The sequence below is a fragment of the Streptomyces sp. NPDC048349 genome (assembly GCF_040651925.1).
GTDB lineage: Bacteria > Actinomycetota > Actinomycetes > Streptomycetales > Streptomycetaceae > Streptomyces.
Genome location: NZ_JBEZLA010000005.1, coordinates 1 through 110,701, shown reverse-complemented (window position 1 = coordinate 110,701; position 110,701 = coordinate 1). Strand labels below are relative to the sequence as shown.

Annotated in this window: 98 protein-coding genes and 2 pseudogenes (1 of these 100 cut by a window edge); 42 read left to right on the top strand and 58 right to left on the bottom strand. The window is 74.0% G+C overall.

Annotated elements, in window-relative coordinates; all coding sequences use genetic code 11:
- On the top strand, window positions 1-448 hold the end of the coding sequence (locus AB0D44_RS05475; RefSeq protein WP_362584740.1) for an ROK family transcriptional regulator. The gene continues 863 nt to the left of window position 1, outside the view; the window shows 448 of its 1,311 coding nt (coding positions 864-1,311); the start codon falls outside the window, past its left edge; its stop codon occupies window positions 446-448.
- A 217-nt stretch (window positions 449-665) separates the two neighbouring features.
- On the opposite strand, the gene AB0D44_RS05470 is transcribed toward AB0D44_RS05475, so the two are convergent.
- The 3 genes from AB0D44_RS05470 to AB0D44_RS05460 form a co-directional block, all read right to left on the bottom strand.
- Entirely contained in the window at window positions 666-1,742 is a 1,077-nt protein-coding gene (locus tag AB0D44_RS05470) for an RNA ligase (ATP) (RefSeq protein WP_362584738.1), read from the bottom strand.
- Between the two features lie 244 nt (window positions 1,743-1,986).
- Window positions 1,987-2,736 carry a peptidoglycan-binding domain-containing protein gene (locus AB0D44_RS05465; protein ID WP_362584735.1) on the bottom strand — a complete coding sequence of 250 codons (750 nt, stop codon included), beginning with the start codon at window positions 2,734-2,736 and terminating at the stop codon, window positions 1,987-1,989.
- A 74-nt stretch (window positions 2,737-2,810) separates the two neighbouring features.
- Entirely contained in the window at window positions 2,811-4,088 is a 1,278-nt protein-coding gene (locus AB0D44_RS05460; RefSeq protein ID WP_362584732.1) for an MFS transporter, read from the bottom strand.
- 194 nt (window positions 4,089-4,282) lie between these two features.
- Between AB0D44_RS05460 and AB0D44_RS05455 the strand changes: the two genes are divergently transcribed.
- Entirely contained in the window at window positions 4,283-4,720 is a 438-nt protein-coding gene (locus tag AB0D44_RS05455) for a hypothetical protein (RefSeq protein ID WP_362584729.1), read from the top strand.
- 58 nt (window positions 4,721-4,778) lie between these two features.
- Here the strand turns inward: AB0D44_RS05455 and AB0D44_RS05450 are convergent, their stop codons facing one another.
- On the bottom strand, window positions 4,779-5,075 hold the full coding sequence (locus AB0D44_RS05450) for a hypothetical protein (RefSeq protein WP_362584726.1): 297 nt from the start codon (window positions 5,073-5,075) through the stop codon (window positions 4,779-4,781).
- Window positions 5,076-5,220: 145 nt separating this feature from the next.
- Here AB0D44_RS05450 and AB0D44_RS05445 point away from each other — a divergent pair, with 145 nt between their 5' ends.
- Together AB0D44_RS05445 and AB0D44_RS05440 are read left to right on the top strand one after the other, a co-directional pair.
- Window positions 5,221-5,673, top strand: a complete 453-nt coding sequence (locus AB0D44_RS05445; protein WP_362584723.1) for a hypothetical protein — start codon at window positions 5,221-5,223, stop codon at window positions 5,671-5,673.
- A 453-nt stretch (window positions 5,674-6,126) separates the two neighbouring features.
- Window positions 6,127-6,672: a GNAT family N-acetyltransferase gene (locus AB0D44_RS05440; RefSeq protein ID WP_362584884.1), complete on the top strand. Its 546-nt coding sequence runs from the start codon at window positions 6,127-6,129 to the stop codon at window positions 6,670-6,672.
- A 114-nt stretch (window positions 6,673-6,786) separates the two neighbouring features.
- On the opposite strand, the gene AB0D44_RS05435 is transcribed toward AB0D44_RS05440, so the two are convergent.
- Entirely contained in the window at window positions 6,787-9,519 is a 2,733-nt protein-coding gene (locus AB0D44_RS05435) for a DNRLRE domain-containing protein (RefSeq protein WP_362584720.1), read from the bottom strand.
- Between the two features lie 279 nt (window positions 9,520-9,798).
- Between AB0D44_RS05435 and AB0D44_RS05430 the strand changes: the two genes are divergently transcribed.
- The 3 genes from AB0D44_RS05430 (at window position 9,799) to AB0D44_RS05420 (ending at window position 11,427) form a co-directional block, all read left to right on the top strand.
- A complete protein-coding gene (locus AB0D44_RS05430; protein ID WP_362584718.1) occupies window positions 9,799-10,101 on the top strand; it encodes a hypothetical protein in 303 nt (100 codons plus the stop codon).
- 168 nt (window positions 10,102-10,269) lie between these two features.
- Window positions 10,270-10,731, top strand: a complete 462-nt coding sequence (locus AB0D44_RS05425; protein WP_362584715.1) for a cyclic nucleotide-binding domain-containing protein — start codon at window positions 10,270-10,272, stop codon at window positions 10,729-10,731.
- 252 nt (window positions 10,732-10,983) lie between these two features.
- A complete protein-coding gene (locus AB0D44_RS05420; RefSeq protein WP_362584712.1) occupies window positions 10,984-11,427 on the top strand; it encodes an SSI family serine proteinase inhibitor in 444 nt (147 codons plus the stop codon).
- Between the two features lie 69 nt (window positions 11,428-11,496).
- Here the strand turns inward: AB0D44_RS05420 and AB0D44_RS05415 are convergent, their stop codons facing one another.
- Window positions 11,497-12,345 (bottom strand): GNAT family N-acetyltransferase, encoded by an 849-nt coding sequence (locus tag AB0D44_RS05415; protein WP_362584709.1) that lies wholly within the window; start codon window positions 12,343-12,345, stop codon window positions 11,497-11,499.
- Window positions 12,346-12,371: 26 nt separating this feature from the next.
- Complete coding sequence (locus tag AB0D44_RS05410; protein WP_362584706.1) at window positions 12,372-12,806, bottom strand: hypothetical protein; 435 nt, start codon at window positions 12,804-12,806, stop codon at window positions 12,372-12,374.
- Between the two features lie 218 nt (window positions 12,807-13,024).
- On the opposite strand from AB0D44_RS05410, the gene AB0D44_RS05405 reads away from it, so the two are divergent.
- Window positions 13,025-13,753 (top strand): Sir2 family NAD-dependent protein deacetylase, encoded by a 729-nt coding sequence (locus AB0D44_RS05405; RefSeq protein WP_362584704.1) that lies wholly within the window; start codon window positions 13,025-13,027, stop codon window positions 13,751-13,753.
- Between the two features lie 159 nt (window positions 13,754-13,912).
- On the opposite strand, the gene AB0D44_RS05400 is transcribed toward AB0D44_RS05405, so the two are convergent.
- From AB0D44_RS05400 to AB0D44_RS05375, 6 genes are all read right to left on the bottom strand, one after another.
- On the bottom strand, window positions 13,913-17,491 hold the full coding sequence (locus AB0D44_RS05400; RefSeq protein ID WP_362584701.1) for a bifunctional glycosyltransferase family 2 protein/CDP-glycerol:glycerophosphate glycerophosphotransferase: 3,579 nt from the start codon (window positions 17,489-17,491) through the stop codon (window positions 13,913-13,915).
- Between the two features lie 204 nt (window positions 17,492-17,695).
- Window positions 17,696-18,070 (bottom strand): hypothetical protein, encoded by a 375-nt coding sequence (locus AB0D44_RS05395; RefSeq protein WP_362584699.1) that lies wholly within the window; start codon window positions 18,068-18,070, stop codon window positions 17,696-17,698.
- A 74-nt stretch (window positions 18,071-18,144) separates the two neighbouring features.
- Window positions 18,145-18,609 carry a roadblock/LC7 domain-containing protein gene (locus AB0D44_RS05390; RefSeq protein WP_362584696.1) on the bottom strand — a complete coding sequence of 155 codons (465 nt, stop codon included), beginning with the start codon at window positions 18,607-18,609 and terminating at the stop codon, window positions 18,145-18,147.
- Window positions 18,610-18,680: 71 nt separating this feature from the next.
- Window positions 18,681-19,466 (bottom strand): transcriptional regulator, encoded by a 786-nt coding sequence (locus AB0D44_RS05385; protein ID WP_362584694.1) that lies wholly within the window; start codon window positions 19,464-19,466, stop codon window positions 18,681-18,683.
- On the bottom strand, window positions 19,463-19,879 hold the full coding sequence (locus AB0D44_RS05380; RefSeq protein WP_362584692.1) for a hypothetical protein: 417 nt from the start codon (window positions 19,877-19,879) through the stop codon (window positions 19,463-19,465). The genes AB0D44_RS05385 and AB0D44_RS05380 overlap by 4 nt, the downstream gene beginning before the upstream one ends.
- 160 nt (window positions 19,880-20,039) lie before the next feature.
- Complete coding sequence (locus tag AB0D44_RS05375; RefSeq protein WP_362584689.1) at window positions 20,040-20,306, bottom strand: helix-turn-helix domain-containing protein; 267 nt, start codon at window positions 20,304-20,306, stop codon at window positions 20,040-20,042.
- 189 nt (window positions 20,307-20,495) lie between these two features.
- Between AB0D44_RS05375 and AB0D44_RS05370 the strand changes: the two genes are divergently transcribed.
- The gene (locus AB0D44_RS05370; RefSeq protein WP_362584686.1) at window positions 20,496-21,800 is read left to right on the top strand and encodes a M48 family metallopeptidase; all 1,305 of its coding nucleotides are present in this window, start codon (window positions 20,496-20,498) and stop codon (window positions 21,798-21,800) included.
- 26 nt (window positions 21,801-21,826) lie between these two features.
- Here AB0D44_RS05370 and AB0D44_RS05365 read toward each other — a convergent pair whose 3' ends face one another.
- Entirely contained in the window at window positions 21,827-22,384 is a 558-nt protein-coding gene (locus AB0D44_RS05365; RefSeq protein WP_362584683.1) for a TetR family transcriptional regulator, read from the bottom strand.
- A 126-nt stretch (window positions 22,385-22,510) separates the two neighbouring features.
- On the opposite strand from AB0D44_RS05365, the gene AB0D44_RS05360 reads away from it, so the two are divergent.
- Window positions 22,511-23,764, top strand: coding sequence for a helix-turn-helix domain-containing protein (locus tag AB0D44_RS05360; RefSeq protein WP_362584680.1), 1,254 nt, complete (start codon window positions 22,511-22,513; stop codon window positions 23,762-23,764).
- On the opposite strand, the gene AB0D44_RS05355 is transcribed toward AB0D44_RS05360, so the two are convergent.
- The 4 genes from AB0D44_RS05355 to AB0D44_RS05340 are packed head-to-tail and all read right to left on the bottom strand — an operon-like array spanning window position 23,694 to window position 28,644.
- Entirely contained in the window at window positions 23,694-25,622 is a 1,929-nt protein-coding gene (locus tag AB0D44_RS05355; RefSeq protein ID WP_362584677.1) for an APC family permease, read from the bottom strand. The genes AB0D44_RS05360 and AB0D44_RS05355 overlap by 71 nt on opposite strands.
- A 51-nt stretch (window positions 25,623-25,673) precedes the next feature.
- The gene (locus tag AB0D44_RS05350; RefSeq protein ID WP_362584675.1) at window positions 25,674-25,889 is read right to left on the bottom strand and encodes a hypothetical protein; all 216 of its coding nucleotides are present in this window, start codon (window positions 25,887-25,889) and stop codon (window positions 25,674-25,676) included.
- A 50-nt stretch (window positions 25,890-25,939) separates the two neighbouring features.
- A complete protein-coding gene (locus AB0D44_RS05345) occupies window positions 25,940-26,395 on the bottom strand; it encodes a (2Fe-2S)-binding protein (RefSeq protein WP_362584672.1) in 456 nt (151 codons plus the stop codon).
- A 20-nt stretch (window positions 26,396-26,415) separates the two neighbouring features.
- On the bottom strand, window positions 26,416-28,644 hold the full coding sequence (locus AB0D44_RS05340; RefSeq protein ID WP_362584670.1) for a molybdopterin cofactor-binding domain-containing protein: 2,229 nt from the start codon (window positions 28,642-28,644) through the stop codon (window positions 26,416-26,418).
- A 553-nt stretch (window positions 28,645-29,197) separates the two neighbouring features.
- Between AB0D44_RS05340 and AB0D44_RS05335 the strand changes: the two genes are divergently transcribed.
- Window positions 29,198-30,619: a SpoIIE family protein phosphatase gene (locus tag AB0D44_RS05335; RefSeq protein ID WP_362584668.1), complete on the top strand. Its 1,422-nt coding sequence runs from the start codon at window positions 29,198-29,200 to the stop codon at window positions 30,617-30,619.
- A gap of 213 nt (window positions 30,620-30,832) precedes the next feature.
- On the opposite strand, the gene AB0D44_RS05330 is transcribed toward AB0D44_RS05335, so the two are convergent.
- Window positions 30,833-32,329, bottom strand: a complete 1,497-nt coding sequence (locus AB0D44_RS05330) for a hypothetical protein (protein WP_362584665.1) — start codon at window positions 32,327-32,329, stop codon at window positions 30,833-30,835.
- A 230-nt stretch (window positions 32,330-32,559) separates the two neighbouring features.
- Between AB0D44_RS05330 and AB0D44_RS05325 the strand changes: the two genes are divergently transcribed.
- On the top strand, window positions 32,560-33,684 hold the full coding sequence (locus AB0D44_RS05325; RefSeq protein ID WP_362584662.1) for an aminoglycoside phosphotransferase family protein: 1,125 nt from the start codon (window positions 32,560-32,562) through the stop codon (window positions 33,682-33,684).
- A 303-nt stretch (window positions 33,685-33,987) separates the two neighbouring features.
- A complete protein-coding gene (kstD, locus tag AB0D44_RS05320) occupies window positions 33,988-35,757 on the top strand; it encodes a 3-oxosteroid 1-dehydrogenase (RefSeq protein WP_362584659.1) in 1,770 nt (589 codons plus the stop codon).
- 7 nt (window positions 35,758-35,764) lie between these two features.
- On the opposite strand, the gene AB0D44_RS05315 is transcribed toward kstD, so the two are convergent.
- The 8 genes from AB0D44_RS05315 to AB0D44_RS05280 form a co-directional block, all read right to left on the bottom strand.
- The gene (locus AB0D44_RS05315) at window positions 35,765-36,265 is read right to left on the bottom strand and encodes a hypothetical protein (RefSeq protein ID WP_362584656.1); all 501 of its coding nucleotides are present in this window, start codon (window positions 36,263-36,265) and stop codon (window positions 35,765-35,767) included.
- Window positions 36,266-36,579: 314 nt separating this feature from the next.
- Window positions 36,580-39,453 (bottom strand): AAA family ATPase, encoded by a 2,874-nt coding sequence (locus tag AB0D44_RS05310; protein WP_362584654.1) that lies wholly within the window; start codon window positions 39,451-39,453, stop codon window positions 36,580-36,582.
- A gap of 78 nt (window positions 39,454-39,531) precedes the next feature.
- Window positions 39,532-39,939, bottom strand: coding sequence for an ACT domain-containing protein (locus tag AB0D44_RS05305; RefSeq protein WP_362584651.1), 408 nt, complete (start codon window positions 39,937-39,939; stop codon window positions 39,532-39,534).
- Between the two features lie 235 nt (window positions 39,940-40,174).
- Complete coding sequence (locus tag AB0D44_RS05300) at window positions 40,175-40,414, bottom strand: DUF397 domain-containing protein (protein WP_362584648.1); 240 nt, start codon at window positions 40,412-40,414, stop codon at window positions 40,175-40,177.
- Between the two features lie 120 nt (window positions 40,415-40,534).
- Complete coding sequence (locus AB0D44_RS05295; RefSeq protein WP_362584646.1) at window positions 40,535-41,710, bottom strand: thiolase domain-containing protein; 1,176 nt, start codon at window positions 41,708-41,710, stop codon at window positions 40,535-40,537.
- A complete protein-coding gene (locus tag AB0D44_RS05290) occupies window positions 41,707-42,774 on the bottom strand; it encodes a thiolase domain-containing protein (protein WP_362584643.1) in 1,068 nt (355 codons plus the stop codon). Before AB0D44_RS05290 ends, AB0D44_RS05295 begins: the two co-directional genes overlap by 4 nt.
- Window positions 42,774-43,748, bottom strand: coding sequence for an OB-fold domain-containing protein (locus tag AB0D44_RS05285; RefSeq protein WP_362584640.1), 975 nt, complete (start codon window positions 43,746-43,748; stop codon window positions 42,774-42,776). Before AB0D44_RS05285 ends, AB0D44_RS05290 begins: the two co-directional genes overlap by 1 nt.
- A gap of 434 nt (window positions 43,749-44,182) precedes the next feature.
- Complete coding sequence (locus AB0D44_RS05280) at window positions 44,183-44,983, bottom strand: crotonase/enoyl-CoA hydratase family protein (RefSeq protein ID WP_362584637.1); 801 nt, start codon at window positions 44,981-44,983, stop codon at window positions 44,183-44,185.
- 175 nt (window positions 44,984-45,158) lie between these two features.
- On the opposite strand from AB0D44_RS05280, the gene AB0D44_RS05275 reads away from it, so the two are divergent.
- Window positions 45,159-46,793, top strand: coding sequence for an acyl-CoA synthetase (locus AB0D44_RS05275; RefSeq protein ID WP_362584634.1), 1,635 nt, complete (start codon window positions 45,159-45,161; stop codon window positions 46,791-46,793).
- A gap of 290 nt (window positions 46,794-47,083) precedes the next feature.
- Here AB0D44_RS05275 and AB0D44_RS05270 read toward each other — a convergent pair whose 3' ends face one another.
- Window positions 47,084-47,380: a hypothetical protein gene (locus AB0D44_RS05270; protein ID WP_362584631.1), complete on the bottom strand. Its 297-nt coding sequence runs from the start codon at window positions 47,378-47,380 to the stop codon at window positions 47,084-47,086.
- A 93-nt stretch (window positions 47,381-47,473) separates the two neighbouring features.
- Window positions 47,474-47,938: an alpha/beta fold hydrolase gene (locus AB0D44_RS05265; RefSeq protein WP_362584629.1), complete on the bottom strand. Its 465-nt coding sequence runs from the start codon at window positions 47,936-47,938 to the stop codon at window positions 47,474-47,476.
- 113 nt (window positions 47,939-48,051) lie between these two features.
- Here AB0D44_RS05265 and paaK point away from each other — a divergent pair, with 113 nt between their 5' ends.
- The 4 genes from paaK (at window position 48,052) to AB0D44_RS05245 (ending at window position 53,894) form a co-directional block, all read left to right on the top strand.
- Complete coding sequence (gene paaK / locus AB0D44_RS05260; protein ID WP_362584626.1) at window positions 48,052-49,374, top strand: phenylacetate--CoA ligase PaaK; 1,323 nt, start codon at window positions 48,052-48,054, stop codon at window positions 49,372-49,374.
- 71 nt (window positions 49,375-49,445) lie between these two features.
- Window positions 49,446-50,309: a YhjD/YihY/BrkB family envelope integrity protein gene (locus tag AB0D44_RS05255; RefSeq protein WP_362584623.1), complete on the top strand. Its 864-nt coding sequence runs from the start codon at window positions 49,446-49,448 to the stop codon at window positions 50,307-50,309.
- Window positions 50,310-50,378: 69 nt separating this feature from the next.
- A complete protein-coding gene (locus AB0D44_RS05250; RefSeq protein WP_362584620.1) occupies window positions 50,379-51,260 on the top strand; it encodes an oxidoreductase in 882 nt (293 codons plus the stop codon).
- Window positions 51,261-51,452: 192 nt separating this feature from the next.
- Complete coding sequence (locus AB0D44_RS05245) at window positions 51,453-53,894, top strand: penicillin acylase family protein (protein WP_362584617.1); 2,442 nt, start codon at window positions 51,453-51,455, stop codon at window positions 53,892-53,894.
- Between the two features lie 80 nt (window positions 53,895-53,974).
- Here the strand turns inward: AB0D44_RS05245 and AB0D44_RS05240 are convergent, their stop codons facing one another.
- The 3 genes from AB0D44_RS05240 to AB0D44_RS05230 all read right to left on the bottom strand — a co-directional run bounded on the left by AB0D44_RS05240 (window position 53,975) and on the right by AB0D44_RS05230 (window position 57,941).
- The gene (locus AB0D44_RS05240; protein WP_362584614.1) at window positions 53,975-55,087 is read right to left on the bottom strand and encodes an ionic transporter y4hA; all 1,113 of its coding nucleotides are present in this window, start codon (window positions 55,085-55,087) and stop codon (window positions 53,975-53,977) included.
- Between the two features lie 179 nt (window positions 55,088-55,266).
- Window positions 55,267-56,820 carry an acyl-CoA synthetase gene (locus AB0D44_RS05235; protein ID WP_362584611.1) on the bottom strand — a complete coding sequence of 518 codons (1,554 nt, stop codon included), beginning with the start codon at window positions 56,818-56,820 and terminating at the stop codon, window positions 55,267-55,269.
- Window positions 56,821-56,825: 5 nt separating this feature from the next.
- Window positions 56,826-57,941: a nitronate monooxygenase family protein gene (locus tag AB0D44_RS05230; RefSeq protein ID WP_362584609.1), complete on the bottom strand. Its 1,116-nt coding sequence runs from the start codon at window positions 57,939-57,941 to the stop codon at window positions 56,826-56,828.
- A gap of 486 nt (window positions 57,942-58,427) precedes the next feature.
- On the opposite strand from AB0D44_RS05230, the gene AB0D44_RS05225 reads away from it, so the two are divergent.
- Window positions 58,428-60,161, top strand: coding sequence for a serine hydrolase (locus AB0D44_RS05225; protein WP_362584606.1), 1,734 nt, complete (start codon window positions 58,428-58,430; stop codon window positions 60,159-60,161).
- A 10-nt stretch (window positions 60,162-60,171) separates the two neighbouring features.
- Here AB0D44_RS05225 and AB0D44_RS05220 read toward each other — a convergent pair whose 3' ends face one another.
- Both AB0D44_RS05220 and AB0D44_RS05215 read right to left on the bottom strand, forming a co-directional pair.
- The gene (locus AB0D44_RS05220) at window positions 60,172-61,278 is read right to left on the bottom strand and encodes a mechanosensitive ion channel family protein (RefSeq protein ID WP_362584603.1); all 1,107 of its coding nucleotides are present in this window, start codon (window positions 61,276-61,278) and stop codon (window positions 60,172-60,174) included.
- A gap of 341 nt (window positions 61,279-61,619) precedes the next feature.
- Window positions 61,620-62,240 carry a TetR family transcriptional regulator gene (locus AB0D44_RS05215; RefSeq protein WP_362584600.1) on the bottom strand — a complete coding sequence of 207 codons (621 nt, stop codon included), beginning with the start codon at window positions 62,238-62,240 and terminating at the stop codon, window positions 61,620-61,622.
- A 75-nt stretch (window positions 62,241-62,315) separates the two neighbouring features.
- Here AB0D44_RS05215 and AB0D44_RS05210 point away from each other — a divergent pair, with 75 nt between their 5' ends.
- Window positions 62,316-63,524 carry an FAD-dependent oxidoreductase gene (locus AB0D44_RS05210; protein ID WP_362584597.1) on the top strand — a complete coding sequence of 403 codons (1,209 nt, stop codon included), beginning with the start codon at window positions 62,316-62,318 and terminating at the stop codon, window positions 63,522-63,524.
- Window positions 63,525-63,576: 52 nt separating this feature from the next.
- Here the strand turns inward: AB0D44_RS05210 and AB0D44_RS05205 are convergent, their stop codons facing one another.
- The 3 genes from AB0D44_RS05205 to AB0D44_RS05195 are packed head-to-tail and all read right to left on the bottom strand — an operon-like array spanning window position 63,577 to window position 68,116.
- Window positions 63,577-65,139: an NAD(P)/FAD-dependent oxidoreductase gene (locus AB0D44_RS05205; RefSeq protein ID WP_362584595.1), complete on the bottom strand. Its 1,563-nt coding sequence runs from the start codon at window positions 65,137-65,139 to the stop codon at window positions 63,577-63,579.
- On the bottom strand, window positions 65,136-67,196 hold the full coding sequence (locus AB0D44_RS05200) for a serine/threonine-protein kinase (protein WP_362584592.1): 2,061 nt from the start codon (window positions 67,194-67,196) through the stop codon (window positions 65,136-65,138). Before AB0D44_RS05200 ends, AB0D44_RS05205 begins: the two co-directional genes overlap by 4 nt.
- A complete protein-coding gene (locus tag AB0D44_RS05195; protein WP_362584590.1) occupies window positions 67,178-68,116 on the bottom strand; it encodes an oxygenase MpaB family protein in 939 nt (312 codons plus the stop codon). Before AB0D44_RS05195 ends, AB0D44_RS05200 begins: the two co-directional genes overlap by 19 nt.
- Before the next feature lie 69 nt (window positions 68,117-68,185).
- Between AB0D44_RS05195 and AB0D44_RS05190 the strand changes: the two genes are divergently transcribed.
- The gene (locus AB0D44_RS05190) at window positions 68,186-68,584 is read left to right on the top strand and encodes a DUF4440 domain-containing protein (RefSeq protein ID WP_362584587.1); all 399 of its coding nucleotides are present in this window, start codon (window positions 68,186-68,188) and stop codon (window positions 68,582-68,584) included.
- Between the two features lie 42 nt (window positions 68,585-68,626).
- Here AB0D44_RS05190 and AB0D44_RS05185 read toward each other — a convergent pair whose 3' ends face one another.
- The 5 genes from AB0D44_RS05185 to AB0D44_RS05165 form a co-directional block, all read right to left on the bottom strand.
- Window positions 68,627-69,232 (bottom strand): alkaline shock response membrane anchor protein AmaP, encoded by a 606-nt coding sequence (locus tag AB0D44_RS05185; protein ID WP_362584584.1) that lies wholly within the window; start codon window positions 69,230-69,232, stop codon window positions 68,627-68,629.
- 46 nt (window positions 69,233-69,278) lie between these two features.
- On the bottom strand, window positions 69,279-69,929 hold the full coding sequence (locus AB0D44_RS05180) for a DUF6286 domain-containing protein (protein WP_362584582.1): 651 nt from the start codon (window positions 69,927-69,929) through the stop codon (window positions 69,279-69,281).
- Between the two features lie 110 nt (window positions 69,930-70,039).
- On the bottom strand, window positions 70,040-70,456 hold the full coding sequence (locus AB0D44_RS05175) for an Asp23/Gls24 family envelope stress response protein (protein ID WP_362584579.1): 417 nt from the start codon (window positions 70,454-70,456) through the stop codon (window positions 70,040-70,042).
- A complete protein-coding gene (locus AB0D44_RS05170) occupies window positions 70,453-70,632 on the bottom strand; it encodes a hypothetical protein (RefSeq protein WP_362584577.1) in 180 nt (59 codons plus the stop codon). Before AB0D44_RS05170 ends, AB0D44_RS05175 begins: the two co-directional genes overlap by 4 nt.
- A gap of 63 nt (window positions 70,633-70,695) precedes the next feature.
- Window positions 70,696-71,175, bottom strand: a complete 480-nt coding sequence (locus AB0D44_RS05165; protein WP_362584574.1) for an Asp23/Gls24 family envelope stress response protein — start codon at window positions 71,173-71,175, stop codon at window positions 70,696-70,698.
- A gap of 163 nt (window positions 71,176-71,338) precedes the next feature.
- On the opposite strand from AB0D44_RS05165, the gene AB0D44_RS05160 reads away from it, so the two are divergent.
- From AB0D44_RS05160 to AB0D44_RS05150, 3 genes are read left to right on the top strand one after another with little or no spacing between them, the layout of a single operon-like run.
- Entirely contained in the window at window positions 71,339-71,983 is a 645-nt protein-coding gene (locus AB0D44_RS05160) for a sigma-70 family RNA polymerase sigma factor (protein WP_362584572.1), read from the top strand.
- A complete protein-coding gene (locus AB0D44_RS05155) occupies window positions 71,974-72,654 on the top strand; it encodes a hypothetical protein (protein ID WP_362584570.1) in 681 nt (226 codons plus the stop codon). Before AB0D44_RS05160 ends, AB0D44_RS05155 begins: the two co-directional genes overlap by 10 nt.
- Entirely contained in the window at window positions 72,651-73,013 is a 363-nt protein-coding gene (locus AB0D44_RS05150; RefSeq protein WP_362584567.1) for a hypothetical protein, read from the top strand. The genes AB0D44_RS05155 and AB0D44_RS05150 overlap by 4 nt, the downstream gene beginning before the upstream one ends.
- 36 nt (window positions 73,014-73,049) lie before the next feature.
- On the opposite strand, the gene AB0D44_RS05145 is transcribed toward AB0D44_RS05150, so the two are convergent.
- From AB0D44_RS05145 to AB0D44_RS05135, 3 genes are all read right to left on the bottom strand, one after another.
- Window positions 73,050-74,240: an acyl-CoA dehydrogenase family protein gene (locus AB0D44_RS05145; protein ID WP_362584564.1), complete on the bottom strand. Its 1,191-nt coding sequence runs from the start codon at window positions 74,238-74,240 to the stop codon at window positions 73,050-73,052.
- A gap of 129 nt (window positions 74,241-74,369) precedes the next feature.
- Window positions 74,370-75,206, bottom strand: coding sequence for a class II fructose-bisphosphate aldolase (locus AB0D44_RS05140; RefSeq protein WP_362584561.1), 837 nt, complete (start codon window positions 75,204-75,206; stop codon window positions 74,370-74,372).
- Window positions 75,203-76,105, bottom strand: coding sequence for a sugar isomerase (locus tag AB0D44_RS05135; RefSeq protein ID WP_362584558.1), 903 nt, complete (start codon window positions 76,103-76,105; stop codon window positions 75,203-75,205). Before AB0D44_RS05135 ends, AB0D44_RS05140 begins: the two co-directional genes overlap by 4 nt.
- A gap of 147 nt (window positions 76,106-76,252) precedes the next feature.
- Between AB0D44_RS05135 and AB0D44_RS05130 the strand changes: the two genes are divergently transcribed.
- Window positions 76,253-77,032, top strand: coding sequence for a DeoR/GlpR family DNA-binding transcription regulator (locus AB0D44_RS05130; RefSeq protein WP_362584556.1), 780 nt, complete (start codon window positions 76,253-76,255; stop codon window positions 77,030-77,032).
- A 107-nt stretch (window positions 77,033-77,139) separates the two neighbouring features.
- Here the strand turns inward: AB0D44_RS05130 and AB0D44_RS05125 are convergent, their stop codons facing one another.
- From AB0D44_RS05125 to tdh, 3 genes are all read right to left on the bottom strand, one after another.
- Window positions 77,140-78,054 carry a LysR substrate-binding domain-containing protein gene (locus AB0D44_RS05125; RefSeq protein WP_362584553.1) on the bottom strand — a complete coding sequence of 305 codons (915 nt, stop codon included), beginning with the start codon at window positions 78,052-78,054 and terminating at the stop codon, window positions 77,140-77,142.
- Between the two features lie 12 nt (window positions 78,055-78,066).
- Window positions 78,067-79,275: a glycine C-acetyltransferase gene (locus AB0D44_RS05120; RefSeq protein WP_362584550.1), complete on the bottom strand. Its 1,209-nt coding sequence runs from the start codon at window positions 79,273-79,275 to the stop codon at window positions 78,067-78,069.
- 192 nt (window positions 79,276-79,467) lie between these two features.
- The gene (tdh, locus tag AB0D44_RS05115; RefSeq protein ID WP_362584547.1) at window positions 79,468-80,496 is read right to left on the bottom strand and encodes an L-threonine 3-dehydrogenase; all 1,029 of its coding nucleotides are present in this window, start codon (window positions 80,494-80,496) and stop codon (window positions 79,468-79,470) included.
- Window positions 80,497-80,711: 215 nt separating this feature from the next.
- Between tdh and AB0D44_RS05110 the strand changes: the two genes are divergently transcribed.
- The gene (locus AB0D44_RS05110) at window positions 80,712-81,620 is read left to right on the top strand and encodes an alpha/beta hydrolase (RefSeq protein ID WP_362584544.1); all 909 of its coding nucleotides are present in this window, start codon (window positions 80,712-80,714) and stop codon (window positions 81,618-81,620) included.
- Between the two features lie 35 nt (window positions 81,621-81,655).
- Here AB0D44_RS05110 and AB0D44_RS05105 read toward each other — a convergent pair whose 3' ends face one another.
- On the bottom strand, window positions 81,656-82,402 hold the full coding sequence (locus AB0D44_RS05105; protein ID WP_362584542.1) for a class I SAM-dependent methyltransferase: 747 nt from the start codon (window positions 82,400-82,402) through the stop codon (window positions 81,656-81,658).
- A 208-nt stretch (window positions 82,403-82,610) separates the two neighbouring features.
- On the opposite strand from AB0D44_RS05105, the gene AB0D44_RS05100 reads away from it, so the two are divergent.
- Window positions 82,611-84,746, top strand: coding sequence for a SpoIIE family protein phosphatase (locus tag AB0D44_RS05100; RefSeq protein WP_362584539.1), 2,136 nt, complete (start codon window positions 82,611-82,613; stop codon window positions 84,744-84,746).
- Window positions 84,747-84,806: 60 nt separating this feature from the next.
- On the opposite strand, the gene AB0D44_RS05095 is transcribed toward AB0D44_RS05100, so the two are convergent.
- Both AB0D44_RS05095 and AB0D44_RS05090 read right to left on the bottom strand, forming a co-directional pair.
- Window positions 84,807-86,612, bottom strand: a complete 1,806-nt coding sequence (locus AB0D44_RS05095) for a glycoside hydrolase family 15 protein (RefSeq protein ID WP_362584537.1) — start codon at window positions 86,610-86,612, stop codon at window positions 84,807-84,809.
- 102 nt (window positions 86,613-86,714) lie between these two features.
- Window positions 86,715-87,278 carry a DoxX family membrane protein gene (locus AB0D44_RS05090; RefSeq protein WP_362584534.1) on the bottom strand — a complete coding sequence of 188 codons (564 nt, stop codon included), beginning with the start codon at window positions 87,276-87,278 and terminating at the stop codon, window positions 86,715-86,717.
- 124 nt (window positions 87,279-87,402) lie between these two features.
- Between AB0D44_RS05090 and AB0D44_RS05085 the strand changes: the two genes are divergently transcribed.
- Window positions 87,403-87,873, top strand: a complete 471-nt coding sequence (locus AB0D44_RS05085; RefSeq protein ID WP_362584531.1) for a MarR family transcriptional regulator — start codon at window positions 87,403-87,405, stop codon at window positions 87,871-87,873.
- 47 nt (window positions 87,874-87,920) lie between these two features.
- Window positions 87,921-88,301, top strand: a complete 381-nt coding sequence (locus tag AB0D44_RS05080; RefSeq protein ID WP_362584528.1) for a YkvA family protein — start codon at window positions 87,921-87,923, stop codon at window positions 88,299-88,301.
- A gap of 31 nt (window positions 88,302-88,332) precedes the next feature.
- Here the strand turns inward: AB0D44_RS05080 and AB0D44_RS05075 are convergent, their stop codons facing one another.
- Entirely contained in the window at window positions 88,333-88,986 is a 654-nt protein-coding gene (locus AB0D44_RS05075) for an alpha-ketoglutarate-dependent dioxygenase AlkB (protein WP_362584525.1), read from the bottom strand.
- Between the two features lie 107 nt (window positions 88,987-89,093).
- Between AB0D44_RS05075 and dhaK the strand changes: the two genes are divergently transcribed.
- From dhaK to AB0D44_RS05060, 3 genes and pseudogenes are all read left to right on the top strand, one after another.
- Window positions 89,094-90,098, top strand: a complete 1,005-nt coding sequence (gene dhaK / locus AB0D44_RS05070; RefSeq protein ID WP_362584523.1) for a dihydroxyacetone kinase subunit DhaK — start codon at window positions 89,094-89,096, stop codon at window positions 90,096-90,098.
- Window positions 90,099-90,149: 51 nt separating this feature from the next.
- A pseudogene (gene dhaL / locus AB0D44_RS05065) lies at window positions 90,150-90,737 on the top strand (dihydroxyacetone kinase subunit DhaL); the annotation flags it as partial.
- On the top strand, window positions 90,738-91,232 hold the full coding sequence (locus tag AB0D44_RS05060; RefSeq protein ID WP_362584881.1) for a PTS fructose transporter subunit IIA: 495 nt from the start codon (window positions 90,738-90,740) through the stop codon (window positions 91,230-91,232).
- 77 nt (window positions 91,233-91,309) lie between these two features.
- Here AB0D44_RS05060 and AB0D44_RS05055 read toward each other — a convergent pair whose 3' ends face one another.
- Entirely contained in the window at window positions 91,310-91,714 is a 405-nt protein-coding gene (locus AB0D44_RS05055; protein WP_362584520.1) for an RNA-binding S4 domain-containing protein, read from the bottom strand.
- Between the two features lie 210 nt (window positions 91,715-91,924).
- Here AB0D44_RS05055 and modA point away from each other — a divergent pair, with 210 nt between their 5' ends.
- The 3 genes from modA (at window position 91,925) to AB0D44_RS05040 (ending at window position 95,851) form a co-directional block, all read left to right on the top strand.
- Complete coding sequence (gene modA, locus AB0D44_RS05050) at window positions 91,925-92,737, top strand: molybdate ABC transporter substrate-binding protein (RefSeq protein ID WP_362584517.1); 813 nt, start codon at window positions 91,925-91,927, stop codon at window positions 92,735-92,737.
- A gap of 211 nt (window positions 92,738-92,948) precedes the next feature.
- Window positions 92,949-94,898: an ABC transporter permease gene (locus AB0D44_RS05045; protein WP_362584515.1), complete on the top strand. Its 1,950-nt coding sequence runs from the start codon at window positions 92,949-92,951 to the stop codon at window positions 94,896-94,898.
- Window positions 94,899-95,005: 107 nt separating this feature from the next.
- A complete protein-coding gene (locus AB0D44_RS05040; protein WP_362584512.1) occupies window positions 95,006-95,851 on the top strand; it encodes a DUF4328 domain-containing protein in 846 nt (281 codons plus the stop codon).
- Window positions 95,852-95,854: 3 nt separating this feature from the next.
- On the opposite strand, the gene AB0D44_RS05035 is transcribed toward AB0D44_RS05040, so the two are convergent.
- Window positions 95,855-97,927, bottom strand: coding sequence for a SpoIIE family protein phosphatase (locus AB0D44_RS05035; RefSeq protein ID WP_362584510.1), 2,073 nt, complete (start codon window positions 97,925-97,927; stop codon window positions 95,855-95,857).
- Window positions 97,928-98,096: 169 nt separating this feature from the next.
- Between AB0D44_RS05035 and AB0D44_RS05030 the strand changes: the two genes are divergently transcribed.
- Window positions 98,097-98,705, top strand: a complete 609-nt coding sequence (locus tag AB0D44_RS05030) for a hypothetical protein (protein ID WP_362584900.1) — start codon at window positions 98,097-98,099, stop codon at window positions 98,703-98,705.
- A 17-nt stretch (window positions 98,706-98,722) separates the two neighbouring features.
- On the opposite strand, the pseudogene AB0D44_RS05025 reads toward AB0D44_RS05030, so the two are convergent.
- Window positions 98,723-99,124, bottom strand: a pseudogene (locus AB0D44_RS05025) (DUF6777 domain-containing protein); the annotation flags it as partial.
- 597 nt (window positions 99,125-99,721) lie between these two features.
- Between AB0D44_RS05025 and AB0D44_RS05020 the strand changes: the two are divergent.
- Window positions 99,722-101,008 carry a streptophobe family protein gene (locus AB0D44_RS05020; RefSeq protein WP_362584507.1) on the top strand — a complete coding sequence of 429 codons (1,287 nt, stop codon included), beginning with the start codon at window positions 99,722-99,724 and terminating at the stop codon, window positions 101,006-101,008.
- A 78-nt stretch (window positions 101,009-101,086) separates the two neighbouring features.
- Here the strand turns inward: AB0D44_RS05020 and AB0D44_RS05015 are convergent, their stop codons facing one another.
- The 3 genes from AB0D44_RS05015 to AB0D44_RS05005 are packed head-to-tail and all read right to left on the bottom strand — an operon-like array spanning window position 101,087 to window position 105,134.
- Window positions 101,087-102,073, bottom strand: coding sequence for a serine/threonine-protein kinase (locus tag AB0D44_RS05015; protein ID WP_362584504.1), 987 nt, complete (start codon window positions 102,071-102,073; stop codon window positions 101,087-101,089).
- A complete protein-coding gene (locus AB0D44_RS05010) occupies window positions 102,073-102,702 on the bottom strand; it encodes a hypothetical protein (RefSeq protein WP_362584502.1) in 630 nt (209 codons plus the stop codon). Before AB0D44_RS05010 ends, AB0D44_RS05015 begins: the two co-directional genes overlap by 1 nt.
- Window positions 102,699-105,134: an FHA domain-containing protein gene (locus tag AB0D44_RS05005; protein ID WP_362584499.1), complete on the bottom strand. Its 2,436-nt coding sequence runs from the start codon at window positions 105,132-105,134 to the stop codon at window positions 102,699-102,701. Before AB0D44_RS05005 ends, AB0D44_RS05010 begins: the two co-directional genes overlap by 4 nt.
- 162 nt (window positions 105,135-105,296) lie before the next feature.
- Between AB0D44_RS05005 and AB0D44_RS05000 the strand changes: the two genes are divergently transcribed.
- From AB0D44_RS05000 to AB0D44_RS04980, 5 genes are all read left to right on the top strand, one after another.
- The gene (locus tag AB0D44_RS05000) at window positions 105,297-106,325 is read left to right on the top strand and encodes a cation diffusion facilitator family transporter (protein ID WP_362584497.1); all 1,029 of its coding nucleotides are present in this window, start codon (window positions 105,297-105,299) and stop codon (window positions 106,323-106,325) included.
- 61 nt (window positions 106,326-106,386) lie between these two features.
- On the top strand, window positions 106,387-106,866 hold the full coding sequence (locus AB0D44_RS04995; protein ID WP_362584496.1) for an NUDIX domain-containing protein: 480 nt from the start codon (window positions 106,387-106,389) through the stop codon (window positions 106,864-106,866).
- 46 nt (window positions 106,867-106,912) lie between these two features.
- Window positions 106,913-108,223 (top strand): Tm-1-like ATP-binding domain-containing protein, encoded by a 1,311-nt coding sequence (locus tag AB0D44_RS04990; protein WP_362584493.1) that lies wholly within the window; start codon window positions 106,913-106,915, stop codon window positions 108,221-108,223.
- Window positions 108,224-108,341: 118 nt separating this feature from the next.
- Window positions 108,342-109,964 (top strand): serine/threonine-protein kinase, encoded by a 1,623-nt coding sequence (locus AB0D44_RS04985; protein WP_362584490.1) that lies wholly within the window; start codon window positions 108,342-108,344, stop codon window positions 109,962-109,964.
- Window positions 109,961-110,539: a hypothetical protein gene (locus tag AB0D44_RS04980; protein ID WP_362584487.1), complete on the top strand. Its 579-nt coding sequence runs from the start codon at window positions 109,961-109,963 to the stop codon at window positions 110,537-110,539. The genes AB0D44_RS04985 and AB0D44_RS04980 overlap by 4 nt, the downstream gene beginning before the upstream one ends.
- Window positions 110,540-110,701: the final 162 nt, after the last annotated feature.

The window sequence follows — 110,701 nt, the reverse complement described above, 5'->3', positions numbered from 1 at the left end:
ACGCGGCGGCGCCCCGGGCGGGCGCCCGGTGGGCTCCGTGGACGAGGAGGAGGCGCTCTCGGCCCTGCTGGCGGCGGCCGGTTCCGGGGACCCGGTGGCGCGGGACGTGCTGGAGGAGACCGCGGAGTACCTGGGAGCGGGGCTGTCGGACCTGATCAACCTGTTCCAGCCGGAGCGCATCCTGATCGGCGGCTGGGCGGGCCTGATGCTCGGCCCCCACATCCTCCCGACGGTACGGGAGCACGCGACCCGCTACGCCCTGCGCCACCCGGCCGGCCGGGTCACCGTCGGCCTGGGCTCCCTGGGCCCCGATGCCGTCACGGTCGGCGCCGCCACCCTGCCCCTCTCCGCCTTCTTCGCGACGGGCGGCCGCCGCGTGCCCCCCGGGCGTCACAGCGAACCCCCGGGCTGGCACACGGCCCTGGAGGTCCGCAAGGCGGGCCTTTAGGGGCTGCTCGGCCGGCCGGTCCCCGCTGCGGATCAGGCCCCTGGCTCAGGGTCAGCCGCTGGACGGGGCAGGGCGCTGGACGGGGTCCGGCCGCCGGCGCGGGGTCACGCCCCGGCCGGGGGTCACGCCCCTGCACGGGGCCACGCCCCGGCCGGGGGTCACGCCCCGGGCACGGGGTCACGCCCCGGCCGGGGGTCACGCCCCCGGCGCGGAGCCGTCACTCGTACTCCGTGCCGCCCTTGCGGGTCAGGTAGGCCGGGCTGACCGCCTTGGCGATCGCGCGGCCGCCCACGACCGGGCTGTAGCGCTCCGCCGCCGGACGGATGACGACCCCCTCGCGCAGGTGCAGGCCCCGCCCGGACACGGTCTCCCGGCCGCTGGCCACCTCCAACACCTTGTCGAGGGCGTACGGGCCCTCGTACAGCCGCGGCACCACCGGCAGTTCACCGTCCGCCAGCACCGCCTCCGGTTCCAGCCACCGCACCTGGCCGTCGATCTCCGCGGACACGTCGAAGACCGCGTACCCCGGCGGCGTGTCGGCGCTGCGCACGTCCGTTCCGTACGCCAGGTCCTGGACGCCCGCGCCGTACACCTCGCCGAAGATCCCGATCCGCGACGCGCCGAGCCGCGCGGCCAGGGCGGCCGCGACCGCCGGTACGCCGTGGCCGCGCACGGCCCGCCAGTACACGTTGCGCTCGTCCTCGCAGAGCGCGAGCCCCTTCGCGCCGAACCCCTTCGAGGAGACCAGGACCCGCTCGTCCCGGGCGACGTACGTGAACAGGCAGGCGGTGCCGTGCAGCTTCTCGGTGAGGACGACGGGCTCACCGGGCTCGAAGACGTGCGGGTAGCGCTGGAGGTTCTCGATGTCCACCCACGGCATCAGATCCGGGGCCGACTCCACCTCGCCGTTCATCGTGGTCGGGACGGGCGGCGCCCATTTGGTGATGCCGAGCAGTTCCGCGAAGTCCGTGCCCTCCTTGGCCGCCTGCACGAGGTCGACGCCGGCGAGCGAGCGCGGCCGGCACACCAGCCCCTGCGAGAGCTCCCCGCGCAGCCGGACCGCCTTGACGCGGTCGGCGGAGCTGCCGGCGAGCCGCCCGGTCAGGCCGAGCTCCTCGATCAACCCGGCCGGCAGGACCGCCTGCTCGGGTATGTAGAGGGCGAAGTCACCGGTGCGGTAGGCGCCCTTGGCGACCACGGCGCGGTAGAGACCCACCTGGGCCAGCTCCAACGCATCGGCGTTCGGATGCTCATGGACGGTCAGCTCTTCTGCGGTGACGCGCAAAGTCGACATGGAAGGTCCCCCTCGGACGTGCGGATGTCGCGGTGACACCTACTCTCGGCGCCGCCATTTCCACTGGTCCAGCGCTTTTCGCGGTGCTAAGGAGCCGGCTCGCGGGGCCCGTCGGGGCTCGCCCCGGACATTTCCCCGGCACCCGGGAGTCCCGCATGTCACCTCGTCCCAGGGCGGGGGCCGGCGGCCCCGGGGCGGGGGCGACGGCCCCGGGGGCGGGGTCGGGCCGTCGCCGGGCGGATCGTCAGTCGAGGGCCGCCTGGGTGGCCGGGCCGTAGACGCCCGCCGGGTCGCCCTTGATGTCCCGGTCGCGCTGGAGCTGGCTGACACCGCGCTTGGTCTGGCCGTCGTACACGCCGGTGACCGAGACGTACGTGAACCCCTGCCCGAAGAGCAGTTCCTGCAGGGCCCGCACCTCGGGCCCGCGGTCCCCCATGCGCAGCGTCGCCGCGGGGACCGACAGCCGTCCGGCCGCCGCACTGGGCGAGGGCGGCTTCGAGCTCTGTCCCGCGGCCGGAGTGGACGCTCCCGGCGAGGCGGAGGCCGAAGCCTTGGCCGAGGGCGCGGCGGACCGTCCGGATGCGTCGGGGCCGGGCTCGCCCGCGCCCGGACTGCGCGCCGGGAGCACCGGCACGGACAGCTCGGGCGGCCGCCCGGAGCGGGGCGGCGGTTCCGGCTCGGAGCCGGTCAGCACGAGGACGATCCCGCCGGCGGCGGCCAGCCCGAGCAGGGTGGCGACGGTCGCCGCCGGCCCGCCGCCGCGCCGGCCCGCGCCGCGGGAAGCGGGGGCCGCAGCCGCCGCGGAGGGAGCAGGGCGGGGGGACGGCTCCGGGTCCGGGAACAGGAGCGGGCCGGAGTGCGGCCAGGCAGGCGTCGCGCTCGACCGGGAGGGCGCGCCCGGGGAGGCGACGTACGGGCGTACGAACAGATGGTCATCGGGGCCGCCCGCGCTCTCGTCGGAGGCGTGGGCGCGGTGTCTGCCCGGCTGGGACATCTGAGGCCTCTCCGAAACGCTGCTCAAGCGGTGGATCTCGATCGGCGCACTCTCGCCCTCCATGACGGCCCAGGTCAAGCCGGGTGTCCGGTCTGCCCTCGTCCATCCGTTCTGCCGGGCCGCCGACGGATCGACGTGGTCCAGACGGTGCCCGCGGCCAGCAGCATCAGGGCGGCGCCGAAGAGCGGGGCGGCGGGGGCCGCGAGGCCGTCGACCGCGAGGCCGCCGAGCAACGCGCCCGCCGCTATGGCCAGGTTGAACATGGCGACCATGAGCGAGGTGGCGGCCTCGGCCGAGGCCGGGGCGCAGATGAGCATCCACCTCTGCAGGCTCACCGAGACGCCGCCGTACGCGAGGCCCCAGGCGAGCAGCAGCGCGGTCCCGGCGACGGCTCCGGGGAGGACGGCGATCAGGGAGAGGATCACGGTCAGGCAGGCGCTGACGGTGAGCAGCGTCCGGTGCGCGCCGTGGGCGCCTGCCAGGAAGTTTCCGGCCACGCCCGCGACGCCGTAGCCGAGGAGGAGGGTGCTCACGTACGCGGCGTCGATGCCGGAGACGTCCTGGAGGATGGGGCGCACGAAGGTGTAGGCGGCGAACTGCCCGGTCACCACGAGGAAGGTGACCACGACCCCGGCGCGGACGCCGGGGTTCGAGCGGAGCAGCGCGGGGAGTCGGGCGAAGGTGATCTGCCCGGTCGGCGGCAGCGGGGGCAGCAGCAGGAGCAGCGCGGTCAGGGCGACGAGGCCGAGGGCGCCGACGGCCGCGAAGGCGGTGCGCCAGCCGCCGAGTTCACCGAGCAGCGTGCCGGCGGGGACGCCGAGCACGGAGGCGGTGGGCACGCCGCCGAAGACCAGTGCGGTGGCCCGGCCGACGTGGGGCGGGGGGACGAGCCGTACGGCGAGGCCGCCCGCGACGGCCCAGAACCCTCCGACGCTCACGCCCACGAGCACCCGGGCCGCGAGGACGACGGCGAAGGTGGGGGCGAGGGCGGCGGCGAGGTTGGCGGCGCCCATGAGGCCGATGAGCACGCACAGCACAAGCCGCCGGTCGAGCCGGCCGGCCCCGACGGTGACCAGGGGCGCGCAGAACCCGGCGACCAGGCCGGGCACGGTGACCATCAGCCCGGCGGTCCCGTCCGAGACCCCGAGGTCGGCCCCGACGGGGGTGAGCAGGCCGACGGGCAGCAGTTCGGAGGTGATCAGGCAGAAGATCCCGAGGGCGACGGCGCAGACGGCCGTCCAGCCCTTCCAGGCGGGCCCGTCACCGGACGGCCGGAGATCCGGGGGCGCGCCGGTTCCGGTCTCGGGACCGGGGTTCGACGCAGGGGGGCCGGGCGCGGCGGCTGAGCTCATGGGTCGGTTCTCCGTACGGGCTGGTCGGCGGGCAGGGCTCGGCGGGGCGGGGCGCCGGGGGTCGCGCCTCCCCCGTCACCCGCACTGCCGTGCCCATTCTCCGGCCTGCCCGCTCCCTGCCTGCCGGGGGCCCCGTCACTCGGACGCGTGAGGCGGGGGACCTGGGCGGCCGGGCGGTACGGCAAGGTGGTCGGATGCAGTTACGCCGGGCCGTGCCCCTCTCCCTCCTCGCGCTCCTGGCGAGCGCCGGCTGCGTATCCGTCGGCCCGCAGGACGGGGCTCCGCTCCCACCGGGTGGTCCGGTACCGCGGGCCGCCGCGCCCGAGGCACCGCCTCGCGTGCCGGTGCCCCTGAGCTCGCCCCTGCCGCTGGGTGAGCTGCCGACGCCTGCGCAGGCCCCGGGTCCGGACCCTTCGCAGGCGCGGCCCGCGGCCAGGGCCGTCCGGCCGCCCGCCTCCCGGCCGGACAAGCCGGCGGCGCCTCCCCGGCGCCTGCGCTCCGCGAAGCCCGCGCTGGTGCACCCCGTGCGGCGTCCTGCGCCGCCTGCGGGCGGGGACGAGCTGTGCGCGGCCGCGGAGGGCGCGATTCCGCCGTCCATCGTCGATCTGTGCCTGCGGCAGTACGGGCGCTGAACGAGGCCGGGCGCGGTACGGGGCCCGGAACCGCTTCCGGAGGGCCGGGACCGGTGGGTCAGGGCCGGCGGCCGCAGGCGGAGGCGCACCGGCGGACCGTCTCGCGGCGGGCGGTGCGCAGCCGGTGCACGGTGCTGCGGCCGCGGCGGCGCCATTCGCCCCGGGGCAGCGCGGCCCGCTGGCCGCCGCCCGCGATGAGGGCGTTGACCGGGGTCATCGGGTCGGCGGCCATGGCCTTGGCGAGCAGCACGCCGACGACGAGCGGGACCAGGGCGACGGCCAGGGCCGAGCCCGCGGTGGTGACGTGCTGCATGCGCGGGCGGGCGGGCGCGCTGCTGGGGGCCTCGGAGATCATGTATCCATTCGACCAGCGGCGGCGCGCCGGGGAATCGGCGCGGATACTCAGGCCGTTGGGCACGAGGTACTCAGACGGACGACGTAGGCAGACTCAACGACGCGCGGTGGCCACCGGGCGCCGCGGGCGGGGACGGTGGTGGGTGATGGCGGTACCCGGACAGGGCTTCGAGCCTGCGACCGGCGACGGCCCGGCCCCGCCGGACGCCGGCCGGGCGGCGGAGCTGCGCACGGCCTACGAGGGGATGCTGCAGATCCGCCGCCTGGTCAACGGCCCGGCGGGCGAGGCGGTTCCCGCGCCCTGGGAGGTGCGGCGGCCGGCGCGTGCCGTGGCCCTCGCACTGGAGGCCTCGGGGATCACGCCGTCGGCGGCGGACGCGGAGGGGCGGCCGACGCGTACGGGCTACCGCGTGGCCGCCGGCCCGGAGCCGGGGCGGGTCGAGGTGACCTGGGCCGGACCCAGGGGAGGCGGCGCGGCCGAGGAAGAGCAGGAGCGGCTGACGGCCTGCGCGTCCGTACTGGAACGGCTGGGCTGGGTCTGCCTCCTCTACCGGGGCCCGCGCCGGCGCCGCTTCCTCGAGGTGGAACCCCCGCGCTGACCACCGGCGCCGTCCACCGCCGCCCCCGCCGTGGACGCCGCCGCCGGCCGGACAAAACCGGTGGCCCGCGCCGCCCCGCACCGGGACACTCGGCGGATGGGCATGCTCGAAGCACTCGCGGACCGTGTCGGCCGGGGCGAGACCGTGGAGTTCCGGCCGGCCGGCGCATCGATGGCGCCCCTGATCCACAACCGGCAGGTCGTCCGGGTCGCGCCGGCCGACCCGGTCCTGCTCGAGACCGGCGACATCGTCCTGGCCCGTGTCGCGGGCTCGGTGTACCTGCACCTGGTGTCGGCCGTGGACGGCGCCCGCCGGCGCGTGCAGATCAGCAACAACCGGGGCCGCGTGAACGGCTGGACGGGACACGACAGGGTGTTCGGGATCTGCGTGGCCGTGGACGGCGTTCCCCGCCCGGGCGCGGCCGGCAAGGTCCGCCGGTCCGTCGTACAGCCGCTGGTGCTCGCCACCCGGCGCCTGGACCTGGTCCCGCTGCACCCCGCGCACGCCGAGGAGATGGCGCTCGTGCTGGCCGATCCCGGCCTCCACGCCTTCACCGGCGGCGCCCCGCCGACGTCTCGCGCGCTGCGCGCCCGCTACGAGCGGCTCGCCGCCGGCTCCCCCGACCCGGCGGTCGTCTGGGCCAACTGGGTGCTGCGGCTGCGCGGGCCGGGAAAGCTGGTCGGCACCGTCCAGGCCACCCTCGCCCCGGCCCTCGACCGGGCCGAGCTGGCCTGGACCGTCGGCACCCCCTGGCAGGGCCAGGGGTTCGCCAAGGAGGCGGCCCGGGCCCTCGCGGACTGGCTGACGCAGCTGCCCGTGGGCGTGCTGTTCGCCCACGTGCACCCGGACCACGCCGCCTCGGCGGCCGTCGCGGCCGCCTGTGGGCTGCGCCCGACGGCGTACCGCCAGGACGGCGAGGTCCGCTGGGAGTCCGGCGGCGGCGCGGGCTCCGGCCACGGCCACAGACCCGGCCACGGCCACGGACACGGCATCGGGTGAGCGCGGCGACGCCCGTCTCCTGGCAGTGGGCCGGGGCGCAGCGTCACGGCGGGGGCGTTGGGGGGGGGGGGGGGGGGGGGGCGGGGCCCCCCCCCCCCCCCCCCCCCGCGCCCCTCACGGCGCGCCGAAGGTCAGCGTCAGCCGCGGGGTGCCCTCGTTGGCCTGCGCCTCCGAGGACCACAGCCACAGCGCGTCCGTACCGGCGCCGGTCAGGGCCAGGCTGTAGCTCCCGCCGAGGGCCGCGGCCACGGCCTGGGTGTCCAGCCCCGCGGTGTGCACCGCCGAGCCGTCCGGGATGCCCGCGAAGCTGCCGACGGCCGGACCGCCCAGGGCGGGGCGGTTGGCGTACGTCGTGCCGCCCTCGGTCCACGACCCGGTGACCGGGACGACGGAGACGGTGTCCGCCGTTCCGGCGCCGCTCGTCGTGCTCGTCTTGATGCCGAGGCTCGCCGACTTCAGCACCGTGCCCGCGGGCGCGGCGGGCAGCTGGAAGCGGAGGTAGCTCGCGTAGAACGAGGTGCCCCGCACGGCGAGCGAGCTCGAGGTCCCGTAGGCGGTGTCGGCCGCACCCGCGTTGGCGTAGGTGTCCTCCGCGGCGCTCACCTCCACCACCGAGTCGGCCGGGGCGGTGGCGAGGGCGTAGTGGTGCTGCACCTGCGCCGCGCTCAGGACGGTCGGGTAGACGGCGGTCTCGTCGAGCCGGCCCGCCCAGTACTCGCTCGTCGGGCGGTCCGGCCAGCCGCCGAGGCTGTCGCCGCCGGCGTGCCAGTAGCCCGAGAAGTTCTCGTGCGCCGTGACGTTCAGCGTGCCCTTCTGCGCGCCGTCCACGTACAGGGTCATCCCGCCGGGCCCCTGGGTGGCGACGGCGTGGTGCCACTGGTCGTCGTTGTAGGCGGCGCTGGTGGTGACGGTGCGGGTGGCTCCGGTGTAGACGCCGAAGACCAGTCGGCCGTCGTTGGTCATGTAGAGGTGCTTGTCGTACTGGCTGCTGCCGCGCGCCTGGTTGTTCCCGAAGCCGAAGAGCTTGCCGCCGCGGGTGGTGTTCGTCTTGAACCAGGTCTCGATGGAGTAGGTGCCGCCCACGGTCTGGCGCCTGTCCCCGTACACCTGGGTGTCCGTACCGTTGAAGCCGATCGCCGTGCTCGCGCCGGAGACCGCGCCGGGCGTCCGGCGCAGGGCGGGGGCGTTCAGGTGTACGCCGCTCTGGTTGCCGCCGGCCGAGGAGTCGGCGACGAAGGGCAGGGCGGACTCGTCGTAGCGCCAGTACTGCTGGGCGCCGTCGGCGCGCACCTGGTTCGGGTAGCCGTCCACCGAGGCCGGGACCGTGACGCTCGCGGTGCCCGACAGGCCGCTGGTGTTCCCGGCCGCGTCGGTCGCGGTCACCCGGTACATGTACGTCTGTCCCGGGGTCACGGTGGTGTCGGTCCAGGAGGCCTGGGGACGGCGGAAGAACAGCGAGTCGGCGGTGACCGTGGCGATCGGCAGGGCCGCCCCGTTGCGGTAGATCCTGTAGGTCAGCGCGCTGTCGTCGAGGTCGAGGCTGGTGCGCCAGCGCACCTGTGCCTCCCCGGGCTTGAAGCTGACGGCACTGGCGACGGGCACAGTGGGCGCACCGGTGTCCCCGGTGGACGCGAAGCGCGTCAGGCTCTGCTGCGCCGCGCCGTTGACGGTGGTGAACTCGCCGCCGACCCACAGGTACTGGACGCCGCCCTTGGAACCGACTGTCATCACACGGGGGCCGATGCCCTCGCCGATGCCGTCGTTGGTGTCGGGGGCCCACCCCAGTTTGCCGGTTCCGCTGGTGGGCTGGGCGAGCAGGTGATGGCGCTGGCCGTCGGGGAACTCGCCGACGCCGGAGCAGTCGTGGGCGTGCGAGGCGCTGTAGAGCACGCCCTGGTACGGGAGTACGGCCTGGGTCGCGCCGAGGCAGGTGTCGCGCCAGCGCTGGCGGAAGTCGGAGAGGTCAAGTGCGATCCGGCCGTCGAAGACGCCGCCGCCCGTGCCCTCGTTGGCGGTGTAGAACCCGGTCGCGTCGGTCGCGATGTCCTTGACGACCGAGTTGGTCTCGATGAAGCCGGGGTAGGACGTGGTCAGTGCCCCGGTCGTCGCGTTCACGACGGCCAGTGCGTGCGTGTTCGTCCCGTTGACGGTGAAGAAGTCGCCGCCGAGCACCACGCCGGTGCCGTCGGGGGTGACCTCGACGGCGCGGCCGGGCTCGTCGGCGTTGGCGGTGAAGGGCCGCAGGGAGCCGTCGGCCGCGTCGACCGCGGCGAAGCGCTCGCGCTTCTGGCCGGCCACGCTGAGGAAGTCGCCCCCCGCGTAGACGGTGTCCCCGGTGACCGCCAGGGCCCGTACGGTGGCCGCGAAGGCGGGCCGGAAGCCGGGCTTCACGGTGCAGGTGGCGACGTCGATGGCGGCGAGGCTGGAGACCGGGGTGCCGTTGACGGCTCCGAAGTACCCGCCCGCGTACAGGGTCTGCTTGTCGGGCGAGAGGGTGAGCGCGCGGACGGTGGCGCTGCCGGAGCCGAGGGTGAAGGACAGCGCACAGGAGGTCGGGGCGCCGGTGGCGGCGTCGAGCGCCGCGAAGTTCACGGCCGGCTGCTCGCTGCCGGAGCCGCCCGCGGGCGGGCGTACGGCGGAGAAGGTGCCGCCGACGAAGACCTTGCCGCCCGCCTCGGCGAGGGCCCAGACCACGCCGTTGGGCTGCCAGGTCGCCAGCGCGTCGGCGGTGAACGCCACGGGCGGGGTGATGGCCGCGGCCTGCGGGACGAGGCCGGGGCCCAGCCCGGCGCCGGCTGCGGCCAGGGACAGGGCGAGAGCGGCCGCCAGTCGTCTGGATCTACGCATGAACCCCCCAGTTCGGTGTGCCGTGCGGCCGTGCGGTGCGGGGCCGCCGGGTCATGGCCGCACTCCGCCGGACGGGGGTGCGGCCATGCGTACGGGCGCACCCTAGGGCGAATCGGCCTTCGGTTCACCCCACTTGGTGCAGCCGGTGCGGTTACCGGCCGGTCGGTGACCGGTCGGCGTCACCCTGGCGAAACGGCCCCGCACCCGGCCGCGTCCCTCTACGGTGCCCTGAGGTGCCGGGTGACGGGCACGGCACGGGCAGGTGGAGGGGTGGGGCGGATGGACGAAGAAGAGGACATGCGGCTGGCGGGGCTGACCCCGGAGATCTCGCGCCGCACCCTCGCGATGCTGCGCGGCCTCGCCGGCCTCGAGCCACCGGAGCAGGTGCCCGAGGAGGCCATGCTCGTCGCCGACGGGATCCTGGCCGAGCACGGCACCGACGGGCTGCGGGTGCTCGCGATGACGCTGGCGGCCTGGGCGACGGCGCAGATCGAAAACGTCGCCGAGCTGAGCGGGCGCAGCCACGAGGCGGTGCTGGACGCCATGGAGCTGGCCTGCCTGGAGGCGAACGCCGAGGAGTAGCGCAGGGGCCGGCGCCGCCTGAAGAGGCCTGCAGGAGGGACGGAGGCAGCACGGAGGCAGCACGATGAAGAAGCACGGAAGAAGCCGCCGTCCGATCCGGTCCGGATCGGGCGGCGTCGGCGACACTGGGTGTAGCAGTGCCGTGGGGGGTCGTGATCGGAGGCCGTCGTGAGCACACCTTCCCCCGTCCGGATGGCTGCCGTGCTGTCCACCGAGCATCGCGGCCGGCTGATGTCCCAGGCCCGCGAGGTCAATTTTCCCGAGGGCGCGCGGATCTTCGAGGAAGGCACCCGCGCGGAGTCCTTCTGGATCGTGCGTTCCGGCACGGTGACCCTGCAGATCCCCGTGACGGGCCGCCGCCGGCCGGCGCCCGTGGAGAACCTCGGTCCCGGGGAGCTGGTGGGCTGGTCGTGGCTGTTCCCCCCGTACGCGTGGCAGCTGAGCGCCGAGGCGATGACGCCGGTGCGCGCCTACGAGTTCGACGGAGCGGGGGTACGGATGCTCATGGACGCCGATCCCGCGTTCGGCTCCGCGATCGGTCACTGGGTCGGGCGGGTCCTGGCGCTGCGGCTGCACCAGACCCGCACGCGTCTGCTCGACCTGTACGCCCCGCACGCCTCGGCGGGCTGACCGGGCAGGCCTCAGCGGGCCGGCACCTGTCCCGATCCAGTTTTTCGCACAGGTTTCGCACGTGTCTCCGGTAGTTGTTCGGCCGATTCGGCGGGCCGCTCCCCCACAGGTCAGCCCGTGCCGCACCGCTGCGGTCTGCACTCATTCGCACACGATCGGTGACGGAAAACGAGGGTGCGAACGGGCGTTCATGGCTCCCGTGGGCAAGACTCTGTCCGCTATCCGAAACAGCCACCCAAGGGAGTGTTCGAAATGCGGTCCATCACCAGGGGTCTCGGGCTCGGTTCCGCCGCCATGGCGCTCACCGCGCTCACCGCGCTGGCCTGGCCCGGGTCGGCCGGAGCCGCCCCCTCCGGCACGGAAAGCCTGTACGCCCCGTCCGCGCTCGTCCTCGGCATCACCGCCGGGGACGACACCGCGACCGGCACCGTCCTGCGCGCGGTGACGCTGGTGTGTGCGCCGACGCCGGGCGGGACGCACCCGAACCCGGCCGCCGCCTGTGCGGAATTACGGTCGAACGCGCCCGCGCTGGACGCCCTCGCGGCGCCCGAGCCCGGCATCCCGTGTACCAGGGAGTGGAACCCGATGACCGTGACGGCCGACGGCGTGTGGCAGGGCCGTCGCCTCACCTACGCCTACACCTTCGCCAACCCGTGCGGCATGCGCAACACCAGCGGTGCGCTGTTCGCCTTCTGACGGGGACTCGCAACCGCCCCGGCCGGGCGCCACGTCGACAGCCGCCCGGCCGGGCAACCCTCGCACGGGTCAGCCCAGTTCGAGGCTGGTGACCCCGTAGAGACCGGCCAGTTCGAGCGCCGGGGCGGGGCCGGTGTACATCCTGGCGGTCTCGAACACCGGTACCAGCCCGAGGTCCGCGCACAGGGGGGCGGCCTGCGGGTTCGCGTCCGGTACGTCCACGGACACGAGCCCGCCGGGCGCGTGCTCCGCGAGTGCGCGCAGCAGGGCGGCCGCGACACCGGGGGTGGCTGCGTACAGGGGGCCGAGCCGGGAGGCTCCGCTGGACGGCCGGACGACGCCGATCCCCTCGATGCGTCCCCCGCGGACCGCAGCCAGGGCCGTCCGGCCGGGCAGCGCGGTCCAGGCGGAGAGGAAGGCGTCGCGCGCCTCGGGGAAGAACCGGCGGTCGTAGGACGCGAGTTGCCCGAAGGGCAGCGAGGCCGCGTCCACCACCTGGACGCCGTCGCCACCCGGCGCATCCCCGTGCGGGACGCCTTCGTGGCGGACGTTGTTCCAGGCGTGGCGGAAGCCGGACCTGCGGTAGTTGTCCTGCTGTTCGACGACCCCGTCCAGGCCGATGAGCCGCCCCTCGAGCCGCTCCATCGCCGCTTCCCAGAGCCGGATGCCGTAGCCCTGGCCCCGGAAGGCGGGGCGGGCGATGTAGAAGCCGATGAACCCGAAGCCGTCGCCGTAGCGGACCGCGGAGATGCAGGCGACCGGTGCGCCGTCGAGCCGGCCGACGAGGAAGCCCTCCGGGTCGGCGACCGCGAAGGCGAACCGGTCCGAGTCCCCCGGGTTCCAGCCCTCTGCGTCGGCCCAGTCCCGCATCGTCTCCATGTCCGCGGCGCTCGCGCCGGTGATCTCGAATTCCGTCATGCCGAATGTTGTAGCAGCCCCCGGGTTCAGCCCGCGCAGATCACGTCGTCCACCCGGATGGGCTGGGAGTCGAGGCGCACGTACACGGTGAAGGTGTCGGTGCGCCCGGCGTCCCAGAGGGTGGTGACGGTGGCCCAGCCGACCCCGGCCGACTGGGCGACGGTGGCCGGCCCGACCACGATGCCCTGCGGCTCGTTCTGGGCGCAGAGCAGGACGTCGGCGTTCGGGCTCTCCTTCTGTTTGTCCTTGAGCAGCTGGGAGACCCGGGTCTCGCGGTCGTGCAGGGTCGGACCGTGTTCGCCGTAGAAATCGGTGAGGAAGCCGACGATCACGTCGGCGGTGTGCGACTGCGGGACCGGGGGGGCCGGCGCCGGCGCGGCGAGGGCGGGAACGGCCGGCAGGGTCGCCGGCGCCAGCAGGGTCAGCAGCAGGACGCCAAGGCTGTACGGCTTGAGCTTCATGCCGGGTTTGTACCCGCCCGTCGGGACCGGAGGGAGGGCCGTGGCCCGGATCTCACCCCTGTGGAGGGCCTGATGCACCGCAGACGGCCGAACGGGTGGCGCGGCCGCCGCCTGAGACGGACCCTCGGTGACCTGGATCCGGTCGTCCGTTCATGCGGTCGTCCGGCGGGGCCGAAAACGGGTCGCGGGCGCCCGGAACCCGTACGTAGGGTCGGATCATGGGAAAGCCGCTCGTCGCAGTGTTCAGTGGGGCCGGGATGTCCACCGACTCCGGTATTCCGGACTACCGGGGGCCGCAGGGACTGTGGCGGCGCGATCCCGACGCCGAGAAGCTCGTGACGTACGAGTACTACATGGCCGATCCGGAGATCCGGCGCCGGTCCTGGCTGATGCGGGCCGAGCTCGGCGCCCTCGAGCCGCGGCCCAATGCCGCGCACCTGGCGGTGGCGGAGCTCGAGCGCGGCGGGACCCCGGTGCGGGTCATCACGCAGAACGTGGACGGTCTGCACCAGCTGGCCGGGATGCCCGCCCGCAAGGTGTTCGAGCTGCACGGCACCGCCCGCTCGGTGGTGTGCACGGCCTGCCGCGCCCGGACGGGCATGGACGAGGCGCTCGCCCGGGTCGCCGCCGGGGAGCCGGACCCCGCCTGCCTGGCGTGCGGCGGGATCCTCAAGGCGGCGACCGTGATGTTCGGCGAGCGGCTCGACCCCGGGGTTCTGGGCCAGGCGATGGCCGTGGCCAAGGGCTGCCAGGTCTTCATCGCCGTCGGGTCGACCCTGCAGGTGCAGCCCGCCGCCTCGCTGGCCGGGATGGCGGCGGAGGCCGGGGCCCGGCTGATCATCGTGAACGCCGAGGAGACCCCGTACGACTCCCTCGCCCACGAGGTCGTGCGCGAGCCCATCGGCACCGCCCTGCCGAAGCTGCTGACCCGGATCGCGGCCGTCTAGCGGGTGGCGGGCCGGTCAGCCCGAGGCCCCGTCGGCCGCCCACCGCATCGGCGCCACGTCCAGCGTCTTCGTGTCACCTACGGACCGGCCCCGGGCCCCCGAAATCCATCGGTGGGTCCGGGGCCGGTCTGCGTTCGGCGGCGGATTCGCCGGTTCTGCCTACTTCGCGGGCTCGGCGCCCATGGCGAGCATGCGGTCGACGACGCGCTCGGTGGCGTGGCCGTCGTCCAGGTCGCAGAACTCCTCGCGGAACGCCGCGCGGGCCTGTGCGTACTGCCCGCCCAGGGCGTCCGCGTTGCGCACGGCCTCGATCAGGCTCGCCGAGTCCGCCAGCAGCGGGCCGGGGGCCTTGGCCTCGAGGTCGAAGTTGAAGCCGCGCAGGGTGCTCTTGTAGTGCGCCAGGTCGTACGTGAAGAGCAGGATCGGCCGGTCGGTGAGCGCGAAGTCGAAGAGCGCGGAGGAGTAGTCCGAGATCAGCACGTCGGCGACCAGCAGCAGGTCGGTGGCGTCGGGCCAGCGGGAGACGTCGACGACGAATCCGTCGCGCACGCCCTCGCGGACCTGCTCGCCCACGTGGTGGTGGCCGCGGACCAGCAGGACGTGGTCCTCGCCCAGCTCGCGGCGTGCCTGCTCCAGGTCGATCCGCAGGTCGAGCTTGTAGCCGCCCGACCATCCCTCGCAGTTCTCCCGCCAGGTGGGCATGTAGAGGACGACCTTCTTGCCCTCGGGCAGGCCGAGCCGGCGCCGGACCTCGGCGATCCGGTCCGCGTCGGGCCGTACCAGTGCGTCCGTCCGCGGAGCACCGGCCTCGATGACCTCGCCGTCGTAGCCGAGGGCGCGCTTGAGGACGGGCGTCGCGTACGAGCTCGGGGAGGCGAGCAGGGTCCACTGGGCGCTGTCGTGCGCCAGCCCCTCCAGGATCTCCGGGCTCGTGTAGTAGTCGTGCACGAAGTCGTGGCCGATCTGCTTGATCGGCGTGCCGTGCCAGGTCTGGACGACGACCTGTCCGGCGCGGCGCTCGAAGTGCAGCGGCACGTTGTCGTTGGTCACGTAGTAGCGGGCGCGGGCCAGCAGCTCCCAGGACTCCACGCTGCCGTACTGGACGGCGCGGGCGGTCGCCGGGACCTCGGCGCGGCCGTCGCGGACCAGCCAGATGTGCTCCAGCTTCTCGCCGCGGCGCACCAGCTCCTCGTGGATGGCGCGGGGGGAGTCGCCGGCGCCGTTGCCCTGGAAGGTGTCGTAGACGACGACGTCCTTGACGGGCAGGGCGCGCTGGGCCGGGTACGTCTCGAAACGGGCGACGCGCTGGGCGTACCGGGAGCGGTCGTGCGGGCTGAGCAGCGGGTCCGCGACCAGCACCATGCGGTCGTGGAAGCGGGTCTCGACCCGCATCCGGCGGCCCTCCACGGTGAGGGGGTACGGTCCGGCGAAGAGCAGGCCGGGGCTCATCTGCACGGGGGCGCCGCGGTCGACGCCGAGCAGGCCCGCGGTCGTACCGCCCTGGGCGGCCGGGCGCAGGGTGGGCCACCAGCGGCCTTCGGGCAGCGTGGTGCGACCCGCGTACGCCTCGGGGAGCACGGGCTCGAAGGTGGTCTCGAAGGTGTCGCCGTCGCGCGTGACCGGGTAGCTGAACTCCATGCCGTGCGCGTTGTGCAGCACCAGTTCGTAGGGCTCGTCGGTGGGTGCGACGAACCGGCCGCGCAGGCTCACCGTGCCGTCCTTGGCCTCGACGGCGTCGATCAGCGGCGGCGAGGGCTGCACGGAGAGGGTCAGGTGTCCGGTGGTGCCGCGCTTGGCGAACAGGGCGCGGTCCGCGTCCCCGCCCGGCAGGGGCAGGACCAGGCCGGCGAAGCCGCCGCGCTCGTCGTGGGCCAGGCGGTGCTCGGTGCCGTCGGCGCCGATCACGGAGAGGCTCCAGGGCTCCGGGGTCCACTCGCCGGGCTCGCACGGGGCGTCCGGTACGGAGCCCAGTTCGGCCAGCGGCACGCGGGCGGTGAAGGGGATGCGGCCGGCGGTGGCCGGGCCGGCCTCCAGCGGGAAGGTGAGGGTGGTCTCGGTGGAGACGTGGACGGCGCGCAGGGTGGCGTCGGCGCCGACCGCGGCGGCGAGCTCACCGATGATCTCGACGGCGTCGTCGCCGGCGGGGCGCACGTCCAGGGCGCGGGCGCGGACGATCTCCACCTGGATGGTCAGGGCGCCGCTGACGGCGGGGACGACCCGGACGTCGGGGGCCACCCAGTGCGCGGGCGGGTTGTGGCCGGTGTCGTGCTCACCGCCCCGGAGGCGGGCGCGGTGCAGGCCGCCGGCGCCGGTGACGGCGACGGAGGTGGTCCATATCCCTTCGTGCCACTTGCCGCCCGACTGGAAGATCGAGGGGTCGACGACCGCGGTGAATCCGGCCCAGTCGGCGTGCCGCAGCGCGAGGTGCGGGGCCTTCACGGTGGCCATCGGGGAGGCGACCGTGCGGGCGGAGACGACGGAGCGGCGGCGCTTGCCCCCCTCGCGGAAGATCAGCATCTTGCGGGAGCCGAGGCGGCTCTCCGCGCCGAGGTGGCCGGGCAGGGCGTAGCCGCGCAGGAGCAGCTTGCCGTCGGCCCAGGCCGCCTGCTCCAGGCGGCTCACGACGCGGCGCTCGCGCGGGCCGAGGGTGAGGATCTTGGCGGGGACCGGCGGACGGCCGTGCAGGAACGGGTAGTCGGCCTGCGGGCGGGCGATGCCCTTGACCGGAACGCTGTAGTGGTAGTCGCGCTGGTGGTTCTGGAGCGCGATGAAGTCCTCGACGCGGCCTTCGCTGGCGAGGAAGGCCTTCAGACGGTCGGCGACGGTCAGGTCGGACCAGGGGGCGGTGCCGATCTCGCGGACGAGCCCGCCGACCTCCTTGACGAACGCGGCGCGGAAGTCGGCGCCGCCCTCACCGACGTACTTGTAGATGAGCGGGAGTTCTTCGCTCAGCACGTTGTAGTCGTAGTCGCGCAGGTAGCGGACGTACTTGGCGCCCTGCTTGGCCTTGAGGGACTCGCGGACCAGGCGTACGGACTTCACACGGTCGATGAGGGAGACCGGGTCGGTGGAGCGCTGGGTGATGGAGCGCTCGCCGGTCTCGCGGACGCGCCAGTGGTAGACGCAGTCGCTGAGGATGTCGACGCTGGACGCGAAGTAGTGCGCGGGGATGCTGACCGGGGCGTCCTCGTAGAGGATGCCCTCCGGGTACTGGAAGCCGTGCTCGTCCCAGAAGGTGCGCCGGTAGACCTTGTTCCACGCGGTGCGGTCGGTGACCAGCGCCGGGAACTTGGAGATGTGGGTCTTCAGCTGCGTCTTGGCGAAGGCCGCCCGGTGGCCCCAGGACTGCTGCATGCCGACGGAGCGGAAGCGCTTCACGTTGCCGCCGGCGAAGTCCGAGCCCGTCTCGTCGAGGGCTTCGATCATCCGCTGGTAGGCGTAGTCCGGCATGGTGTCGTCGCTGTCGACGAAGGCCAGGTACTCGCTGTCCTTGTGGGCATGGCGGGCGCCTGCGTTGCGGGCGGCGCCGAGGCCGGCGTTCTCCTGCATGACCACCCGGAAACGCTTGTCCCGTGCGGCGAACGCCTTGGCGATGACGGCGCTGCTGTCCGTGGACCCGTCATCCACGAGGATGGCCTCAAAGTCCGCGAAGGTCTGAGCGGCGATGGATTCCAGGCACTCGTCGAGGTAGAGCTCGACGTTGTAGACGGGGACGACGATGCTCAGGCGCGGGGGCATGGGTGGCGGGTTCTCCAGCGTTTTGGTGCTTTGTCGATGATCAGCTGCTCACAGCATCTTACTAGGTGGCGGAATCATGGACTCCTCCGATATCGGGCATACCACGGCCGATCGCCGGGGCGGACGGCAAAGAATTCAGCCGCCCGCCACCTCGACGATGCGCTGCCGCGCCCGGAGGGGCGCGGCCGGGAGGAGGCCCCCCGGTCAGATCTCCAGCTCCGCCTCGATCCTCTTCAGCTGGTGGCGGGCCATCGCGAGGTTGGCCCGCCCCCGGTCGAGGGCGAGGTAGAGGAAGAAGCCGGAGGATCCCCTGCCCTTCAAGAGGCGGATCAGGTGGTACTGGTTCCCCAAGGTGATGAGGATGTCCTCGATCTCGTCGTTGAGGCCCAGCATCTCCATCGTGCGGACCTTGGCGCGGACCACGTCCGTGTTGCCCGCGGCGGCGACCGCGAGGTCCAGGTCCTTGCCGCCGCCGACGGTACCGAGGGCCATCCCGCTGCCGTAGTCGACCAGGGCGGCGCCGAGTGCGCCGTCGATGACGGTGGTGGCTTCCTTGAGGGTGGTCTCGACGTTTGCCATGACTGGTTCCTCTTTCTCGTTTCCTGCTGGGTGTTACCGGATCCGATGGGGTCCTGGTGTCGGCTGGTACGGGGTCAGGCGGGCAGGGCGGGCGGCGCGGGTGGCACCGGCGGGAGGGGCGGGGCCGGGCGGGAGCCGGCGCCCCGCCGCCCGAGGGTGTGGTCGAGGAGCTCGGCTATGCGCAGGCTGGAGCGCCGGGCCTCGAGGTGCAGGCGCCCGACGTTGACGCGCGTCTCCGCGGTCAGGGTCAGGACGGCCGCCTCGCCGGCCGCGTAGGTGGCCACGTAGCCGTGCTCGCCGCGCACCAGGAGTTCGCGGAATCCGCCCTGCCCGGTGCTGTCGCTCAGCCGCTGGGCGACGCCGAGGGCGGCCGCGGTCAGGGCGGCGACGGTCTCGCCCTCGGCGGCGGCGCTGTCCTGGGCGAGCACGAGGCCGTCGGCGCTGGCGGCGAGGGCGCCGGTGAGCTGGGGCACGCGGGCCCGCAGCCTGCGGAGCTCGGCGAGTATCTCGGCCTCCGCCTCGGGCGGCACCGTGCTCATGTCGGCCTTTCTCCTTTCGGGCTGCCTCCGCTCGGAGCGGTCGGCGCGCAGGGCCGGTCGCAGCGGGAGCCTCACAGGCTTGCCTCCAGTGCGTCGCGTAACCGGCGGAGCAGCGCCACGTCCGGGGATTGGGCCTGGGTCATCCAGTCGGGCAGGGGTTCCGCTTCCGGGGCCGGGGCCGGGGTGTGCGGGGTCTCGACGAGTCCGGCCGCCGCGAGGCGCCGTACGTCGAGCAGCGTGTGGAAGGCGGGCCGGCCCAGCACCCACGCGAGGTCGGCCGGCGTGCGCACGCCGTCGGCGTGGCCGAGGAGGAGCCGCTGCCGGGGGGTGACGGTCTGTCCGGGCGCGGCGGGCCGCGGTACCACCGGGGCGGTGTCGAGCAGCGGGTAGGGCCAGACCGCGTCGAGGAGTTCCCTGCGGCGCCGGGTCTCGCGTTCGACGGCGGCGGCCGGGACGGAACGGACGGAGCCGATCCAGTGGGTGGCCCCGCGGCGGAACCGGGAGGGGCCGCTGCCCGGGGAAAGGGCGAAGAAGGCGGCGTCGAAGATGGCGGCGAGGTGGCAGATCTCCAGTTCCCCGCCCGCGAGGCCGCCGCTGTCGACGAGGAAGCGGGCCACTTGGCGGCGGGCGCCGGCCCGGTCCACGGCCTCCCGCCAGCGCTCGGGGGCGAGGCCGCCGCCGGTGGTGAGCAGCACGTCCAGGCCGGGGGTGGCGGGGCTCTCGGCGTGGACGACGTTGCCGTTCTCCAGGAAGAGGGTGCCGCGGTCGCGTAACAGGGCGCCGGTGGCGCGTTCGGCGGCGAGCCGGGTCAGGAGGGGGGAGACGGCGACGGACGGGGTCGCGGTCGGGGTCGTCATCTGAGCACCAGCCCTTCCGCCAGGGCGCGGAGTCTGTGGCGTGCGAGGGCGAGGTTGCCGTCGGCGCGGTCGAGCCACAGGTGCAGGAAGACGCTGCTGTCGAAGCTCGTCTCGACGAAGCGCAGCACGTGGTAGCCGGTGCGGGTGGTGACGATCAGGTCCTCGACGGGCTGGCCGGTGGCGTCCCCGGGGGCGGCGGCGCCGGGCGGGGCGTCGGGCGCCGGGGCGAAGGACTCGTACTCGGCGGCCGCGCGGGCCAGCTCGGCGGTCTCGGCGGCGGTGGTCTCGTGGTCCCCCACGGGCGACTCCCCCGCGGTGCCGAGGGCCAGTCCGCTGCTCCAGTCGACCAGCGCGGCCCCCCGCGCACCAGGCAGGGCCATGGCTTCGAGCAGGCATTCGTCGATCCCGGGCACGCGGGCTCCCCTCCCGGCCGGACGTGCGGAGTGCACGGTCGTACGGCGCGACAGGAGGGAACTTACTCAACTTCCACAGAGCGGAAGGGGGTTCTGGCATTTTCCGCTGGAACATGCGCCGAACCGCACGAGAGCTTGGCCGGAACCCGTCGGATTTTGATCACGACGCGAGCGGGAGATCGTCCGAGAGTCTGAACGACCCGCCCTCGCGGAGCACGTAGCCCTCATGACTGAGAGTACGCAGGAGGTGGTAGACGGTGGGCAGCGGGATCCCGGTGACCCGGGCGAGCCGCTTGGCCGTCACCCCGCCTTCCGCGTACATCGCCTCCAAGAGGCGCAGCGCGCGCTGTACGGAACCGATCAGGGTGGGTGTGGTGTCCTTGTGACCGTGCTCCTGGCTGTGGTGGTCCTGGCTTTCGGCGCCCATGAGTAGTCCCCCTGCTCCGGTACGAGGCCTGGCAAAGCCATCAAAGTCGCTCATCAGCCGCAAAACCAAGCGGACTCGCGTAAACCTGAGCATAAGATCACCGGATCCCACCCGAGTCCTCGAAACGGCCGGGGCGTGTCTATGCTGCCCCGACCGCGGAGCCGAGGGGCCCGCGGCGGGGAGGGATGCATGGAGATCGCCGGCGGCGTGGCCGCGCCACCGACACGGGAGTGCCCGCAGTGCGGGGACGGCGTGCCCGTGGACGAGCGGTACGTCGAATGGTGCGCGGCCTGCGACTGGAACGTGGACCCGGGCGCGCCGGACCCGGAGCCCGGGCGGATCGCAGCCGTGCGGCGGCGGCTGGCGCGGGAGTACGGGGAGCAGCTCTCGGCCGAGATGGAGCGCGGGGCGGACGGCAGTGCGCCGCAGGCGCGGGACGTGACGACGGTGGTGGCCTTCGGCGTCTCGCTCCTGGTGCACGGGCTGACGGCGATCCTGGTGCTCGCGGGAGTGCTGCTGGTCGTCCTGGGGTGGGAGACCGGGGTACAGCCGGTGGCCGGTGTGCTGCTGCTGGGGCTCGCCGCGGTCCTGCGGCCGCGCCCGCAGCGGCTGCCGCAGGACGAGCCGGTGCTCTACCGGGCGGACGCGCCGCGGCTGTTCGAGCTGATCGACGAGGTCGGGGCCGCGGTCGGGACGGGCGGGGTGCACGCCGTGGTCGTGCAGCCGGTCGCGAACGCGGCGGTGACCACCTACGGCCTGCGGCAGCGACGGGTGATGTACCTGGGGCTGGGCCTCTGGGAGATCCTCTCGCCGCAGGAGCGGGTGGCCCTGCTGGGCCACGAGTTGGGCCATTTCGCCAACGGCGACCTGCGGCGCGCTCGGGTGACGGCCGGGGCACTGCACTCCCTGGCGGTCTGGTCCTACGTGCTGGCGCCCACGGACCCCCGGCAGTTGCTGGACCGGTTCGTGAACGCGGTGACGTTTCTGCCCCGGTGGGCGGTGTACGGGCTGCTCCTGCTGCTCGACCGCCTGACGCTGCGGGCCTCGCAGCGGGCGGAGTACCTGGCCGATGCGAGCGCGGCCCGGGCCGGGTCCACGCAGGCCGCCGTCGGGCTGATGGACCGGCTCCTCGTCTGCGACTCCGTGGAGGCGGAGCTGCGGCGCGAGGCGGTGGCGGCGCAGATGCGCGGCGGCCGCGGCGGGCGCGAGGCACGCGACCTGGCCGAGCAGGGGCTGTGGGAGCGGGTGGCCGCGTATGGCGGCGCCGTCCCGGAGCGCGAGTACGAGCGGCTGCGGCGGGTGGCCGCGCGCCGCGGCCACAGCGTGGACGCCACGCACCCGCCGACGCACCTGCGCCGCCGCTGCGCGGCCGCGGGCGGCCCGCATCCGGCGGGCGTCGTCCACGACACGGCGCGGGCGGGCGCGATCGGCGCGGAACTCGCCCCGGTGCGGGCGGCGTTGGCGCGCCGGGTGATCCGCGACCACGCGGGCTGAGCGGCGGCCGCCGCCGGCCCCCGTGGCTACGGCTGCTGCGGCAGGAGGCGTTCGGCCATCGTCTCGATGAGGCCCTGCACCGGGTGGTCGTCCAGCAGGGTCGGCACGGTCAGGTCGTCCACCATCAGGCCCAGCATCGCCAGGTAGAGCAGGACCACCCCCCGGCGGTCGCCCGGCAGGCCCGAGTCCAGGTGCCAGGCGACGTTCGCCTCCAGCTCCGTGCGCAGGAACCCGGCCAGCTCCGTCTGGAGTTCGGGGCGCCGGGTGGCCTCCAGGCGCAGCTCCAGCATGGAGATGTGCACGCTGCGCTCGCGGCGCATCCGCTCCAGCAGCCCGCCGAGCAGCACCTCCGCGTCCAGCGGGCCGGTCAGCTCCGCCGGGTCCGGGACGAGCCGCTCCCGCGTGCGGTGCAGGATCTGGACGAGCAACTGGGCCCGGTTGGCGAAGTAGTTCGAGGTCGTCCCCGTGGGCACGCCCGCCTCCGCGTCCACCGCGCGCAGCGTCAGGCCGCGCGAGCCTTCGCGGGCGAGGACTTCGATGGCTGCGTCGAGCAGCGCGGCGCGGCGCTGCGGGTTCTGGCGCATGGGCGGTCCCTGGGTGGATGCGGCACGTCCTGTGAACACTGCACGTGCAGTGCTTCGCACAAGGTAGCGGATGGACCGGGTCCGGACCCTCCCCACCGCCCCCTCCACCGTGCCAGGCTGCCCGTCATGGAGCGGATCATCGAGGAGATACGCGAGGACCTGGCCCGCCGCCTCGCCGTGGCGGCGGACCGGCTCGCCGACCGGACGCTGGCCGAGGATCCCGCGTACGCCGCCCTGCTCGGCCGGGCCGAGCTGCGCGAGCGGATCCACCACAACCTGGGCCAGGCCGTCGAGGCCCTGCTCCGCAGGTCCCGCGGCCTGCCGGTGGAGCTCGACGACGCCCGGGCCACCGGCACGCTGCGAGCGCAGCAGGGGGTGCCGCTCACGTCGTTGCTGCGCGCCTACCGCAGCGGCGGGCGGCTGCTCTGGACGGCCCTGACCGAGGCGGTGGCCGCGCACGACCGGTCGGCGCTGCCCCGCCTGCTGCCGGGTGCGAGCGCCCTGTGGGACGTCCTGGACCAGATGACGGACGCCGTGTCCGAGTCCTACCGCCGCACCGAGGCCGCCCGCGCGGGCCGCGACCGGGAGCGCCGCGCGGCCCTGCTGGACGTGCTGCTGGACGGCGCAGCCGTGCCCGGCGGCCCCGCGGCCTGCGAGGCCGCGGCGCAGCTGGGGCTTGCCGAGCGCGGCCGGTTCGCCGTGGTCGCGGTGGCCGCCGCCGGCGACCCCGGGGCCGCGCAGACGGCCGTGGCGGGCCCCGGCGCCGCGGGAGCGCCCCGGGTGCTGTGGCGGATCCGGGCCGACGGCGAGAGCGGCCTGGTGGAGCTGGGCCACCATCCGCTGGAATCCGTACGGGAACTGCTCGCGCCGCTCGGGGTTCGCGCCGGGGTCAGCCCGGTCGTGGAGACGCCGGCCGAGCTGGCCGGGGCGCACCGGCTCGCCGCCCTCGCGCTGCGCACCGCCCCCGAGCCCGGCGGCCCGCGCACCGCGCTGCTGGACGAGGGTCTGCCGGCGGCGCTGGTCGCGGCCCAGCCCGAACTCGCCGGACGGCTCCGGACGGTGGTGTTGGGCCCGGTGCTGGCGCTGCCCGCGCAGGACCGCCGGCTGCTGCTGACCACGCTGGGCACCTGGCTGGCCTGCCAGGGCTCGACGACGCACGCCGCGCAGCGGCTGTACTGCCACCGCAACACCGTCTCGAACCGGCTGCGCCGCCTGGAGCAGCTCACGGGCCGCGCCCTGTCGGACCCCGTGCACGTGGTGGAACTCGCGCTGGCGCACGCGGCGGTGGCCCAGCGGGCCGCCGCCTCCGCTACGGCGCGTCCGACGACTTCGCCGACTCCAGCAGGTACGGCACGTCGATCACCGCGACTCCCGGGGTGAACAGCAGCCGGGCCTTGAGCCGCAGGGCGTTCTGGTTGTGCAGGGGCTGCTCCCACCAGTGGCCGACCACGTACTCCGGGATCACCACCGAGAGCACGTCCGTCGAACTGTCCGCCGCCAGCTCCTGGACGAGGGCCAGGACCGGGGCCACCACCTCGCGGTACGGCGAGTGCAGGATCTTCAGCGGGAGGCCCGGGTCGTGCTCGGCCCACTCCTCGCGCAGCCGGGCGGCTTCCCCCTCGTCCGCCGCGACGGTGACCGCGGTCAGCGTCTCGGGGCGCAGGCCCTGCGCGTAGCCGAGTGCCTTGAGGGTGGGGGCGTGCACGGAGGAGACGAGGACCAGGACGTGGTGGCGGGCGGGTTTGCGCGGCTTCGCGCCGGGCGGGACGGCGACCTGCCGGGCGACCTGGTCGTAGTGGCGGCGTACGCCCTTCATGCCGAGGAACAGCAGGGGCATGGCGATGACGACCAGCCAGGCGCCGTGCGTGAACTTGGTGATCAGGACGATGACCAGGACCAGGGCGGTCAGGGAGGCGCCGACCGCGTTGATGGCGAGCCGGCGGTGGATGTGCACCCGCTCCTCGCGCGGGGTGGCCGGTGAGGCCAGCTCCTTCCTCCAGTGCCGGACCATGCCCGCCTGGGAGAGGGTGAAGGAGACGAAGACGCCGATGATGTAGAGCTGGATGAGCCTGGTCAGTTCGGCGTCGAACGCGACGATCAGGGCGATGGCGGCGAGTGCGAGGAGCACGACGCCGTTGGAGTAGACGAGCCGGTCGCCCCGGTTGAAGAGCTGGCGGGGCGCGTAGCGGTCCTTGGCCAGGATCGAGGCGAGCATCGGGAAGCCGTTGAAGGCGGTGTTCGCGGCGAGGACCAGCACGCCGGCGGTGACGGCCTGGAGCAGGTAGAAGAGGAAGTGCCAGCTCCCGAAGGTGGCGCGGCCGATCTGGGCGAGGGCGGTGGAGGTTGCGGTGCCGGGCGGCAGGCCCAGTTCGGTGGGGTCGGCCGCGACGTGCACCCGGTACGTCATGGCGAGCGCGGTGATGCCCATGAACATGGTCACCGACAGCACGCCCATGGCGGCGAGGGTGGTCGCCGCGTTCTTGGCCTTGGGCTTGCGGAAGGCGGGGACGCCGTTGCTGATGGCCTCGACGCCGGTGAGGGCGGTACAGCCGGAGGCGAAGGCGCGCATCGCGAGGAGCACCACGGCCAGGCCGGTGTAGGTGCCCGCCTCGGTGATGGGCAGGTCGGCGGACTCGGCGCGGATGGTGTCGCCGGTGGCCAGGCGTACGGCGGCGCAGGCGAACATGAGGTAGATGACGAGGACGAAGCCGTAGGTGGGGAGGGCGAAGACGCGGCCCGACTCGCGTACGCCGCGCAGGTTCATGAGGGTCAGCAGGACGACGAATCCCACGGACATGCCGACCTCGTGGTCGTCCAGTGCGGGGATGGCCGAGGTGATCGCGGCGACGCCGGAGACCACGGAGACGGCGACGGTCATCACGTAGTCGACGAGGAGGGCGCTGGCGGCGGTCAGGGCGGCGGTCTGTCCGAGGTTCTCGGAGCTGACGACGTAGGCACCGCCGCCGCCGGGGTAGGCGTGGCAGGTCTGCCGGTAGGAGGCGACGACGACCACGAGCAGGAAGACGATGGCGGCGGCCGCGTACCAGGTGAGGTGGAGCAGTGCGACGCCGCCGAGGGCGAGGATCAGCAGGATCTCCTCGGTGGCGTAGGCCACGGAGGAGAGCGGGTCGCTGCAGAAGATCGGCAGGGCGAGCCGCTTGGGCAGCAGGGTCTCGCCCATCCGGGCGGTGTCGAGGGGTTCACCGACCAGCATGCGTTTCACATTGATACGCCTCATTGGGGAATGATCGTGCATGTCTTGCGCGATTCGTCCCGTTTGGTGACGGTGTCACTGGGCGAGCTCGTCCGCCCTGTGCGCCGGCCACAGGTCGTGCCGGGCGCCCGGGGACTGGAGCGGGGACTGGGGCAGGGAGCGCTCCAGGAGCGCCTCGATACGGGTCAGCCGCTTGCGGGCGCCGGGGACGCAGATGCCCGGAGCGTCGGCCGTGGGGCCGAGTGGGGCGTCGTGCGCCGGCCGGGCGCGGACCGTCGCGCGGGCCTCCACGAGCGGCCGGATCCCGGTATCACGGGGGAAACACCGGGATCCGCCGCCGCTCACATCCGGGCGGCCGCGCTGCGGATGGCCTCGCGGATGCGGAAGTACGTTCCGCACCGGCAGATGTTGGCGATGGCGTCGATGTCCTCGTCCGTCGGGTCGGCGGTGCGCTTCAGCAGGGCCACGGCCGCCATGATCTGGCCGGGCTGGCAGAAGCCGCACTGGGCGACGTCCTGCTCGAGCCAGGCCTCCTGGACGGGGTGCAGGTCCTCCCCGTCGGCCAGCCCCTCGATGGTGGTCACCTCCTTGCCCGCGCAGGCGGAGACGGGCACCACGCACGGCCGGACGTCGGTCCCGTCGAGATGGCTCGTGCAGGCCTTGCAGACGTCCACGCCGCAGCCGTACTTGGGGCCGGTGACGCCCAGCACGTCGCGCAGGACCCAGAGCAGGGGCAGGTCGTCGGGTGCGTCCACGGTGACGCTCTGCCCGTTGACGGTGAAGGTGTGGGAGGGCACGGCGTACTCCTGGCTGCGGGCTATCGCGGGTAGGGGGTGAAGTCGACGTCGAAGTCGAGGGGGAAGCTGCGGGGTGCGGAACCGGTGGCGCGGGCCCAGGCGTTGGCGATCGCACCGACGGCCGCGGGGACGCCGAGCTCGCCCGCGCCACCCGGCTCGTCACCGGTGGCGGGCAGCACGTGGACCCGTACGTCGCGCGGGGTGTCGCGCTGCCGGGCCCAGTGGAACTGGCTGTAACTGCCCTCCAGCGGGAGGCCCTTGTCCAGGTGCAGCCCGGCGCGCAGGGTGGTGGAGATGGCATCGGTGAGGCCGCCGATCATCTGCGCCTCCAGCCCGCTCGGGTTGACGGGCAGGCCCACGTCCACGGCGATGACGGCCTTGGTCACCCGCACGTGCTCCGGGTCCCGGGTGTCGATCTCGACGAGGCAGGCGGTGCGGGACTTGTACTCCTCGTGGAAGGCGATGCCCTGCGCGCATCCCGCCGGCATCGGCCGCCCCCACTCCCCTTCCGTCGCGGCCTTGTCGAGCACGGCCCGCTGGGCTGCTGTCTTCAGGAAGGTGCGGCGGAAGCGGTACGGGTCCCGGCCGGTCGCCGCGGCCAGTTCGTCGACCACGATCTCCTCGGCGCCGCGGGTGTTGGCGGAGTACACCGACCGCCAGGAGCCGGTGGGGATGCCGGTCGGCACCTCGGTGAGCGCCTGGGTGGTGAGCCCGAAGTGGTACGGGGACTTCACGGTGGTCAGGAACAGGGTCTGGGCCAGGGTCGCGTTGCCGATGCCGAGCGGCAGGTGGGCGGCAGTGGCGGTGATGATCTCGCCGAGCCCGTGCCGGAAGTCGGTCTCGGCGGCGGCGACGCGGTGCTCGAAGCTGAGGACCTCGCCCAGCAGGTGGGTGGCCCGGATCTTGTGGTGGGTGGCGGGGCGCATCCGGCCGTGCCGGGTGTCGTCCACGCGGGTCCACATCAGCTTGACCGGGCGGCGGCAGGCCCGGGAGATCCGGGCGGCCTCCAGGGCCGCGTCGAAGAAGAGCCGCCGCCCGAAGGAGCCGCCGGCCTGGACCACGTGCACGGTGACCTTGTCCAGGGGCAGGCCGAGCTCTGCGGCGATGGTCTGGCGGGCCACGATGGGGGACTTGAGCCCCGACCAGATCTCGGCGCGGTCCTCCCGTACGTCGGCGACGGCGGAGTTGGTCTCCATCGGGGCGTGGCTGACGAACGCGAAGTCGAACTCGGCGTCCACGTGCGGGGTCAGCAGGGGCGGCACCAGCAGCGGCGGGGTGGCGGCGCGCAGCTTCGTGCGGATCTGCGCGTCGGACAGCGCGTCGGCGGGACCCGGGCCCCAGGTGACCTGGAGGGCGGCCTTGGCGTCGAGGGCCTGCCCGAAGGTCTCGGCGACGACCGCGACCCCGGTCGGGACGGTCACCACGTGCAGCACACCGGGCATGGCCTTGACGGCGGCGAGGTTGGCGACGCTGCGGACGCTGCCGCCCAGGGTGGGCGGGCGGCGCACCACGCAGGGTTTCGCACCGGGAACGTCGAGGTCGAGGGTGTACTGCTGGGCTCCGGTGACCATGGCACGGGCGTCGACGCGGGAGGTCGGCCTGCCGACCAGGGTGTGCTGCGCCGTCTTCTTCGGGGCGGCGCCGAGGACGGTCAGGCCCGGATCGGCGGCGGCCGCGGCGAGGGAGCCGTAGTCGGCCGTGCGGCCGTCCGGGGCGCGGACGGCTCCGTTCGCTGTCGTCAGGGTGGCCGGAGAGAGGCTCCAGCGGCGGGCCGCGGCCGCCACGAGGCGGGCCCGGGCGGTGGCGGCGCACTGGCGGACCGGTCCGTAGAGGGAGCGGATGGAGTTGGAGGAGCCGGTGAGCTGGTTGAAGAGCAGTTCGGGCCTGGCGTCGTCCAGTTCGACGTGCACGGCGGTCAGCGGTGCGTCCAACTCCTCGGCGACGAGCATGGCCACGGCGGTGGTGAGGCCCTGGCCGACCTCCTCGCGCGGCAGCCGGAAGCGGATGGCCCCGTCCGCTTCGACGGCGAGCGCCAGCAGGGCGGAGGTGGGCGCGCCGGCCAGGATGAAGAGGTCGCCGAGGTCGATCACGTCCGCGACGGCGGGCAGGCTCGGCACCACGGCGTGGGCCGGCTGCGGGGCCAGCGCGTCGGCTCCGGCGCGGGTGACGAGGGCGAGCGTCGGCGCCGCGACGAGGAAGGTGAGGAAGGAGCGGCGGCTCCGCTCCGCGGGGTGGTTCTGCCCGGTCATGTGTGTCGTCCCCACCCTGCGCGGGCCCGGCACGCGGACCACCCCGGCTCATTACCGACACGTAGGGTAGCGATCAAGGGGAGAGCTGGGAAGCCCGGCGACGAACCGCCCGGGCCGCGCGGGGCCGGCGCAGGGGGTCATTCGTTCGGGGGTACGGCGGTTGGGGTGGCGCTCGCGACCCGAACGGAGGTGCGCGGCTCGCACGTGTCGTCCGTACGATCGATCGGCCGTGCGCAGAGGACCTGTTTCCGGCCGTTGCTTCCGGGCCGGTTCTGGCCCGTTCTGGCCCGGTTCCGGCCCGGTTCTGGCCTGTCGGAAGCCTCCGGGGCAGGACCGGGAAGGCGGACGCGCCGGCGCCGGTCACGGCGGCCGCGGCCTCGGCTGACCGGATTCGTTCGTACGGGAAAGACACGCCGGAAGGCCTACGGCATATGTCAGGAGCAAGACCGTTACGGATGTTGCCAAACGCCTTACACGCCGTCGCCGCCTGTGCAACAGTCGTAACCGGTCCTTCCTTCAGACTTGGCCGTGCCGCGCCTGTATCGGAGTTCTCATGCCGTCCCACCTGTTCGCGGACCGTCCCGCGCAGCCGCCCGAGCCGGGGTCGGTGGACGCACTGATCTCGCAGACCCGGCGCCTCCGGGGTGAGGTGGACGCGGTGCGCCGCGACACCGTCGTGGACGACGACGACGCCCAGGGCCGCTGGCAGCGCGCGCTGTGCGACCTCGCCGTGCACCACCTCGACGACCTCCGCGAGCACCTCGGTCAGCTCAAGGAGGGCCTGCCGCCCGCGCCCGAGACCCTCGTGGTCCCGCAGGCGGCGCCCGAGGCCGGACCCGAGGCGCAGACGCGCGTCGGTAGCGCCGAGTGGAACCTGCTGACCGACGAGGTCACTTGGTCCGACGAGCTCTTCCAGATCTTCGGCCGGTCCCCCGAGGCGGGCGCGCTCCCGCTCGACGAGCTCGGCTCCACCCTGTTCTCCGAAGACCAGCCGCTGCTCACGGCCTGGGTCACGGCCTGCCTGGTGGACGGCAAGGCGATCGACGGCGAGTTCCGCATCGTCCGGGCCGACGGCCGGGTCCGGACCTTGCACATGAGGGGCGAGCCGGTACTCGACTCCGACGGCTGTACGGCCTCCATGTGGGCCGTGCTGCGGGACGTGAGTGAACTGCGCCGGAGCCAGCGGGCGGTGCGCGAGTCCCGTGACTCGCTCCAGCGCCAGCGGGAGATCGCGCAGACCGAGCACCGGCTGGCGGTCGAGCTGCAGGAAGCCGTGCTCCCCCCGTGGCGCGGCTCCCTGCGGTTCCCGCACCACAGCACGGGCACGCTGGACGTGGCCGCGCACTACCTGCCGTCGGCGACCAGCGCGCTGATCGGCGGCGACTGGTACGACGCCCTCGAACTCCCCGACGGACGCTCCCTGCTGACCGTCGGCGACCTGACCGGACACGGGGTGACCGCCACCTCCGGGATGGCGATGATGCTCGGCGCACTGCGCGGCATGGCCATGGCCGGCATCGAGCCCGGCCCCCTGATGGGATGGCTGAACCAGCTGCTGGAGACCTCCGTGCAGCCGGCCCTCGGCTCGGCCGTGTGCTGCCGCTACGATCCCGCGCGCCGCGTGCTGTCCTGGGCGCAGGCCGGACACCCGGCCCCCCTGCTGTTCCGCCGCGGCACCGGCCGCTCGCTGGTACCGCCGGAGGGCGTACTGCTGGGCGCGACCTCCGGAGCCTCGTACGGACAGGCCGAGGAGCGCCTCGAGGAGGGCGACGTGCTCGTCCTGCACACGGACGGACTGACGCCGCGCAGCATCGAGTTCAGCCGGGCCGACGGGACGGAGCGGCTGCTGGCGCTCGCACCGCGGTTCTCGGCGGCGCGGTCGGCCCAGGACTGCGTGCGCATGGTGATCGAGGAGTTCGGCGAGAGCGAGCGCGAGGACGACGCGTGCGTGCTGGTGGCACGGGTCGGTTCCTAGGCGCCGGGAGCCTGCCGGTTCCTACCTGCGTGTAGGCGCAGGCGCAGGCGTCGGGAGCCTGCTGGTGCGCAAGCACCGGACTTCTGGCTCCAGACTTCGTGGCTCCGGACTTCGTGGGTTCGTCTTCGTGGGTTCAGTCAGGGGCTTGTGGGCCGCGCCGGTGGGCGCGGCCCTTCTCGTCTCCGTGCGTTCGCCGCCGTGCGTCTCGTCCCACTACACGACCGAACCGCGCGGGCTGCGCGGCGCCGGGCTGTCGGGGAGGGCCAGTTCGATCTCCTCGCGCAGGTCCTCGATACGCGCGTACCCGGCGTACTGGCCGGTGAGCCGGTACATCTCGCGCAGCCGGTCCCAGGTCCGGTGCGAGGAGGTCTCGTTCATCGAGACCAGGGCGAGCCGGGCGTAGCGGTCGGCCTGTTCGGGGTCGTCGGCGATGAAGCAGGCCGAGGCCATCGAGATGTAGTCGAAAATCTGCGAGCGCTGGTAGCCGTCGCCGCGCAGCCGCAGGGCCTCCTTGGCGTGGCGGGCGGCGATCGGGGCCGCCGTGGCGTCGTGGTCGGCGAGCGTGCGGTACGCGAGGGCCTGCATGCCGTGCAGGTCCGCCTCGTCGAAGTGCTGCATCCAACTCGGCGGCGGGACGTCGCCCTTGTCGGAGACGAACAGCTCCTCCGCCTCGCCCAGGGTACGGCGCATGGCCTGGCCCTTGCCCATGGCGGCCTGCGCCCAGGCCTCGATGGTGTGCAGCATGGCGCGCGTGCGGGGCAGGGTCTGCTCGCCGGAGCCGGACTGCGCCAGCTTCATCAGGTCGAGCGCCTCGTTCGGCTTCCCGAGGTGGACCATCTGGCGGGCGGCCCGGGACAGCGCCTCGCCGGCCCGCGGCCGGTCGCCACCCTCGCGCGCGGCGTGCGCGGCGATCACGAAGTACTTCTGCGCCGTGGGTTCGAGGCCCACGTCGTGGGACATCCAGCCCGCGAGCACGGCAAGGTTGGCCGCCACTCCCCACAGCCTCCGCTGGAGGTGGTCGGGGTGGTGGTAGGCGAGCATTCCGCCCACCTCGTTGAGCTGGCCGACGACCGCCTTGCGCTGGAGCCCGCCTCCCCTGGAGGCGTCCCAGGCGCGGAACACCTCCACGGAGCGTTCCAGCGCCTCGATCTCCTGGGAGCCGATCGGCGCGGCCTCGTAGCGGTCGTAGCCCGCCGGGTCGGCCTGGAAGGCGTCCCCGAAGCGCTGCGCCTCCTTGGCGTGCGCGGGGTCGGTGTGGAGCCAGTCGTACATGGCGTTGCTGAGGGCTGAGCCGGCGGTGAGCGCGGCGCCCGCGCCCATCAGACCGCGACGGTTGAGCATGAGGTCCATTCCCGTGAATTCGGTGAGGACCGCGGCTGTGCGTTCGGGCGCCCAGGGCATCCCGTCGGGGTTTTCCTGTGCCCCGCCCGGCTGCCGTCTGCTGGTGCGCCGCTGCCGTACGAACCCGAGGTCCTCGATGGTCACGACACGACCGAGCCGCTCGGTGAACAGTGCTGCCAGTACCGTGGGCACCGGTTCGCGCGGGGTCTCCCCCATGTCGATCCAGCGCCGCACCCGCGAGGTGTCGGTGGCCAGCTGGGGATGCCCCATGGCCGCCGCCTGCCTGTTGACCATCCTCGCCAGTTCGCCCTTGGACCAGCCGGCCAGGCCGAACAGGTCGTTCAGGCGGGTGTTTGGACCCTTGCTCACGTCAAGCCCCCAGGTTCTCGGCTGAGTTGACAGTAACCCGCCGTCAGATGCCCAGCGACTATTCGCCAGGCTTCGCCAGGGCACGCCTGATGGTCCGCCACCCGCGGCCGGGTGTCAGGTAGGAATGCGCCTCCCCGACCCGGTCACCGGCGGAACTCCCCAGGGTGATGCACGGGATCCGGCGGGGCGGCGTACGCAACTCGTCGGCGCACGAAGGGATCCGTAACGCCATGTACGCAGCAACGTCCTCCGTGTCCGCCCCGGTCCGGCCGCACCGCACGCTCCCCGCGGGCGGCGGCCCCTACCTCGAACCCGGCCGTCCGGCGGCTGCGGCGCAGGGCACCGTACGGGCACGGCGGATGCCGGGGGCCGGATCGCAGCCGCTCAGCGGAAGAATCGACCTCTCCGGGCCGCAGGGGGCGCAGCTGCGCACCGCGCTCGCCTCGGTGCAGCGCATCTGTCCGGAGTTCGCGCCGGTCCAGGTGCTGCGGCGCAGCGGCCGGTCGGTCCTGCTCGTGGGCACCACCGGGCGGATGACCGCCGTCGCCAAGGTTTTACTGGACCACTCGCCCGAATGGCGCGAGCGGTACCGGCACGAAATAGCGTCGTACCGGGCGTTCGTCCGGCACCGCCCGCCGGTCCGGGTGCCGCGGCTGATCGCCGCCGACCCGGAGAACTGCGTCCTGGTCGTCGAGCGGATGGCGGGCCGGGTCGCGGCGCTCCAGCGGCATCCGGTGGAGGCCCCGCCGCGGGTCGACCTGCGGGCGGCGCTCGGCGCCGTGTGCCGGGTCAACCAGTGGCGTCCGCCTGCCGAGTTGTTCGGGACCCCCTTGAACTACGCGCGGCGGATCGCCCGGGACTACGAGCTGGGCCTGCTGACCGACCGGGACCTCGGTGACCTGCAGAAGCTGCTGCACGGCGTGAAGCTGTCGGGTACGGCGCTGCAGTTCAACCACGGTGACGCCCTGCTGTCGAACCTGCTGCTGTCCCCGGCCGGGCCGGTGCTGCTCGACTGGGAGCACGCGGGCTGGTACCTGCCGGGCTACGACCTGGCCACGCTGTGGACGGTACTGGGTGACGCCCCGGCCGCGCGCAGCCAGATCAGCCGGCTCGCCCAGTCGGCCGGCCCGGCGGTGCGGGACGCCTTCCTGGTCAACCTGATGCTGGTGCTGACCCGGGAGATCCGGATGTCGGAGACGGCCGTCCAGCGCTCGATGCTGGCGACCGCACCGGCCCAGCCCCTGCCGGCGGGCGCCCTGTCCTCGGGTGAGGAGCAGAGGCTGCTGCTGCGCCGCCTGCACGACGACGCCGGGATGGCGCGCCGAGCGGTCCGCGCGGCGGTCGGCACCCGCTGACCCCGCCCGCTCCAGCTCCACTCCAGCTCCCCATGGTTGCCGAGCCCCGGGTTCCCACCCGGGGCTCGGCAGCGTGCGCGTACGGGCGCGTACCGGCGGAGGCGTACGGGCGGCCGCGGCGGGTCCGGTTCAGACGAACCCCTCGGCGATCAGCTCGGTAGACCGGGTCTGCTCGCCGGCGGGGCGCCGGGAGAGCCCTGTGCCTTGACATCACATGATCCCCCGAACACCTTCCCTACCTAACGTGGCATCAGGACGCCTCGGCCGCGCCCGCGTTCCCTCCTCACCGCCTGGAGACCGCCCATGAAGTCCTCCTTCCCCTCCCGCCGCAGCGTCGTGGCAGGGACCGGCGCCGGGGTGCTCGCCGCCACCGTGCTGCCGACCGCCGCGGCGCGGGCCGACGGCGCCCAGGCCGGGCCGTCGCTCGGCGAGTACGACGTCGTCGTGGTCGGCTCCGGGGCCGCCGGGATGACCGCCGCGCTCACCGCCGCCAAGCGGGGCCTGAGCGTGCTGGTGGTCGAGAAGGCGCCCACCTTCGGCGGGTCCGCCGCCCGCTCCGGGGCCGGGATCTGGCTGCCCAACAACTCGGTGATCCTGGGCGCCGGCGTGCCGGACACTCCGCAGAAGGCGGCGGCGTACCTGGCGGCCGTCGTCGGGCCCGAGGTGCCGGCCGACCGGCAGGCCGCCTTCCTCGCCAACGGTCCACGGATGCTGGACTTCGTGATGGCCAACAGCCCGCTCCGGTTCCGCTTCATGGAGGGGTACAGCGACTACTACCCCAACCTGCCGGGCGGGCTGCCGAACGGCCGGTCCATCGAGCCGGACCAGATCGACGGGAACGTCCTGGGCGCCGAACTGGCCCGGCTGAACCCGGCGTACATGCCGGTGCCCGCCGGGATGGTGGTCTTCAGCCAGGACTACAAGTGGCTCAACCTGGCGGCGGTCAACGCCAAGGGTCTCGCCGTGTCCACGGAGTGCCTGGCGCGCGGCACCAAGGCGGCGCTGCTCGGGCAGAAGCCGCTGACGATGGGCCAGGCCCTGGCGGCCGGGCTGCGTGCCGGACTCCAGCGGGCGGGTGTGCCGGTGTGGCTGAACAGTCCGCTCGTGGACCTCGTCCTGGAGGGCGGCGCGGTGACCGGGGTCGTGGTGGACAAGGAGGGCGTACGGGGCACCGTAGGGGCCCGGCGCGGTGTGGTCGTCGGCTCGGGCGGATTCGAGCACAACGCGCAGATGCGGGCGCAGTACCAGCAGCAGCCCATCGGCACGCAGTGGTCGGTGGGCGCGAAGGAGAACACGGGCGACGGGATCCGGGCCGGCCAGCGCGCGGGGGCCGCGCTGGCGCTGATGGACGACGCGTGGTGGGGGCCGTCGATCCCGCTGCCCGGCGAGCCGTACTTCTGCCTCGCCGAGCGGACCCTGCCGGGCGGGCTGATCGTCAACGGGAACGGCGCCCGGTTCGTCAACGAGGCGGCGCCGTACAGCGACGTGGTGCACGTGATGTACGACAAGGACCGGGGCGCGGTCGGCTCGCACATCCCGGCGTGGCTGATCGTGGACCAGAACTACCGCAACAAGTACCTGTTCAAGGACATCCTGCCGACGATCGTGTTCCCGGACTCCTGGTACGAGACGGGCGCTGCGAAGAAGGCGTGGACCTGGGACGCGCTGGCCGGGCAGATCGGGGTCCCGGCGGCGGCGCTGCGGGCGACCCTGGGCCGGTTCAACGCGCAGGCGTGGAACGGGACGGACCCCGACTTCCACCGCGGCGACACGGCGTACGACCACTACTACACGGACCCGGGGGTGCAGCCGAACTCGTGCCTGGCCCCGGTCTGGGCACCGCCGTTCTACGCGTTCAAGATCGTGCCGGGTGACTTGGGCACGAAGGGCGGCATCGTCACGGACGCGCGGGCGCGGGCGCTGCGGGCGGACGGTTCGGTGATCCGGGGCCTGTACGCGGCGGGCAACGCGAGTGCGGCGGTGATGGGCCGCAGCTATGCGGGCGCCGGGTCGACGATCGGACCCGCGATGACGTTCGGCTACGTGGCGGCGAACGACATCGCGGACGCGTGATCGGGTACTAGCCCTGCTGGAAGAGCTCGGCGGGAAGCGGCTTCAGGAGGGCGTAGAGGTCATCGGTGATCGGGCGGTCCCAGCTGGCGATGGTGACCAGCACGTTGTCGCTGCGGTCGAACTGGACGCAGGAGATGCGGGACTCCGACAGCTTGATCTTCCGGACGATGAGGAGGTTGTCGCCCTGCATGACGGGGCAGTCCTCGACGCCGGTGACCTCGACGTCCTCGTCGTTCTCCAGGGCGTCGAGGAGCTGGGCGACCTCGAAGGGGACCTGGCCGTCGGAGAGGTCGCGGGCGGGGGATCCCTCGGGCAGGTTGCCGATGATCATCGCAGGGCCGCGTCCGCCGAACAGGTCGTAGCGGAGGAAGACACCCTGGCAGCTGCCGTCGGGCGCGGGCAGCAGCCCGGCCCCGAGATTGCCCGGCCAGTCCCCCGGGTCCATGGCCAGGACGTCGAAGTCCGGGCCGGCGGGTGTGGCGGCGCGGTGGCGGCGGAGGAAGGACATGCCGCCATGGTACGTGGCCGGGCGAACTTTTCCGGCGCGGGGCCCCTCATCCGGCGTCCGTCTGCGCACCCTGCCCGGCGGGCGTCCCGGCCGGGCGCCTCAGACCGGCGCGGCCCCCGGAGGAGCTGTTCGGTGCGCTCGGGCCGGACCTGCCGGTATGGACCCGGGCGCCGGAGCGGACCTCGGGGTTCTGGCTGCGCACGCAGACCATCGAGCCGGCGGTCCACCGCTCATCTGATCACGACCGATATGAACAGGTTCAACAACACTGGGGGCCGGTGTCCCGTCACCGTTTCATGATCTCCGCCGCCGTCTTACCGCCGCGGATCCCGGCGGGCCTCCCCTCCGTACGCCTCCAGGGCCGCCGCGAGGCCCGGGAGGTCGGTGCCCAGCGTGCGGCAGGCCGCCGACAGCACCCAGTCGGGTTCCCGGTCCGCAGCGGCCGGCCGGTCGCCGCGGGCCGCCTGCCGGGCCGCCCGGAGTTGCTCCGGCGTGAGCCCGTCCGTCGCCGGGGACGGGTAGGGCAGCGTGCCGCCGAGGCCCAGCAGGGTCTCGGCCGCCCGTGCCTCCAGGCCGTCGGCGCCGCATTCCCGGGCCGTCAGGACGGCCCGGGCGAGCAGGTCGAGGTCGCCGAGCTCCGCGCCCAGGGCGGCCAGCGCGCAGGCCAGTTCGTACCCCGCCGGGGAGGCGGCCAGCAGCGCCACCGCCTCCCGCAGCAGTTCCGCCCGGTCCTCGGGCTCCGCGACCTCGGCCGCCACGCGCAGGGCCTGGCCGATGCCCGAGGGGGCGCCGAAGGCGCGGGCCCGCCGGACGGCCTCGGCGGCCAGGGCACGGGCCCGCTGCGGATCGTCCCCCGCGACGGCACGGGCCAGGTGCAGCCGCCACGGGCACCACGTCGGGTTCTGGATGCCGCGGGGAGTCAACCGCCGTCCCACCTCCTCCAGTTCGGCGGCGGCCGCCTTCGTCTCGCCCCGGGACAGCAGCAGTTCGGCGTACACGGTCTGGGAGTCGGGGAAGACCACCGCCGCCGGGAAGGGCTCCGCGAAACCGTGCTCCCGGGCCAGGTCCCACGCCTCGTCGGTCCGGCCGCGGGCGAGCAGCGTCGTGATGAGGATGGCGATGTTGTACCAGTGCACGGGCGTACCGCGGCCCACGCGCTCGGCGAGCTGCAGTCCGGCCCGCGCCAGTTCCTCGGCCTCGGCGAGCCGCCCGCGCCGCTGGCGGATGTAGGCGCGCAGGCCGTACGCGAAGGACAGGTGCGCCCCGCGCCAGCCCTGCCGCTCGAACTCGGCGGTGCCCGCCTCGAACAGCTCTTCCGCCCGCCAGGGCCGGTCCGCGTACATGTGGGCCATGGCCACGAGCACGGGTACCTCGAACCCGCGGTCCTCGTGGGCCCAGCTGAAGCCCCGCTCCAGCACCCGTCCGGCGTGGTGCAGGACCACGTCCACGGCCTCCCCGCGCAGGCAGGCGTCCCAGGCGCGCAGCCCGATCACGTACCGCTCGGTGAGGTCGCGCCCGGTCAGCCGGTCGGCGAGTCTCGCCAGCCGCCGGGAGCGGGCCGGGGAGTCGGTCTCGGCGGCGTTGAAGGCGTCCCACATGAACTGCTCCGACTGCAGGCGCAGCCGGGCGCGGACGTCCTGGGTGTACGGAATCTCCCGTGCGAGGGCCCGGGAGGCGTCGGCGAGGCGGTCGCTGTGCGCCAGCACCTGGGCGAGCCGGATCACGATGCCCTGGCGCAGGGCGGGGTCCTCGACGGGCTCGGCGAGGGCGGCGCGCAGGTGGTTGACGGTGTTGGCGGGCTCGGTGAGCAGGGAGGCGCAGCCGAGTTCGTACAGGACGGCCGCGCGCTCGTCGAAGTCCGGGGGTTCGCGCAGGGCGCGGGCCAGCTGGCGGCGGGCCGCCTCGGGTGCGCCGGCCCGGAGGTTCTCGCCTGCGGCCTCGCGCAGGGTCCGTACCACCCACGGGTCGTTCTCGGGGTGGGTCTCCAGCAGGTGCCGGGCGGCGGCGGAGGGGCCGAGACCGGCGTCGACGACGGCGGTGGCGGCCTTGCCGTGCAGGGCGACGCGCAGGGCGTCGGGGATGGAGCGGTAGAGGGCGGTGGCGATGAGGGGGTGGACGAACTCCAGTCCGGCGTCGGGGTCTTGCGTGGTCGCGGCCGCCAGGATGCGGGCGTCGCGCAGCCGTGCGGTGGCGTCCACGGCCTCCTCGGTGCCGAGGGCGGCGACCCGGGCGGCGAGGTCCCGGGGGATGTCGGTGCCGAGGACGGCGCAGGCCCACGCGAAGCGCACGGTGGACGGTCCGAGGCGCTCGAGGCGGGAGACGAGCCCGCTGCCGCGCTGGGCGGCGGCGAGGTCGCGCAACAGCGGGGCACTGGCCTCGACCGGGGGCAGGCCCTTCTCCCGGACCTTGGCGGTGAGTTCGACGGCCTCGAAGGGGTTTCCGGTGGTGACGGCCCATGCCTCGCGGCAGAAGGCGTCGTCGGCGTGATCGCCGACCGCCTCGCGCACCAGGGCGGCGACGGCGGGTGCGGTGAGCGGGGCGAGGTGCAGGGGGCGCTGGCCCGCGCGGCCGGGGAGGGTGCGGAAGGCGTCGGCGTGGGCCGGCAGTTCGTCGGGGCGGTAGGCGACGACGAGGAGCAGCGGGAGGTGCTCGGCGCGCGGGGCGAAGGCGGCGAGCCAGCCGAGGGATTCGGGGTCGGCCCAGTGCGCGTCGTCGAGGACGAGGGTGACGGGGGCGCGCTGGACGACGAGGTGCGTGAGGACCCAGTCGAGCCCGTCGCGCAGGCCCTGGGGGTCGGGCGGGGCGCCCTGTTCGGGTGCGCAGAGGCCGAGGGCCGGGCCGACGATGGAGTACCAGCTGCCGAGGGCGGCGCGCAGTTCCCGTTCGGAGGTGCCGGCCAGGTGGGGCTGGATGAGCTGGCGGGCGACGTGGAAGGGCTGGCTCTGCTCCTGTTCGCCGCCGCGGGCGGCGAGGACGGTGCAGGAGCGGGCGTGGGCGCGGCGGCGCAGTTCGGCGAGGAGGGTTGTCTTGCCGAGGCCGGCGGCGCCGGAGAAGGCGAGCAGGGTACCGCCCGTGTCCGGCGAGGGGCCGGCGAGCTGTTCCAGGGCCTCGTCGACGAGGGCGAGCTCCGCCTCGCGTTCGATCACGGTGCGCCGTCTGTGGTTCGGACGGGACGGACGGTCCGTCATGGCTGGTACCCCCCGGGCCTGTTCTGGAGATCAGCGTACGCCCGCGCACATGGGGCGGGGGGCCGCCCCGGGAAAGATTCAGTCCTGGGCGGAACGCGCCGCGAGCGCCTCGAGGACGGCCACGGCCTCGGCGGCCCGATCGGCGGCCACGAAGAGGTGGTCGTGGTGGTAGCCGGCGATGACGTTGCAGCTCAGACCGTGTGCGCCGAGTTCGGTGGCGAAGGCCGCGGTGAGGCCGACGGCGTCGAGGGCGGAGTGGATGCGCAGGGTGATCCAGCCGGCCGTGTAGTCGTAGGCGAGGCCGGCCGCGTCGGCGTCCTCCTGGCGCAGGACCAGCGTGAGGCCCTCGGGCTCCAGGACGGTGGCGACGGGGGCGGTCCCCGGGGGAACCGCGGAGCCGGGGACGGTACAGAACACGTACCGCCCGTCGTGCAGCTCGGGCCGCATCCCACCCAGCAGCACCCGCAGGTCCCTTTCACCACTCATCCGGCCACCCTATCCGCGGGCCGTCCGGTCCGCGGGTACGCGGGCCGCCGGGCCACCGGGGCGACGGCTCGCGGCCCCGGTGGCCCGGCGCGTGCGGTGTGCAGGGCGCGCGTCCGGCCCCGGGCGCGCGTCCGGCCCCGGGCGGGCGCCCGGGCCGGGGCCACGGGTCGGCGCGTACGGCCCGGGCGGGCGTCCGGCCCGGGTACGCGCGTCGGCGCGTGGCGCGCGCGGCCCGCTACGTGAGGTCGAACTCCCCGCCCCGCGCGTTCAGCACGAACTTGTTCCACTCGTCCGGCGCGAAGATCAGCGAGGGGCTTTCGGGCCGCTCGCTGTTGCGCATGGCGACGAAGCCCTCGACGAAGGCGATCTGGACGTCACCCGCTCCCCGGCTGCTCGACCTCCATTCCGCCTCGGTGAGATCGAGGTCCGGCTTGCCCCAGCCGGCCAGGGGCTGTGAAGTCATGCTCTCGGCCACGTGCGTGCTCCTCCCGGTACGTCGTCCGGGGGCCAGGTTAGCCACCGCAGCGGGTGCCGCACAGGCCACGGTGAGTCACCCGTGACCGGTGCGCCGCCCGCCCGCGCGGTCCGTCCGGCTTCAGGGGGCCGGCGGCTCGGCCCCCACGAGCCACATCGCGAAGAACTGCGCCCCACCGCCGTACGCGTGCCCGAGGGCCCTGCGCGCTCCCGGGACCTGGTGTTCCCCGGCCTGGCCGCGCACCTGGAGGGCGGCCTCCGCGAAGCGGATCATGCCGGAGGCGCCGATCGGGTTGGTGGACAGGACCCCGCCCGAGGGATTGACCGGAAGGTCCCCGTCGAGTTCGGTGACCCCGGCCTCGGTGAGCTTCCAGCCCTCGCCCTCCGCGGCGAAGCCGAGGTTCTCCAGCCACATCGGCTCGTACCAGGAGAACGGCACGTACATTTCCACCGCGTCGATCTGCCGGCGCGGGTCGGTGATCCCCGCCTGCCGGTAGACGTCGGCCGCGCAGTCCTTGCCGGCCTGCGGGGAGACGAAGTCCTTGCCCGCGAAGAGGGTGGGCTCGCTGCGCATGGCCCCGCCGTGCACCCAGGCCGCGGGCCGCGGCGAACGCGCCGCCCCCTCCCGGTCGGTGAGGACCATCGCGCAGGCGCCGTCCGAGGAGGGGCAGGTCTCGGAGTACCTGATCGGGTCCCACAGCATCGGCGAGGCCTGGACCTTCTCCAGGGTGATGTCGTGCTCGTGCAGGTGCGCGTACGGGTTCTTCAGCGCGTTGCGCCGGTCCTTGTACGCGACCAGCGAGCCCACCGTGTCCGGCGCGCCGGTGCGCCGCATGTACGCGCGCACGTGCGGGGCGAAGAAGCCGCCCGCGCCCGCCAGCAGCGGCTGCTGGAAGGGGACCGGGAGCGAGAGGCCCCACATGGCGTTCGACTCGGACTGTTTCTCGAAGGCGAGGGTCAGGACGGTCCGGTGGACGCGGGCGGCGACGAGGTTGGCGGCGACGAGAGCCGTCGACCCGCCGACCGAACCGGCCGTGTGCACGCGCAGCATCGGCTTGCCGACCGCGCCGAGGGCGTCCGCCAGGTACAGCTCCGGCATCATCACACCCTCGAAGAAGTCGGGGGCCTTGCCTATGACGACCGCGTCGACGTCCGCCCACGTCAGCTCGGCGTCCGCGAGGGCGCGCGCCGCGGCCTCCCGGACCAGTCCGGCGATGGAGACGTCGTGCCGGGCGGCGACGTGCTTGGTCTGGCCGATCCCGACGACGGCGACCGGCTCCTTGCCCGAGGTGCTCATACGGGGTCCCCTTCCAGGACGGCGACCAGGTTCTGCTGGAGGCAGGGGCCGGATGTGGCGTGGGCGACGGCCCGGTCGGACTCGCCGCGGTGGATCCGGGCGGCGGCCTCGCCGATCCGGATCAGGCCGGCGGCCATCATCGGGTTGGCGGCGAGTGCTCCGCCGGAGGGATTGACCGTGACCCCGTCGCCGAGCCCGAGGGCCTTGCGGAGCACGACCTCCTGGGAGGAGAACGGCGCGTGCAGCTCCGCCGTGTCCACCGGGGCGTCGAAAACCCCCGCGCGCTCGGCGGCCGTCCGGGTGGACGGGGAGTCGGTGAGGTCGCGCAGGCCCAGGCCGTGGGCCTCGATGCGGTGGTCGATGCCGGTGATCCAGGCGGGGCGCCCGCACAGCCGCCGGGCCGTGTCCCCGGCGGCGAGGACGACGGCCGCCGCACCGTCCCCGATGGGCGGGCAGTCCCCGGTGCGCAGGGGCCGGACCTGGTAGTCGCCCTGCGGCACGGCCCCGCGGAGCTGGGCGTGCGGGTTGGCCTCGGCGGCGGCGCGGCTGCGGGCGCCGATGGCGGCCAGCGCGGGCTCGTCGGTCTCGCCCGCGTCGATCAGGGCCTGGGCCTGGAGGGCGGCCAGGGCCACGGAGTCGGGCCACAGCGGGGCGAGGTAGTACGGGTCGAGCTGGCGGGTCAGCACGTCGCGTACGGAACCGGGCGAGGCCTTCCCGTACGAGTAGACGAGCGCGGTGTCGGCCTCGCCGGTCTGGATCTTGACCCAGGCCTCGTAGAGGGCCCAGGCGCCGTCCATCTCGACGTGCGACTCGGAGATCGGCGGCCAGGCACCGACCCCGTCGAGGGTCATGGTGAAGGAGAAGGCGCGGCCGGCCAGGTAGTCGCTGGAACCGGAGCAGGTGAAGCCGATCTCCCCTGCCTTCAGGCCGGTCTGGGCCAGCACCTGGTGCAGGACCGGCATGACCATTTCGACTTCGCTGAGTTCGTCGGTGCGGCGCAGGTGGTCGCTCTGCGCGAAGGCGACGACGGCCACGTCGCGGGCGTGCCTGCTCGTCCTGGGCATCAGATGAGCTCCTTGTACGCGTCGTAGTCCGCGTCCGGCTCGCCGGTGGGGCGGTAGTGGTCGGGGTAGCGGCCGCCTTCGGTCCACACGGGTTCGACGCGCAGGCCCATGCGGACCTGGTCGTAGGGGATACCGCCGATCCGGCCGTGGAGGGCGAGGCCGGCGCCGTCGAGGGCGATGTGGGCGTAGACGTAGGGGACCTCGATGTCGAGGTTGCGGGCCTTGATGTTGACGATGCAGAAGGTGGTGACGGTGCCGGCCGGGCCGACCTCGACCTGGTCGGTGGTGGCGACCCCGCAGGTGGGGCAGGCGCCGCGCGGCGGGACGTACACCTTGTGGCAGGAGGGGCAGCGCTCGCCGATGGTCTTGCGCTCGGAGAGGCCGTTGATGTAGGCGGTCTGGGCGCGGCCGGGACTGTACGTGTAGTCCAGGCGGGCTTCGGCGACGATGCCGGTGACGGGCTCCGCGAAGACCCCGTCGTGCGGGGCGGCCTGCCCCGTGGCCCGTGCGGGGGCGGGGCCGTCGTCGGGCTCGAAGCAGGCGATGTCGGTGATCGCCCCGGCGCGTTCGGCCGCCCACCGCACGCGCACCCGCATCCCGGTGCGCACGGATTCGGGTCCGGGGGCGTCGAGGGCGTGCAGGAGGGCGGTGTCGGCGCCGTCGAGCCTGACCAGCACCCAGGCGAAGGGGGTGCCCAGGGGCTGGTTGCGCCGGGGCCGGTCGTTCCAGGCCCAGGTGGTGACGGTGCCGGTGGGGGCGACCTCGACGAGCTCGCGTATCTCCTCGGCGGTGCGGGGGTCGTACTCGACGGGCGGCACCATCACGGTCCCGTCGGAGGTCTTGACTCCGAGCACGAGCCCTTCGCGCAGCCCGGTGAGGAACGCGGACTGCACGGGCCCGAGGGACCGCGTGAAGGGGAACTCGACGACGAGCGGCGCACGAAGCACCTCGGGCGGGGAGGCGGGGGCTGTCACGGATGACTCTCCAATGCTCGGGGCGGACCGTTCCGGCCCACCGAGTTGAGGCCCGCCGCCACCAGAGCCACGAACCCGTACCAGGGGCCGAAGCCCCACCGTTCCCTGCCGCGGACACAACGCCCGCGCCCGGGCCAGAACCCAACTCCAGCCCCACCGGCACCTGAGCCCGGGACCCAACCCCAGCCCCGCCGACGCTTGACGCCCGGGACCCGGACAGAGCCCAACCCCAGCCCCGCCGACGCTTGACGCCCGGGACCCGGGCAGAGCCCAACCCCAGCCCCGCCGGCGTTTGAGGCGCGGGACCCGGGCAGAGCCCAACCCCAGCCCCGCCGGCGTTTGAGGCGCGGGGCCCGGGGCGGAGCCCCGGCAACGGCGCCGCACCGGGCCCCGGACGTACACGACGCCGGTCCACCGCGCCAGGGCCCGGGAGGCTACTCCCGCCGATACACCGCGGCCCGCTTCTCCGCAAAGGCCCGCGCCCCCTCCTTCGCATCGGCGGTGTCGAAGATCGGCCACCCCCGCAGGAGCTCGGACGCCAGCCCCTCCGACTCCGTCAGCCCGGCGGTCTCGTACACGGAGGCCTTCACGGCCTCCACCGCCAGCGGCCCGCACGCGTTGACCTGCTCCGCGATCGCCAGCGCAGCGGACAACGCCGTCCCCTCCGGCACCACCCGCCCCACCAGCCCGATCCGCGCGGCCTCCTCCGCGGAGTACGGCCGCCCCGTCAGCAGCATCTCCAGCGCATGCGTCCGCGGAATCTGCCGCGGCAGCCGCACCGTCGAGCCGCCGATCGGGAAGAGCCCCCGCTTGACCTCGAACAGCCCGAAGGTGGCCCCGGCGCCAGCGACCCGGATGTCCGTGCCCTGGAGGATCTCGGTCCCCCCGGCCACGCAGTACCCCTCCACGGCGGCGATGACCGGCTTGCGCGGCCGGTGGTGGCGCAGCATGGCCTTCCAGTGCAGGTCCGGGTCCGCCTTGAGCCGGTCCCGGTACTGGTCGCCCGCCATCCCCTTCCCGGCGAGTGCCTTGAGATCCATGCCGGCGCAGAAGTCACCGCCCGCGCCGGTCAGGACCACGGAGCGGATGGTGTCGTCGGCGTCCGCCTCCAGCCACCCGTCGTACAGTCCCACCAGCAGCGGCAGCGAGAGCGCGTTCTTCGCCTCGGGCCTGTTCATGGTGAGCACCAGCGTGGCGCCGCGGCGTTCCACGGTCAGGTGTTCCGTCCCACCCATTGCCGTCCTCCCGTCTCAAGACCTAGAACAGGTTGCAGTAGGTGCGGGTGCAGTTCAATAGTTTTCTGACACACAGTCAGTTTTCTTGGGCGACTCCCTTCCCACTTGCGGTCGGCGGGGCTCTAATGACCGCCGGAGCAGACCAGCCATGGACATTCCAGGGTCAGGAGGAACGGTGGAGTACAACCTTGCCGACCTGTTCGAGTCGGTCGTGGACGTGGTTCCGGACCGTGAGGCCCTCGTGTACGTGGACCACCCCGGGACCGGCGCCGAGCGCCGCCTCACGTACGCAGAACTGGACGCGGCGGCGAACCGGATCGCGCACCACCTGCTGGACAGCGGGCTGGAGCCCGGCGAGCACCTGGGTCTGCACCTGTACAACGGGGTCGAGTACCTGCAGACCGTGCTGGCGTGCCTCAAGGCCCGGCTGGTCCCGGTGAACGTGAACTACCGGTACGTGGAGGAGGAGCTGGTCTACCTCTACAACGACGCCGACCTCGCCGCGCTCGTCTTCGAGGGCGAGTTCACCGAGCGGGTCGCGGCCGCGCTGCCGCAGACGAGGAGGCTCCGCCACCTGATCCGGGTCGGCACGGCTCCCGCGGGTGCCCCTGAGCCCGCCATCGCGCCGGTGGCGTACGCGGACGCCGAGGCCGCCGGCTCGCCCGAACGCGGTTTCCCGCCCCGCAGCGCGGACGACCTGTTCATCATCTACACCGGCGGCACGACCGGGATGCCCAAGGGCGTCATGTGGCGGGCGGAGGACCTCTTCTTCGCCGGACTGTTCGGCGGCGAGCCGTCGGGCGAACCGGTGAAGCGGCCCGAGGAGCTGGCCGAGCGGGTCGCGGCGCGCGGCGCCGGCCTGACCTTCTTCCCGGCCCCTCCGCTCATGCACGGCACGTCCACCCTCACGTCGTTCATCGCCTTCAACTACGGCCAGCGGGTGGTCATCCACCGCAAGTACGCGCCGGAGGAGGTGCTGCGGACGATCGAGAAGGAGAAGGTCTCCAGCGTGTCACTGGTCGGCGACGCCATGCTGCGGCCCCTGATCGACGCCTTGAACGGCCCCCTGAAGGGCACCGACCTGTCCTCCCTCTTCAGCGTGTCCTCGTCCGGCGCGATCATGTCGGAGACGGTGCGCGCGGAGTTCCAGCGGCTCGTGCCGAACGTGCTGCTCCTGAACAACTTCGGCTCCTCCGAGTCCGGCTCCAACGGGCGGGCGACCGACGACTCCGGCCCGGAGAAGGGCTTCCGCCTGCAGGTCAACGAGCGTACGCAGGTGGTGGACCCGGTGACGCACGAGCCGGTGGCGGTGGGCGAGCCGGGCCGCCTGGCCCAGCGCGGCCACGTCCCGCTCGGCTACTACAACGACCCGGCCAAGACCGCCGAGACCTTCTTCCAGAAGGGGACGGAGCGGTGGGTGCTGCTCGGCGACATGGCCACGGTGGACGAGCAGGGCATCGTCACCGTGCTGGGGCGCGGCTCGCAGTGCATCAACACGGGCGGCGAGAAGGTCTATCCGGAAGAGGTCGAGCAGGCGCTGAAGTCGCACCCGGACGTGTACGACGCGCTGGTCGCGGGCGTCCCGGACCCGACGTGGGGCAACCACGTGGCGGCGGTGGTCCAGATCCGGCCGGGCGCGGCGGAGCCCACCCTGGACGAGATCCAGACCCACTGCCGCACCCGCCTGGCGGGCTACAAGATCCCCCGCCAGCTGGTCATCACCCCTACGATCCAACGCTCACCGAGCGGCAAGGCGGACTACCGCTGGGCCACATCAGTGGCCAGGCAAGCCGACACCCACCCTGCCTGACCCGAACCACCCGACCCCCGGGGCCCCGCACACCCCCGGCCCCACCGGGCATCCAGCCCCGCCGGCGGGTGGGGCGGCGGGGTCCGGGGCGGAGCCCCCGGGTCTCCGGGGCCCGCCCGGGGCGCGGGGCGTGGGGCGGAGTCTCAGCTTTCCGGGGCCCGCCCGGGGGCGCGGGGCGCGGGGCGGAGTCCCAGCGTTCCGGGGCCCGCCCGGGGCGCGGGGGCGCGGAACTGGATCGGCCCGGCGGGATCACCGTGCGGAGCCCCCGCCCCCCGCCCCCGGACCGCCGGTCAGGCGCCCGTCGAGAGGAACCGCTCCACCCGCCCCGCGAACCACCCCGGATCGTCCAGCCAGGGAAAGTGGCGCGCCCGTGGCTGCACCTCGAGCACCCCCTGCGGAAAGAGCGCCGCGAGCCGCGCCGCCAGCGCCGGGCGGGGGTTGCCGTCCAGCTCCCCGGCCAGGACCAGCACCTCCCCCGCGACCCGGCGGAGTCCGTCCCGCGTGGCCGCCGGATCAAAGGCCCCCGCTCCCGCGTACGCATCCGCCGCCTTCCCGTTCTGCTGCCGCGCGTTGGCCGCGCAGTGCACCCGGGCCGTCTCGTCCCAGCGCCCGTAGAACAGCGGCGCGGCCAGGTCCCAGTCCGCGTCGGAGCCGCCACCGGCGGCCGAAAGGATCCGCCCCTAGGCTTCGATCGCGGTGTCGTACGGCTCGCGGCCCGCGCGCAGCCGGGCGGCCTCCAGGCGGTCCTGCGGGGTGACCGGGAGGTCCACCGCCCAGGCGGTGGGGGTGACGAGGGCCATGCGCCGGATCCGCCCGGGATGGGCGGCCGCGTAGAGCTGGGCGAGGTTGCCGCCGGCCGAGTGGGCCAGGAGGTCCATGCGTTCCAGGCCCAGGTGGACGCGGAGCGCCTCGACGTCGGCGACCTGGTGGTCGACGCGGTAGGTCGATTCGTCGGCCGGTATCGCGGAGTGGCCCGTGCCGCGCAGGTCCAGGAGGACGAGGCGGCGCCCGGCGCCCAGCCCTCCGAGGTCTCCCAGGTACTCCGAGGCGCGCATGGCGCCGCCCGGCAGGCAGACCAGCGTGTCGCCCTCCCCCCGGACGTGGTAGGCGAGTTCGGTCCCGTCGTAGGTGGTGAAAGCAGGCATGCGGGCCATCACATCAGACGATCACTCGTTCGAGTCATTGCCTTACCCCGCGCGGCACTGGCAATCTACCGAATGATCGGTCGGTTCGGATGACTCACGATGAGGTGACGGGCATGTCGGCACACAAGGATCTCCTCGACGCGGACGCGGACGCGGGCGAGCGGCTCGGCGCCGACGAGCTCGCCGCCCTCCAGCTGACGCGACTGCGTGCGACCCTGCACCGCGTCTACGACCGGGTGCCCTTCTACCGGCAGGCGTTCGACAAGGCAGGCGTGCATCCCGACGACTGCCGGACCCTCGCCGACCTCGCCCTGTTCCCCTTCACCACCAAGGCGGACCTGCGCGACCAGTACCCCTTCGGGATGTTCGCCGTGCCGCGCTCCGAGGTGCGCCGTATCCACGCCTCCAGCGGCACCACCGGGCGCCCGACGGTCGTCGGGTACACGGAGCGGGATCTGTCCACGTGGGCGGATGTCGTGGCCCGGTCCCTACGCGCCGCGGGCGGCAGACCCGGCCAGATCGTCCACATCGCCTACGGCTACGGGCTGTTCACGGGCGGCCTCGGCGCCCACTACGGCGCCGAGCGCCTGGGCTGTACGGTCGTGCCCGCCTCGGGCGGGATGACCGACCGCCAGGTGCGGCTGATCCAGGACTTCCGGCCGGAGGTCATCATGGTCACCCCCTCGTACATGCTGACCCTGCTGGACGAGATGGAGCGTCAGGGGATCGACCCGCGCTCGACCTCGCTGCGCACGGGGATCTTCGGCGCGGAGCCGTGGACCGAGGAGATGCGCCGGGAGATCGAGGACCGGCTCGGCATAGACGCGGTGGACATCTACGGCCTGTCCGAGGTGATGGGCCCGGGCGTGGCGCAGGAGTTCGCCTCGGGCAAGGACGGGCTCCACATCTGGGAGGACCACTTCTACCCGGAGGTGGTCGATCCGCTGACGGGCGAGGTGCTGGCGCAGGGCGAGCCCGGCGAGCTGGTGTTCACCTCCCTCACCAAGGAGGCCATGCCGGTGATCCGCTACCGCACCCGGGATCTGACGCGGCTGCTGCCCGGCACGGCGCGGCCGGCCTTCCGCCGGATGGAGAAGGTCACGGGCCGCAGCGACGACATGGTCATCCTGCGCGGGGTGAACCTGTATCCCACCCAGATCGAGGAGATCCTGCTGCGCACGCAGGGTCTGGCTCCGCACTTCCAGCTGCGGCTGACGAGGGAGGGCCGGATGGACGCCCTGACCGTACGGGTGGAGGCCCGCCGGGAGGCGGACGCCGCCCGGCGGGAGGCCGCGGCAGCCGCCGTGGTCCGGGCCGTCAAGGAGGGGATCGGGGTCTCGGTCCGGGTCGAGGTGGTGGAGCCGGAGACCTTGGAGCGTTCGGTGGGCAAGATCAAACGGCTGGTCGACCTGCGGGAGCAGCGTCAGGACGGCTGAAACCACCCCTTCGGGTCCAATTCGAGGCGTCGCCCGAGAGCCGTCGGAGCCGTCCGGGTAGTGCATACGCCGTGACCTCGTTCTTGCGGCGGCTCTACGTCCGGCTCCAGGGCTCCCACGCGGGGCTGGCCTGGAGCCGCGGCCGGGAAATGGAGCTGATGCACCGGGCGATGGGCTTCGCGGCCCTGGGGTTCCTCACGCTGGTGCCGCTGCTGGTGGTCGTGGCGGCCGCCGCACCCGGCAGCGGCTCGGGCTTCGGCCGCTGGCTCGGCCAGGCCCTCGGGGTGACGGAGTCCTCGCGGGGCCGGGTCGAGATGGTCTTCGGCGCGGCGGACCTGGCGCTGGAGCGGACCACCGCCTTCGGTCTGGCGGCCCTGGCCGTCTTCGGCCTGACCTTCGGCTCGGCCGTGCAGACCGGCTACGAGAAGGTCTGGGACGTGCCGACCGCCCGGTGGCACACCATGTGGCGGCACGTCGTCTGGCTCGCCATGCTGGTCTGCTACCTCGCGCTGCTCGTCGAGATCCCGGCGCCGTCGAACGACCCCGTCGGCACGCTCCTGGGCACGCTGGGCGACCTGCTCGGCACCTGCCTGTTCTTCGTCGCCTCGCAGCGGCTGCTGCTCGGCGGCCGTGTCCGCTGGCGGGCCCTGGTGCCGGGGGCGGTGGCCACGAGTGTCGGGCTGCTGGGGCTGCGGGTGTTCTCCCAGCTGGCGTTCTCCCCGCTGATCGCGTCCAATGCCGTGACCTACGGACCGTTCGGCACGCTGCTCGTCGTCCAGTCCTGGCTGGTCGGCGTCGGGTTCGTGGTCTACGGCGGAGCGCTCGTCGGCCGCCTCGTCCACGAACACCTCACCCTGCGCCGCCTCGAACGCCGCGGATACCTCCCCGCGGAGGACCCCCCTCCGCCCACCCCTCATGATCTGGGAGGGGGCTGACCCGGCGGGTCCGGCGGTGCCAGGATGAGCGGACACCACTGTCAACCACCTTCACCCGCAGGGGGAATGATGTCCGCTCAGGATCTGGAAACCACGGCCGAGGGCCGGGTCTGGCTGATCACCGGGGCCTCGTCCGGCTTCGGCCGCACGCTCACCGAGGCCGCACTCGCGGCCGGGGACACCGTGGTCGCGGGCGCGCGTCGCCCCGACGCGCTCGCCGCGCTGGCGGCCGCCCACCCCGATCGCCTCTTACCGCTCGCCATGGACGTGACCGACATCGCGCGCGCCGAGGAGGTCGTCGCGGAGGTCGTGGACCGCTGGGGCCGCATCGACGTCCTGGTCAACAACGCCGGCCGGGGTCTGGTCGGCGCCGTGGAGGAGACCTCCGACACCGAGCTCCGCGAACTGATGGAGCTGCACTTCTTCGGCCCGGCGGCGCTCACCCGGGCCGCGCTGCCGCACATGCGGGCGCGGAAGTCCGGCGCCGTGGTGCAGATGAGCAGCATGGGCGGGCGCCTCGCCTTCCCCGGAGTCGGGGCGTACTGCGCGTCGAAGTTCGCCCTGGAGGGCCTGACCGAGGCGCTCGCCGCCGAGGTCGCCGCCTTCGGCATCAAGACGCTGATCGTGGAGCCCGGCGCCTTCCGTACGGGCTTCGCCGGCGGGGACACGCTGCGGCACACCGCGGCCCTGCCCGTCTACGAGGACATGATCGGCCCCGTGCGCCAGGGGCTCCCGGCCAGCGACGGCCATCAGGCCGGCGACCCGGTCAAGGCGGTCGCCGCGATCCTCGCCGCGCTGGACGCCGAGGTCACGCCGTTGCGTCTGGTCCTGGGCAACGACGCGGTCGACTTCATCACCGCCCACGCGGACGCCGCCCGCGCGGAAGCGCGGGCCTGGGAGTCGGTCAGCCGCTCCACGGACTTCGACGCCGCGTCGCCTCCGGCGCCGTAGCCGGACGGCCGCGAGCGGCGGCGAGCGGGACGTCGGGAGGGGTCACTGCCGGCCCCTCCCGCACCGCTGCCGACGTCCGGGATACCAAACGGGATGTTGACAGACCATCAAGCAGCCTGCATGAGTGTGGGGGCACGGACGCACCGCCCGCCACACCGGCAACCTCGCACATCCGCAGGCTACTTGGGAGGCATGTTGCTCCGCACCCGCCCGATACTCCGCCGCGTCGCCCTCACCGGCGCCGCGCTGCTCGCCGCCACGGCCGCGATACCTCAGGCCGCCGCGGCCACCGGGGAGGCAGGCCCGTCCGGCGGGGGTCTGTCCGCCGTCATCCGGTACACGGAGAACGGCATACCGCACATACTCGCGCGGGACTACGCCCACCTCGGCTTCGGCACGGGGTGGGCGCAGGCCGCGGACCAGGTGTGCGTGCTCGCCGACGGTTTCGTGACCGTCGCCGGAGAGCGCTCGCGCTGGTTCGGCGCCGACGCCGCGCCCGACGGATCATTGTCCTCCGCCACCCGGAACCTCACCAGTGACCTGTACTTCAAGGGCGTACGGGAGTCCGGCGCGGTCGAGCGGCTGCTGGCCACCCCCGCCCCGGCCGGCCCCAGCAAGGACCTGCGGGAGCTGATGCGCGGCTGGGCCGCCGGGTACAACGCCTGGCTCGCCCAGAACGAGGTCACCGACCCCGCCTGCAAGGGCGCCGGCTGGGTCCGCCCGGTCACCGCCACCGACGTCGCCGCCCGCGGGTTCGCGGTCTCGGTCCTCGGCGGCCAGGGCCGCGGGATCGACGGCATCACCGCAGCCCAGCCCCCGGCCGCAGCTCCCTCCGGCGCGGGCGCGCGTACGGCGGCGCCCCGGGAGACCGATCCGGCGGCCGCGGCCGAGGCGGCCCGGGACTTCTTCGACACCACCCGCCACGACATGGGCTCCAACGCGGTGGCCTTCGCCGGTTCCACCACGGCGAGCGGCAGCGGTCTGCTGCTCGGCAACCCGCACTACCCCTGGCAGGGCGGACGCCGCTTCTGGCAGTCGCAGCAGACCATTCCGGGCGAGCTGAACGTCTCGGGCGGCTCGTTGCTCGGCACCACCGTGGTCAACATCGGCTTCAACGAGAAGGTGGCGTGGAGCCACACGGTGGCCACCGGCACGCCGGTCAGCCTGCACCAGCTCACCCTCGATCCGGCCGACCCCACCGCCTACCTGGTCGACGGCGTCCCGGAGAAGATGACCGCGCGGACCGTCACCGTCCCGGTGGCGGGCGGCGGACCGGTGACCCGTACGCAGTGGTGGACGCGCTACGGACCGGTCGTCTCCCACCTGGGTCCGGGGCTGCCGCTGCCCTGGACGGCCGCCACGGCCTATGCGCTGAACGACCCGAACGCGGCGAACCTGCGCGGCTCCGACACCGCGCTCGCCCTGGGCAAGGCGCGCTCGGTGGCCGGGATCCAGGACGCCCTGCGGCGCACCCAGGGCCTGCCCTGGGTCAACACGGTGGCCGCCGACTCGGCGGGCGGCACCCTCTTCACCCAGTCCCAGGTGCTCCCCCGCATCACCGACGAGCTCGCGGCCCGCTGCTCCACACCGCTGGGCAGGGCCACCTACCCCGCCTCGGGGCTGGCGGTGCTGGACGGGGCGCGGGCCGACTGCGCACTCGGCTCGGACCCGGACGCCGTACAGCCGGGGGTCTTCGGGCCGGGCAGGGCGCCGACCCTGCGCGACGCCCCGTACGCGGAGAACTCCAACGACAGTGCCTGGCTGGCCAATGCGGAGCGACCGCTGACCGGCTACGAGCGGATCTGGGGCAATGCGGCCGCCCCGCGTTCACTGCGCACCCGGGGCGCGATCGAGGACGTCGCGGGGATGGCGGCGAAGGGCCGGCTGACCGTGGCCGACCTGCAGGAGCAGCAGTTCGCCAATCGGGTGCCCGCCGGGGACCTGGCGGCGGCCGACGCGGCGAAGGCCTGCGCCGCGCTGCCCGGCGGTACGGCGACGGCGGGCAACGGCGCGGTGGTGGACGTCTCGGCCGCCTGCCCGGTGCTGGCCGGCTGGGACCGCACGGCCGACAGCGCCAGCCGCGGCGCCCTGCTCTTCGACCGGTTCTGGCGCAGGCTGACGGCGACGACCCCGCCCAAGGACCTGTGGCTGGTGCCGTTCTCGGCCGCCGATCCGGTCCGCACGCCCCGAACGCTCAACCAGGCGGCGCCCGGCATCGGCCGGGCGCTCGCGGACGCGGTGGCGGAGCTGAACGCGGCGGGCATCGCCCTGGACGCCCCGCTGGGTGAGCACCAGTTCGTGGTCCGCGGCGGTGCGAAGCTGCCGGTGGGCGGCGGCACGGAGGCGCTCGGCGTGTGGAACAAGATCGAGGCGCCCTGGAACGCGGCGGCCGGAGGCTATCCGGAAGTGCTGCACGGCTCCAGCCACGTCCAGGCGGTCGGCTGGGACGGCGGCCGCTGTCCGGTGGCGCGCACCCTGCTGACGTACAGCCAGTCGGCGAACCCGAACTCGCCGTACTACGCCGACCAGACCCGGATGTTCTCGCAGGAGCGCTGGGTGACCTCCAGGTTCTGCGAGCGGGACATCCTCACCTCGCCGAAGCTGAAGGTGGTGTGGCCGCGCGAGCGCAGGTGATCTCCGTCCCTTGACCTGGCCGTGGCCGTGGCCGTCGCCGGCACGAGCGCGTGGGCTCACGGGTTCACGGGCTCACGGGCTCACGGGCTCACGGCCAGGAAGAGGTACCCGGCCAGCAGGACGAGGTGGACGCCGCCCTGGAGCAGGGTGGCGCGGCCCGGGACGATGGTCAGGGCGCTGACCACGACGGTGAGGGCGAGCAGCACCATGTGGATCGGGCCGAGGCCGAGCAACAGCGGGCCGGAGAGCCAGACCGAGGCCAGCGCGATGGCCGGGATGGTCAGGCCGATGCTGGCGATGGCCGAGCCGTAGGCCAGGTTGAGGCTGGTCTGGACGCGGTCGCGGCGGGCGGCGCGTACGGCGGCCAGGGTCTCGGGCAGCAGGACGAGCAGGGCGATGATCACACCGACGACGGCGTTCGGCAGGCCGGCGTTCGCCACGCCCGCCTCGATGGCCGGGGAGACGGCCTTGGCGTTGCCGACGACGGCGACGAGCGCGACCAGCAGCAGGCCGAGACTGGCCAGGGCCGCCCGGGCGCTGGGCGGCGCGGCATGGGAATCGTGGACGTCCGGCCGGCCCGGACGGTGCTCAGTGTCCACGGGCAGGAAGTAGTCCCGGTGCCGGACCGTCTGGACGGCGACGAACAGACCGTAGAGGGCGAGCGACGCGACGGCGGCGAAGGCCAGCTGGGCGGTGGAGAACTCCGGCCCGGGCTTGCTGGTGGTGAAGGTCGGCAGGACGAGGCTGAGGACGGCGAGGGTCGCGACCGTGGCCAGCGCCGCGCCGGAGCCCTCGGCGTTGAAGACGGCGACGCGGTTGCGCAGGGCGCCGACGAGCAGAGACAGGCCCACGATGCCGTTGCACGAGATCATGACGGCGGCGAAGACGGTGTCCCGGGCGAGGGAGGCCGTCTTGTCGCCGCCGTCGGCCATCAGGGTGACGATGAGCGCCACTTCGATGACGGTGACCGCGACCGCGAGGACGAGGGAGCCGAAGGGTTCGCCGACGCGGTGGGCGACGACCTCGGCGTGGTGCACGGCCGCCAGCACCGCACCGGCGAGGCAGAGGGCGACCAGCGCCACCGCGAGTCCGGGCAGATCGCGTCCCCAGCTGAAGACGAGCGCGACCAGCGCCACCACGGGGACCAGGACGGTCCAGTCGGTCAGGGGCGATCTGCGCGTTGCCGTACTCATATCTGCCAACTTGCCAGAACTGTCCCTCATGTGCGTCGCAAGGCGCGCATTCGAGGCTCTGACGTGGCCTTTCTCACGAGACCCGGGCGCGGCGGTCGCACGGGGCCGGGGTGCGGGGTGCGGGGTGCGGGGTGCGGGATACGGGGTCCGGCGCGGTCCCGGCCCCGCACCCCACCCCGTCACATCGCGCGCTCGCGGCCCTCCCAGTACGGGTCGCGCAGCCGGCGCTTGTACAGCTTGCCGTTCGGGTCGCGCGGCATGGTCTCGATGAAGTCGACCGTCTTGGGGCGCTTGTAGCCGGCGAGCTGCCGTTCGCAGTGGTGCAGGATCTCCGCGGCCAGGGCGTCGCCCGCCACGAATCCCTCCGCCGGTTCGATGACCGCCTTGACCTCCTCGCCCCAGTCGGTGTGCGGGATGCCGAAGGCGGCGGCGTCGGCGACCGCCGGATGGGTGAGCAGGGCCGACTCGATCTCGGCCGGGTAGATGTTGACCCCGCCCGAGATGATCATGTCGATCTTGCGGTCGCGGAGGAAGAGGTAGCCCTCCTCGTCCAGCAGCCCGAGGTCGCCGACGGTGAAGAAGTCGCCGATGCGGTTCTTCTTCGTCTTGCTCTCGTCCTTGTGGTAGCTGAAGCCGCCGGTGTTCATCTTGATGTAGACCGTGCCGAGTTCACCGGCGGGCAGCCGGTTGCCGTCGTCGTCGAAGACGGCGAGCTCGCTGATCGGCCACGCCTTCCCGACGGTTCCCGGCTTCTTCAGCCAGTCCTCGGCGGTGGCGAAGGCGCCGCCGCCCTCGCTGGCCGCGTAGTACTCCTCCACGCACCGGCCCCACCACTCGATCATCGCCCGCTTGACGTGGTCGGGGCAGGGGGCGGCGCCGTGGATGGCGTGCCGCATCGAGGAGACGTCGTACGCGTCCTTCGTCTCCTGCGGGAGCGCGAGCAGCCGGTGGAACTGGGTCGGGACCATGTGGGTGTGCGTGCAGGCGTGCCGGTCGATCAGGCGCAGCATCTCCTGCGGGGTCCACTTGTCCATCAGCACCAGCGGGTGCCCGATGTGCAGGGCGGCGCCCGCGAACTGCAGGACGGCGGTGTGGTACAGCGGGGAGCAGACCAGGTGGACGTTGCCGTCGAACGGGCGGATGCCGAAGATGCCGAGGAAGCCGCCGAGGTACGTCTCCTCCGGGAGCTTGCCGGGCAGCGGGCGGCGGATCCCGCGCGGTCGGCCGGTGGTGCCGGAGGTGTAGTTCATGACCCAGCCGAGGGTGCGGTCCTCGGGTGCCGTCACGGGCTGCCCGTCCAGGAGCTGCCCGTACGGGTGGAAGCCCAGGACGGCTCCGACGCCGTAGCGCCGGCTCGCGGGCAGGGCCGCCTCGTCGGCCGCGGCCGTGGCGGCCCCGGCGAAGCGCTCGTGGGCGATGAGGACCTTGGCTCCCGAATCGGAGACGATCCAGGCGATCTCGGGGCCGACGAGGTGGTGGTTGACGGGGACGAGGTAGAAGCCGGCCTGGGAGGCGGCGAGGTAGGCGGTGAGGAACTCGACGCCGTTGGGGAGGACGACGGCGAACGCGTCCCCCTTGTCCAGGCCGGCGGCGCGCAGGCCGTGGACGAGGCGGTTGACGTCGGCGTGCAGGCGGCCGGCGCTCCATTCCTCGCCTTCGGGGGTGACGAGGACGGTGCGCCCGGGGTCGGCGGCGGCCTGGGCCCAAAAGCCGTTGGGGAGCTGGTCGGTCACGTGGATCACGCCTCTCGGACTCGGCCGGCGATGCGGTTCATGCGGTCGATGGCTCGCTCGAAGCCGCTCGTCAGGTCGTCGAAGACGGCCTGGACGCTGCGCTCTTCGTTCATCCGGCCGACGATCTGGCCGACGGGGGTGCCGAGCAGCGGCTGGACCTCGTACTTCTGGATGCGGGAGACGGCCTCGGCGACGAGCAGCCCCTGCAGGGGCATGGGGAGGGCGCCGGGGCCCTCCGGGTCGTCCCAGGCGTCGGTCCACTCCGTGCGCAGCTGGCGGGCGGGCTTGCCGGTGAGGGCGCGGGAGCGGACGGTGTCGCCGGAGCCTGCGGCGAGCAGCTTGCGGGTGAGGGCCCGCGAGTGCAGGTCGGCCTCGGTGGTGGTGAGCCAGAGGGAGCCGAGCCAGGCGCCCTGGGCGCCGAGGGCGAGTCCGGCGGCGATCTGCTCGCCGCTGCCGATGCCGCCCGCGGCGAGGACCGGGAGCGGGGCGACGGCCTCCGCGATCTCGGGGACCAGGACCATGGTGGCGATGTCCCCGGTGTGCCCGCCGGCCTCGTAGCCCTGGGCGACGACGATGTCGATGCCGGCTTCGGCGTGGCGGCGGGCGTGTTTGGCGCTGCCGGCGAGGGCGGCGACGAGGACGCCGTGGTCGTGGGCCCGCGCGATGACGTCGGCAGGCGGGGAACCCAGGGCGTTCGCCAGGAGCTTGATGGGGTAGTCGAAGGCGACGTCGAGCTGGTTGCGGGCGACCTGCTCCATCCAGCCGGTGATCCGCCAGCCGGAGGCCTCGCCCTCGGCGAGCTCGGGCACGTGGTGTTTGGCGAGGGTGTCGCGGACGAAGGCGCGGTGGCCGGCCGGGATCATCGCCTCGATGTCGGCTTCGCTGATGCCGTCGACGGCCTTCTTGGCGGGCATGACGACGTCGAGGCCGTAGGGCTTGCCGTCGGTGTGCGCCTGCATCCAGTCGAGGTCGCGTTTGAGGTCGTCGGGCGCGGTGTAGCGGACCGCTCCGAGGACGCCGAATCCGCCCGCCCTGGTGATGGCGGCGGCGACCGCCGGGAAGGGCGTGAAGCCGAAGATGGCGTGCTCGACTCCCAGTTTCTTGCTCAGCTCCGTCTCCATGGGCGGCAGGATGCCGCAGCCCGCCGGTCGAGGGAAGAGATTTTCTGATGCTGTGTCAGATTCTTTGACGGCCGGTCGGTGCGGAGGGTGCCCGCCGTGCGGGCAGATACCCACTAACGTGCGGCGCGCCGGGAGCGGCTCCCGCCCGCCGGCGTTCGGCGGGGTCCGGGGCGGAGCCCCGCGACGCGGCGCGCCGGGCGGACGCAAACGGCGGGCAGCGGCAGCGGCAGCGGCAGCGGCAGCGAACAACGGCAACGGACAGCGGCAGGAGGGCCGGACATGGCAGCAGCTACGGGGGCTGACGGGGCAGCGGGTACGGGGGCTGACGGGGCAGCGGGCGCCGGAGCGGAAGCCTCGGCCGGGCCCTGGCGAGGGCGGGGGCCGGGGCGGGGGCCGGGGGAAGCGGAAGGGCAGGGACAGGGCCAGGAGCAGGGCCCGGGCCTGAGCCGGCGCCGGCTGGGGGCCCGGCTGCTCGCGCTCGGTGGGGTGCTCGTACTGCACGCCGCGCTCCCCGGCAGCCCCGCGGGGGCGGCGGGCGGGCCGGCCGAGCGGCGCGCACTCCAGGGACTGCGGCTGCGCTACGGATCCGCGCGACAGGCCGGGCTGCTGGACCGGCACCTGGAAGGGGTGGCGGAGGAGGCGCGGCGGTTCCTGGGCCCCTCTCCCGAGCACCCCCACTACGCCGGTGCGGTGGTCCTCGCAGGCCGGGGCCGCACCATCGCACTGCACCGCGCCATGGGCGACGCCGTGCGGTACGCGGACTACGACGGGCGGACCGACCGCGTACGGGAGTTCCCCGCGGCCGAGCGGATCGCGATGGCCGAGGACACCGTCTTCGACCTGGCCTCGCTGACGAAGCTGTTCACCTCCGTCCTGGCCGTGCAGCAGATGGAGCGCGGCCGGCTGGACCTGGAGGCTCCGGTGCGCCGGTACCTGCCGCTCTTCACCGGGGGCGGCAAGGAGGTGATCACGGTCCGTCAGCTGCTCACCCACACCTCAGGGCTGCGCTCGTGGGCGCCCTTCTACAAGGAACCCACGCGCGAGGGCCGCCTGAGGCTGCTGTGGTCGGTGCAGCCGCAGGAGACTCCCGGGACGGTGTACCGGTACTCCGACCTGAACCTGATCACCCTCCAGCTGCTCTTGGAACAGATCACCGGTCGCACGCTGGACGTCCTGCTCCACGACGAGATCACTGCTCCGCTCGGGATGCAGCGCACCCGGTACAACCCGCCGCGCTCCTGGCGCCGGGTCACGGCCGCCACCGAGGTGCAGCGCCCGCCCTGGTCGGGCCTGGACCGCGGACTGGTGTGGGGAGAGGTCCACGACGAGAACGCGTACGCGCTCGGCGGAGTCGCGGGCCACGCCGGGGTCTTCGGCACCGCCTTCGACCTGGCCGTCCTCGCCCGCACCCTGCTCGACGGCGGCGTCTACGCGGGCCGGCGCATTCTTCGGGCCGCCTCCGTCGAGCTGCTCTTCACCGACTACAACACCTCCTTCCCCGGCGACGACCACGGCCTCGGCTTCGAGCTCTACCAGCACTGGTACATGGGCGCCATGGCCACCCCGCACTCCGCCGGCCACACCGGTTTCACCGGCACCTCCCTGGTCCTCGACCCCTCCACCGACTCCTTCCTGATCCTGCTCGGGAACTCCGTCCACCCCGTTCGCACCTGGCGGGCCGGCAGCGCGCCGCGGGTCGCCGTCGGCAACCGCTTCGCCCGTGCCGTCCCGGTCCGCACGCGGCACGGGGGCCCGGCCTGGTTCTCGGGGATCACCCCGGGCGCGTCGGGGACCCTGACCCTGCCGCCACTCACCCCGGCGACGGCGGCCGCCCGGCTGCGCTGCGCCGTCTGGTGGGACACCGTGCCCGGCGAGGGCGCCCTGCACGTGGAGGCCTCGCCCGACGGAGAACAGTGGCAGCCGCTCCCCTTCACCACCCTGCGCTCCACGGGCGGCACTCCCGAAACCTGGCCGCGGGGCTCCGTGAGCGGCTGGTCCGGCCGTATCTGGCACCGTCTGGAGGCCCCCCTCACGGCGGCCTGGGCCGGCCGCGAGGTCCGCCTCCGCCTGCGCCACACCGCGACCGGTCGCTACGTGGGACGCGGCATCTACGTCGACCTCGTCCGCGTCGCGGAACCGGCCCGCCTCCTCTTCGCCGAGGACCGGCCCGCCGACGCCGCCCGCCTCGAACCGGTCGGCTGGACCCGCTCGGCGGACTAGCGGCCGGCTCTCAGAGCTCGACCGGAACCGGGGCGGGGACGGGGGCCGGGGCCGGGGAAGGGGCATCGCGCTGGTGTGGCAGCGGTGCCCCCAACGGCCGGACCGAGACCGTCCGCGTCGGGGCGGGGATGGAGATCCCTTCCGCCCGGTAGCGCTCGTGCAGGCGCTTGATGAACTCGTGCTTGATGCGGTACTGGTCGCTGAACTCGCCCACGCCCAGGATCACGTTGAATTCGATCCGGGAGTCCGCGAACGTGTGGAAGCGTACGGCCGCCTCGTGGTCGGCGACCCCGCCGGAGACGTCGGCCATCACGCTGTCGACGACCTCGAGGGTGACCCGCTCGACGTGCGCCAGGTCGCTGTCGTAGCCGACCCCCACCTGGACGAGGAGCGACAACTTCTGTTCCGGCTGGGTGAAGTTGGTCATGTTCGTGCGCGCGAGGCGCCCGTTGGGGATGATCACCAGGTTGTTGGACAGGTTGCGCACCACGGTGTTGCGCCAGTTGATGTCCACCACGTAGCCCTCCTCCCCGCTGCTGAGCCGGATGTAGTCACCGGGCTGCACCGTCTTCGAGGCGAGGATGTGCACTCCCGCGAAGAGGTTGGCGAGGGTGTCCTGCAGGGCCAGCGCGACCGCGAGACCGCCGACGCCAAGAGCGGTGAGCAACGGCGCGATGGACACGCCCATGGTTTCGAGGGCGACGAGGACGCCCATCGTCAGCACGACGACGCGCGTGATGTTGACGAAGATGCTGGCCGATCCGGCCACTCCCGTACGGGCCTGCGCCAGCGACTGCACGAGCCCCGCGACGACCCTGGCGGCCGTGACCGTGGCGATGAGGACGAGCAGGGCGGTCAGTGCATCGTTCACGAGGCCCGTGACCCGCGCGGTGAGCGGCAGCACCGAAGCCGCCGCGGCCGCGCCCCCGATGACGGCGGCCCAGGGGGCCAGGGTGCGCAGCGCGTCGACGATGACGTCGTCCCCGCGCCACGCCGTCCTGCGGGCGTGCACGCCCAGCCACTTCAGGAGGGCGCGCAACAGCAGTCCGGCCGCGACACCCGCCGCCATTGCGATGGCGGCCACGATCCAGTCGTGCACGACGAGATCCCGGCTCACAGGACCCCCTCCCCACCGCGGCGGTCCTGGAGAACGGCGCGGGACGCGGCCGCCCGCCCTATGTGATGTCTCGTCACTTCTTCACCTGTCAGATCGTGCTGTGCGGAGCCCCGTTCGGGCGTGTGTACGCACGCGAAGCGGGCTGCCATCCTGCCGCATGGCCGGCGGGGCGCCGCGGGTGGGCCGGTCCCACCGGAGAACGGGTGGCGCATTCCTGCACGTTCCGGTGCGGCTCGGCCCATCGGCTGGGGCAGGCCACCGGCGCCGGCCCGGACGCCACCACGGTGCAGCGGGCACGGGCATCGGCACGGGCACGGGCACGGGCATGGGCACGGCGCAAGCTAGGCGGAGAGCGCCGCGTCGATCATCCTGCGGGTGACGGAGGTCAGTTCGGACAGGTCCGGCGCCGGGCGGGAGCGCGCGAAGGCGCCGGCCAGCCGGTCGTAGAGGAGCCCGTCGGCCCAGGCGACCATGAGGTCGGCCGCCTCTTCGGGGCGCTCCGCTCCGAGGGCGGCCAGTATCCCCGCCGCCCGGGCCCGCGCCCCTTGGCCCGCCCGGTGGAAGTCCGTCTCGAGCTCCGGGTTGCGCGCCGCCTCCAGGCTGAGCTCGAACCGGGCCAGCTGGCGCGCGCGGCCCGCGGTCAGCCAGCGGTACAGCAGCCCTGCGAGCGCCGCCGCGGCCACGTCCCGGCCCATGGGCGGCCCCGGCGGCCCGTCCGTGTCGAGGTCGGCGAGGTCCAGCTCCGCCAGCCGCTGGTAGCAGGCGGCGATCAGCGCCGTCCGCGTACGGAAGTAGTAGGAGGTGCTGCCCGCCGGCAGCCCCGCCGCGGCGTCGACCGCGCGGTGCGTCAGCGCCCGCAGGCCGCCCGCGGCGACGAGGTCGATCGCGGTGTCAGCGATGAGGGTCCTGCGGTCGGGTGTGCGGTCGGCGCTGCGGTCGCCTCCGCGGTCTCGGGTGGACATGGGATCACTCTACAGATGTAGAGTGACGACCATCCCTCTACGGATGTAGAGGATCTCTCGACAGGAGGGCACGTCATGTCCCAGCGTCATGCGGTCGTGGCGGGTGCGGGGATCGGCGGGCTCAGCGCCGCCCTGGCCCTGCACCGCCGCGGCTGGCGGGTCACCGTCTGCGAGCGGGACCCGGGGCCTTCCGCCGCCGGCGCCGGCCTCGTCCTCGCCCCCAACGCCCTGCGGGCGTTCGACGCCATCGGCTTCGACCCCGCCCGCGCCGCGGGCCGCGCCGCCCCCGCCGCGATGGGCCTGCGCCGCCCGGCGGGCGGCTGGCTCGGGCGCGCCGACGCCGCCGCACTCGCCGCCCGCTACGGCCGCCTGCCGCTCGCCGTGCACCGCGCGGACCTGGCCGCCGCCCTGACCGCCGCACTCCCCGAGGGGTCCCTCGCGTACGGCGCCGCCGTCACCGCCGTGGACCAGACCGGTGGCCGCACGGTGGTCCGCACGGCCGCAGGAGACCTCGGCGCCGACCTCGCGGTCGCCGCCGACGGCATCCACAGCCCCCTGCGCCACCGGTACTTCCCGGACCATCCCGGCCTGCGCTACAGCGGGGAAACGGCCTGGCGCACCGTCCTGCCCGCAGAAGCGGACACGGGCGCGGGCACGGGCGCGGGCACCGGCACCGGCACCGGCACCGGCAGCGTCCCCGGGTACGGGGCCACCGAGACCTGGGGCCGCGGCGAGCGCTTCGGCGTCGTCCCGCTCGCCGACGGGCGGACCTACGTCTACGCCACCGCCGTCGTCCCCGCGGGCTACCGCCCGGCCGACGTCCGCACCGAACTCCTGCGCCGCTACGGCACCTGGCACGACCCGATCCCCGCCCTGCTCGCGCGGATCGATCCGGCGGCCGTGCTCCAGCACGACCTGTACGACCTGGCCGCGCGGCTCCCCGCCTACCACCGGGGCCGGCTCGCCTGGCTCGGCGACGCCGCGCACGCCATGACCCCCCACCTCGGCCAGGGCGGCTGCCAGGCCGTCGAGGACGCCGCCGTCCTGGCCCACCTGCTGGACGGCGGGGAGGTGCCCGCCGCCCTCGCCGCCTACACACGCGCCCGCCTCTCCCGCACCGACGCCCTCCGCGTGCGGGCCCGCCGGGCGGGCCGCCTCTCGGCCCTGTCCCACCCCCTCGCCGCGGCCGCCCGCGACCTCGCCGTCCGCGCCGCCCCCGCCCGCACAACCCGCCGCGCACTGGACGACCTCTTCTCCTTCGAACTCCCCGCCCTGACGGAGTGACGTCATGGGGAAGGCGGCGGTCTTGAGGGCGGTCCGCGACGGCCGAAACGGCTCAGTGCCCCAGGACGGCCATCGCCGCGTTGTGTCCGGGAACCCCGCTGACGCCGCCGCCGCGGACCGCCCCCGCACCGCACAGCAGGACGTTGCGGTGGGCGGTCTCCACTCCCCAGCGGCCGCCGCCGGCCTCGGCGTACGGCCAGGACAGGTCCCGGTGGAAGATGTGGCCGCCGGGCAGGCGCAGTTCGCGCTCCAGGTCCAGCGGTGTCTTCGCCTCGATGCACGGCCGGCCGTCCGCGTCGAAGGCGAGGCAGTCGGTGAGCGGTTCGGCCAGGTGCGCGTCGAGCTGCGCGAGGGTGGCCGCCAGCAGGACCTCGCGCGCCTGCTGGTTGTCGTGTCCGAACAGCCGGGCCGGGGTGTGCAGGCCGAACAGCGTGAGGGTCTGGTAGCCCTGTTCCACCAGCTCCGGCCCGAGGATCGTCGGGTCGGTCAGCGAGTGGCAGTAGATCTCCGAGGGCGGCACGGAGGGCAGTTCGCCGGACGCCGCCTCCGCGTGGGCCCGGGCCAGCTCGCCGTACCCCTCGGCGATGTGGAAGGTGCCGCCGAAGGCCTCGCGCGGGTCCACGGAGGTGTCCCGCAGCCGGGGCAGCCTGCGCAGCAGCATGTTGACCTTGAGCTGGGCGCCCTCGGGGGCCGGCTGGGCCGGTGTCTCGCCGAGGAGTTCGGCCAGCGCCCGCGGCGAGGCGTTCACCAGCACCGTGCGGCCGACGACCCGCCCCTCCCCCGCGGCCGTGCGGAACACCACCTCCGCCGGTCCGGTCCCGTGCGTGTCGATCCGCAGCACCTCGTGCCCGGTGGCGATCTCCGCCCCGGCGGCCCGCGCGGCGGTCACGAGGGCGTCGGTCAGGGCGCCCATACCGCCCACGGGCACGTCCCAGTCCCCGGTCCCGCCGCCGATGACGTGGTAGAGGAAGCAGCGGTTCTGCACGAGCGAGGGGTCGTGCGCGTCGGCGAAGGTGCCGATCAACCCGTCCGTCAGGACGACTCCGCGCACCAGGTCGTCGGCGAAACGGGCTTCCACCGCCTGGCCCAGCGGTTCCTCGAAGAGCATCCGCCAGGCGGCCTCGTCGTCGATGCGGGCGCGCAGCTCCCCGCGGGTGGGCAGCGGCTCGGTGAGGGTCGGGAACACGGCGCGGGCCACCTGCCCGGTGGTCCCGTAGAAGGCTCGCCAGTTCTCGTACTCCCGGTCCGAGCCGGTCAGGCGCGCGAACGACTCCCGGGTGCGCTGCTCGTCGCTCCCGACGAGGAGTCCGCCGGGCCGGCCGTCGCGTTCCACGGGCGTGTACGAGGAGACGGTGCGGCGGCGGACGGCGAACCGCAGCTCCAGGTCGCGCACGATCTTCGGGGGGAGCAGGGAGACGAGGTAGGAGTAGCGCGAGAGGCGGGCGTCGACACCGGCGAAGGGCCGGGTGGAGACGGCCGCCCCGCCGGTGTTCCCGAGCCGTTCCAGGACGAGGACCGCGCGGCCCGCCCGCGCCAGGTACGCGGCGGCCACCAGGCCGTTGTGCCCGCCGCCCACGATCACGTCGTCGTATACGTCCCGCCCGAAGGTCGTCATGGCTCTTGGTAGCACACCTGGCCGAGCCGCTCCAGACAGTACGCCTCGTCGGCGTGGGCCTGGGCCGTGTCGGGATGCCCGTCGCCCTGGGCCCGCTCGCGGATCCCGGCCAGGTCCCGGTAGATGGGCAGGGCCTCCTCCCAGCGGCCCAGCCGGCCCAGTCCCGCGGCGAGTTCGCGGCGGCTGACGAGGGTGTCGGGGTGCTCCGGGCCGAGCACCCCGGCCCGGGCGGCACCCACCTGCCGCGCTTCGGCCACCGCCTCCTCCCAGCGGCCCAGCCGGCCGAGGTTGACGCCGAGGACGTGCCGGGCGCGCAGGGTCTCCGGGTCGGCGGCCCCGTACGCGCGGGTGCGGTCGCGGACCAGGGCCCGGAACAGGTCGAGGGCCTGGGCGCTGTTGCCGGTGCGGCCGAGCGCGATGCCGACCTCGTAGCGCGCGGCCAGGGTGTCGGGGTGGTCGCGGCCGAGCACCCGTTCCCGTACGGCGGCCACCTCGCGGAACGCGGCCAGGGCCTCCTGCCAGCGCTCCAGGCGGCCGAGCGCGTACGCCACCTCGTAGCGGGTCAGCAGGGTGTCCGCGTGCTCGGCACCGAGCACGGCGGCCCGGTCGGCGGCGACCGCGGCGGCGGTGGCGTGGGCCTCCGTGAAGCGGCCCAGCGCGCCGAGGGCGCAGGCCAGGTTGTGGCGGCAGCGCAGGGTGTCGGGGTGGAGGGGCCCCGCCGTGCGCTCGCGGGCCACGAGGACCGCGCGGTAGATCGCGTACGCCTCCGCGTGGCGGCCCAGCCGGCCCAGTTCGTACGCCGTCTCCTGGCGCGCGGCGAGGGTGTCGGGGTGGTCCGGGCCGAGCACCCGCGCGCGGCCCTCGGCCACGGCTTCGTACACGGCCAGGGCCTCCGCGGGGCGGCCGGCGCGGCTGAGGGCGAAGGCGCGGGTGTGGCCCGCGGCGAGGGCTCCGGGGCCGGTGTCGCGGGGGCCGGGGAGGCGCGGAGCGCCGTACGGGGCGGTGAGCCGGGGGTCCTCGGCGGGCGAAGGGCGGACGATCCGGTGCGCGCCGCTGGGGCGCGGGGCCGTCCAGGAGCCGGTGAGCACCGCCCATGCGCCGCTCGCGGGGCGGGCCTCGATCCCGGCCTTGCGTCCGGCGGTCATCCCGGCGGCCCAGGCCGGGAGGGGGGCCTGGGCGCCGGGCGGGTCGCCGGGGCCCAGGCGCGCCTCGACGAGCCGCCGGTGCAGGTGGCGGGCGTCGCCGGGCCGGTCTTCGGGGCGCTTGGCCAGGAGGTCCAGGACCACCCGTTCGAAGTAGGCGGGCAGTTCGGGGCGGTGCTCGCGCAGGGGTACGGGAGCGGTGTCGCGGTGGCCGACCAGCACGGACCAGGAGTCGCCGAGGTCGAAGGGCGGGGCGCCGGTGGCGATCTCGTAGAGGACGCAGCCGAGGGAGTACAAGTCGCTGCGGTGGTCGACCTCGCCGCCCGCGATCTGCTCGGGCGACATGTAGTGGGGGGTGCCCATGGCCATGCCGCCGCCGGTGAGCTTGGCGGTGAATCCGATGTCGTGGGCCAGGCGGGCGATGCCGAAGTCGCAGATCTTCACGGTTCCGTCGGTGAGCCGCATGATGTTGGCCGGCTTCAGGTCGCGGTGGACGACGCCCTGGTCGTGGGTGTAGCCGAGGGCGGCCGCCATCTGCTCGGCGATGTCGACGACCACGTCGACGGGGAGCGGGCGGGCCTCGTTGTCCTCCAGGAGCTGGCTGAGGTTGCGGCCTTCGAGGAGTTCCATGACGAGGTAGAGGGGGCCGCCGGCGGCGCTGTCGTCGCCGAAGTCGTGGACGACGGTGACCCCCCGGTGCTGGAGGGACGCGGCGACGCGCGCCTCGCGGCGGAACCGCTCGCGCAGCACCTGGGTGAAGTGGGCGTCCTGCTCCGCCCCGATCGGCTTGAGGCACTTCACGGCGACCTGCCGGCCCAGTGACTCGTCCCGGGCCCGCCACACCTCGCCCATGCCGCCGCGACCGATCAGGTCGAGCGACCGGTAACGGCCCTGGATCAGTCTGGACTCCGCCATGTCTTGAAGTCGCCCCCGTTGTCGTGCCTCGCCCTCCCCGGCCGGTCCAGTATGGCCGTTGATGTACGCAGTGTGTACGGGGAGGGGCGACTCCCGGGGCCCATGCGGCGCATCGCCTTCAAGATGTGACCTGGGGGCAGCTGCCAGCGCAGACCTGCGGGAATGCTGCGCAGCGCGTGGCCCGTGAGGCGCAGGCTGCGGGTGACGGTCTCTGGGGCGGGAGCGGGCCGCCCGTACAGCTGGTGCGCCCAGTCGGGGAGGGATCCGTAGGCGAGCGCGGCGAGCGGGCCCCACAGCAGGTTTCGGCCAGGTACGAGGATCGGGGGGACGGGCGGGCCGCGCAGGAAGTCGTCCACGGCGCGGGCGTCGGGGCCGGCGGCGAGCTCCGGGCGGACCGTCTCGAAGTACGCGGCGAGTTGTGCGGTGTCGGCGGGTACGGCGGCCGGGTCGAGGCCGACGAGGCGGGCGTTGACCCGGTTCTCGTCGACGTAGCGGTCGGCCTGGGCGGGAGTGAGGGGGATGCCGGAGCGGCGCAGGACGTGCAGGAAGCTGTCGATCTGGGCGCAGTGGATCCACAGCAGCAGTGGGGGGTCGTCGACGGGGAAGCGCTCGCCGGTGTCCGGGTCGGTCGCGGAGAGCTTGCGGTGGATCGCCCGGACGCGGGCTCCGGCGCGTTCGGCGTCCTCGGTGGTGCCGTAGGTGAGGGTCCCGACGAAGTCGGCGGTGCGCAGCAGCCGCCCCCAGGCATCCGTCCTGAAGTCGCTGTTCTCCATGACCCCGCGGACGGCCCGCGGGTGCAGGGCCTGCAGGTAGAGGGCACGGACGCCGGCGATCCACATCATCGGGTCGCCGTGGCACTGCCAGGTGACGGACGCCGGACCGTACAGCCCCGGGTCGGGGACGGCCTCGCTGTTTTCCATCCTCCCCGTACCTCCTTGCCGTAGGCGTCCGGTGGCTCCAGCGTACGGCCCCGGTGTTACCGTCGCGCCATGTCCAAGAGCGAGATCGACGCGGTGACGGCCGACTTCTTCGGCGCCTTCGACAACCGGGGCGGCAAGGCCGCCGATGTGGGCCGGATACGCCGGCTGGTCGTCCCGGGCGGCGTGATCGTCAAGACGGGCCCCGAGTTCACGGTGTACACGGTGGACGAGTTCGTCGAGCCCCGCCTGCGGCTGCTGGCGGACGGCCGGCTGCTCGAGTTCGCGGAGTGGGAGACCTCCGAACGGACGGAGATCGAAGGCGATATCGCCTCGCGGTTCGGCGCGTACCGCAAGTCCGGGATCCTGGACGGCGAGCCCTTCGAGGGCGGCGGAACCAAGACCATCCAGTTCGTCCGCACCCCGGAGGGCTGGCGCATCTCGGCGTTCGCCTGGTACGACCGGCCCTGACCGCCGGGCGGGGGCGCGGTCCCGTGGCCCTGGCACGGGCGCTCAGTCGGCGCGGTGGGCTTTGTGCGGGCTCACCCGCAGGTGCAAGTCCGCCGGGAGTCCGGGCCGGCCGGTGGAGCGGCGGGCGCGTTCCAGCGGGCCGTCGCGCAGCGCCCGCAGGGCGGGGCCCGGTTCGCTGCCGGGGGTGAGGGTGAGGTCGAGCCGGGCTTGCGGATGGCGGGTCGTGCCGACCATCCGCGCCCGGGCCTTGTGGACGCCGGGCTGCTGCCGGGCGTCGGCGGCCAGAGCGTCGCCGAGGGCGCGCTCGCGCAGCTCCACACCGTCACCGCCGGGGGCTCCGGACAGGGGGATGCGGCCGGGGTGCGTGCGGCGCAGTTGCACCAGCAGCCACCACACGGCGAGCAGGACGCCGAGGGCCAGGACCGCGATGACCAGGGGCCACCACCATCCTTCGCCCGTCCAGCGGGTCCGGTCGGCGGCCCCGAGCAGCACGTCGTGGGGAGCGGTCAGGGGCCAGCCGTCGGGTGGTGCCATCCGCCAGCGCCGGTAGAGGTCGAAGCCGCCCGCCAGCATCAGGAGGCCCGTGCCGAGCAGGACGGTGCCGGTCAGGGCCAGCAGGACGCGGTTGAGTGCGGATTTCCTCTTCATGGGATCCGTTTCCTGTCTCTTGCCGGGCCTGGTCCTGCGCGGCGCGTCACGTGCGGCGCGGGCGGACCCGAACGGCGAGCGAAGGCGGGTGGGCAAGGGCGAGCCGGTCCAGTTCCTCCCGCAGAGCGGCCAGGAGATCGGCCTTCACGTCGGCCGCGGCGCGGAACCGCACGTCCGCCGTGGCCCGGATGTGGTTCCGGAAGATCCGGAACCTGGCGGCGCCGACCCCGGGGACGCGCATGGCGGCGTCCCGCAGGAGGAGCTGCGCGGCGTCGCGGTCCAGCACGGCGCGCATGTGCGCGTCGGGGGTGCGCAGGGGCCACTGGTGGCGCAGGCCGGGGGTGAGGGCGAGGACGAGCAGCCAGAGGCCGAGGAGGGCGAGGACGGCAGCGCCGATCCGCATCCAGGTGTCGTCGAGCGGGCGGGTGGCCAGTTCGTCGGCCAGGCGCGTGCGCCAGGCCGCGGCGGGCCGGCCGGCACGGACCCGGACGACATCGAACAGCAGGGTCCCCGCCGCGGCCGCGATGAGGAGCGCCGTCAGCGCGGCGGGTATCCGGCGTGCGGACCACGGGCGCCTGGCCGTCGCCCGCGGGCCGGCCGCGGACGGCTGGGCCGGCTGCCCCGCCGCGGGGGTGGTGACCGCGCCGGCTGCGGTGGGCTGCTCCGAACCGGCCCGGGGGTCTCGGTCCGGTTGCATACCGTCCCGTCGCGCACCGTCCCGGTTCATGGCGTGCGCATTCATACCGTCCGGTTTCATTCCGTCCCGGTTCATGCCGGCTCTCCTTCCCTGGGGGACTGCGGACCGGTTCACTGCACGCGTCGGTGTTCCAGGCCCCCGGAGAGGACCAGGTGCTCGATGGCGAGGGTGACTTCGGTGACGCGCAGACCGGTCAGTCGGGCCACCCGCTCGCCCACGTACTGCTGCACCTCGCGGGAGGCGCGGGCGAGGTCCGCGGGGTAGGGCAGGTCCAGGGTCAGACCGAGCCGCACCGTGCCGCCGCCGACGGTGACCGAGGCGTGCGCGGCGGCCGCCCTGGCACGGGCGGCCGAGGGGACCGAGGGGTCCCTCTGCCCGGCCAGGGCCTCCCTGGCCGCGAGGGCCGCAATGCGGGCCACCACCTTCTCGGGGATCACCGTGGCGCCGCGTTCGGCCGCCGGCAGGACCGGCCGCGCGGGGGCCGCCGCTGCCCCCGCGGGCGCGAGGGCCCCGGGCTGCGGGCTCACTGCCGGTCCCGGGAATGCGTGAAGTCCGACAGCTCCAGGTCACCCTGCAGCATGCGGCCGATCACGAGGCCGACCAGGCCCAGGAACGCCACGAGCAGGAACGCCCAGAAGCCGCCGAAGAATGCGGCGAAGCCCAGGGCCATGCCGGCCAGCAGGCCCGTGGTTGCTGCGCTCATCTCACTCACCTTGATTTCACGTCGATCGTCGGCCCGGCGGCGCGATGCCGGGGCCGCGCAAGGTCACTGCACCCGGCCGTCGCCGACCTCTTCGTCCTCCTCGTCGGGCAGGTGGACGTCGTCGACGGTGATGTTCACTTCGACGACCTCCAGGCCGGTCATGCGTTCCACGGCCGTGATGACGCTGGTGCGGACGTCGGCGGCGATGTCCACGATGGCCACGCCGTACTCCACGACCACGTCGAGATCGACGGCGGCCTGCCGCTCCCCCACCTCGACCTTCACGCCGCGCGTCACGTTGGCACGGCCGCCGGGAACCTTGTCCGTCACCGCCCCGAGCGTGCGGGCCATGCCCGAGCCGAGGCTGTGGATGCCCGGCACCTCGCGGGTGGCCATCCCCGCGATCTTCTCGACCACGCTGTCGGCGATGGTCGTCCGGCCCCGCGTCTCGGGCGCGGTCCCGGCGCCGGTCTGACCCGTCAGGGCCGTGTCGGCAGGGCGTGACGCGCTCCCGCCCGCGGAGGGGTTGATGGTGTCCGACATGGGGACCTCCCCAGGATGTCCGTCCGGGCGCCGGTGCGGTGCCCTCGTACGTTGGACACCTCGCGCGGGCGTTCCTCACCCGGCTCGGGCCACGTGCACCGCATACCATCGAGGAGTGCGTACGCAGCCGCGACGAGCGTCTGCGGCAGAAAGCGAGCGGCGGATGCGCAACAGGACCAGACCCCCGCCCCCGCCCGGTGCGGACCTCCCGTTGCGGCCGGCGCCGCAGCCGACCGCCGGCGTCGCCGCGGACCGGGACGCTACCGGCGACCTGGCCGACCGTGTCCTGGCAGTACGGGCTTCCGAAGGGGATGAGGACGCGTTCGCCGTCCTGGTCCGCCGGCACAGCAGCCGCCTGCTCGCCCTGGCCCAGCACCTGCTGGGCAACCGGGCGGACGCCGAGGACGCCGTCCAGGACGCCTTCCTCAGCGCCTGGAGGCAGCTGCCGGAGTTCCGCCACGGCGCCTCGTTCGGCACCTGGATGTACCGCATCGTCACGAACCGCTGCCTCAACACCTTGCGCCGCCGGCCCCGCCCGCTGCCCCTGGACGTCGTCCCCGAAACCGCTGCCGCGGACGCGGACAGCTCACCGCCGCGCGTGGCCGAGGCCGACGCGGCGACGGCCGCACTGGCGCGAGCACTGCTGGAGCTGCGCCCGGACCTGCGCGTGTGCTGGGTCCTGCGCGAGCTGCACGGCCTGCACTACGAGGAGATCGCCCATGTGGTGGGCAGCAGCGAACAAACGGTGCGCGGCAGACTCTTTCGCGCACGACGCGCTCTGATGGAGGCGATGCGCCCATGGCGCTAGACGACCCGCACCTCACCTCCCGCGACGCGCCCGGGACCATGGGCGCCCCGAGGGCCGGAGCACCCCTGGCCCCTGACGCCGAGCTGCTGGCCGGCGCGGAGCCGCTGCCCTGTGGGCGCCCCCTCGGCCGTGCCTGGGAGCAGGCCCGCGGCCCGGCCGGTGCGGCGGACCCGCACAGCAGCAGCTGCCCCTACTGCAGGGAGGCCGTCGAGGGCCTGGCGGCCCTGGACCGGGCCACCCGTGCTCTGCGCGCCGAGGAGCAGCCCGACGGCCACGGCCTCGCCAACCGGGTCATCAACGCGGTCCGGGCCGAGGTACGGCTGGGGGCCATGCTGGTGCTGGACGATCCCGGTGACGATCTGCGCATCGCCGAGAGCGCCGCCGCGAAGGTACTGCGCCGGGCCGCGGACACCGTCGCCGGCGCCCGCGCGGCCAGCTGCCGCCTGACACCCGTCCAGGGCGGCCACCGGGTCCACGCCGTCGCCCTCACCGTGGCGGCCGCACTGGACCGGCCGCTGCGCGAACGCGCGGAAGAGGTGCGCAGGGCCGTCCTCGACGCGGCTGAGCACACGCTCGGTCTCGCCGTCACGGCCGTCGACCTGGAGATCGACGACGTGCTCGAACTCCCCCGCGCGCCGGGTGGCGAGCGGTCCGGGCCGGGCCGGCGATGACCGCCATCCACCGCGAGGACGTCCAGCGGGCAGCGGCCGCCGCGGCCCTCGACGCTCCCGGTGTGGCCGCCCTCCAGCCCGCGCTCTCCGAGCAGCTGGCTCTCGCGGCTTCCCGCGCCCACCACGCCGTGACCGCGGGAACCGCGCCGCACCGGGAGGCGGCCGGTATCCGCTGCGGCCCCACCGAGGAAGGCGGATGGCACGTGGAGGTCCGCTGCATCCTGCACGCCGACCGCCGTGCCGTCGACGTGGCCCGGCAGGTGCGCGAGGACGTACGCAGTGCGGTCACCGCCTGCCTCGCCCGGAACGGCGCGACCGGCCCCGTCACCGTCCTGGTCACGGTCACCCGTACCGTGTAGACCGCCCGCGCCCCCGAGGCGCTCCTCCCGGCGCCCTCAGCGGCGCACCCGGGGCATGCCGAGGCCGATCCAGGAGATGATCTCGCGCTGGATCTCGTTGTTGCCGCCGCCGAAGGTGAAGATGACGGCGCTGCGGTAGCCGCGTTCGAGTTCGCCGTGCAGGACCGCCCCGGCGGAGCCGTCCTTCAGGGGGCCTGCCGCGCCGACGACCTCCATGAGCCAGGCGTACGCGTCGCGGCGGGCCTCGGAGCCGTAGACCTTGACCGCCGAGGCGTCCTGCGGCGTGAGGGTGCCGGACTGGACCGCGCCCACCATCTGCCAGTTGAGCAGCTTCATCGCGTCGAGCCGGGCGTGGGTGCGGGCGAGGCGGCCGCGGACCCAGGACAGGTCGATGACCCGGCGGCCGTCGGCGAGCTTCGTCCCGGCGGCCCAGCGCTGGACGTCGTGCAGGGCCCGGATGGCCATCGTGCCGTGGGCGGCGAGGGTGACGCGCTCGTGGTTGAGCTGGTTGGTGATCAGGCGCCAGCCCTTGTTCTCCTGCCCGACGCGGCGGCTCGCGGGGACGCGGATGTTCTCGTAGTAGCTGGCGGTGGTGTCGTGCGAGGCGAGGGTGTTGATGAGGGTGCAGGAGTAGCCCGGGTCGGAGGTCGGCACCAGGAGCATGGTGATGCCCTTGTGGGCGGGGGCGTCCGGGTCGGTGCGCACCGCGAGCCAGACCCAGTCGGCGGTGTCTCCGTTGGTGGTCCAGATCTTCTGCCCGTTCACCACGTAGGTGCCGGTCTCCTCGTCGCCCTCGCGGACGGCCTTGCACGTGAGCGCGGCGAGGTCGGTGCCCGCGTCGGGCTCGCTGTAGCCGATGGCGAAGTCGATCTCGCCCGCGAGGATCCTGGGCAGGAAGTACGCCTTCTGCTCGTCGGTGCCGAACTGCATGATGGTCGGCCCGACGGTGTTGAGCGCCATCAGGGGCAGCGGTACGACGGCCTGCGCGGCCTCGTCGAAGAAGATGAACTGGTCCATCGGGGACATCCCGCGGCCGCCGTACTCCTTGGGCCAGCCGACGCCGAGCCAGCCGTCGGCGCCGAGGCGGCGGATGGTCTCCCGGTAGAACCGCTTCTGCGCGGCCGGGTCCTCGTAGCGGGCGTAGACGTCCTCGGGCACCAGGTCGGCGAAGTAGGCGCGCAGCTCGGTGCGCAACTGCTGCTGCTCAGGCGTGTATTCGAGGTGCACGGCCCCTCCGGGTGTCTCGCGGTCCAGCCGGTCGCTGTGTGGCGGCGGTCAGAGTAGAACCAGTTCCAGAAATTCGGAAGGGGCGGGACGTGCGGGAGGGAGCCGTGCACCGGCGGCCGCGGACGCGGGTCAGTTCAGGGCGTTGAGCATGGCCTCGGCGGTCGCCGCCATCGCCGTGCGGGCGGCCGTCAGGTAGGGCCTGGGGTCCGCGGGGGTGAGGTGGGTGCGGATCGCCCCGGTCATGGCCACGTTCAGGGCGGTGCCGATGTTGACCTTGCGGATGCCGCCCGCGACGGCCGCCGCGAGCTCCGCGTCCGGCAGACCCGAGGAGCCGTGCAGGACGAGCGGCACGTCCAGCGTCTTGGCCAGCCGGGCCAGCAGGGCGTGGTCCAGGGAGGCGGTCCGGCTGGTCATCGCGTGAGTGCTGCCGACGGCGACGGCCAGGGCGTCCACCCCGGAGTCGGCGACGAACCGGCGCGCCTCGTCGGGGTCGGTCCGGGCGCCCGGCGCGTGCGGGTCCAGCGGGGCGGCGCCGTTCTTGCCGCCCACCTCGCCCAGCTCGGCCTCGATCCACAGTCCGTTGGCGTGGGCCCAGTCGGCGGCGGAGCGGGTCGCCTCCAGGTTCTCGGCGTACGGCAGGTGCGCGGCGTCGTACATCACCGAGCTGTATCCCGCCTCGCAGGCCTGGCGCAGGAGTTCGGGGCTCTTGACGTGGTCGAGGTGCAGTCCGACCGGGACCCCGGCGGCCTCGGCGCAGGCGGCGGCCGCGCGGGAGATGGGCAGCAGCTGCCCGCCGCGGAACTTCACGGCGTTCTCGCTGAGTTGGAGGATGACCGGCAGCCCGGCCGCCTCGGCTCCGGCGACGACCGCTTCGGCGTGCTCCAGGGTGATGATGTTGAAGGCGGCGACGGCGCGGCCCGCGCCCGCCGCCTCGCGGACGAGCGCGCCGGCGGGGACCAGGCTCATCGGACCGCCTCCTCTCCGGTGGTGAGGATGACCGAGCGGGTCAGGTGGCGCGGCGCGTCGGGATCCAGCTGCTGGTGGGCGGCGACGGCGAGGGCGAGGCGGTGCACGCGGACCAGCTCGGCGAGCGGGTCGAGCCGGCCCTCCACCCACTGGGAGCCGGTGCTCCGCACCTGCGCGGCCAGCCCTTCGGGGGCGGCGCCGAGCGACCAGGTCACGGTGCCGGGCCCGGAGATGCTGATGGGCCCGTGCCGGTACTCCATGGCCGGGTAGGACTCGGCCCAGGAGAGCGAGGCCTCGCGCATCTTCAGTGCGGCCTCGTTCGCGAGGCCGACGCTCCAGCCGCGGCCGAGGAAGGTGAACTGCCCCCGGCCCTCCAGGTCGGCGGGGAGCGGCTCCTCGAGGGCGGTGCGGGCGTCGGCGACCACGGAGGCGGTGTGCAGTCCGGCGTGGGCGCGCAGCAGGGTGAGGGCGGTGGTGGCGAAACGGGTCTGCACGACGGACTGTTCATCGGCGAAGTCGAGGACGACGAGGTCGTCGGCGAGGGTCATCACCGGGGTCGCCGGATCGCCGATGACGGCGGTCGTGGGCACGCCCGCGTCCCGCAGGCCGGCCAGCAGGTCCAGCACCTCGGTGGTCGTCCCGGAGCGGGTGAGGGCCAGGACCCGGTCGTAGCGGCGGTGGCGCGGGAACTCCGAGGCGGCGAAGGCGTCGGTCTCGCCCTGGCCGGACTCCTCGCGCAACACGGCGGCCGACTGGGCCATGTAGTACGAGGTCCCGCACCCGACGATCGCGGTACGCTCCCCCGGCTGCGGCAGCACCGCCCGCTGCACCGCGGCCAGTTCGGCGGCCCGCTCCCAGCATTCGGGCTGTGTGCCCAACTCGTGCGCGACGTGACTCATGCAGGCTCCCTCATGCGGCGGAACGGGACTGAATGCGTTTTCCTGCAAGGTAGCTGGCAGTTTCGCGCAACTTCAAGCGTCAACGACTGGATCGCCTGAGTTAATGTCGGCGGGTACGCCGATGGAGCACATCGAAGGGGGCGGCCGATGACCCGCAAGGAGCGCTGGCAGGCACTGTTGGACCTGCTGGTGGAACGGGGCGAGGTGGAGGTGGAGCCGGCCGCCGAGGCCCTCGGCGTGTCCGCCGCGACCATCCGCCGCGACCTCGACCAGCTCGCCGAGCAACAGCTGCTGGTCCGCACGCGCGGCGGGGCCGTCCTTCACGGGGTCTCGTACGAACTCCCCCTGCGCTACCGCACCTCGCGCCGCGCCGCCGAGAAGCGCCGCATCAGCGAGGCGGTCGCGGCCCTGATCACCCCGGGCGAGGTCATCGGCCTGACCGGCGGCACCACGACCACCGAGATCGCGCGGGCCCTGGCCGGCCGGCCGGACCTGGCCCAGGGCTCGCCCGCCCTCACCGTGGTGACCAACGCGCTCAACATCGCGGGCGAGCTGGTGATCCGGCCGCAGTTCAAGATCGTGCTGACGGGCGGGGTGGCGCGCCCCCAGTCCTACGAGCTGACGGGCCCCCTGGCCGAGCAGGTGCTCGGCCAGCTCGCGGTCGACACGGCAGTGCTCGGCGTGGACGGGTTCGACCCGGCGGACGGCGCGGCGACCCGCCACGAGGACGAGGCCTCGGTCAACCGGCTCCTGTGCGAGCGGGCCCGCCGCGTGGTGATCGCTGCGGACTCCAGCAAGCTGGGCGTGCGCGCCTTCGCCCGCATCTGTGCGACCTCGTCGGTGGACGTGCTGGTGACGGACACGGGTCTGGCGGCCGGGGTGGCCCGGGAGTTCGAGGCGGCGGGGGTGGAGGTGCTGAGGGTGTGAGCCCTGGCCCGGGCCGTGTCCGCACTCCCGGGATGTCCAGCGATGTTCCCGCCCCCTCCCCCGATCCCGTCGCCGAGGGGTGCGACCTGCTGCTGTGCAGAGACGACCTAGTGCGTCGGCAGCCGTTCCGACTCCCGGACCAGGGCGGCCAGGACCGGGGCGATCAGCGGGTGGGTCTCGCCGCCGCGGCGGGTGGCGGCGAAGACCCGGCGGGTGGCGGCCGGGCCGGCGACCGGCCTGACCTGGACCTCCTTGAGGTCCATGCCCCGCAGCGCGGAACGCGGCACCAGAGCCACCCCGGCCCCCGCGCCCACCAGCGCCGTCACGGCACGGAAGTCGTCGGACGAGTGGACGAACCGGGGCTGGAAGCCCGCCAGTTCGCACGCGAGGAGCGTGACGTCGTGGCACGGGTTGCCGGGGTACTGGCCCACCCAGTCCGCCTCGGACAGATCCGCCAGCGCCACCGCCGGCAGGTCGGCCAGCGGATGGCCCGACGGCAGCACGGCGTCGAAGGGCTCCGCGTACAGCGGCAGCACGGACAGCCGCTTGTCGTCCGCCCCCGGCCCGCCCCGGTACTCGACCGCCAGGGCCACGTCCGCCTCGCCGTCCAGCAGCAGCGGCAGGCTCTGGTCGCCCTCCGCGTCCCGTACCCGCAGCCGTATCCCGGGGTGCTCCAGCGCCAGCCGGGCGATGGCCGGAGCCAGTACCTCCGCGATGCCGGTGGCGAAGGCGGCCACCGTCACCTCGCCCGCCGAACCCCCCGCGTACGCCGCGAGTTCGGCCTCCGCCCGCTCCAGCTGCGCCAGCACTTCGTGGGCGTGGCCGAGCAGGATCTCACCGGCCGCGGTGAGCCGTACGCCCCGGCCGCTGCGGGTCAGCAGGGCGTGGCCCGTCTCCTGTTCCAGAGCCGCGAGCTGCTGGGAGACGGCGGAGGGGGTGAGGTAGAGGGCTGCGGCCGCGGCGGTCACCGTACGGTGGTCCGCCACGGCCCGCAGGATGCGCAGCCGGCGGGGGTCGATCACCCCACCATTGTCTCAGGCCCCGTCGGCCACCAGCGCCGCACGGGCGTCGACGAACGCGGCGACCGCGCGCTCCACGTCGGCCGTCGAGTGGGCCGCCGAGAGCTGCACGCGGATCCGGGCCGCGCCCATCGGCACCACCGGATAGGAGAAGCCGATCACGTAGACGCCGCGCTCGAGCAGCAGCTCGGCCATCCGTGCCGCCTCGGCCGCGTCGCCGATCATCACGGGGGCGATGGCGTGGTCGCCGGGCAGGATCTCGAAGCCGGCCTCGGTCATCTTCGTGCGGAAGAGCGCGGTGTTGGCGGCGAGCTGCTCGCGCAGGTCGCCGGCCGACTCCAGCAGGTCCAGGACCTTGAGGGAGGCCGCCGCGATGACCGGGGCGAGGGAGTTGGAGAAGAGGTACGGGCGCGAGCGCTGGCGCAGCAGCTCGACGATCTCGGCGCGGGCCGCGACGTAGCCGCCGGAGGCGCCGCCCAGGGCCTTGCCGAGGGTGCCGGTGATGATGTCGACGCGGTCCATGACCCCGTGCAGCTCCGGGGTGCCGCGGCCGCCGGGGCCGACGAAGCCGACGGCGTGCGAGTCGTCGACCATGACCATCGCGTCGTAGCGCTCGGCGAGGTCGCAGATCTCCTGGAGGGGAGCCACGTAGCCGTCCATGGAGAAGACGCCGTCGGTGACGATCAGCTTGCGCCGGGCGCCGCCCTCGGCGGCCTCCTTCAGGCGGGTCTCCAGCTCGGCCATGTCGCGGTTGGCGTAGCGGAAGCGGCGGGCCTTGGACAGACGGATGCCGTCGATGATCGAGGCGTGGTTGAGGGCGTCGGAGATGACCGCGTCCTCGGCGCCGAGCAGGGTCTCGAAGACACCGCCGTTGGCGTCGAAGCAGGAGGAGTACAGGATCGTGTCCTCCTGGCCGAGGAACGCCGACAGCCGCGCCTCCAGCTCCTTGTGCACCTCCTGGGTACCGCAGATGAAGCGGACCGAGGCCATGCCGTAGCCCCAGCGGTCGAGGGCCTCCTTCGCGGCGGCGACGACCTCGGGGTGATCGGCCAGCCCCAGGTAGTTGTTGGCGCAGAAGTTGAGGACCTCCCCGGCGGTCCCGCCCGCGGTGACGGCGACGGCCGCGCTCTGCGGGGTGCCGATGACGCGCTCGGGCTTGTGCAGGCCGGCGGCGCGGATCTCGTCGAGGGTGGTGCGCAGGTCCTCGCGGACGGACTCGAACATGGTGCGGTTCTCCTTATGCGGCGGAGGGCGACGAAGGGGGCCGGACCCCGCGGAGGGGGGAGGGTGTGCGGGGTCCGGCCGGGGGAGGTGGTCTTTGATGCGCGGTGCGCGGTGCGCGGAACCCGGTGCGCGGCCCGGCGCCGCCCGCCGCACGCGGTCGGCGGGCGGCGGTCGGCCGGGCCTGCGGCGGGTCTACGCGGTCCAGTCCAGGATGATCTTGCCGCTGCGGGCGGTCGAGGCCTCGTCGAACGCCGCGTCGAAGTCGCGGTGCGAGTAGCGCCCGGTGATGACCGGGCTGAGGTCGAGCCCGCCCTCCAGCAGCACCGTCATCGCGTACCAGGTCTCGAACATCTCGCGGCCGTAGATGCCCTTGATGGTGATCATCGAGGTGACGACCTTGGCCCAGTCGACCGGGAACTCCTGCGCGGGCAGGCCCAGCATGGCGATCCGGCCGCCGTGAGTCATGTTGTCGATCATGTCGCGCATCGCCTCGCCGCGGCCGGACATCTCCAGGCCGATGTCGAAGCCCTCGCGCAGGCCCAGCTGCGCCTGTGCTTCGGCGATGGAGGACTCGGCGACGTTCACCGCGAGCGTGGCGCCCGCCTTGCGGGCGATCTCCAGCCGCTCGGGGCTGACGTCGGTGATCACCACGTTGCGCGCACCGGCGTGCCGGGCCACGGCCGCCGCCATGATCCCGATCGGGCCGGCACCGGTGATCAGCACGTCCTCGCCGACGAGGGGGAAGGACAGCGCGGTGTGCACGGCGTTGCCGAACGGGTCGAAGATCGCCGCGACGTCCAGGTCCACCGCGGTGCGGTGCACCCACACGTTCTGCGCGGGCAGCACCACGTACTCGGCGAAGGCGCCGTCGCGGCCGACCCCGAGGCCGACGGTGCTGCGGCACAGGTGGCGGCGCCCGGCCAGGCAGTTGCGGCACTTGCCGCACACCAGGTGGCCCTCGCCGCTGACCAGCGCGCCGATCTCGATGTCACGGACGTCGGCGCCCAGGGCGGCGACCTCGCCGACGAACTCGTGGCCGAGGACCAGCGGTGTCGTGACGGCGCCCTGCGCCCAGCCGTCCCAGGCGCGGATGTGCAGGTCGGTTCCGCAGATGCCGGTGCGCAGCACCTTGATCAGCACGTCACCGGGACCGTACTCGGGCTCCGGAACGTCCATGAGCCACAGTCCGGGCTCGGCCTTGTGCTTGACGAGTGCCTTCATGGGGTGGCTCCAGGCATGCGGAAGGGAGCGCCGCGGCGCGCCGGGGGGCGCGGACGGCGTCGGTGACGGGCACCAATCTGCCGAGGCGCGTGGTGATCAGTCCATCGAGACTTTCTTAAGCGGGTCGACAGCCCAGCTTCACGCCTATGCTCCTGCGTTGACGGGGTAGGGTCCCCGGGCCGGGGGTGGTCCGGGGAAAAGGGGAGGTGAGGGGCGTGCCGAGTCTGCGGAGCAGGGCGCTGTCGGTCGCGCTGATCGCGACGGGACGGCGAAGACGGTTCGCGAGCGTCGAGGCGGTGCGCACCCGGGTGGCCGAGTCCGCCCGCCGGCCCGCCTCCCATCTGCCGCCGCGCTCGCTGGGGCGGATCGCGGACATCTCGCGCACCTTCGTCGGGGCCTGGCCGGTGTACGAGGTCTCCCCGCGCGGGAGCGAGCCCGCGGCACGGGTGCTGTACCTGCACGGCGGCAGCTACATCAACGAACTGGTCCGCCCGCACTGGGCGATGGTCCGCACCCTCGTCACGCAGGCGCAGGCCCGGGTCGTCGTACCCGCGTACGTCCTCGCCCCGCGCGGCACCGCCGACCGGACGGTTCCGGCCGCCGCCGACCTGCTCAGCGGCCTGATCGCGAGCGGGGGCGCGGGCGGGACCGTGCTCATCGGCGACTCCGCCGGGGCCGGGCTGGCGCTGGCCGCCGCCCAGCGGCTGCGCGACCGCAACGGGGCGCAGCCCTCGCGGATCGTCCTGATCTCGCCGTGGCTGGACGTGACGATGAGCCATCCGGACCAGGCGGGCATAGAGGCGGACGATCCGCTCCTGGCCCGCCCGGGTCTGCGGGAGGCCGGGCGGCTGTACGCCGGGACCCTGAACGCCGACGATCCCCAGGTGAGCCCGCTGCACGGCACCTTCGCGGGGCTGGCTCCGCTGACGGTGTTCGCCGGGACCCGGGACGTGCTGGTCACGGACAGCAGGGAGCTGGTGCGCCGGGCCCGCGCGGCCGGGGCGGACGTGGAGTTCCACGAGGAGGCCGGGCTGCCGCACGGCTACCCGCTGCTGCCGGTGCCGGAGGGGCGGGCGGCGCGCGACCGGATCGTCGAGCTGATCCGGTCGGCGGCGGAACTGTGAGCCCCGGGGCCTGATCCGCACGAAGAGCCCTCGCGCTACGCCACGCAGGTCATCAGGGAGCTGATCGGCCAGGCGCGGTACGCCGTCCAGTACGCGTCGTCGCGTTCACGGTCGGCCGGCGGGGTCCGGTTCGGCTGCCAGCCGATGGTGCTGAACCCCGCCTCGACAGCCGCTTCGGCGAGCTCGGCGTGGGCCCACTCGTGGAACTCGAAGGCCACCGGCGGTTCGGTGAGGAAGTGCGCCTTCAGCAGCGGCGCGTCACCGGTCACGACCCGGTCGAGGATGCGGACCCCGTACGGCGACCAGTCCACGCGGGGGAACGCACCGGCGTTGGGCACGATGGCGAGCAGCCGTCCGCCCGCGCGCAGGCTGGCGCGGACGGAGCGGAACATCGCGTGCAGCGACGCGCGGTCGGGCGTGTGGTTGAAGGGGTAGACGGCGGTGGCGAGGTCGAAGGGCCCGAGGTCGGGCAGGCCGGCGACGTCGGCGACGTGGTACTCGATGTTCCCGGTGCCCGGCCGGCCCTGCTCCGCGTCGTGCTCGCGCGCCAGCTTGATCATCTCTTCCGAGTCGTCCACCCCGACGGTCCGCCGGGCGCCGCCGCGGGCCAGCAGCCGGGTGTTGTAGCCGTACCCGCAGGCCAGGTCGAGGGCGTCGAGCCCGCGCACCCCGCCGAGGGCGTCGATGGCTCCGTGGAGCGTGTAGGTGTCGGCCGCCGAGAAGGCCGCCGTGGTGCTGGACTCGGCGTACCGCTCGCCGAGGGTGTCGTACTGGAACCGCATGCTCTGCCTTCCGGTGGCCTGCCGGGCGGGGGTGGGATGCGTATCGTGCCCCGCGGCGCGCCCGCCGCACGGCCGTACACCCGTGCGTCCCCCGGACGAGGGAAGCGGTCGGCCTATCGCGGGTGCCGCACGCGCGGGGGCGCGGGTGGCGCGGGCGGGCCCGCAGCCCGGGGTGCGGCCCTCACCGGCGAAGGCGCATCCTGGCGGTGTGACGGCGAGACCGGACAATGGCGGCCCTGCCCCGTACGCCTTGGCCCAGGTGCTCGCCCGGGCCACGGGCGAAGTGGTGACGGCCGTCGGCGGGTACGCGGGCGGGGTGTACCTGCGCTCCGGGCGCCAGGGCCTGCTGCGGCTGGCCGTGCTCACGGGGCTCCCGGCGCAGCTGTTCCGGCCCTGGTGGCGGATGACGATGGGCCGGCCCTATCCGGTCGCCGAGTCCTACCGGTCAGGGCAGTCCGTGCACCTGCCCGACGCGGAGGAGACCATGCGCCGCTTCCCGCAGCTGATGGCGGGGCTGCCCTTCCTCACCGCCTCGATGTTCGAGCCGGTGACCTCCGGTGACGAGCGGTTCGGGGTGGTAATGGCGCTGCGCACCGCGACCCCCGGGGTACCGGTGGGGCCGCTGGACCGCGAGCGGCTGCGCGGGGTCGCGGACCGGCTGGCCGCGGACCTGGCGGAGCTGACGGCGGCCGGGGATCCTGTGCTCTGGGACGGCGACCCGCTGTCCGCGGAGCAGCCCCGCGCCGCCGCGGGCGCCCGGGAGGCGGTGGAGCGGCTCACGCAGGCCGTGCTGTCGGTCGACCGGCAGGGCAGGATCGGCTTCGTCAACGCGGCGGCCGGGGAACTGCTCGGCACCGGCGGGCCGGAGCTGCACGGACGCCTGCTGTGGGAGGCGCTGCCCTGGCTCGGGCACCCCTCGTACGAGGATCACTTCCGGGCCGTCTTCATGTCCACCGAGCCGGTGCACTTCCCGGCCCGGCGCGACCGCGGTACGCCCGCCCAGTGGGTGACGGTGCACCTGTACCCCGGCGCCGACGGGGTGACCGTGACCATCGCCGCCACGGGGACGCCCTCCTACGCGCCCGCCTCGATGGCCCGCCCGGGAGGGGGGCTCGGCTCCCCCGCCGACCGGGCCTCCGCCCTGTACCGGCCGGTGGCCCTGGCCATCGCGCTGACCGAGGCCGTGACGGCCCGCCAGGTATCGGCGGTGGTCACCGAGGAACTGCTGCCGGCCTTCGGCGGACGCCAGCTGGCGATCTACCTGCTGGACGAGCGGCATCTGCACCTCGCCTGGGAGACCGGTTTCCCGAAGGGCTTCCTCGACCGGTTCGACGGGGTCGGGCTCGATGTGCGGCTGCCGGGCGTGGAGACCCTGACCTCCGGCCTGCCGCTGTTCTTCGAGTCGATGGAACACCTGGCCGCCGCCTATCCGGGCATCCCCCTGGACGCCCATGTCGGCGCCCGCGCGTTCCTGCCGCTGATCGCGTCCGGCCGCCCGGTCGGCTCCTGCATCCTGGGATTCGACACGCCCCGCGGCTTCAGCCCGGAGGAGCGGACGGTGCTCACCGCCCTGGCCGGACTGATCGCCCAGGCCCTGGCCCGGGCCCGGCGCTACGACAGCGAGGCGGCGCTCGCCCGCGGACTGCAGTCCGCCCTGCTGCCGCACCGGCTGCCGGTGCACGACCAGGTGGAGACGGTGGGCCGCTACCTGCCCGGCACCCAGGGCATGGACGTCGGCGGGGACTGGTACGACGTGGTCGAGACCGGCGGCGGCCGGCTGTCCCTGGTCATCGGGGACGTCCAGGGGCACGGGGTGGCCGCCGCCGCGACCATGGGCCAACTGCGCAGCGCCGTACGGGCCTTCGCGCTGACCGGCAGCCCACCCGACCAGGTGGTGCGCGGGACCAACCGGCTGCTGATCGACCTGGACCCGGGTCAGTTCGCCAGCTGCTGCTACGTGGGGCTGGACCCGGCGTCGGGCTCCGCCGAGGCCGTCCGGGCCGGACACCCGCAGCCTCTGCTGCGCCACCCCGACGGCCGGACCGAGGTGCTGGACCTGGCCGGCGGGGTGGTGCTCGGCGTCGACCCGGAGGCTTCGTACCCGGTGACGGAACTGCGCCTGGAGACGGGCTCGGTGCTCGCCCTGTACACGGACGGGCTGGTGGAGCGGCCGGACACCGACATCGACGCCGGGGTGGAGCGGCTGCGCACGGCGCTGGCGGCGGCCCGGCCGGCCCCGCTGACCGAGACGGCCGACCGGCTGGTCGGCGAGGCGGGCGACACCGAGGACCGGCCGGACGACATCGCCCTGCTGCTGGCGTCCCGGACGGGCACAGCCCCGTAGGCCGTCTCTTTCGGACCTTGCCCGGCCCCCGCCGTTCGACCGGCGCCCGGCCGCCCGCGGTCAACCGGAAGCGCGGCCCGCTGGTTGGTCCTCGGACAGCGTGAGCGCCGTGTTGACCAGGCCGACGTGGCTGAAGGCCTGGGGGAAGTTGCCGAGTTGGCGCCCGGAGACCGGGTCGTACTCCTCGGCGAGCAGTCCCACGTCGTTGCGTACCGTCAGCAGCCTCTCGAAGAGGGTGCGCGCCTCGTCGGGCCGCCCCGTCAGGTACAGGGCGTCGGCCAGCCAGAACGAGCAGGCCAGGAAGGCTCCTTCGTCGCCGGGCAGACCGTCGACGGAGGGGCCTTCCGTGCTGTAGCGGCGGACCAGGCCGCTGCGGCCGAGCTCCTCGCGGACGGCGTCGACCGTACCGATGACGCGCGGGTCGTCGGGCGGCAGGAAGCCGACCCGCGGGATGAGCAGGGTCGCCGCGTCGAGCTCGCGGGAGCCGTAGTACTGGGTGAAGGTGCCCCGCTGCTGGTCGTAGCCCTTCTCGCACACGTCGCGGTGCACCTCCTCCCGCATGACGCGCCAGCGCTCCACGTCACCCGGCATCGAGGGGTCCTTCTCCAGCGTCCGCACGGCCCGGTCGGCGGCCACCCAGGCCATCACCTTGGAGTGCACGAAGTGCCGGCGCGGGCCGCGCACCTCCCACAGGCCCTCGTCCGGCCGGTGCCAGTTGCGCTCGAGGAAGTCGAGGAGCGCCAGCTGGATCCGCCAGGCGTGGTGCTCGGAGGGGAGCCCGGCGGACCGGGCGAGGTGCAGGGAGTCGATGACCTCGCCGTACACGTCGAGCTGGAGCTGGTCGACCGCCGCGTTGCCGACCCGCACGGGAGCGGACGAGGCGTACCCCCGCAGCCAGGGCAGGTCGGTCTCGGGGATCCGCCGCTCGCCGGCGATCCCGTACATGATCTGCAGGTCGGCGGGGTCGCCGGCGACCGCGCGCAGCAGCCAGGCGCGCCAGGCGCGGGCCTCGTCGAGGAAGCCGGTCGCGAGGAGCACGTCCAGGGTGAGGGTGGCGTCCCGGAGCCAGCAGTAGCGGTAGTCCCAGTTGCGGACCCCGCCGGGCTCTTCGGGGAGCGAGGTGGTGGCCGCGGCGGCGATGCCGCCGGTCGGGGCGTAGGTGAGGGCCTTGAGGGTGATCAGGGAGCGGGTCACGGCCTCCCGGTAGGGGCCCTCGTAGCGGCACTGGCGGGACCAGTCCCACCAGTCGGCCAGGCTCTCCTCCAGGGCCGTGTACGGGTCGGTCGGCTCGGGGCGCGGCTCGTGCGAGGGGTGCCAGGTCAGCACGAAGGCCACCCGCTGGCCCGCGGCGACCGGGAACTGTGAGCGGGTGCTGTTCTCCTCGCCCCAGGTGCGCACGGGCGGTTCGCTGCGGAACCAGGCGGAGTCGGGCCCGGCGACGGCGACCCGGTCCCCGTCGGAGCGGCGGACCCAGGGGACGACGTGGCCGTAGTCGAACCGCAGGCGCAGGGTGCTGCGCATCCGGACCCGGCCGGTGACGCCCTCGACGATGCGGATCACGTCGGGGAAGACCTCGCGCTGGGGCATGAAGTCGATGACCTTGACGGTGCCGGTCTCGGTCTCCCAGTAGGACTCCAGGACCAGCGAACCCTCGATGTAGGCACGGCGGGTGCACCGTTCGCCCTCGGCCGCGTCGAGGGGGGCGATGCGCCAGTGGCCGTTCTCCTCGTCGCCGAGGAGCTTGGCGAAGCAGGCCCCGGAGTCGAAGCGCGGCAGGCACAGCCAGTCGATGGACCCGTCGCGGCCGACCAGCCCACTCGTCATCAGGTCGCCGATGAGTGCGTAGTCTTCGATGGGTTGCGTCATTTGTGCGCTCTTCCCCCGAATGCCCGGGACCAATCAGCGCCGGCCCCGGACACCCCCGCGCGCCGGACGGCCCGGGACGGCTTGAGGTGTGGCCGAGACGGCCTAGCTGCGCACGAGGAGCAAGGCGGCGGCGAGGACGACGCCGAGGGTGACGGCGAGGGCCCCGTGCGCCAGGCGGTGGCCGCGCAGGACCGGCAGGAACCGGTCGACGGCGTAGCGGCCGGGGCCGGTCAGGGCGAGGGCGGCGGCGGCCGCGGTCAGCAGCAGCTCGTACTCGATGCCCTCGGGGGCGAAGAAGGATCCGGTGCCGTGCACGGCGATCGCGTTGATGAGGGTGCCGACGACAGCGGCGCCCGCGAGGGGGGTCAGCAGGCCGACGGCGAGGCCGAGGCCGCCCAGGGTCTCGGTCAGGCCGGCGAGGACGGCCATGGCGTCACCGGCGGGGTATCCGCTGGCGGTGAAGAACTTCCCGGTGCCGCCGACGCCGCCGCCGCCGAACCAGCCGAAGAGCTTCTGTGAGCCGTGCGCGGCCATGGTCAGACCGAGGACGAGGCGCAGGAGCAGCAGCCCGGTGTCGTGACCCGGCGTCGAGAGGGCGACGGGGGCGGTCCGGGTGGCCGGTGCCGGGGCCTGCGGCTTCGCCGTGGCGGCGGAGGGGCTGGTCATGGGGGATCCTTCCGGTCGGGCGGCCCGAGGGGACGGAGTGGGCAAGAAGTTGTTCAAATTCGAACCGCCGAGGCCCGACCCTAACCTTTGATTCAAATTCGAACAACCCGTGTACGCTGGGGCCATGGCTGAAACGAGATGGCTCGACGACCGCGAGAAGCGCGCCTGGAGCGGATTCCTGGCCGCGTCCGCCCTGGTGAACCGCCGTCTCGACCAGCAGCTGAAGGACGACTCCGGGCTCTCGCACCCCCAGTACGAGATCCTCGTGCGGCTCGCCGCCGCCCCCGGCGGCGAGCTGCGGATGACCGAACTGGCCAACGGGCTGATCAACTCCAAGAGCGGGCTGACGTACCAGATCACCCAGATGGAGAAGGCCGGCCTGGTCCGCCGCCGCAGCTGCCCCTCCGACGTGCGCGGGGTCTTCGCCGTCCTCACCGAGGCCGGCCGCGCCCGGCTGGACGAGGCGGCGCCGGGGCACGTGACCACGGTCCGGGAGGTCCTCATCGACGTCCTGACCCCCGAACAGCTCGATGCGCTCGCCGACGGACTGGGCGAGGTAGGCCGGCGCCTGCGCGCCCAGGGGGCGGGCGCCTGAACCGGGGCCCCGCGGTACACGGGTCAGCCGGCGGGTATACGGCGGCAATGGACGCAACGATCTGGATCGCGCTCGCCGCGGCCGTCGCGCTCGGGCTCGCGATCACCGCCGCCGTGCTGCTCGTACGGGTCCTGCGGGCCCGGCGGCTGCTCCTCGACGCCGGGATCCCGCTGCGCGACAAGGCCCTCTTCTGGGTGGCCGTGATCTACACCGTTTCACCGGTGGATCTGATTCCGGATCCGGTGTACCTGGACGACATCGGAGTGCTCCTGCTGGCGCTGCGCTCCCTCCACGCGGCCGCCGCGGCGGCGGCGACCCGGCCCGCGGTGGAACCGGACGACAAAGGTCCGATCGGCTGCGCCGACCTCGGGACCTGGCCGCAGGAGCACGAGAAGGCACTGGCGAAGGAGCCTCCCGCCTTCCCCTGACGCCTTCCCCTGAGGGCGCGAGGGCCTCGTCCTACCTCACGCCGCGGGTGCGGAACTGGATGCTGATGCGGGGGCCCACGGCCCGCGTCGACTTGGGCACCGCGTGCTCCATGGTCCGCTGGCAGGAGCCGCCCATGACGACGAGGTCACCGTGCCCCAGCGGCAGTCGCAGCAGCGTGGCCCCGCCGTCGCGGGGGCGGAAGGCGAGGTCCCGGGGGTCCCCGACGGAGACGATGGCGACCATCGTGTCCTCGGTGGAGGAGCGGCCCGTCCGGTCCCCGTGCCAGGCCACGCTGTCGCGGCCGTCGCGGTAGAGGCACAGTCCGGCGGTGACGAAGGGCTCGCCGAGCTCGGCCGCGTAGTGCAGGCTCAGGACCTCGCGGGCCTCGGTGAGGACGGCGTGCGGGAGGGTCTCCCCGGCTCCGTAGAAGGCCAGGAGGCGGGGCACTGCGACCTCGCGCTCGTACATCTGCCGCCGTTCGGCCTGCCAGGGCACCTCGGCGGCCAGCCGCTCGAACAGCGCGTCGGAGCCGGTCAGCCAGCCCGGAAGGTGATCGACCCAGGCCCCCGCACCGAGCTCGATGCGCCGGAGACCGGCGAGCGGCCCGAGCCGGATCTCGTCGCCCTGGTCGAAGAGGGACCCCTGCAGGCCCATCCCGGCACCCGTGCCCTGTACTGCGCGCATGACTCCACCCTAACCCCATAACCGAACACCTGCACGATAACGCCGTGGTCCGGATCGGCCGTGCTTGCGCCAGACTTCTTCCAGGCCGAGCTTCCTGGGAGACAACCGTGAAGATGCTCATCAACAGTCCGGACACCGTGGTCGCCGACGCCCTGCGCGGGATGGCGGCGGCCCATCCCGAGCTCGACGTCGACGTGGAGCGGCGGGTCGTCGTACGGCGGGACGCGCGGGACGGCGGGCGGGTCGGGCTGGTGTCCGGGGGCGGCTCCGGGCACGAGCCGCTGCACGCCGGGTTCGTGGGGCACGGCATGCTGTCGGCCGCATGCCCCGGGGAGGTGTTCACCTCGCCGGTGCCCGATCAGATGCTGCGGGCGGCCGAAGCCGTGGACTGCGGCCGGGGGGTGCTGTTCGTCGTGAAGAACTACACCGGTGACGTGCTGAACTTCGAGATGGCCGCCGAGCTCGCCGAGGAGGACGGGCGGCAGGTCGAGCGCGTGCTCGTCAACGACGACGTCGCCGTGACCGACAGCCTTTACACCGCGGGACGGCGCGGGACCGGGGCCACGCTCTTCGTGGAGAAGATCGCCGGGGCCGCGGCCGAGGAGGGGGCGCCCCTGGAGCGGGTCGCGGCGATCGCCCGGCGGGTCAACGAGTCCTCGCGCAGCTTCGGCGTGGCGCTCCGCGCCTGCACCACGCCCGCCAAGGGCAGCCCCACCTTCGACCTGCCCGACGGGGAGCTCGAGGCGGGCGTCGGCATCCACGGGGAACCGGGCCGGGAGCGGCGCCCGATGATGCCCGCCCGGGAGATCGCCGATCTCGCGGTGGGCGCCGCACTGGAGGGGCTGGCGGAGGTGGGCCCGGCCGACGGGCCGGTGCTGGTGCTGGTCAACGGCATGGGGGCGACGCCGCTGCTGGAGTTGTACGGGTTCCACGCCGAGGTGGCGCGGGTGCTGCGGGCACGCGGAGTACCGGTGGCGCGCACGCTCGTCGGGAACTACGTCACCTCGCTGGACATGGCGGGATGCTCGGTGACGCTGTGCCGGGTCGACGAGGAACTGCTGCGACTGTGGGACGCCCCCGTGCAGACGGCCGCGCTGCGCTGGGGCCGCTGACCGTAAGGTGGCCGTGGGGCCCGCCAGGCTGATCCGATACGAGGAGATCCGGTGCGTGACGCAGACTTCTTCCGCCGCTGGATGACGGCCGCGGCGGCCGCCGTGGAGCGCGAGGCCGACCGGCTGACGGAACTGGACTCGCCCATCGGGGACGCGGACCACGGGGCCAATCTGCTACGGGGGTTCACCGCGGTGGCGGCGGCCCTGGCCGCACAGGCTCCGGCAACGCCGGGCGCGGTGCTGCAGCTCGCGGGGCGGACCCTGATCTCGACGGTCGGCGGCGCGTCGGGGCCCCTGTACGGGACGCTGCTCAGGCGCACCGGCAAGGAGCTCGGGGAGGCCCCGGAGGTCTCCGACGAGGTGCTGCGCAAGGCCCTCTACACGGGGGTGGGCGCGGTGGCCCAGCTGGGCGGGGCGGCGCCGGGCGACAAGACGATGCTGGACGCCCTGGTCCCGGGAGTGGCCGCGCTGAGCACCTCGTACCGGGCGGCCGGGGAAGCGGCGGAACAGGGGGCGCAGGCGACGGTGCCGCTGCGTGCGCGCAAGGGCCGGGCCAGCTACCTCGGCGACCGGAGCATCGGGCACCAGGATCCGGGCGCGACCTCGTCGGCGCTGCTGCTCACGGCACTGGCGGACACGGTGGAAGGCGCGGGCGTGAGCACCGGACCCGCGCCCGCCGCCGACCAGCAGGATGGCGCGGACACGTCGGACACGTCCGACACGGTGGACACGGGCGACGGGCTGGTCGGCATCGTGCTGGTCTCGCACAGCGCACTGGTCGCCGACTCGGTGAGGGACCTCGCCCGGGGCCTGGCGGCGGGCGGCCCGATGGCCCCGGTGGCCGCGGCGGGCGGCACGGCGGAGGGCGGCCTCGGCACGAGCGCGGAGCGCATCCTCGCGGCCGCCCACGAGGTGGACCGAGGCGCCGGTGTCGCCCTGCTGGCGGATCTCGGCAGCTCGGTGCTCACGGTGAAGTCCCTGCTGGCGCAGGGCGAACTCCCGCCGGGCTCCAGGCTGGTGGATGCGCCGTTCCTGGAGGGCGCGGTGGCGGCAGTCGTGGCCGCCTCCGCCGGAGCCCCCCTCCCCCAGGTCGCCTCGACCGCGGCCGAGGCGTACGCCTACCGCAAGTCCTGACCCCGCCCCGCCACCCCGACCGCACCCCTGGGGAGGCCGGGGTAGCGCGCCGAGGCTGCGGCCGGGGGCGGGCTTGGCTACGGGCGGCCTCGGAGGGTTTCGATCTCTCGGCGTTCGCGCTTCGTCGGGCGGCCCGCGCCCCGGTCGCGGATGCCCACCGCCGCTGCTTCGACGGGGCTCGGCGGCGGGGGGCTCTTGTCGATCAGGCATTCGGCGGCGACCGGCGCGCCCACCCGCTTGGACACGGGCCGCCGCACCACGACGATCCGCTCCCGCCCGGCGTGGAAGAGCCGCACCTCGTCACCCGCACGCACCGGCTGCGCCGGCTTGGCGCGCTCCCCGTTGACCTTCACGTGACCCGCCCGGCAGGCGGTCGCCGCCGTCGAGCGGGTCTTCGTCAGGCGCACGGACCAGATCCACGCGTCCACCCGCACGGATCCCGTGTCCGCGCCCGTTCCCGTTCCCGTTGACACATCAGCCATGCCCCGACTCTAGCGAGGCGGGCGGGGATCACCGAAGGACTTTCGGCGGATATCACAAGGGGTACGCATCTGCCATGTAGATGAACCCAAGACAATTGCAAATGCGCCATGAGTGGCCCTACCTTGTCGCACGTGCAGTCCCGCCGCATACAGGACCGCCCCGGTCCCGGCACAAGGCCGGCCGCCGACCCGACCGAGGAGCATCACCCCATGCCCGCCACCCCGAACCGCCGCCGTGCCGCCGCCGTGCTGACCGCCGCCCTGCTCGTCCCGCTGGCCGCCTGCGGCAACGGCGGCGAGGACACCAAGGCCGCGGGCTCCGCAAGCCCCTCGGCCGCCGCCTCCGCCGAGACCGGGCCCGCCCAGCTCACCGTCCTCGCCGCCTCCTCCCTCACCGATGTCTTCAAGACCGCGGGCGCCGCGTACGAGAAGACCCACCCCGGCACGAAGGTGACCTTCTCCTTCGCGGGTTCGCAGGAGCTCGCGGCGCAGGTCAAGCAGGGGGCGCCGGCCGACGCCCTGGTCACCGCCGACACGAAGACCATGGACGGCCTCGGGGCCGAGACCGGGGAGGCCAAGGTCATCGCCAGGAACCGCCTGGTCATCGCGACCGGCAAGGGCAACCCGTTCAAGATCGCCGGACTCAAGGACCTCGCCGACACCAAGGTGAAGGTGGTGCTCGCCGCGCCCGAGGTCCCGGTGGGCCGCTACAGCAAGGAGATCCTGGACAAGCAGGGCGTCACGGTGAAGCCCGTCTCCCAGGAGCCCAACGTCCGTGCCGTGCTGAGCAAGGTCGAGCTGGGCGAGGCCGACGCGGGTCTCGTCTACAAGACCGATTCCGCCAAGTCCGGCGACAAGGTCGTCGCCGTGGACATCCCGGACGACCAGAACGCCGTGGCCTCCTACCCGGCCGCCACGCTGAAGCAGTCCAAGAACCCCGAGGCCGCGGCCGCGTTCGTCGCCTGGCTGGGCACCCAGGAGGCGCAGAAGATCCTCCAGGACGCGGGCTTCCAGCAGGTCTAGGCCCGCGACGGCAGGCGTCGCCGGGCCTCCACCGCCCGACGCCTGCCGCCCGCCGCCTGCCGCCCGCCGCCCGACGCCTGCCGCCCGTCGCCCGACGCCTGCCTGCGCACACCGAGAGGGGCTGCCCGGTCCGGGGGGGACGGGCAGCCCCTCTCCGTACCCGCGGCAGCCCGTACGCTTCCCGCAGCCGCCCCCGAGCCAGGAACACCCCATGAGCAGACCCCGCACCCGCACCCGGCCCCCCGTGACCCTCGCGCTCCCCGCGCTGCTCGCCGTCGCGTTCCTGCTGCTGCCGCTGATCGGCATCCTGACCCGGACCCAGTGGGGCGAGCTCGGTGCGCACCTGGGCAGCCCCGGAGTGGTCCAGGCCCTGAACCTCTCGCTCGTCGTGTCGTTCTGGGCCCTCGGCCTCTCGCTGCTCCTCGGCGTGCCGCTCGCCTGGCTGCTGGCCCGCGTGGAGTTCAAGGGCAAGGCCCTGGTCCGCTCGCTCGTCCTGCTGCCGATGGTGCTGCCGCCAACCGTCGGCGGTGTCGCCCTGCTGCTCGGCTTCGGCCGGCGCGGGCTGCTGGGGCCCTGGCTGGAGGACACCTTCGGGGTCACCCTGCCCTTCCACACCTCGGGCGCCGTCGTCGCGGCGACCTTCGTGGCGATGCCGTTCCTCGTCATCAGCCTGGAGGGCGCCCTCGGCGGGCTCCGGCAGAGTTACGAGGAGACCGCCTCCTCGCTCGGCGCCCCGCCCGTCCGCGTGTTCTTCACGGTCACCGTGCCGATGGTGGCTCCCGGCCTGGTCGCCGGCGCCGCGCTCACCTGGGCCCGCGCGCTCGGCGAGTTCGGTGCGACCATCACCTTCGCCGGGAACCTGCCCGGCACCACCCAGACGCTGCCGCTCCAGGTGTACCTGCTGCTCCAGGACCAGCCCGAGGCCGCCACGTCCGTCTCGCTGCTGCTGCTGGCGATCGCCATGGCCGTACTGATCGCACTGCGCGGCCGCTGGACGGGTGCTCCCGCCGCCCGGGGGCCCGCGGTCCCGGCGCCGGTGGCCGAGGAGCCGTCCGCACCCGCCGCCCCGACCGTACCGGCAGACGCGGAGACCGAGACGCAGGCCGACGCGGACGCAGACGCAGGGCGCTGGTCGCTGCACGCGACCCTCACCGGTTTCAACCGGCTCACCCTCGATGCCGAACCGGGCACCACCCTCGCCGTCGTCGGGGAGAACGGCGCCGGAAAGACCACCCTGCTGCGCGCCCTCCTCGGCCTGACCCCGCGCGCCCACGCCGATCTCAGGCTCGGGGACACGGACGTCACCGCCCTGCCCCCGCACCGGCGGCAGGTGGCCTGGGTCCCGCAGGACGGAGCCCTGTTCCCGCACCTGACCGCCCTGGCCAACACCGCGTACGGGCTGCGTGCCCGTGGGGTGGGGCGGGCCGACGCCCGTCGCGAGGCCCAGGCCTGGCTGGACCGGCTGGGCGTCGGGCACCTCGCCGCGCGCAGGCCCGCCCAGCTCTCCGGCGGCCAGGCCCAGCGCGTCGCCCTCGCCCGTGCCCTGGCGGCCCGGCCCCGGCTCCTGCTGCTCGACGAGCCGCTCGCGGCGCTCGACCAGACGACGCGGGCCCGTGTCCGGCACACACTGCGCACGCACCTGGCCGGCTTCGGCGGGGTCTGCCTCATCGTCACGCACGACCCCGTGGAGGCGGTGTCGCTCGCAGACCGGGTCCTCGTGCTCGCCGACGGGCAGACCCTCCAGGACGCGCCGCCCTCCGAGGTGACCCGGCACCCCCGCTCCCCCTGGGTGGCCCGGATGCTCGGGCGCAACGCCTGGCCGGGCACGGCGTCCGCGCACGGCCTGGACCTGGCCGCAGGGGGCCGCATCGTCGTGGCCGAGGCACTGCCCGAGGGGGCGCAGGCCCTCGCGATCATCGCCCCGGAGGCGGTGTCGGTGCACCGGGACCGCCCGGGCGGCAGCCCCCGCAACGTCTGGCCGGGCACCGTACGGGAGATCACGGCGGTCGGCAGCCGGCTGCGCGTGCTGATCGCCCCCGACGAGGCACCGGACCTGGTCGCGGAGATCACCCCCGAAGCGGCGGCCGAGCTCGGCATCGTCGACGGCGCCAGGGTGTGGACGAGCGTGAAGGCCACCGAGGTCACCCTCGTACGCCTGTGAACCTGTTTGGACCAGGTCAGCGGGCTGGCATATGTTCGGCCCTGCCTGCGCGCCCGTCCGCGGGCGCCATCCGCATGTCACGCGTTTCCCGTGGGGGGTACACCGTCATGTCCTTCAGCGCGCCCGGCTCACCGCCGCCGCCCGGCCGCCCGCCGTACACCGCTCCCGGCCCGTACCCGGGCCGGCAGTACCCGGCCCAGTCCCACCCCGCTCCGCCCTACCCGGGGCAGCCTTACCCCGGGCAGCCCTACCCCGGCCGGCCCGTGTATCCCGGCCCCCCGCCGCCCGTCGACGTCCTGCGCTCTCCGCAGGCCCTCGCGACCGCCCTGACGGTGCTGTTCTCCGTTTCGGCCGCGGTCAACCTGTTCTCGGCCGGCGCCAATCTGTTCGCCTGGTCGCTGATGAAGGACCTCATCGCGGATCCCGGCCGGGTCGCGGACGACACGCTCGACCGGTCGGACGTCCTGACCGCCTTCGCCGGCGGCTTCCAGCTCCTGACGCTGCTCGCCACGGCGACCGTCTTCATCATCTGGTTCTACCGCGTGCGCACCAACGGCGAGATCTTCCGCCCCGACGCCTTCACCCAGTCCCGCGGCTGGGCCATCGGCGCCTGGTTCATCCCCGTCGGCAACCTGTTCCTCCCCTTCCGCACCGCACGGCAGATCTGGGCGGCCAGCACCCAGCTCGCGCCCGACGGCTCCCACCGAGCGGTCTCCACCGCTCCGCTCACGGCCTGGTGGGTGCTCTGGGTACTCGCGGCCTGCACCGACCGCGTCTTCGCCCAGATGTACAAGCGGGCCGAGACCCCCGTGGCCCTGCGCGACGCCTCCGTCGTCGGCATCGTCTCCGACCTGCTCATGGTCGCCGCCGCGGTGCTCGCCGTCCTCTTCGTCCGCAAGCTCACCGCGATGCAGAACACCAAGGCCGTGCAGGGCCCGTACGCCGCCGTATGACGTTCAGCCGGAGGCCGGCTCCGGGGCGGTGACGGCGAACTCGCACCACACGCTCTTGCCGCCGCCCCGGGGCTCCACGCCCCAGGCGTCCGCGAGCCGTTCCACCAGGAGCAGCCCGCGACCGGAGACCGCCCAGTCCCCCGCCTCGCGGCGCCTGGGCAGGGCGCTGCTGGAGTCCTCGACCTCGATGCGGATCCGGCCCTCCGCCGTCAGCCGCATGCCGACCTCGGCGCCGCCGTCGGTGTGGATCAGGGCATTGGTCATCAGCTCGTCCGCCGCGAGTTCGATCTCGTCGGCCCGGTCCCAGGCCCCCCAGGCGGCCGCCGCTGCCCGGATCAGGTGCCGGGCCATCGCCGGGGCCTCCGGGTCGCCCGGCTCCAGCCGCTGGCGCAGCGGGCCGCCGCCGCGCCCTGCGGGAGTGCCGCGGCGGCGCAGGACGAGCAGGGCCATGTCGTCCCCGCCGCCCGAGTCGCCGACGAGGTCGCACAGCACGTCGGCGAGTTCCTCCACGTCGACCGGGCCGCTGTGGACCGCGGCCATGAGCTCGCGCATGCCGGTGTCGAAGTCCGCTCCGGGCCGTTCGATCAGCCCGTCCGTGCACAGCACCAGGGTGTCGCCGGGGTGCAGCTCGAGGCTGGTGACCGGGTAGCCGGAGCCGGTTCCGGGCTGGTCCCTGGGCGGCAGTCCGAGCGGCAGGCCGCCGGCCACCTGGACCCGGTGGCAGCTGCCGTCCCCGCGCCGCACCACCGGGTCGAGGTGGCCGGCGCGGACCATCCGGAGCATCCCCGTGGTGAGGTCCAGCTCGGCGTACGTGCACGTGGCGAAGCGTTCCGTCTGCAGCTCCCGCAGGAAGGCCGAGGCCCGCGCCATGGCGGTGCCGGGGGTGTGCCCCTCGACGATGTAGGCGCGCAGCACGATGCGCAGCTGGCCCATGACGGCGGCCGCGTCCGTGTCGTGCCCCTCCACGTCGCCGATCATGACGCCGACGCGGCCCTCCCCGAGCGGGATCACGTCGTACCAGTCGCCGCCGATGTCCCTGCCCATCCGGGCCGACCGGTACCGTACGGCGATCAGCGCGCCCGGGATCTCGGGGATGCGGCGGGGCAGCATGGCCCGTTGGAGGCCCTCCGCCAGGTCGTGCTCCTGTTCGAAGAGCATGGCGCGCTGGAGGCTCTGCGCGATGCCGCTGCCCAGCGCCATCAGCACGTTCCGCTCCTCGGCGGTGAAGTCCCCGTCCCTCGTGTAGAGCAGCCCGAGTGCGCCGATGGGCCGGCCCTGCGCGATCAGCGGCAGGTAGACCCCGCTGCGCACGGAGAGCGGCTCGATGTACGGCCACAGCTGCGGGTAGCCGAGCTGGAACTCCTCGCGGGAGGCGAGGTAGACCGGCTGCATGGTGCGCACGGCCTCGCTCATCGGCAGCTGTGCGTCGATGCGGGTGTACTCGATCTCGGGCACGTACGAGCCCAGTTGCCCCTCCGCGACCAGGTGGATCCGGCCGCCGTCCACGACCCCGAGCATCACGCTGACAGCGCCGAGGTGTCCGAGGGCCTCCGGGTCCTTGAGCACGTCGGTCACGTCGTTGACGGTGCGGGCGTGGGCGAGGATGGCCGTGGTCCGCTCGACGACGCCCGTCATCCGGCGCCGTCCCTCGGACCGCTCCCCTGGCGCGCCGGGCTCGCCGGGGTCGTGGGCGGCGTCGCGGAGGATCCCGATGACCCGGTAGGGGCGTCCGCCGGGGTCCCGCATGATGTGCCCCTGGATGTGGAGCCAGGCCAGGGTTCCGTCCCGGCGGCGGCCCCGTACGTAGGCCCCGTAGTGGCTGTGTCCGTCCTCGAGGGCTTCCGCGACGCGCGCCTCGAGCCGGGCCTCGTCGGCGGGCGGTATGCGGGGGCGCAGCCCGGCGGCGGTCCCGTCGAACTCGCTCGGGCGCAGGTCGAGGACCTCGAGGGCGGTCGGATCGAGGAACATGCGACCGCTGTCGAGGTCCCAGTCGAAGGTGCCCATGCGGTTGAGCGCCAGGCTCGTGTCCGGCCGCGCGGGCCAGTCGACCTCGGGATTGCGTCCCCACTGGGCCATGCAGCCAGCGTCTCACTGTCCGCGGCCTTTCTCCTCATATGGGGAGGAAGCATGATCGAAGCCGCGGTCTGCCGGGGTCGCCCGGAAGGCGTTGCGGACAGCGCGGGGCCGCCTCCCCGCGGAGGGGAGGCGGCTGCGGCGGGCTGGCTACTCCTCGGGCTGATCAGGGGTGGGCTGGACCGGTCCGGGCACCTCCGGGGTGGGCACGACCGGCGAGGGGGCCGGAATCGGGACCGTCGGCGGCTCGGGCACCGGAGTCGGGAGCGGGATCGTCGGCTGCGGCACCTCGGGCGAGGGCTGCGGTGTCGGCGAACGCCGCTCGGTCGGCGGCGCCGAGGTCGCGGGCGCGGTCGTCCCGGACGGGGACGGGGAGGGCGACTTCGAGTCCGACGGGGACGGCGAGGGCGACTTCGAGTCCGACGGGGACTCCGAGGGCGACTTCGACGGGGACTCCGACGGCGACTTGGACGGGGACTCCGAGGGCGACTTCGAGGGCGACTCCGACGGCGACTTCGAGGGGGACTCGGAAGGCGATTTCGAGGGCGACTCCGACGGCGACTTCGACGGGGACTCCGAGGGCGACCTCGTCGGCGTCGGGGACGTCGGCGACACGGTCGTCGTCGGGGTCGGGGACGTCGGCGACACGGTCGTCGTCGGCGTGGGCTGCGTCGGTGTGATCGGCGGGGTGGGGAACACGGGCGGCGGCACGGGCCTGTCACGCTTGCCGTGGTGGTCGCCGCGGTCCCGCTCGTACCAGTGCCGGCCGCGCGGGTCGTAGATCACGAACACGTTGACGACGGTCACCGACGGCGCGATGACGACCACGCGCGCGGGCTGGTACGAGTTCCACACCTGCCCGAAGCGCTTCGGGTTGGCCCTGAGCGCCACCGGCGGCCCCAGCGGGTTCCCGCACGCGCACCGGACCCGCGGCACCCCGCGGTCGTCCACGAGCACGGCCGTCCCGGCCTGGAGCACGGCCTGGTAGGGATTGACCTTGCCGTCCCGGAACCCGTGGTTCGTGACGCGCGTGTCCATCCGCAGCTGCACCGGGGTGAGCGAACGGAGGTAGCCGGGGACGGCCGCCGGCTGGATGCCGAGGGACGAGGCGAAGGCGCTGTTCTTGGCCGGTTGGGCGGACAGCACCCTGATCTGCTTCTCGACGTCGCAGCTGGCGACGTTCTTCGCGCCGCCGTACACCCCCGGCGAGGCCCCGCTGACGGTACGGGTTCCGGTGGCGGGCGTGGTGGCAGCGGGGCTCGGCGCCCTGCTCTCGCTCTGAGGCGGGTTCCCGGAGGGGGTCTTGCCCGTCGGCGGGGACGGGCTCTGCGGCGGCGGGGCTTCGCTGACCGCGGTGGACTCGGTGAACGGGTCCGGCCCCGAGGCGGCGACCGGCTGGAGGAAGACCTCACCGGCCTGCGCCGTACCGCTGGGTCTGGTCAGCACCAGCGCCAGGGCCACGGCAGCGGCCACCGCGACGAGCGCGGTGGCGAGCCGGGGAACGGACCGCCACCACGGGCCTTTGGCCGGGCCGCCGCCGGACTCGCCGGGGCCACCGGGGCCACCGCGGCCTCCGGGCCCGCCCGGCGGAGCCGACGGGGGCGGCGGCGGGGGCGGCCCCTGCTGCCCGCCCGAGAGCGGGCCCGATGGCGGCCCCGTGGGGCGCTCTGATGAGGGCGGTCGGCCGGAGGGTTGCGTGGTCACGGGCTCTCCTTCTCAGGAGGAGTGAGTTCCCTGGGGACCATTGTGTGCGCCATCCGAGTGGTGCCCGCAAGCCGGGAGTGCCACGGTGGCAGGGTGAGCCAGACACCGAGATCATCCTCGTCCGGGAGCTCCGCGCGGGCCTGGCGTGACGCCCTCGTCTGCGTCGTCGCGGCCTTCGCGGTGATGACCACGGTCGCCGCGGCCGGCCTGGCGTCCGCGGGCGCGGGCGATCTCCCGGACGGCGCGTTCCCCCGCGTGGTCGCCGCGGTCGTCGTGATGGCGGCGGGCGGTTCGGTGGAGGTGTCGGGCGGCGCGGGTTTCCTGGCGGGGGCGGACGCGAGCCTGTCCGTGCTCCCGCTCTCGGTGAGCCTGGCCGGCGCCCTCACCGCCGGCTACTTCTTCCTGCGCCCCCTGCACAATCGGGCGGTGGCGCGGCCGCGCGAACTCCTGGGCCGGGCCCTGCCGTTGACGCTGCTGTGGCTGCTCGCGCTGGCCGGCGCCGCACTCTTCGCCCGGCAGACCTTCGGACTCTCCCCCGGCGACTCCCCCATCGGGGTGATCGGCGAACTCCTCGACGCCGCGCCGACGGTGGGCTTCCGCGCCGACCTGCCCGCCACGCTCCTCTTCGGACTGCTGTGGATCCTGGGCCTGTTGCTGGTCGCCCTGCTCGTCTCCCGCCGCGCACCGCTCCCGGCACGGCTCGTCCGCTTCCACGCGGCGGTGCGCCCGGCGGCCTTCGCCACGGTCGTCCTGCTGCTCGCGTACGTCGTCCTCGGCATCGGGGCCGGCGTGGTGGCGGCCGCCACCCAGGGCCATGCCGACCGGACCCTGGCCGTCGTCCTGCTGGGCCTGCCCAACCTGGCCTGGCTCGCCCTCACCCTGGGCTTCGGCGGCGCCTGGGAGGGCAAGGTCGAGGGCCCCTTCGGGCTGCCGATGCCGCAGGTGCTGGACCAGGTCCTGCGCGGCCCCGACCTGTCCACCGTCGACGTGGCCTCGCTCGCGGAGCGGGACGGCCGGGCGTGGTGGCTGGTGGCGGTGGCCGCCGTCCTGCTGCTCGGCACGGGCGTGGTGGCCGCCGTACGGTCCCCCGCGCACGTCCGGCCCTGGCAGCACGCCCTGCATCTGGGGGTGGCCCTGGCCCTGGCGACCCTGACGGTCTGCCTGCTGGCCCGGGTCCAGGCCCAGTTCGGGCTGTCCCTGCTCGGCATCGGGGAGGCCGACGGCCTCGGCGGCCGGGTCGAGCTCGTCCCGGTCCTGTGGCGCACGGTCGGCCTCGCCCTGCTGTGGGGCGCCGTGGCGGGCTTCCTGGGCGCCCTCCTGGCCCGGCCCCTCCACCACCGCGGCCGCGTGGACGAACCGGCCGCGGCCGTCCGCCGTTAGGCACACGCGTCCGCGTGCACGGCCGCGTGGACAGACAGGGATGAACCTGGATGGATTCGGGCCCCGCTCGCCCGCCCGTCAGGTGTCCTCGGGCGGGCGTCCGAAGACGGGAAGCGCCCACACCGGAGGCGGCGGGGGCGCCGGGCTCGACGGGGACGCGGCGCGCGGCGGCGGGTGGACGGAAACGGCGGACGAACCGGCGCGGCGCAGCGCTCCGGCAAATTCGAGGCAGGTGCTCCAGCGGTCCTCCGGGGACTTGGCCAGGGCCTTCGCGAGGACGTCGTCCACCTCCCCGGGCAGCCCGGGCCGGCGGGAGGTCAGCGGGGGCGGGGCATCGTACTGGTGGGCCCACAGCAGGGCCATGTCGTCGTCGCGCTCGAACGGCGGGCCCCCGGCGAGGGTCTCGTAGACCACGCACGCGAGGCTGTAGACGTCGCACCGGCCGTCCACGGGCTTGCCGGAGATCTGCTCCGGCGCCACGTAGTCCAGGGTCCCGACGAACTGCCCCACGCTGGTGAAACCGGTCAGCGACAGCGACTTCTTCGTCAGTCCGAAGTCCGTGAGGTACACGTGCTCGGGGTGGTCGCTGTCCGTGCCCTGCGCGACCAGGATGTTGCCCGGCTTCACGTCCCGGTGCACCAGGTCGTGGTCGTGCGCCGCGTCCAGGGCCGAGGCGACCTGCCCCGCGATCCGGGCGGCCGTGTCCACCGGGAGCGGCCCGGTGCGGTTCAGCATCGCCCGCAGGTCCTGCCCGGCGACGTAGCGCATGGCGATGTACAGCAGTCCGTCCGTCTCCCCGGCCTCGAAGACGGGCACGATGTGCGGGTGGTCGATGGCCGCGGCCACCTTCGACTCGTGGGCGAACCGCTGCCTGAAGGTGTCGTTCCGGGCCAGTTCGGGGGCGAGGAGCTTCAGCGCCACCGTCCGGTCCAGGCGCAGGTCGTGCGCCCGGTAGACGACGGCCATTCCGCCGCGCCCGATCTCGCTCTCCACCACGTACCCGGCGATGCGTTTGCCCCGCAGGTCGGAGGGGCGCCCGCCGACCGGATCCGGGTCCGGCGCCATCACTCGCCGCCGGACCCGGGCGTGTCGACGATGCGGGTCGGGGCGTGCCCGACCTCCTGGTCGGGCTCCGCGTCGTACTGGACCGCGACCGGGTCGGACGGCTGCGGCGGCTCCGCCCCGGGCGAGGCCCCCGGCCGGGCGACGGCCGCGTAGGTCACGAGTCGGGTGCCGTCGCCGTACATCCACCGGCCCGCCGACTCGTCGTAGAGCCACACCGCCTCCCCGTCGATGACGATCCCGACGCGCAGGCCCCGTACGGTCCGGCGGAAGGCCTCGCCGTCGGTACGCCCGGCGGTCAGTTCCGCGACGGCCCGCCGGTAGCGCTCCAGGGCCTCGGCGCCGCGTTCGAGCTGGGGGCGGGGGTCCTCGGTGCGCCCGGGGGGCCGCCCTGCGGCCGTCGGCGGCGGCTGCGGTACGGAGACCAGCAGCCGGCCGTCCACCCAGGCGGACCAGCCGTTGGCGCACAGCACCTCCCCCCAGTCGCCGCGCCGGGACAGCAGTTGGACGGGGAGGAAGGCGTCGAGCGGCACGGTGGGGCGGGACACGTCCGGGGTCTCCCACGCCGGCAGGCCCTCCTGCGGGACGACGTGGGTGGGGCGGAAGTCCGCGCCCCCTTCGGGGGGGCTCATCGCCGCGGCTGCTTCCGCATGACGGCCGGTTCGTGGCGGCGCAGCAGCCGGGACACCAGGAGGCCGAAGACCAGGGACAGCACGGGCAGCATGCACATGCTGAGCAGCCACACGCCGGCCTCGTGGTCGAAGATCGGGTCCTGGGTGAGCCTGCCGGGGACGATGGCACCAAGCTCGATGGTGCCGCCCATGGCGCCCATCGCCCACCGGGCGGGCGCGAGCCACGCCACCTGTTCGAGGACGGCGACGTCGTAGAGCTTCAGCAGGGTGCCGCAGAAGACGACCTGGATGATCGCGAGGAGGACCAGCAGCGGCATGGTCACCTCCTCCTTGCGGACCAGGGCGGAGATCAGCAGTCCGAGCATCATGGCGGTGAAGGACAGCAGGGCGACGGCCAGGGTGATCTCGATCAGCGGGGGCATGACGACGCCCCTGCCGCCCGGAGCGCCCAGCTTCACTCCGCCGAGAGCCACGAGCGTCAGCACGACGGCCTGGCCGATGGTGATCGTGCCGAGCACCACCACCTTGGACATCAGGTAGGCGGAGCGGGACAGTCCGACGGCGCGTTCGCGCTGGTAGATCACGCGTTCCTTGACGAGTTCGCGCACCGCGTTGGCAGCGCCGGTGAGCACCCCGCCGATGGTCAGGATGAGCAGGGCGTTCAGCGCCGTCTCGGCGGTGAGGGTGCTCCCGGCGAGTGCGCGGGCCATGGCCCCCATCATGAACGGCAGGGCGACCATGATGACGAGGAAGGTGCGGTCGGCGCTGAGCACGGCGGCGTACCGGCGGATCAGCGTGGACAGCTGGGAGCCCCAGCTCTGGGCCTTGGGCGGGGGCCGGGGAGCAGTGCGCACGGGCCCCGCGGCCTCCGCGGCCTCCCCGGCCCGCCCCGCGGAACCTGCCTCCCCGGCCGGCCACGCCACGCCGGCCGGCCGCGCCTCCTCGGCGATGCGCGGCTGGCGGGCGGTGACCTCGACGTAGCGGCGGTGGGCCGGCGAGGCGCGGTAGGCCCCCGCCCAGTCGCGGTCCTGTTGGGTCTCGAACGCCTCGAAGGCCTCCGGCCACTGGGGGAAGCCGAAGAAGTCCAGGGCGTCCTGGGGCGGGCCGAAGTAGGCGACGCGGCCACCGGGGGCGAGGAAGAGCAGCCGGTCGCAGACGTCGAGGCTGAGCACGCTGTGGGTGACCACGATGACGGTGCGGCCGTCGTCGGCGAGGTCCCGCAGCATGTGCATGACGGAGCGGTCCATGCCGGGGTCGAGCCCGGAGGTCGGTTCGTCGAGGAAGAGCAGGGACGGCTTGGTGAGCAGTTCGAGGGCGACGGAGACCCGTTTGCGCTGGCCGCCGGAGAGGCTGTGGATGGGCTGCTCGGCCCGCTGTACGAGGCCGAGTTCCCGGATGACCTCGTCGACCCGGGCGTCGCGCTCGGCCTTCGCGGTGTCCTGCGGGAAGCGCAGCTCGGCGGCGTACACGAGGGCGCGGCGGACGGTGAGCTGGGCGTGCAGGATGTCGTCCTGGGGCACGAGGCCGATGCGGCTGCGCAGCTCGGCGTAGTCGCGGTAGAGGTCGCGGCCGTCGTAGAAGACGGTGCCCCGGTCGGCGGGGCGCAGTCCCGTCAGCGCGCCGAGCAGGGTGGACTTGCCGGCGCCGCTGGGGCCGACGACGGCGAGCAGGCATTTGGCGCCCACGGGGAAGGAGACCCCGTCCATCAGGACCTTGCGGCCGCCGTCGACGGCGACGGTGAGGTCCTGGACGTCGAGGGAGACCTCACCGGTGTCCACGTACTCCTGGAGCTGGTCGCCGACCAGGCAGAAGGCGGAGTGCCCGATGCCGACGATGTCGCCCTCGGTGAGCGGGGCGGCCCGGTCGACGCGGGCGCCGTTGAGGTAGGTGCCGTTGTGGCTGCCGACGTCGGCGATCTCGTAGGTGCCGTCGGCCAGGGCCCGCAGTTCGGCGTGGCGGCGGGAGACGGTGAGGTCGTCGAGGACCAGGTCGTTGTCGGGGGCGCGGCCGATCCGGACGGCGTCCCTGGCGAGCAGCGGTCGTACCGTCGTGGGCTGCCGGAAGGTGCCGGTCATGCCCGGGTTCGAGACGCGGGAGGGCCGGGCGTCGGCCGGAGCGCCGACGAGGACGGCGCGCGGGCCGTCCTCGGCACTGCCGAAGCGCAGTTCGCTGCCGGGGCCGACGATCCATTCGTGGACGCGGTGGCCGTCGGCCCAGGTGCCGTTGGTGCTGCCCTCGTCCTCCACCGTCCAGTGGTCGCCGTCGGGGCGCAGCAGGGCGTGGTGCCAGGAGACGCGTGCGTCGTCGAGGCAGATCTCGCAGTGGGGGTCGCGGCCGACGTGGTAGGTGCGGCCCGGGCTCATCCGCGTGGAGCCCCGATCGGTCTCCAGGACGAGCTCGGGCGCGGTCGGCACACCGGGGCGCTGGACCATGAGCAGATTTTCCCACGATCCGGCCGCCGCGGCAGCGGCCGGGCATCACCGCAGGTCAGAGCCCTCTTATGGGTAATGACAACGGTCCCCGTTGCAGCCTTTGCCCATCGCGCCGGGGTGCGCTTCACTTCACGCGACGGAACCGAACAAACGGGGGACGCCATGAGCGGGCACGACCACGACCATGCGCTCGGCCACGACCACGGACACGCCGGGGGCCACGACCACGGCGGGCACGCCCACGGTGTCGCGGCCGACGCCGACCGGCGCTGGCTGGCCCTCGCGCTCGGCCTGATCGGCGCGTTCATGGCCCTCGAGGTGGTCATCGGCGTGATGGCCCACTCGCTGGCCCTCATCTCCGACGCGGCCCACATGCTGACCGACGCCGTCTCGATCGTCCTCGCGCTGATCGCGATGCGGCTGGCCGCCCGGCCGGCCCGCGGCGGTTTCACGTACGGCCTCAAGCGGGCGGAGATACTCTCCGCCCAGGCCAACGGGCTGACCCTGCTGCTGCTGGCGGTCTGGCTGGCGTACGAGGCGGTGCGCAGGCTGGTGGACCCGCCGCCGGTGGAGGGCGGGCTGGTCCTGGTGACGGCGCTCGCGGGCATCGTCGTGAACGTCGCCGCGGCCTGGTGCATCTCGCGGGCGAACCGGTCCTCGCTCGCCGTCGAGGGCGCCTACCAGCACATCCTCAACGACCTGTTCGCGTTCATCGGAACAGCCGTCGCGGGTCTGATCGTGCTGACCACGGGCTTCCGGCAGGCCGACGCGATCGCCACCCTCGTGGTGGTGGTGCTGATGGTCAAGGCGGGCTACGGGCTGGTCCGCGAGTCCGGCCGGATCTTCCTGGAGGCCGCCCCGGCACACGTGGACCCGGACGCGGTGGGCGACCGGCTGGTCGGGCACCCTCCGGTCACCGAGGTGCACGACCTGCACATCTGGACCATCACCTCCGGACAGGCCGCCCTGTCCGCGCACGTGCTCGTGGAACCGGCGGGCGACTGCCACGCGGTACGCCGGGACCTGGAGCGGCTCCTGGCCAAGGAGTACGGGATCACGCACACCACCCTCCAGGTGGACCACGTGCAGGACTCGCTCCTGACGGTCGGCCGCGCCGGTCAGGACGCGGGGGATCCGCACTGCGCGGACGCGCACGGGCCGGTCCACCGCCAGGGCCCCCACGACCACTGACCGGCCGCCACCGCGGGCCGCCCGCCCATGACGGGCCGCCGCGCGGGGCATACATGGCTCCATGACGCACAAGCGCAGTGCCGGACTGCTCCTGTTCCGCCGAACGGGTGAGGGTGCGGACCCCGGGGTCGAGGTCCTGCTCGGCCACATGGGCGGACCGCTGTGGTCCGGGCGGGACGCCGGGGGCTGGGGCATCCCGAAGGGCGAGTACGGACCGGACGAGACGCCGCGGGACGCGGCCCGCCGGGAGTTCACCGAGGAGATCGGGCTGCCGCCGCCCGACGGCGACTACCTGCCCCTGGGCGAGGTACGGCTGACCAGCGGAAAGCTGGTGACCATCTGGGCGGTCGAGGCGGACCTCGACCCCGCGCTGATGGTGCCCGGGACCTTCACCATGGAATGGCCGCCGCACTCGGGCGCCGTACAGGAGTTCCCCGAGCTCGACCGGGTGGCGTGGTTCGCCCCGCCGACGGCCCGGGAAAAGTTGATCGCCTCTCAAATTCCTTTTCTGGAACGGCTCTTGGAGACCCTGAAGGGCTGAGACGCGTCGGCTTGCCAGCGGGCCCACCTGCGTGCACATTGCACCCATGACGAACGTCGTGCTGGTGGGAACCCTGGACACCAAGGGTGTGGAGTACGGCTGGCTGCGCGAAAGGCTGCTGCGCACCGGCGTCGAGGTGGTACTGGTCGACACGGGGGTGATGGGCGCGCCCCGGGTGCCCGCGGACGTGCCGCGCGAGGCGGTCGCCCGGGCCGCGGGAACGGAACTGTCGCACCTGCGGGAGGCCGCCGACCGGGGCGCGGCCGTCACCGCGATGGCCCGGGGAGCGGAGGCGGTCCTCTTACGCCTGCACGCCGAAGGCCGGCTGCACGGGGTCCTCGCGATCGGCGGCAGCGGCGGCACCTCCATCGCGAGCCGGGCGATGCGCGCCCTGCCGCTGGGCGTGCCCAAACTGATGGTGTCGTCCATGGCCTCCGGAGACGTCGCCCCGTACGTGGGCTCCTCGGACATCACGATGATGTACAGCGTCGTGGACATCGCGGGGATCAACAGCATCTCGGCGCCCGTGCTCGCCAATGCCGTGGAGGCGGTCGCCGCAATGGCCAAGGCCTTCGCCCGCGCGACCCAGGACCAGGACCCGGGCGTGGGCCTGGACCCGGGCCAGGACATGGGCCTGGACCTGGCCGTGCACCGTCCGCCCCGGCTGGGCGCGGGCGGGCGCCCGCTGATCGCGGCGAGCATGGCGGGCGTGACCACGACCGGAGTGGACGCGGCCCGCGAGCGGCTGACCGAACTGGGCTACGAGGTACTGGTCTTCCACGTCAGCGGCTCCGGCGGACGCACCCTGGAGACGCTGGCCGGCCAGGGCGTTTTCGCGGGGATCTGCGACCTCACCCTCAGCGAGCTCGCCGACGACCTGTGCGGCGGCATCCTCACCGCGGGCCCCGACCGGCTCAGCGCGGCCGGGCGGGCCGGGATTCCGCAGGTGGTGAGCCTGGGGGCCTTGGACATGGTCAAGTTCGGACCGCTGGAGACCCTGCCCGAGCGGGTCCGCCACCGCCGGGTCCACGTCCACAACCCGTCCATCACGGTGATCCGTACGACCGAGGACGAGTGCGCGGAGCTCGGGCGGCGGGTCGCCGGGAAACTGCGCGCGGCGACCGGGCCCACGGCCGTGTGCGTCCCCCTGCGCGGACTGTCCACGCTCGGCGCACCGGGCGGCCCGTACCACGACCCGGCCGCGGACCGGGCGCTGTTCGCGGCGCTGCGCACGGGTCTGCGGGGCAGCGGCGCCGTCCTGCACGAGTACGACACCCACATCAACGACCCGGCGTTCGGCCGTTCGGCGGCGGACCGACTTCATGCGATGATCTGCGCGCAGCGGGCCGCCGCCTGACACACCCCGAACGGCTGGGAACCAGCCACGGCGGAAACCGTGTCCCTGGGGGTGGCCGGTCGAGGGACGACCCGGCTGCGGAACCTGGGCACGGTGACGTCTTGGACGGTGGCAGACGATGAAGAGCGCTTGGGCGGTGCCCGGCTATGCGGAGGTCCGGGAACTGGGGTCCGGCGCCAGCGGTCGCGTGGTACTCGCCGTCCACCAGGCGACGGGCACGGCGGTCGCGGTGAAGTACCTGAGCGACCGGCTCCGGGAGGACCCCGCGTTCGTCGGGGAGTTCCGGGCGGAGGCCCGGCTCCTCGGCGCTCTCCACTCGCCCTACGTGGTGCGGCTGTTCGAGTACGTGGAGGCGCCGGGCGGCGCCGCCATCGTGATGGAGCTCGTCGACGGGATCTCCCTGCGCGCCCTGCTCAAGCAGTCCGGTCAGACCGGTCCCGAGGCCGCGCTGGTGGTGCTGAAGGGCTCCCTGCTGGGCCTGGCCGACGCGCACCGCGCGGGCGTCGTCCACCGCGACTACAAGCCGGAGAACGTCCTGGTCGCGGCGGACGGGTCGTCACGGCTCGTGGACTTCGGGATCGCGGCGAACCGCGGCACCACGCCGGGTGTGGCCGGAACCCCCGCCTACATGGCACCCGAGCAGTGGCAGGGCCGGCCGGCTTCCCCTGCGGCCGACGTGTACGCGGCGACGGCGACGTTCTTCGAATGCCTGACCGGCCGCAAGCCGTTCGGCGGCGAGAACTTCGCGGAGCTCGCCGTCCAGCACATCGAGGCGCCGGTGCCGGAGGACGAGGCCCCGGAGCCGGTTCGCCCGCTGATCCGGCGGGGCCTGGCCAAGGCCCCCGAACAGCGGCCCGAGAACGCGCAGGAGTTCGTCGCGGAGCTGGAGGACGTGGCGCAGGCCGCCTACGGGCCGGACTGGGAGGAGCGCGGCCAGCGCAAGCTGGCGGCGCTGGCCGCGCTGTTGCCGCTGCTGTTCCCCTCCGCGGGCGCTCCGGCGTCGGGGACCACGGCTCTGGCGTCGACCACGCTGGCACCGCCGGCGGACAGTTGGCTGCCGGGCAGGCGCGGCGCGATTGCCGCCGGTGTGGCCCTGGTGCTCGGGGCGATGATCGTGTTCACGGCGCAGGCAGCCGGTGAGCAGAGGGACGGGTCGGCGGCGGTGACCGCGTTCGCGACGACCAGCCCGGCCCCGGGCGGCGGCTTCCCGACGCCCGCTCCGGGCTCGTCGGCCTCCCCGTCGGCGTCGCCCTCGGCGTCGGCGTCCGCCTCCGCATCGCCGTCCGCATCCGCGTCGCCGTCCTCTTCGGCCTCCTCGTCGCCTTCGGCGAGCCCCGGCTCCTCCCCGGCGGCCACGCCGACGGGGACCGGCCCGACGGTCGTGCCGCCGACCACCCAGCCGCCGAGCACACGCCCGACGGTGGTGGTCGGGGCGATCAAGGTGGACCTGCGCCAGGCGGACTTCACGGTCGGCGAGGCGAGCATTTCGATCGACGCGAAGGGCACCGCCCCGGTATCGGTCACCGTGGAGTGGTTCAGCAGCAACCAGTCCGGCGTGCTCGGCGCGGCGGACGGCCGCGCGGACACCCTGACCTTCCAGCCGGGCGGCGGAACGCTCACCAGGCGGCACACCTTCTCCGGCCAGGGCTGCTACTGGGGCGTGCGCGTCACCACCAAGCCGGCCGCCGGCAACGGCTCCCAGACCGACCAGGTATGGCTTTCGAGGTGTCAGATCCGATGAGCGACGACGACTACAGCGCCACCGTCCTCGGCAGCCACTGGATCAGTGGGCCCCCGCAGCCGCGGGAGGCGGTGCCCGACCGGGTGGAGGGATCGGTCCTGCGGTTCGGGCCCGGCGTCACGGCCTCCATGCCCGCGCCGTTCCCCGTGACCGCGCCGCCGGCGCCGGAGCGCCGGGGAACCGGCGGATGGCGGCGGTACACCCTCGCCGCTGTCGTGCTGGCCGCGGTGCTCGCCTACCTCGGCTGGCAGCGCTTCGGGCCCTCGATCGAGGTCCGGGACGTGGCCGTGAGCACCGATCCCCAGGGCCCGCCCTGCGATGCGGCGGCCGATGTGGTGGCCACCGTACGGACCGACGGACGCCCGGGGACCCTCACCTACCGCTGGATCCGCAGCGACGGCACACAGTCCGAGCAGCTGACCGAGCGGGTGCCGCGCGGGCAGCGGGAGGCCAGGCTGCACCTGCTGTGGACCTTCCGGGGCGAGGGAACCTACCCCGCGAAGGCCGAACTCCAGCTGCTGTCGCCCGAGCGGCGCACGGCTGCCGTGGAGTTCACCTACCAGTGCCGTCCGTAACCGGCCGGCGGTCGGCGGTTCGGCCGTTCGGCTATTCGGCCGTTCGACACGGATGCCGAGTCCGCGATCGGGGCCCGGGGGGGGGGGGGGGGGGCCCCGCGCCCCCCCCCCCCCCCGCCCCGGGGGGGGGGGCGCCCGCCCCCCCCCGGGGCGGGGAGGCGG

What these genes read in the sequence shown, in the direction of transcription:
- AB0D44_RS05470 (WP_362584738.1), bottom strand. Translation starts at nt 1,742, where the DNA reads ATGTCGACTTTGCGCGTCACCGCAGAAGAGCTGACCGTCCATGAGCAT.
- AB0D44_RS05465 (WP_362584735.1), bottom strand. Translation starts at nt 2,736, where the DNA reads ATGTCCCAGCCGGGCAGACACCGCGCCCACGCCTCCGACGAGAGCGCG.
- AB0D44_RS05460 (WP_362584732.1), bottom strand. Translation starts at nt 4,088, where the DNA reads ATGAGCTCAGCCGCCGCGCCCGGCCCCCCTGCGTCGAACCCCGGTCCC.
- AB0D44_RS05455 (WP_362584729.1), top strand. Translation starts at nt 4,283, where the DNA reads ATGCAGTTACGCCGGGCCGTGCCCCTCTCCCTCCTCGCGCTCCTGGCG.
- AB0D44_RS05450 (WP_362584726.1), bottom strand. Translation starts at nt 5,075, where the DNA reads ATGATCTCCGAGGCCCCCAGCAGCGCGCCCGCCCGCCCGCGCATGCAG.
- AB0D44_RS05445 (WP_362584723.1), top strand. Translation starts at nt 5,221, where the DNA reads ATGGCGGTACCCGGACAGGGCTTCGAGCCTGCGACCGGCGACGGCCCG.
- AB0D44_RS05435 (WP_362584720.1), bottom strand. Translation starts at nt 9,519, where the DNA reads ATGCGTAGATCCAGACGACTGGCGGCCGCTCTCGCCCTGTCCCTGGCC.
- AB0D44_RS05430 (WP_362584718.1), top strand. Translation starts at nt 9,799, where the DNA reads ATGGACGAAGAAGAGGACATGCGGCTGGCGGGGCTGACCCCGGAGATC.
- AB0D44_RS05420 (WP_362584712.1), top strand. Translation starts at nt 10,984, where the DNA reads ATGCGGTCCATCACCAGGGGTCTCGGGCTCGGTTCCGCCGCCATGGCG.
- AB0D44_RS05415 (WP_362584709.1), bottom strand. Translation starts at nt 12,345, where the DNA reads ATGACGGAATTCGAGATCACCGGCGCGAGCGCCGCGGACATGGAGACG.
- AB0D44_RS05410 (WP_362584706.1), bottom strand. Translation starts at nt 12,806, where the DNA reads ATGAAGCTCAAGCCGTACAGCCTTGGCGTCCTGCTGCTGACCCTGCTG.
- AB0D44_RS05405 (WP_362584704.1), top strand. Translation starts at nt 13,025, where the DNA reads ATGGGAAAGCCGCTCGTCGCAGTGTTCAGTGGGGCCGGGATGTCCACC.
- AB0D44_RS05400 (WP_362584701.1), bottom strand. Translation starts at nt 17,491, where the DNA reads ATGCCCCCGCGCCTGAGCATCGTCGTCCCCGTCTACAACGTCGAGCTC.
- AB0D44_RS05395 (WP_362584699.1), bottom strand. Translation starts at nt 18,070, where the DNA reads ATGGCAAACGTCGAGACCACCCTCAAGGAAGCCACCACCGTCATCGAC.
- AB0D44_RS05390 (WP_362584696.1), bottom strand. Translation starts at nt 18,609, where the DNA reads ATGAGCACGGTGCCGCCCGAGGCGGAGGCCGAGATACTCGCCGAGCTC.
- AB0D44_RS05385 (WP_362584694.1), bottom strand. Translation starts at nt 19,466, where the DNA reads ATGACGACCCCGACCGCGACCCCGTCCGTCGCCGTCTCCCCCCTCCTG.
- AB0D44_RS05375 (WP_362584689.1), bottom strand. Translation starts at nt 20,306, where the DNA reads ATGGGCGCCGAAAGCCAGGACCACCACAGCCAGGAGCACGGTCACAAG.
- AB0D44_RS05370 (WP_362584686.1), top strand. Translation starts at nt 20,496, where the DNA reads ATGGAGATCGCCGGCGGCGTGGCCGCGCCACCGACACGGGAGTGCCCG.
- AB0D44_RS05365 (WP_362584683.1), bottom strand. Translation starts at nt 22,384, where the DNA reads ATGCGCCAGAACCCGCAGCGCCGCGCCGCGCTGCTCGACGCAGCCATC.
- AB0D44_RS05360 (WP_362584680.1), top strand. Translation starts at nt 22,511, where the DNA reads ATGGAGCGGATCATCGAGGAGATACGCGAGGACCTGGCCCGCCGCCTC.
- AB0D44_RS05355 (WP_362584677.1), bottom strand. Translation starts at nt 25,622, where the DNA reads ATGAGGCGTATCAATGTGAAACGCATGCTGGTCGGTGAACCCCTCGAC.
- AB0D44_RS05340 (WP_362584670.1), bottom strand. Translation starts at nt 28,644, where the DNA reads ATGACCGGGCAGAACCACCCCGCGGAGCGGAGCCGCCGCTCCTTCCTC.
- AB0D44_RS05335 (WP_362584668.1), top strand. Translation starts at nt 29,198, where the DNA reads ATGCCGTCCCACCTGTTCGCGGACCGTCCCGCGCAGCCGCCCGAGCCG.
- AB0D44_RS05325 (WP_362584662.1), top strand. Translation starts at nt 32,560, where the DNA reads ATGTACGCAGCAACGTCCTCCGTGTCCGCCCCGGTCCGGCCGCACCGC.
- kstD (WP_362584659.1), top strand. Translation starts at nt 33,988, where the DNA reads ATGAAGTCCTCCTTCCCCTCCCGCCGCAGCGTCGTGGCAGGGACCGGC.
- AB0D44_RS05315 (WP_362584656.1), bottom strand. Translation starts at nt 36,265, where the DNA reads ATGTCCTTCCTCCGCCGCCACCGCGCCGCCACACCCGCCGGCCCGGAC.
- AB0D44_RS05310 (WP_362584654.1), bottom strand. Translation starts at nt 39,453, where the DNA reads ATGACGGACCGTCCGTCCCGTCCGAACCACAGACGGCGCACCGTGATC.
- AB0D44_RS05305 (WP_362584651.1), bottom strand. Translation starts at nt 39,939, where the DNA reads ATGAGTGGTGAAAGGGACCTGCGGGTGCTGCTGGGTGGGATGCGGCCC.
- AB0D44_RS05295 (WP_362584646.1), bottom strand. Translation starts at nt 41,710, where the DNA reads ATGAGCACCTCGGGCAAGGAGCCGGTCGCCGTCGTCGGGATCGGCCAG.
- AB0D44_RS05290 (WP_362584643.1), bottom strand. Translation starts at nt 42,774, where the DNA reads ATGCCCAGGACGAGCAGGCACGCCCGCGACGTGGCCGTCGTCGCCTTC.
- AB0D44_RS05280 (WP_362584637.1), bottom strand. Translation starts at nt 44,983, where the DNA reads ATGGGTGGGACGGAACACCTGACCGTGGAACGCCGCGGCGCCACGCTG.
- AB0D44_RS05265 (WP_362584629.1), bottom strand. Translation starts at nt 47,938, where the DNA reads ATGCCTGCTTTCACCACCTACGACGGGACCGAACTCGCCTACCACGTC.
- paaK (WP_362584626.1), top strand. Translation starts at nt 48,052, where the DNA reads ATGTCGGCACACAAGGATCTCCTCGACGCGGACGCGGACGCGGGCGAG.
- AB0D44_RS05250 (WP_362584620.1), top strand. Translation starts at nt 50,379, where the DNA reads ATGTCCGCTCAGGATCTGGAAACCACGGCCGAGGGCCGGGTCTGGCTG.
- AB0D44_RS05245 (WP_362584617.1), top strand. Translation starts at nt 51,453, where the DNA reads ATGTTGCTCCGCACCCGCCCGATACTCCGCCGCGTCGCCCTCACCGGC.
- AB0D44_RS05240 (WP_362584614.1), bottom strand. Translation starts at nt 55,087, where the DNA reads ATGAGTACGGCAACGCGCAGATCGCCCCTGACCGACTGGACCGTCCTG.
- AB0D44_RS05230 (WP_362584609.1), bottom strand. Translation starts at nt 57,941, where the DNA reads ATGGAGACGGAGCTGAGCAAGAAACTGGGAGTCGAGCACGCCATCTTC.
- AB0D44_RS05215 (WP_362584600.1), bottom strand. Translation starts at nt 62,240, where the DNA reads ATGTCCACCCGAGACCGCGGAGGCGACCGCAGCGCCGACCGCACACCC.
- AB0D44_RS05210 (WP_362584597.1), top strand. Translation starts at nt 62,316, where the DNA reads ATGTCCCAGCGTCATGCGGTCGTGGCGGGTGCGGGGATCGGCGGGCTC.
- AB0D44_RS05205 (WP_362584595.1), bottom strand. Translation starts at nt 65,139, where the DNA reads ATGACGACCTTCGGGCGGGACGTATACGACGACGTGATCGTGGGCGGC.
- AB0D44_RS05200 (WP_362584592.1), bottom strand. Translation starts at nt 67,196, where the DNA reads ATGGCGGAGTCCAGACTGATCCAGGGCCGTTACCGGTCGCTCGACCTG.
- AB0D44_RS05195 (WP_362584590.1), bottom strand. Translation starts at nt 68,116, where the DNA reads ATGGAAAACAGCGAGGCCGTCCCCGACCCGGGGCTGTACGGTCCGGCG.
- AB0D44_RS05190 (WP_362584587.1), top strand. Translation starts at nt 68,186, where the DNA reads ATGTCCAAGAGCGAGATCGACGCGGTGACGGCCGACTTCTTCGGCGCC.
- AB0D44_RS05185 (WP_362584584.1), bottom strand. Translation starts at nt 69,232, where the DNA reads ATGAAGAGGAAATCCGCACTCAACCGCGTCCTGCTGGCCCTGACCGGC.
- AB0D44_RS05180 (WP_362584582.1), bottom strand. Translation starts at nt 69,929, where the DNA reads ATGCAACCGGACCGAGACCCCCGGGCCGGTTCGGAGCAGCCCACCGCA.
- AB0D44_RS05170 (WP_362584577.1), bottom strand. Translation starts at nt 70,632, where the DNA reads ATGAGCGCAGCAACCACGGGCCTGCTGGCCGGCATGGCCCTGGGCTTC.
- AB0D44_RS05165 (WP_362584574.1), bottom strand. Translation starts at nt 71,175, where the DNA reads ATGTCGGACACCATCAACCCCTCCGCGGGCGGGAGCGCGTCACGCCCT.
- AB0D44_RS05160 (WP_362584572.1), top strand. Translation starts at nt 71,339, where the DNA reads ATGCGCAACAGGACCAGACCCCCGCCCCCGCCCGGTGCGGACCTCCCG.
- AB0D44_RS05155 (WP_362584570.1), top strand. Translation starts at nt 71,974, where the DNA reads ATGGCGCTAGACGACCCGCACCTCACCTCCCGCGACGCGCCCGGGACC.
- AB0D44_RS05150 (WP_362584567.1), top strand. Translation starts at nt 72,651, where the DNA reads ATGACCGCCATCCACCGCGAGGACGTCCAGCGGGCAGCGGCCGCCGCG.
- AB0D44_RS05140 (WP_362584561.1), bottom strand. Translation starts at nt 75,206, where the DNA reads ATGAGCCTGGTCCCCGCCGGCGCGCTCGTCCGCGAGGCGGCGGGCGCG.
- AB0D44_RS05135 (WP_362584558.1), bottom strand. Translation starts at nt 76,105, where the DNA reads ATGAGTCACGTCGCGCACGAGTTGGGCACACAGCCCGAATGCTGGGAG.
- AB0D44_RS05130 (WP_362584556.1), top strand. Translation starts at nt 76,253, where the DNA reads ATGACCCGCAAGGAGCGCTGGCAGGCACTGTTGGACCTGCTGGTGGAA.
- AB0D44_RS05120 (WP_362584550.1), bottom strand. Translation starts at nt 79,275, where the DNA reads ATGTTCGAGTCCGTCCGCGAGGACCTGCGCACCACCCTCGACGAGATC.
- tdh (WP_362584547.1), bottom strand. Translation starts at nt 80,496, where the DNA reads ATGAAGGCACTCGTCAAGCACAAGGCCGAGCCCGGACTGTGGCTCATG.
- AB0D44_RS05105 (WP_362584542.1), bottom strand. Translation starts at nt 82,402, where the DNA reads ATGCGGTTCCAGTACGACACCCTCGGCGAGCGGTACGCCGAGTCCAGC.
- AB0D44_RS05095 (WP_362584537.1), bottom strand. Translation starts at nt 86,612, where the DNA reads ATGACGCAACCCATCGAAGACTACGCACTCATCGGCGACCTGATGACG.
- AB0D44_RS05090 (WP_362584534.1), bottom strand. Translation starts at nt 87,278, where the DNA reads ATGACCAGCCCCTCCGCCGCCACGGCGAAGCCGCAGGCCCCGGCACCG.
- AB0D44_RS05085 (WP_362584531.1), top strand. Translation starts at nt 87,403, where the DNA reads ATGGCTGAAACGAGATGGCTCGACGACCGCGAGAAGCGCGCCTGGAGC.
- AB0D44_RS05080 (WP_362584528.1), top strand. Translation starts at nt 87,921, where the DNA reads ATGGACGCAACGATCTGGATCGCGCTCGCCGCGGCCGTCGCGCTCGGG.
- AB0D44_RS05075 (WP_362584525.1), bottom strand. Translation starts at nt 88,986, where the DNA reads ATGCGCGCAGTACAGGGCACGGGTGCCGGGATGGGCCTGCAGGGGTCC.
- AB0D44_RS05055 (WP_362584520.1), bottom strand. Translation starts at nt 91,714, where the DNA reads ATGGCTGATGTGTCAACGGGAACGGGAACGGGCGCGGACACGGGATCC.
- modA (WP_362584517.1), top strand. Translation starts at nt 91,925, where the DNA reads ATGCCCGCCACCCCGAACCGCCGCCGTGCCGCCGCCGTGCTGACCGCC.
- AB0D44_RS05045 (WP_362584515.1), top strand. Translation starts at nt 92,949, where the DNA reads ATGAGCAGACCCCGCACCCGCACCCGGCCCCCCGTGACCCTCGCGCTC.
- AB0D44_RS05040 (WP_362584512.1), top strand. Translation starts at nt 95,006, where the DNA reads ATGTCCTTCAGCGCGCCCGGCTCACCGCCGCCGCCCGGCCGCCCGCCG.
- AB0D44_RS05035 (WP_362584510.1), bottom strand. Translation starts at nt 97,927, where the DNA reads ATGGCCCAGTGGGGACGCAATCCCGAGGTCGACTGGCCCGCGCGGCCG.
- AB0D44_RS05015 (WP_362584504.1), bottom strand. Translation starts at nt 102,073, where the DNA reads ATGGCGCCGGACCCGGATCCGGTCGGCGGGCGCCCCTCCGACCTGCGG.
- AB0D44_RS05010 (WP_362584502.1), bottom strand. Translation starts at nt 102,702, where the DNA reads ATGAGCCCCCCCGAAGGGGGCGCGGACTTCCGCCCCACCCACGTCGTC.
- AB0D44_RS05005 (WP_362584499.1), bottom strand. Translation starts at nt 105,134, where the DNA reads ATGGTCCAGCGCCCCGGTGTGCCGACCGCGCCCGAGCTCGTCCTGGAG.
- AB0D44_RS05000 (WP_362584497.1), top strand. Translation starts at nt 105,297, where the DNA reads ATGAGCGGGCACGACCACGACCATGCGCTCGGCCACGACCACGGACAC.
- AB0D44_RS04995 (WP_362584496.1), top strand. Translation starts at nt 106,387, where the DNA reads ATGACGCACAAGCGCAGTGCCGGACTGCTCCTGTTCCGCCGAACGGGT.
- AB0D44_RS04990 (WP_362584493.1), top strand. Translation starts at nt 106,913, where the DNA reads ATGACGAACGTCGTGCTGGTGGGAACCCTGGACACCAAGGGTGTGGAG.
- AB0D44_RS04985 (WP_362584490.1), top strand. Translation starts at nt 108,342, where the DNA reads ATGAAGAGCGCTTGGGCGGTGCCCGGCTATGCGGAGGTCCGGGAACTG.
- AB0D44_RS04980 (WP_362584487.1), top strand. Translation starts at nt 109,961, where the DNA reads ATGAGCGACGACGACTACAGCGCCACCGTCCTCGGCAGCCACTGGATC.